Annotated in this window: 110 protein-coding genes and 1 tRNA gene (1 of these 111 running past the window's edge); 55 read left to right on the forward strand and 56 right to left on the reverse strand. The window is 68.0% G+C overall.

Annotation, left to right across the window (positions count from 1 at the left end; all coding sequences use genetic code 11):
• Positions 1-300 precede the first annotated feature (300 nt).
• Both FDA38_RS19590 and FDA38_RS19595 read right to left on the reverse strand, forming a co-directional pair.
• Entirely contained in the window at positions 301-2805 is a 2505-nt protein-coding gene (locus FDA38_RS19590) for a right-handed parallel beta-helix repeat-containing protein (RefSeq protein ID WP_137255552.1), read from the reverse strand.
• Positions 2802-13709 (reverse strand): actin cross-linking domain-containing toxin, encoded by a 10908-nt coding sequence (locus tag FDA38_RS19595; RefSeq protein WP_137255553.1) that lies wholly within the window; start codon positions 13707-13709, stop codon positions 2802-2804. Before FDA38_RS19595 ends, FDA38_RS19590 begins: the two co-directional genes overlap by 4 nt.
• Before the next feature lie 83 nt (positions 13710-13792).
• On the opposite strand from FDA38_RS19595, the gene FDA38_RS19600 reads away from it, so the two are divergent.
• The gene (locus FDA38_RS19600; RefSeq protein ID WP_137255554.1) at positions 13793-14695 is read left to right on the forward strand and encodes a hypothetical protein; all 903 of its coding nucleotides are present in this window, start codon (positions 13793-13795) and stop codon (positions 14693-14695) included.
• 28 nt (positions 14696-14723) lie between these two features.
• Complete coding sequence (locus tag FDA38_RS19605; protein WP_137255555.1) at positions 14724-15032, forward strand: hypothetical protein; 309 nt, start codon at positions 14724-14726, stop codon at positions 15030-15032.
• Here the strand turns inward: FDA38_RS19605 and FDA38_RS19610 are convergent.
• The 4 genes from FDA38_RS19610 to FDA38_RS19625 form a co-directional block, all read right to left on the reverse strand.
• The gene (locus FDA38_RS19610) at positions 15016-16866 is read right to left on the reverse strand and encodes a DUF222 domain-containing protein (RefSeq protein WP_202877763.1); all 1851 of its coding nucleotides are present in this window, start codon (positions 16864-16866) and stop codon (positions 15016-15018) included. The genes FDA38_RS19605 and FDA38_RS19610 overlap by 17 nt on opposite strands.
• Positions 16867-17174: 308 nt before the next feature.
• Positions 17175-21674: an FtsK/SpoIIIE domain-containing protein gene (locus FDA38_RS19615; protein WP_137255556.1), complete on the reverse strand. Its 4500-nt coding sequence runs from the start codon at positions 21672-21674 to the stop codon at positions 17175-17177.
• Positions 21665-22708: a hypothetical protein gene (locus FDA38_RS19620; protein WP_137255557.1), complete on the reverse strand. Its 1044-nt coding sequence runs from the start codon at positions 22706-22708 to the stop codon at positions 21665-21667. The genes FDA38_RS19615 and FDA38_RS19620 overlap by 10 nt, the downstream gene beginning before the upstream one ends.
• Complete coding sequence (locus tag FDA38_RS19625) at positions 22705-23238, reverse strand: sigma-70 family RNA polymerase sigma factor (RefSeq protein ID WP_137255558.1); 534 nt, start codon at positions 23236-23238, stop codon at positions 22705-22707. The genes FDA38_RS19620 and FDA38_RS19625 overlap by 4 nt, the downstream gene beginning before the upstream one ends.
• Positions 23239-23463: 225 nt before the next feature.
• On the opposite strand from FDA38_RS19625, the gene FDA38_RS19630 reads away from it, so the two are divergent.
• The gene (locus FDA38_RS19630; RefSeq protein WP_137255559.1) at positions 23464-24411 is read left to right on the forward strand and encodes an RICIN domain-containing protein; all 948 of its coding nucleotides are present in this window, start codon (positions 23464-23466) and stop codon (positions 24409-24411) included.
• Here the strand turns inward: FDA38_RS19630 and FDA38_RS19635 are convergent.
• Positions 24408-25310, reverse strand: coding sequence for a 1,4-dihydroxy-2-naphthoyl-CoA synthase (locus FDA38_RS19635; RefSeq protein ID WP_137255560.1), 903 nt, complete (start codon positions 25308-25310; stop codon positions 24408-24410). The two genes, FDA38_RS19630 and FDA38_RS19635, sit on opposite strands and share 4 nt — an antisense overlap.
• A 14-nt stretch (positions 25311-25324) precedes the next feature.
• The gene (locus FDA38_RS19640; RefSeq protein ID WP_137255561.1) at positions 25325-26338 is read right to left on the reverse strand and encodes a LacI family DNA-binding transcriptional regulator; all 1014 of its coding nucleotides are present in this window, start codon (positions 26336-26338) and stop codon (positions 25325-25327) included.
• A 144-nt stretch (positions 26339-26482) separates the two neighbouring features.
• Here FDA38_RS19640 and FDA38_RS19645 point away from each other — a divergent pair, with 144 nt between their 5' ends.
• Positions 26483-28411: a Xaa-Pro dipeptidyl-peptidase gene (locus FDA38_RS19645; RefSeq protein ID WP_137255562.1), complete on the forward strand. Its 1929-nt coding sequence runs from the start codon at positions 26483-26485 to the stop codon at positions 28409-28411.
• Here the strand turns inward: FDA38_RS19645 and FDA38_RS19650 are convergent.
• Positions 28408-29334 carry a helix-turn-helix domain-containing protein gene (locus tag FDA38_RS19650; RefSeq protein WP_137255563.1) on the reverse strand — a complete coding sequence of 309 codons (927 nt, stop codon included), beginning with the start codon at positions 29332-29334 and terminating at the stop codon, positions 28408-28410. The two genes, FDA38_RS19645 and FDA38_RS19650, sit on opposite strands and share 4 nt — an antisense overlap.
• 126 nt (positions 29335-29460) lie before the next feature.
• Between FDA38_RS19650 and FDA38_RS19655 the strand changes: the two genes are divergently transcribed.
• Both FDA38_RS19655 and FDA38_RS19660 read left to right on the forward strand, forming a co-directional pair.
• Positions 29461-29790, forward strand: a complete 330-nt coding sequence (locus tag FDA38_RS19655; RefSeq protein ID WP_130445805.1) for a PadR family transcriptional regulator — start codon at positions 29461-29463, stop codon at positions 29788-29790.
• Entirely contained in the window at positions 29787-31001 is a 1215-nt protein-coding gene (locus FDA38_RS19660) for an HAAS signaling domain-containing protein (RefSeq protein WP_137255564.1), read from the forward strand. The genes FDA38_RS19655 and FDA38_RS19660 overlap by 4 nt, the downstream gene beginning before the upstream one ends.
• On the opposite strand, the gene FDA38_RS19665 is transcribed toward FDA38_RS19660, so the two are convergent.
• The 8 genes from FDA38_RS19665 to FDA38_RS19700 all read right to left on the reverse strand — a co-directional run bounded on the left by FDA38_RS19665 (position 30998) and on the right by FDA38_RS19700 (position 38588).
• Positions 30998-31717 (reverse strand): GNAT family N-acetyltransferase, encoded by a 720-nt coding sequence (locus tag FDA38_RS19665; RefSeq protein WP_137255565.1) that lies wholly within the window; start codon positions 31715-31717, stop codon positions 30998-31000. The genes FDA38_RS19660 and FDA38_RS19665 overlap by 4 nt on opposite strands.
• Positions 31718-31762: 45 nt before the next feature.
• A complete protein-coding gene (locus FDA38_RS19670; RefSeq protein WP_233714812.1) occupies positions 31763-32743 on the reverse strand; it encodes an adenylate/guanylate cyclase domain-containing protein in 981 nt (326 codons plus the stop codon).
• Positions 32733-33131, reverse strand: coding sequence for a cyclic nucleotide-binding domain-containing protein (locus FDA38_RS19675; RefSeq protein WP_130445803.1), 399 nt, complete (start codon positions 33129-33131; stop codon positions 32733-32735). Before FDA38_RS19675 ends, FDA38_RS19670 begins: the two co-directional genes overlap by 11 nt.
• A complete protein-coding gene (locus FDA38_RS19680; RefSeq protein WP_137255567.1) occupies positions 33118-33915 on the reverse strand; it encodes a class I SAM-dependent methyltransferase in 798 nt (265 codons plus the stop codon). The genes FDA38_RS19675 and FDA38_RS19680 overlap by 14 nt, the downstream gene beginning before the upstream one ends.
• Positions 33912-35114: a 3,4-dihydroxy-2-butanone-4-phosphate synthase gene (locus FDA38_RS19685; RefSeq protein ID WP_137255568.1), complete on the reverse strand. Its 1203-nt coding sequence runs from the start codon at positions 35112-35114 to the stop codon at positions 33912-33914. The genes FDA38_RS19680 and FDA38_RS19685 overlap by 4 nt, the downstream gene beginning before the upstream one ends.
• A gap of 181 nt (positions 35115-35295) precedes the next feature.
• A complete protein-coding gene (locus FDA38_RS19690; protein ID WP_170989806.1) occupies positions 35296-36225 on the reverse strand; it encodes an ArsR/SmtB family transcription factor in 930 nt (309 codons plus the stop codon).
• A gap of 115 nt (positions 36226-36340) precedes the next feature.
• On the reverse strand, positions 36341-37687 hold the full coding sequence (locus FDA38_RS19695; protein ID WP_137255570.1) for a threonine/serine exporter family protein: 1347 nt from the start codon (positions 37685-37687) through the stop codon (positions 36341-36343).
• A complete protein-coding gene (locus FDA38_RS19700) occupies positions 37677-38588 on the reverse strand; it encodes a nucleoside hydrolase (protein WP_170989807.1) in 912 nt (303 codons plus the stop codon). The genes FDA38_RS19695 and FDA38_RS19700 overlap by 11 nt, the downstream gene beginning before the upstream one ends.
• Positions 38589-38771: 183 nt before the next feature.
• Between FDA38_RS19700 and FDA38_RS19705 the strand changes: the two genes are divergently transcribed.
• The 7 genes from FDA38_RS19705 (at position 38772) to FDA38_RS19735 (ending at position 46164) form a co-directional block, all read left to right on the forward strand.
• The gene (locus tag FDA38_RS19705) at positions 38772-39479 is read left to right on the forward strand and encodes a cupin domain-containing protein (RefSeq protein ID WP_202877764.1); all 708 of its coding nucleotides are present in this window, start codon (positions 38772-38774) and stop codon (positions 39477-39479) included.
• Positions 39480-39490: 11 nt separating this feature from the next.
• Positions 39491-40651, forward strand: a complete 1161-nt coding sequence (locus tag FDA38_RS19710; RefSeq protein ID WP_137255572.1) for a Gfo/Idh/MocA family protein — start codon at positions 39491-39493, stop codon at positions 40649-40651.
• The gene (locus FDA38_RS19715; RefSeq protein WP_137255573.1) at positions 40651-41796 is read left to right on the forward strand and encodes a dihydrodipicolinate synthase family protein; all 1146 of its coding nucleotides are present in this window, start codon (positions 40651-40653) and stop codon (positions 41794-41796) included. The genes FDA38_RS19710 and FDA38_RS19715 overlap by 1 nt, the downstream gene beginning before the upstream one ends.
• Entirely contained in the window at positions 41793-42608 is an 816-nt protein-coding gene (locus FDA38_RS19720; RefSeq protein ID WP_137255574.1) for a sugar phosphate isomerase/epimerase family protein, read from the forward strand. The genes FDA38_RS19715 and FDA38_RS19720 overlap by 4 nt, the downstream gene beginning before the upstream one ends.
• 20 nt (positions 42609-42628) lie before the next feature.
• Positions 42629-43384, forward strand: a complete 756-nt coding sequence (locus FDA38_RS19725) for a sugar phosphate isomerase/epimerase family protein (protein ID WP_137255575.1) — start codon at positions 42629-42631, stop codon at positions 43382-43384.
• Between the two features lie 72 nt (positions 43385-43456).
• The gene (locus FDA38_RS19730) at positions 43457-44896 is read left to right on the forward strand and encodes a diguanylate cyclase domain-containing protein (RefSeq protein WP_137255576.1); all 1440 of its coding nucleotides are present in this window, start codon (positions 43457-43459) and stop codon (positions 44894-44896) included.
• A 179-nt stretch (positions 44897-45075) separates the two neighbouring features.
• On the forward strand, positions 45076-46164 hold the full coding sequence (locus FDA38_RS19735) for a hypothetical protein (RefSeq protein ID WP_137255577.1): 1089 nt from the start codon (positions 45076-45078) through the stop codon (positions 46162-46164).
• A 310-nt stretch (positions 46165-46474) separates the two neighbouring features.
• Here the strand turns inward: FDA38_RS19735 and FDA38_RS19740 are convergent, their stop codons facing one another.
• From FDA38_RS19740 to FDA38_RS19750, 3 genes are all read right to left on the reverse strand, one after another.
• The gene (locus FDA38_RS19740; RefSeq protein ID WP_137255578.1) at positions 46475-46957 is read right to left on the reverse strand and encodes a GNAT family N-acetyltransferase; all 483 of its coding nucleotides are present in this window, start codon (positions 46955-46957) and stop codon (positions 46475-46477) included.
• Positions 46958-47099: 142 nt separating this feature from the next.
• Positions 47100-47891: a Fic/DOC family protein gene (locus FDA38_RS19745; RefSeq protein WP_170989808.1), complete on the reverse strand. Its 792-nt coding sequence runs from the start codon at positions 47889-47891 to the stop codon at positions 47100-47102.
• Positions 47888-48118, reverse strand: a complete 231-nt coding sequence (locus FDA38_RS19750) for an antitoxin VbhA family protein (RefSeq protein ID WP_130445777.1) — start codon at positions 48116-48118, stop codon at positions 47888-47890. The genes FDA38_RS19745 and FDA38_RS19750 overlap by 4 nt, the downstream gene beginning before the upstream one ends.
• 157 nt (positions 48119-48275) lie before the next feature.
• On the opposite strand from FDA38_RS19750, the gene FDA38_RS19755 reads away from it, so the two are divergent.
• Positions 48276-49856 (forward strand): alkaline phosphatase D family protein, encoded by a 1581-nt coding sequence (locus FDA38_RS19755; RefSeq protein WP_137255580.1) that lies wholly within the window; start codon positions 48276-48278, stop codon positions 49854-49856.
• A gap of 234 nt (positions 49857-50090) precedes the next feature.
• Here the strand turns inward: FDA38_RS19755 and FDA38_RS19765 are convergent, their stop codons facing one another.
• A complete protein-coding gene (locus tag FDA38_RS19765) occupies positions 50091-50867 on the reverse strand; it encodes an aldo/keto reductase (RefSeq protein ID WP_137255581.1) in 777 nt (258 codons plus the stop codon).
• A gap of 74 nt (positions 50868-50941) precedes the next feature.
• Here FDA38_RS19765 and FDA38_RS19770 point away from each other — a divergent pair, with 74 nt between their 5' ends.
• The 7 genes from FDA38_RS19770 to FDA38_RS19800 all read left to right on the forward strand — a co-directional run bounded on the left by FDA38_RS19770 (position 50942) and on the right by FDA38_RS19800 (position 55760).
• On the forward strand, positions 50942-51445 hold the full coding sequence (locus FDA38_RS19770; RefSeq protein ID WP_267901762.1) for a TetR/AcrR family transcriptional regulator: 504 nt from the start codon (positions 50942-50944) through the stop codon (positions 51443-51445).
• Positions 51446-51512: 67 nt separating this feature from the next.
• A complete protein-coding gene (locus tag FDA38_RS19775) occupies positions 51513-52388 on the forward strand; it encodes an aldo/keto reductase (protein ID WP_137255583.1) in 876 nt (291 codons plus the stop codon).
• Positions 52389-52472: 84 nt separating this feature from the next.
• Positions 52473-52994, forward strand: a complete 522-nt coding sequence (locus tag FDA38_RS19780; protein ID WP_233714813.1) for a hypothetical protein — start codon at positions 52473-52475, stop codon at positions 52992-52994.
• A 55-nt stretch (positions 52995-53049) separates the two neighbouring features.
• Positions 53050-53538 (forward strand): hypothetical protein, encoded by a 489-nt coding sequence (locus FDA38_RS19785; RefSeq protein WP_137255585.1) that lies wholly within the window; start codon positions 53050-53052, stop codon positions 53536-53538.
• Between the two features lie 74 nt (positions 53539-53612).
• Entirely contained in the window at positions 53613-53939 is a 327-nt protein-coding gene (locus FDA38_RS19790) for a tetratricopeptide repeat protein (protein ID WP_233714814.1), read from the forward strand.
• A gap of 121 nt (positions 53940-54060) precedes the next feature.
• Entirely contained in the window at positions 54061-55161 is a 1101-nt protein-coding gene (locus FDA38_RS19795; RefSeq protein ID WP_137255587.1) for an LLM class flavin-dependent oxidoreductase, read from the forward strand.
• Positions 55158-55760, forward strand: coding sequence for an FMN reductase (locus tag FDA38_RS19800; RefSeq protein WP_137255588.1), 603 nt, complete (start codon positions 55158-55160; stop codon positions 55758-55760). The genes FDA38_RS19795 and FDA38_RS19800 overlap by 4 nt, the downstream gene beginning before the upstream one ends.
• Here FDA38_RS19800 and FDA38_RS19805 read toward each other — a convergent pair.
• The gene (locus FDA38_RS19805; RefSeq protein WP_137255589.1) at positions 55746-56519 is read right to left on the reverse strand and encodes a TetR/AcrR family transcriptional regulator; all 774 of its coding nucleotides are present in this window, start codon (positions 56517-56519) and stop codon (positions 55746-55748) included. The two genes, FDA38_RS19800 and FDA38_RS19805, sit on opposite strands and share 15 nt — an antisense overlap.
• A gap of 94 nt (positions 56520-56613) precedes the next feature.
• On the opposite strand from FDA38_RS19805, the gene FDA38_RS19810 reads away from it, so the two are divergent.
• A complete protein-coding gene (locus FDA38_RS19810) occupies positions 56614-57555 on the forward strand; it encodes an ATP-binding cassette domain-containing protein (protein WP_137255590.1) in 942 nt (313 codons plus the stop codon).
• Entirely contained in the window at positions 57552-58346 is a 795-nt protein-coding gene (locus FDA38_RS19815; RefSeq protein ID WP_137255591.1) for an ABC transporter permease, read from the forward strand. Before FDA38_RS19810 ends, FDA38_RS19815 begins: the two co-directional genes overlap by 4 nt.
• A 57-nt stretch (positions 58347-58403) precedes the next feature.
• Here FDA38_RS19815 and FDA38_RS19820 read toward each other — a convergent pair whose 3' ends face one another.
• Positions 58404-59171 (reverse strand): SDR family NAD(P)-dependent oxidoreductase, encoded by a 768-nt coding sequence (locus FDA38_RS19820; protein ID WP_137255592.1) that lies wholly within the window; start codon positions 59169-59171, stop codon positions 58404-58406.
• 82 nt (positions 59172-59253) lie between these two features.
• Here FDA38_RS19820 and FDA38_RS19825 point away from each other — a divergent pair, with 82 nt between their 5' ends.
• Positions 59254-59793 carry a GNAT family N-acetyltransferase gene (locus FDA38_RS19825; RefSeq protein ID WP_137255593.1) on the forward strand — a complete coding sequence of 180 codons (540 nt, stop codon included), beginning with the start codon at positions 59254-59256 and terminating at the stop codon, positions 59791-59793.
• A 33-nt stretch (positions 59794-59826) separates the two neighbouring features.
• On the forward strand, positions 59827-60240 hold the full coding sequence (locus tag FDA38_RS19830) for a GNAT family N-acetyltransferase (RefSeq protein WP_137255594.1): 414 nt from the start codon (positions 59827-59829) through the stop codon (positions 60238-60240).
• Here FDA38_RS19830 and FDA38_RS19835 read toward each other — a convergent pair.
• Genes FDA38_RS19835 through FDA38_RS19860 form a run of 6 tightly spaced genes read right to left on the reverse strand, consistent with a single transcriptional unit; the run spans position 60230 to position 66952 of the window.
• The gene (locus FDA38_RS19835; protein ID WP_137255595.1) at positions 60230-61045 is read right to left on the reverse strand and encodes a bifunctional allantoicase/(S)-ureidoglycine aminohydrolase; all 816 of its coding nucleotides are present in this window, start codon (positions 61043-61045) and stop codon (positions 60230-60232) included. The two genes, FDA38_RS19830 and FDA38_RS19835, sit on opposite strands and share 11 nt — an antisense overlap.
• Positions 61042-62382 carry an allantoinase AllB gene (allB, locus tag FDA38_RS19840; protein WP_137255596.1) on the reverse strand — a complete coding sequence of 447 codons (1341 nt, stop codon included), beginning with the start codon at positions 62380-62382 and terminating at the stop codon, positions 61042-61044. The genes FDA38_RS19835 and allB overlap by 4 nt, the downstream gene beginning before the upstream one ends.
• Positions 62379-63461 carry a glycerate kinase gene (locus FDA38_RS19845; protein ID WP_137255597.1) on the reverse strand — a complete coding sequence of 361 codons (1083 nt, stop codon included), beginning with the start codon at positions 63459-63461 and terminating at the stop codon, positions 62379-62381. Before FDA38_RS19845 ends, allB begins: the two co-directional genes overlap by 4 nt.
• A complete protein-coding gene (gcl, locus tag FDA38_RS19850) occupies positions 63461-65236 on the reverse strand; it encodes a glyoxylate carboligase (RefSeq protein ID WP_137255598.1) in 1776 nt (591 codons plus the stop codon). The genes FDA38_RS19845 and gcl overlap by 1 nt, the downstream gene beginning before the upstream one ends.
• On the reverse strand, positions 65236-66120 hold the full coding sequence (locus tag FDA38_RS19855; RefSeq protein ID WP_137255599.1) for a 2-hydroxy-3-oxopropionate reductase: 885 nt from the start codon (positions 66118-66120) through the stop codon (positions 65236-65238). The genes gcl and FDA38_RS19855 overlap by 1 nt, the downstream gene beginning before the upstream one ends.
• 19 nt (positions 66121-66139) lie before the next feature.
• A complete protein-coding gene (locus FDA38_RS19860; RefSeq protein WP_137255600.1) occupies positions 66140-66952 on the reverse strand; it encodes a hydroxypyruvate isomerase family protein in 813 nt (270 codons plus the stop codon).
• A 153-nt stretch (positions 66953-67105) separates the two neighbouring features.
• Between FDA38_RS19860 and FDA38_RS19865 the strand changes: the two genes are divergently transcribed.
• From FDA38_RS19865 to FDA38_RS19895, 7 genes are all read left to right on the forward strand, one after another.
• Positions 67106-68638, forward strand: coding sequence for a PucR family transcriptional regulator (locus tag FDA38_RS19865; protein ID WP_137255601.1), 1533 nt, complete (start codon positions 67106-67108; stop codon positions 68636-68638).
• A gap of 125 nt (positions 68639-68763) precedes the next feature.
• A complete protein-coding gene (gene uraD / locus FDA38_RS19870) occupies positions 68764-70692 on the forward strand; it encodes a 2-oxo-4-hydroxy-4-carboxy-5-ureidoimidazoline decarboxylase (protein WP_137255602.1) in 1929 nt (642 codons plus the stop codon).
• On the forward strand, positions 70689-72128 hold the full coding sequence (locus FDA38_RS19875) for a xanthine dehydrogenase small subunit (RefSeq protein WP_137255603.1): 1440 nt from the start codon (positions 70689-70691) through the stop codon (positions 72126-72128). Before uraD (FDA38_RS19870) ends, FDA38_RS19875 begins: the two co-directional genes overlap by 4 nt.
• Complete coding sequence (gene xdhB, locus FDA38_RS19880; protein ID WP_137255604.1) at positions 72125-74464, forward strand: xanthine dehydrogenase molybdopterin binding subunit; 2340 nt, start codon at positions 72125-72127, stop codon at positions 74462-74464. Before FDA38_RS19875 ends, xdhB begins: the two co-directional genes overlap by 4 nt.
• Positions 74452-75318 (forward strand): xanthine dehydrogenase accessory protein XdhC, encoded by an 867-nt coding sequence (xdhC, locus tag FDA38_RS19885; protein WP_137255605.1) that lies wholly within the window; start codon positions 74452-74454, stop codon positions 75316-75318. Before xdhB ends, xdhC begins: the two co-directional genes overlap by 13 nt.
• Positions 75315-76595: a guanine deaminase gene (guaD, locus tag FDA38_RS19890; RefSeq protein WP_137255606.1), complete on the forward strand. Its 1281-nt coding sequence runs from the start codon at positions 75315-75317 to the stop codon at positions 76593-76595. The genes xdhC and guaD overlap by 4 nt, the downstream gene beginning before the upstream one ends.
• Before the next feature lie 92 nt (positions 76596-76687).
• Positions 76688-77503 carry an AfsR/SARP family transcriptional regulator gene (locus FDA38_RS19895; RefSeq protein ID WP_137255607.1) on the forward strand — a complete coding sequence of 272 codons (816 nt, stop codon included), beginning with the start codon at positions 76688-76690 and terminating at the stop codon, positions 77501-77503.
• 53 nt (positions 77504-77556) lie between these two features.
• Here the strand turns inward: FDA38_RS19895 and FDA38_RS19900 are convergent, their stop codons facing one another.
• From FDA38_RS19900 to FDA38_RS19935, 8 genes are all read right to left on the reverse strand, one after another.
• Positions 77557-78285 carry a helix-turn-helix domain-containing protein gene (locus tag FDA38_RS19900; RefSeq protein WP_137255608.1) on the reverse strand — a complete coding sequence of 243 codons (729 nt, stop codon included), beginning with the start codon at positions 78283-78285 and terminating at the stop codon, positions 77557-77559.
• Positions 78286-78362: 77 nt separating this feature from the next.
• Complete coding sequence (locus FDA38_RS19905) at positions 78363-79706, reverse strand: 8-oxoguanine deaminase (protein WP_137255609.1); 1344 nt, start codon at positions 79704-79706, stop codon at positions 78363-78365.
• Positions 79707-79708: 2 nt separating this feature from the next.
• Positions 79709-80614 carry a factor-independent urate hydroxylase gene (gene pucL / locus FDA38_RS19910; protein WP_137255610.1) on the reverse strand — a complete coding sequence of 302 codons (906 nt, stop codon included), beginning with the start codon at positions 80612-80614 and terminating at the stop codon, positions 79709-79711.
• A gap of 4 nt (positions 80615-80618) precedes the next feature.
• Entirely contained in the window at positions 80619-80936 is a 318-nt protein-coding gene (gene uraH / locus FDA38_RS19915) for a hydroxyisourate hydrolase (RefSeq protein ID WP_137255611.1), read from the reverse strand.
• Positions 80933-81427: a 2-oxo-4-hydroxy-4-carboxy-5-ureidoimidazoline decarboxylase gene (uraD, locus tag FDA38_RS19920; protein ID WP_137255612.1), complete on the reverse strand. Its 495-nt coding sequence runs from the start codon at positions 81425-81427 to the stop codon at positions 80933-80935. Before uraD (FDA38_RS19920) ends, uraH begins: the two co-directional genes overlap by 4 nt.
• A gap of 91 nt (positions 81428-81518) precedes the next feature.
• A complete protein-coding gene (locus tag FDA38_RS19925; RefSeq protein ID WP_137255613.1) occupies positions 81519-81911 on the reverse strand; it encodes a helix-turn-helix domain-containing protein in 393 nt (130 codons plus the stop codon).
• Entirely contained in the window at positions 81904-82143 is a 240-nt protein-coding gene (locus tag FDA38_RS19930; RefSeq protein WP_130445744.1) for a thiamine-binding protein, read from the reverse strand. Before FDA38_RS19930 ends, FDA38_RS19925 begins: the two co-directional genes overlap by 8 nt.
• Positions 82144-82152: 9 nt before the next feature.
• Entirely contained in the window at positions 82153-83340 is a 1188-nt protein-coding gene (locus FDA38_RS19935; RefSeq protein WP_137255614.1) for a DUF6986 family protein, read from the reverse strand.
• A gap of 111 nt (positions 83341-83451) precedes the next feature.
• Here FDA38_RS19935 and FDA38_RS19940 point away from each other — a divergent pair, with 111 nt between their 5' ends.
• The gene (locus FDA38_RS19940) at positions 83452-84216 is read left to right on the forward strand and encodes an IclR family transcriptional regulator (protein ID WP_137255615.1); all 765 of its coding nucleotides are present in this window, start codon (positions 83452-83454) and stop codon (positions 84214-84216) included.
• Between the two features lie 486 nt (positions 84217-84702).
• On the opposite strand, the gene FDA38_RS19945 is transcribed toward FDA38_RS19940, so the two are convergent.
• Together FDA38_RS19945 and FDA38_RS19950 are read right to left on the reverse strand one after the other, a co-directional pair.
• Positions 84703-85326: an NADPH-dependent F420 reductase gene (locus FDA38_RS19945; protein ID WP_137255616.1), complete on the reverse strand. Its 624-nt coding sequence runs from the start codon at positions 85324-85326 to the stop codon at positions 84703-84705.
• Positions 85327-85359: 33 nt separating this feature from the next.
• Positions 85360-86094, reverse strand: coding sequence for an SDR family NAD(P)-dependent oxidoreductase (locus tag FDA38_RS19950; RefSeq protein WP_137255617.1), 735 nt, complete (start codon positions 86092-86094; stop codon positions 85360-85362).
• A 119-nt stretch (positions 86095-86213) separates the two neighbouring features.
• On the opposite strand from FDA38_RS19950, the gene FDA38_RS19955 reads away from it, so the two are divergent.
• Positions 86214-86840: a TetR/AcrR family transcriptional regulator gene (locus FDA38_RS19955; RefSeq protein ID WP_137255618.1), complete on the forward strand. Its 627-nt coding sequence runs from the start codon at positions 86214-86216 to the stop codon at positions 86838-86840.
• Between the two features lie 538 nt (positions 86841-87378).
• On the opposite strand, the gene FDA38_RS19960 is transcribed toward FDA38_RS19955, so the two are convergent.
• Both FDA38_RS19960 and fgd read right to left on the reverse strand, forming a co-directional pair.
• Positions 87379-87957, reverse strand: coding sequence for a GNAT family N-acetyltransferase (locus tag FDA38_RS19960; protein WP_137255619.1), 579 nt, complete (start codon positions 87955-87957; stop codon positions 87379-87381).
• A 31-nt stretch (positions 87958-87988) separates the two neighbouring features.
• The gene (fgd, locus tag FDA38_RS19965; RefSeq protein ID WP_137255620.1) at positions 87989-88993 is read right to left on the reverse strand and encodes a glucose-6-phosphate dehydrogenase (coenzyme-F420); all 1005 of its coding nucleotides are present in this window, start codon (positions 88991-88993) and stop codon (positions 87989-87991) included.
• Between the two features lie 101 nt (positions 88994-89094).
• On the opposite strand from fgd, the gene FDA38_RS19970 reads away from it, so the two are divergent.
• From FDA38_RS19970 to FDA38_RS19980, 3 genes are all read left to right on the forward strand, one after another.
• On the forward strand, positions 89095-89412 hold the full coding sequence (locus FDA38_RS19970) for a hypothetical protein (protein WP_202877765.1): 318 nt from the start codon (positions 89095-89097) through the stop codon (positions 89410-89412).
• 321 nt (positions 89413-89733) lie between these two features.
• A complete protein-coding gene (locus tag FDA38_RS19975) occupies positions 89734-90564 on the forward strand; it encodes a carbon-nitrogen hydrolase family protein (protein ID WP_137255621.1) in 831 nt (276 codons plus the stop codon).
• Positions 90565-90601: 37 nt separating this feature from the next.
• Complete coding sequence (locus tag FDA38_RS19980) at positions 90602-91102, forward strand: methylated-DNA--[protein]-cysteine S-methyltransferase (RefSeq protein WP_137255622.1); 501 nt, start codon at positions 90602-90604, stop codon at positions 91100-91102.
• Between the two features lie 11 nt (positions 91103-91113).
• Here the strand turns inward: FDA38_RS19980 and FDA38_RS19985 are convergent, their stop codons facing one another.
• A complete protein-coding gene (locus FDA38_RS19985; RefSeq protein WP_137255623.1) occupies positions 91114-91572 on the reverse strand; it encodes a hypothetical protein in 459 nt (152 codons plus the stop codon).
• Between the two features lie 19 nt (positions 91573-91591).
• Positions 91592-92434 (reverse strand): DUF72 domain-containing protein, encoded by an 843-nt coding sequence (locus FDA38_RS19990; RefSeq protein ID WP_137255624.1) that lies wholly within the window; start codon positions 92432-92434, stop codon positions 91592-91594.
• A gap of 18 nt (positions 92435-92452) precedes the next feature.
• Here FDA38_RS19990 and FDA38_RS19995 point away from each other — a divergent pair, with 18 nt between their 5' ends.
• Positions 92453-93382 carry a phosphotransferase gene (locus FDA38_RS19995; protein WP_202877766.1) on the forward strand — a complete coding sequence of 310 codons (930 nt, stop codon included), beginning with the start codon at positions 92453-92455 and terminating at the stop codon, positions 93380-93382.
• On the opposite strand, the gene FDA38_RS20000 is transcribed toward FDA38_RS19995, so the two are convergent.
• Positions 93379-93753, reverse strand: coding sequence for a hypothetical protein (locus tag FDA38_RS20000; RefSeq protein WP_137255625.1), 375 nt, complete (start codon positions 93751-93753; stop codon positions 93379-93381). The two genes, FDA38_RS19995 and FDA38_RS20000, sit on opposite strands and share 4 nt — an antisense overlap.
• 52 nt (positions 93754-93805) lie before the next feature.
• Here FDA38_RS20000 and FDA38_RS20005 point away from each other — a divergent pair, with 52 nt between their 5' ends.
• On the forward strand, positions 93806-94186 hold the full coding sequence (locus FDA38_RS20005; protein ID WP_137255626.1) for a VOC family protein: 381 nt from the start codon (positions 93806-93808) through the stop codon (positions 94184-94186).
• Here the strand turns inward: FDA38_RS20005 and FDA38_RS20010 are convergent.
• The 3 genes from FDA38_RS20010 to FDA38_RS20020 are packed head-to-tail and all read right to left on the reverse strand — an operon-like array spanning position 94183 to position 95636.
• A complete protein-coding gene (locus FDA38_RS20010) occupies positions 94183-94680 on the reverse strand; it encodes a winged helix-turn-helix domain-containing protein (RefSeq protein WP_137255627.1) in 498 nt (165 codons plus the stop codon). The genes FDA38_RS20005 and FDA38_RS20010 overlap by 4 nt on opposite strands.
• 11 nt (positions 94681-94691) lie before the next feature.
• Positions 94692-95204, reverse strand: a complete 513-nt coding sequence (locus tag FDA38_RS20015; protein ID WP_137255628.1) for an AAA family ATPase — start codon at positions 95202-95204, stop codon at positions 94692-94694.
• On the reverse strand, positions 95205-95636 hold the full coding sequence (locus tag FDA38_RS20020) for a hypothetical protein (RefSeq protein ID WP_137255629.1): 432 nt from the start codon (positions 95634-95636) through the stop codon (positions 95205-95207).
• A gap of 93 nt (positions 95637-95729) precedes the next feature.
• Between FDA38_RS20020 and FDA38_RS20025 the strand changes: the two genes are divergently transcribed.
• From FDA38_RS20025 to FDA38_RS20035, 3 genes are all read left to right on the forward strand, one after another.
• On the forward strand, positions 95730-96074 hold the full coding sequence (locus FDA38_RS20025; RefSeq protein WP_137255630.1) for a ClpX C4-type zinc finger protein: 345 nt from the start codon (positions 95730-95732) through the stop codon (positions 96072-96074).
• A gap of 2 nt (positions 96075-96076) precedes the next feature.
• Positions 96077-96655, forward strand: coding sequence for a histidine phosphatase family protein (locus FDA38_RS20030; RefSeq protein WP_170989810.1), 579 nt, complete (start codon positions 96077-96079; stop codon positions 96653-96655).
• A gap of 200 nt (positions 96656-96855) precedes the next feature.
• Entirely contained in the window at positions 96856-97806 is a 951-nt protein-coding gene (locus FDA38_RS20035) for a threonine ammonia-lyase (protein WP_202877814.1), read from the forward strand.
• Positions 97807-97808: 2 nt separating this feature from the next.
• On the opposite strand, the gene FDA38_RS20040 is transcribed toward FDA38_RS20035, so the two are convergent.
• A complete protein-coding gene (locus tag FDA38_RS20040; RefSeq protein ID WP_137255633.1) occupies positions 97809-98564 on the reverse strand; it encodes a phosphotransferase in 756 nt (251 codons plus the stop codon).
• Positions 98565-98628: 64 nt separating this feature from the next.
• Here FDA38_RS20040 and FDA38_RS20045 point away from each other — a divergent pair, with 64 nt between their 5' ends.
• On the forward strand, positions 98629-98826 hold the full coding sequence (locus tag FDA38_RS20045; RefSeq protein ID WP_202877767.1) for a nucleoside triphosphate pyrophosphohydrolase family protein: 198 nt from the start codon (positions 98629-98631) through the stop codon (positions 98824-98826).
• Here the strand turns inward: FDA38_RS20045 and FDA38_RS20050 are convergent.
• Positions 98806-99471: an SAM-dependent methyltransferase gene (locus FDA38_RS20050; RefSeq protein WP_233714815.1), complete on the reverse strand. Its 666-nt coding sequence runs from the start codon at positions 99469-99471 to the stop codon at positions 98806-98808. The genes FDA38_RS20045 and FDA38_RS20050 overlap by 21 nt on opposite strands.
• A gap of 334 nt (positions 99472-99805) precedes the next feature.
• Between FDA38_RS20050 and FDA38_RS20055 the strand changes: the two genes are divergently transcribed.
• A complete protein-coding gene (locus tag FDA38_RS20055; RefSeq protein ID WP_137255635.1) occupies positions 99806-100228 on the forward strand; it encodes a YciI family protein in 423 nt (140 codons plus the stop codon).
• Entirely contained in the window at positions 100228-101442 is a 1215-nt protein-coding gene (locus tag FDA38_RS20060) for an RNA polymerase sigma factor (RefSeq protein ID WP_137255636.1), read from the forward strand. Before FDA38_RS20055 ends, FDA38_RS20060 begins: the two co-directional genes overlap by 1 nt.
• A gap of 5 nt (positions 101443-101447) precedes the next feature.
• Here FDA38_RS20060 and FDA38_RS20065 read toward each other — a convergent pair whose 3' ends face one another.
• Positions 101448-101954: a DinB family protein gene (locus FDA38_RS20065; protein ID WP_137255637.1), complete on the reverse strand. Its 507-nt coding sequence runs from the start codon at positions 101952-101954 to the stop codon at positions 101448-101450.
• 78 nt (positions 101955-102032) lie between these two features.
• Between FDA38_RS20065 and smpB the strand changes: the two genes are divergently transcribed.
• The 3 genes from smpB to FDA38_RS20080 all read left to right on the forward strand — a co-directional run bounded on the left by smpB (position 102033) and on the right by FDA38_RS20080 (position 103919).
• A complete protein-coding gene (gene smpB / locus FDA38_RS20070; RefSeq protein ID WP_137255638.1) occupies positions 102033-102512 on the forward strand; it encodes an SsrA-binding protein SmpB in 480 nt (159 codons plus the stop codon).
• A 21-nt stretch (positions 102513-102533) separates the two neighbouring features.
• A complete protein-coding gene (locus tag FDA38_RS20075; protein WP_137255639.1) occupies positions 102534-103070 on the forward strand; it encodes a GNAT family N-acetyltransferase in 537 nt (178 codons plus the stop codon).
• Between the two features lie 78 nt (positions 103071-103148).
• Positions 103149-103919, forward strand: a complete 771-nt coding sequence (locus FDA38_RS20080) for a maleylpyruvate isomerase family mycothiol-dependent enzyme (protein WP_137255640.1) — start codon at positions 103149-103151, stop codon at positions 103917-103919.
• Here the strand turns inward: FDA38_RS20080 and FDA38_RS20085 are convergent.
• Positions 103913-104365 carry a DUF4395 domain-containing protein gene (locus tag FDA38_RS20085; protein WP_137255641.1) on the reverse strand — a complete coding sequence of 151 codons (453 nt, stop codon included), beginning with the start codon at positions 104363-104365 and terminating at the stop codon, positions 103913-103915. The two genes, FDA38_RS20080 and FDA38_RS20085, sit on opposite strands and share 7 nt — an antisense overlap.
• A gap of 185 nt (positions 104366-104550) precedes the next feature.
• On the opposite strand from FDA38_RS20085, the gene FDA38_RS20090 reads away from it, so the two are divergent.
• Positions 104551-105180: a glyoxalase superfamily protein gene (locus tag FDA38_RS20090; protein WP_137255642.1), complete on the forward strand. Its 630-nt coding sequence runs from the start codon at positions 104551-104553 to the stop codon at positions 105178-105180.
• Between the two features lie 159 nt (positions 105181-105339).
• On the opposite strand, the gene FDA38_RS20095 is transcribed toward FDA38_RS20090, so the two are convergent.
• On the reverse strand, positions 105340-105765 hold the full coding sequence (locus tag FDA38_RS20095; protein WP_137255643.1) for an SMI1/KNR4 family protein: 426 nt from the start codon (positions 105763-105765) through the stop codon (positions 105340-105342).
• A gap of 316 nt (positions 105766-106081) precedes the next feature.
• Here FDA38_RS20095 and FDA38_RS20100 point away from each other — a divergent pair, with 316 nt between their 5' ends.
• A complete protein-coding gene (locus FDA38_RS20100) occupies positions 106082-106537 on the forward strand; it encodes a kinase (RefSeq protein ID WP_202877768.1) in 456 nt (151 codons plus the stop codon).
• A 185-nt stretch (positions 106538-106722) separates the two neighbouring features.
• Here the strand turns inward: FDA38_RS20100 and FDA38_RS20105 are convergent, their stop codons facing one another.
• On the reverse strand, positions 106723-107049 hold the full coding sequence (locus FDA38_RS20105; protein WP_137255645.1) for a hypothetical protein: 327 nt from the start codon (positions 107047-107049) through the stop codon (positions 106723-106725).
• A 146-nt stretch (positions 107050-107195) separates the two neighbouring features.
• On the opposite strand from FDA38_RS20105, the gene FDA38_RS20110 reads away from it, so the two are divergent.
• Positions 107196-107528 carry a hypothetical protein gene (locus FDA38_RS20110; RefSeq protein ID WP_137255646.1) on the forward strand — a complete coding sequence of 111 codons (333 nt, stop codon included), beginning with the start codon at positions 107196-107198 and terminating at the stop codon, positions 107526-107528.
• A 160-nt stretch (positions 107529-107688) separates the two neighbouring features.
• On the opposite strand, the gene FDA38_RS20115 is transcribed toward FDA38_RS20110, so the two are convergent.
• The gene (locus FDA38_RS20115; protein ID WP_137255647.1) at positions 107689-108348 is read right to left on the reverse strand and encodes a GNAT family N-acetyltransferase; all 660 of its coding nucleotides are present in this window, start codon (positions 108346-108348) and stop codon (positions 107689-107691) included.
• A gap of 74 nt (positions 108349-108422) precedes the next feature.
• A tRNA-Arg gene (locus FDA38_RS20120) sits at positions 108423-108495 on the reverse strand.
• A gap of 109 nt (positions 108496-108604) precedes the next feature.
• Here FDA38_RS20120 and FDA38_RS20125 point away from each other — a divergent pair.
• From FDA38_RS20125 to FDA38_RS20140, 4 genes are all read left to right on the forward strand, one after another.
• Entirely contained in the window at positions 108605-109159 is a 555-nt protein-coding gene (locus tag FDA38_RS20125) for a hypothetical protein (protein ID WP_137255648.1), read from the forward strand.
• Positions 109160-109650: 491 nt separating this feature from the next.
• On the forward strand, positions 109651-110235 hold the full coding sequence (locus FDA38_RS20130; protein ID WP_137255649.1) for a hypothetical protein: 585 nt from the start codon (positions 109651-109653) through the stop codon (positions 110233-110235).
• Entirely contained in the window at positions 110232-111500 is a 1269-nt protein-coding gene (locus tag FDA38_RS20135; RefSeq protein WP_137255650.1) for a hypothetical protein, read from the forward strand. Before FDA38_RS20130 ends, FDA38_RS20135 begins: the two co-directional genes overlap by 4 nt.
• A gap of 325 nt (positions 111501-111825) precedes the next feature.
• On the forward strand, positions 111826-113715 hold the full coding sequence (locus FDA38_RS20140; protein ID WP_137255651.1) for a phosphoenolpyruvate carboxykinase (GTP): 1890 nt from the start codon (positions 111826-111828) through the stop codon (positions 113713-113715).
• Positions 113716-113773: 58 nt separating this feature from the next.
• On the opposite strand, the gene FDA38_RS20145 is transcribed toward FDA38_RS20140, so the two are convergent.
• On the reverse strand, positions 113774-113804 hold the final stretch of the coding sequence (locus FDA38_RS20145) for a phosphoribosyltransferase (protein ID WP_137255652.1). The gene runs 626 nt beyond the window's last position; only the last 31 of its 657 coding nucleotides appear in the window; its start codon lies off the right edge, out of view; its stop codon occupies positions 113774-113776.

The raw sequence follows: 113804 nt of genomic DNA on the forward strand, positions 1-113804 counted from the left end.
CGGTCCGACTGAACCACCAACTGCACAGCCTCTGCCCGAAACTGCGCACTAAACCGCCGACGCTTCTCGGTCATAAACAGATCCTCCTCGCTCCAGAGCACCTGTCCAACAACCTCGATACACCTCAGGGGTGGGTGGGCAGCGTGCGGTGCAGGCGCGCCGAGGAGCGGAGCGACGAGAGGCGGCTGCGTAGCGCGCGGGGGCTGGCGCAGTACGCGGGGGCTGGCGCAGTACGCGGGGGCTGGCGCAGTACGCGGGGGCTGGCGCAGTACGCGGGGGCTGGCGCAGTACGTGGGGAACTCAGTAGGTGGTTGGGAGGTCGGCGGCTTCTAGGCTGACTAGTTGGTCGGGGGTGGGGGCGGTTAGTTCGGAGAGGCGGTGGGCTTGGCGTTCGGTCATGGCTTGGAAGATTTGGCGGGCGGAGCGGCCGTTGCCGAAGCCTTCGCCTCGGGGGAGTTGCTCGAAGAGGTCGGAGAGGGCGACGCGGGCGTCGGGGGTCACCTCGTACTGATGCCCGCCGGCCTGGTGTTCGACGATCGCGACCAGCTCGGCCGCGGTGTAGTCCTCGAACATCAGTGTCCGGGTGAAGCGCGATGAGAGACCGGGGTTCGACCCGATGAACCGCGACATGTCATTCACGTACCCGGCCACGATCACGACGAGGTCGTCGCGGTGGTCCTCCATCAGTTTCACCAACGTCGCAATGGCTTCCGCGCCGAAGTCGTTGCCGATGCCAACGGGTGCCAGCGAGTACGCCTCGTCGATGAAGAGCACCCCGCCGAGCGCCTGGTTCACCGCCGCAGTCGTCTTCGGCCCGGTGTGACCGACGTACTCACCGACGAGCGCCGTACGGTCGACCTCGACCAGATGGCCGCGACGCAGCAACCCGAGCGCCTTCAGCACCCGTCCGTACAGCCGCGCGACCGTCGTCTTACCCGTACCAGGATTCCCCGCGAACACCAGATGCCGCGACAACGGCGGAGCAGGCAGCCCCGCCTCCTGCCGCATCCGGACCGTCTGCATCAGCTTCACCATCGACTGCACATCGCGCTTCACACGATCCAGACCGACCTGCTGCTCGAGCTCCTCCAGCACGTCCTCGAGCGTCTCGTCGTCCGGCGGCATGCTCTCGGCGAGCGTCCCAACCGGCGTCACCACCGGAGCGCCAGCAGCCGCAACACCAGCCGCAACAGCCGACTCCGCAACCATCGGCACGCCATCGATCGTGCAGTCCTCGAACGTCGGGTTCGCGCCGTCCTCCTGCCCGAGCGCCTCAACACAGTCCCGCACCCGCAGATGCTGGAACGTCGGCGCAGCCCCCTTGCTCAGATGCAACGCTGGGTACTTCGTCCCCGTCACATCACAATCGGCGTACGTCCCAGCCGCCTTCTCCGCAAGGAAGATCCCGTTCTTCGCCACCCCCGCCACCCGCAACGCCCGCACCGAAGGCCGAGCCCCCGACCACACCACGAGCCCGGACCCATCGCAGTCCTCGATCGTCGTCGCAGCGATCTCCGCGGCCGCACTACTCCCGACCACGATCCCGGCAGCCTTCCCCCCGCTGACCCGAACCGCCTCCAGACTCGCCAGCCCCTCGCCCGCCAGCTCGATCCCGGTCCCGACCGATCCACTCACCGACGACCCACGGAACCCGGTCGCCACACTCGACTCCAGCCGTACGCCGGTCCCGCTGCCGCCAACCCGGCAATCCTCCGCCTCAGCGCTCGCCGCATCCACCACCGACAACCCGGTCAACCCAACGTCAGCGATCCCACACCGCGTCAGCTCCACCCGCGACGTCGCAGTCGCATGTACGCCGTGCTCCGCGCCCTGCCGGATCAAGCAGTCCGTCAGCCGCACAACCGCAGTACCCGTCAGATGAACAGCGCTGTACGTCGACCGATCGAACCGACTGTCCGTCAGCGCCGCAGTCGCAGAATCCGACACCAGCAACGCGTTCGCCCCCGCGTCCGACACGATGCAGTCAGCCCCGGCGAGATCCGCCTGGTCCTGCACCACCAGCGCACTGGCCCGCGTACTCCGCACCCGGCAGTCGGTCAGCACGACCTTCGCCGTACCCGCGGCATGCACCCCCGGCCCACCGGCCTGATCGATCCGTACGTCGGTCAGCGCAGCCGTCGACGAATCCTCCAGCAGTACGCCGGCCATCCCACTCTGCCGGATCACGCCATCGGTCAGCTCCAGCCGACTCGCACCCCGCAGCCGAAACCCATACCCGGACGTAACGTTCAACCGGAGCCGCGAAGCGTCGAGGAAGGCGTTGCCGGACAGCACGACACCGATCCCGTCCACAGTGTCGATCACCGTGTCCTCGACCTTTGCCCGAACCCGCCCAGACAGATGCAGCCCGGCCAACCGACCCTTCTCGACCCGCGTCCGACGCAGCATCACGGTCGTCACGCCGTACCCGCTCAGGTCCGACCCCTGCCCAGTTTCGTTGCCCCGAGCATGGATCCGCCCGCCGCTCACGACGCAGTCCTCGAGCAACAATCCCGCGCCAGGCGCCACCCCAACAGCAGGCGGCCCGCCGTCATCGGCACCGCGCACAGTGATCCCACGCAACGTGCATTCGAGGCCCTCAGCAACGATCACCGGCTCACCCGGAACGCCGGAGAGAGTCACCACGCCCTCTGCCACAACGGCGACGGACCGGTCCAGTCGCAGTTGTTCGGCGTACTCGCCGGCGCTCACCACGATCACATCCCCGGGCGCGGCGGCTCGCAGCGCCTCCGAGATCCGGCGGAACGTTCCGCGCCCCTTTGCGGCCACGTAGCGGTTCGTCACTGCGCCCCTCCCACGCCCGGCGGAACCCACAGGCCGGACGACGTCAGCACCGGCTGCGGCACCGTAACATTCCCCGGCAGCACCAGTGCCGACGTGGTCCCCTGGCCCGAGCCTTGGTACCACGACGGATTGATCGACGACCGGATCGCGCTGGTCAGGAACACGCTCTGGATCGACTTCTCGAACATCTTGAACGGGATCTGCAAGAAGAAGTCGGCGAAGCCCTGCCGATGGAAGAACCGCGACCCACCGAACCCGAGTGCGATGTTCTTCACCAGCGCCGTGCTGACACCCGACGTAAACGAAGCAACCGCATTGATCGCGCCGTCCCCGACCGCGTCCCAGCCGCTCAGCTTCACCTTGTGGCCGTCGGCATCGGTAATCCCGAAGATCGCCGCATTCATCGTGCCGTTGACGAAACCGGCCAGCACCGACGGCCCGAGGTTGAAGCCGAAGTCGAAGCTTCCGGCTCGCCACCGGGTAGCGACTTCGTTGCCGGCCCACTCGTTCGACCAGTTCTTGTCGTGGTTGAGCGGCCGCCGGTTCCAGTGCTTGCCGCCGTCAACGTTGGACAGACCCATCTTGAGCTCGCGCAACGATCCGCCGAGCTTGGTCTCGGTCAGCGCAGTACCGACGCCGGTCTTGATGGTCGCGCTAACGGCCGCATTCATCAATGACTTCAGCGCATCCTGACCGGTGAACGGCTTGTTCTGCGCCTCGGCGATGATCGCGTTGACGATCAGGTTCGCGGCGAACTCCAGGATGAACTCCTGGGAGAACTCGAGCATCGCCTTCTGCGCGATCACCTTCCACGCCGGTGCGTACCGCGCCTCCCGGAACGCCGCGCCACCCGGAGGTACGACCGTGCTGCCGCGCAGAGTCCAGTCATCATGCGTCATCCACGGCATCCGCTGCGGCTCCCGCACCCGCCGGCCCCAGCCGCGGATCTCCGTCAGCACGCCGCGGAAGTCGTACTCGTTGCCGGTCAGGTGCAACCGGCCGTCCCGCATCTCGAAGACCAGCCCGTTGTCGGACCGCTCGCCGATGACGTTCCCGTCGCGGTCGTACAGCTTCCACTGACCGCGCCACGAATCCGTCTCGAGGAAGTTGTCCCCGGACGGCTTCCGCTCGTGTACGACGGTGCCGTGGTCGAACTCCTTCCACCGGCCGAAGTCCGTCGTACCGTTCGCGACGTGGTACTCGCGGACCCGCACCGGCGCGCCGTCGACGTGCACCGGCGTCTCGCGGACGACGACCGGCGCCGCGCCGTCGACACCCGGGATCTGGTCGCGGCTGTAACCGCGGCCGGACTGCCAGTCGCGGTGCCAGATGCCGTCGCCGCTGCTCCAGACCCGTTCCAGATCGGTCGACCCCGCCACTCGGTTGCCGAGCTTGTCGAACTCGCTGCTGTGCCAGCGCCCCAGTGACCACCAGGACTCGACGTACCGACCGCCGTCGAGCATCCGCCGATCCCGCACGAGGTTGCCAGCGGCATCGAAGTCGCGGAACGAGTCGTCCCAGGACAGCCGCTCGTCCCAGGAACCGCGGAAGTACTCGCGGTTGCCGCCACGGCCGCCGATTTCGGTGCCGTTGACATCGACCTCGCGCCAGGTCCAGCGGGACGAATCGGTCGCACCGATGCCCTCGACGAAGATGCCGTCGCGGTCGAGGGAGCGGGTCGAGATCCCGGTCAGGTTGCCATGCGCGTCGCGGTCGGTCCAGAGCATGCGGATGTTCGAGGCGGAGTACTCACGGACGACACCACCCGGTCGGCTCTCGCGGACGACCACCCACTCGTCGTTGACCAGCTTGAAGTCCTGCCAACTGTCGCCGTTCGTGACCCGCCAGCCGCGGTCCACGCCTGCTTCCCAGGCCACGCCACCCTGCGGATGCGCGGTGGCCGGCGGCCGGGCGTGGTCGCCGACCTTGATCTTGGTCCCGTCGCCGAGGACCCCGGACGACCGGACGAAGGCGCCCTGAGCGTTGACGTCGACGATGCCGCCGTCCATCCCGACGTACCGGGTGCCGTGCTGGTTGCCCTTGGCCCAGCTGAAGATCTGGAACCGGCTGTCCTGGCCGGGGTGCGGGTTGCTCTGGATGCCGTCGCGGAACCACACCGGCGGCCGCTGTTCGCCCTGGCGGGTGACGACCAGCAGCTCGTCGCCGAGGTTGATCGCGCTGCCGGAGTCCTTGCCCTGGCGCGCGTGCTGCAGCCAGGTGCCGTCCCTGGTGATCGCGCCATCCACGCCACGCGTCATCGTGAACTCGCGGTACTGACCGGCCGTCTCGGGTGCGTGCCAAGCGCCCCACTTCTGCTGGGCGACCACGGACTCGGTCCCGCCTGGCCGGGTGAAGGTGTCGGTCCATCCGTCGCCGACGCGCTCCAGTTTGCGGTCGCCCTGGGCGATCAGCGACGCGTGGTCGTCGTACCGGAACCAGTTCCAACTGCCGTCGCCCTGCTTCGTGGCGAGCACGTGCCCGGTCGAGCTGTTGTACTTCTGCAGGCCGTCGCGGTACTCGCGGATCGTACGGAACGACTGATCCGTGTCCCGCCAGCCGGTGCCCGCGGTGTCGAAGTGCCGCGACCCGTGGCCCGTGCGCACGCCACCGTCGTACGTGATCCAGCTCGTACTGCGGTCGAACCGACCGAAGCCCAGCGTGTCGGTCTTGCGGAAGCTGTCGAGCACGGATCCGTCGGGCAGCCAGCGGCGTTCGAACACCTCGACAGGCTTGCCGGTCGAGCTCATCAGCTTGATCCGACCGTTCGTGAGCCCGGCGACGTCGACCTTGCCCTTGTGGAAGGCGCCGGTGCCGACGGTCGCGCCGTTCAGCCGCTCCCACGTGTTGTCGGTGCGGTTGACGACGTACGTGAAACCGGTCGGGCGGCCGTTGCGGACGACGGGGAAGCCCTGCTGGGTCAGGTGGCCGTCGCGCCCGAACACGTGGAACTCTCCGTGGCGCGGGCTGCCCGGGCTGTGGACGTCCAGCCGGATCACGCCGTTCGCGTCGATGTTCGATCGGTACGGCGTGTGCAGCGCCGTACCGTCTGCTGCGGTCCAGGTGATCGCGCCGTTCTGGTCGCGGGTGATGCGGCCGCCGACGACACCGAGCGCGTGTCCGTCGAGGTCGGTGACTTCACGCAGCACTGCGCCGTTGAGGTCGAAGACGTCGAAGCCGCCGGCGCGGGTGACTGTGATCTCGCCGGCGTTGATGGTGACATCGCGGCCCGGAATCGGTTGATAGGCGCCGTCCAGCCGGCGCGCGCCGGTCGCGCCGATCTCCAGGAACCCGTCCTGGCCGGGCAGGTTGACCTGATGCCCGTTCGCCCGGAAGACACCGTCGTTGTCGTGGAGCCGGTAGTTGCCGTTGTCAACGACCCGGTAGCCGCCGCCGGGCACGTGCTGCGCGGTCGCCGTCGTACCGGCGGGGTCGTGCAGGACGATCGTGTTGTTGGCGTTGTGGATGATCGTCTGGTTGCCGCCGAGCGGGATGCGGCGGTCGAGGTAGATCCCGGCGCCGTCGAAGGTCCGCGCGGTCCCGTTGGCCTCGGCGATCCGGAAGCCGCCACCGTCGAGCGTCTCGATCGTCCCCGGCAGGCGCCCGCCCGCGTTGTCGACAAGCACCGGATCCATCCCGTGCGCGCGGTACAGGAACACCTGGCCCGGGTGCGCGGGGTCGGCCACCCGGATGCCGCTACCCCGATGGATGCCGGTCTGGTCGAACCAGCGCACGTCGCCGATCGCGTCGTCCGAGACTCGGAAGATTCCGTCGCCGAGCTGCTCGACCCGGGTGTGCGGCAGTTGCGCGCCGTTCAGATCCGTGGCGTGGAAACCGCCGGCACCGTTGCCCTCGGCAAATCTCGTGTCCTGCACGTTGAACGGGTCCCGCAGGACGACGCCGTCGCTGAGATGGGTGCCATCGGCACCGAACCGCTGCATCTGTCCGCGGGTGCCGATGACGCGGAGGTCGCCCCCGGGCAACGCGTGCACCTGGGCGTTCGGGATCTGCGTGCCGTGTACGTCGACAAGCTGCATGCCGCGACCGTCGACATTCAGCGTGAAGCGGTTCGCATCCAGCCTGATGCCGTCGCCCCGCAGTACGCCGTTGCCGTCGTACAGCTGGGTGCGACCGTCGGGGCCGGTCAGGCGGAAGCCGTCGTCGCCGAAGTCGGTGAGGGTGAGGTGCTGGGCGTTGGGGCCGGTGACGTGCGGCGTACCGCCCTTGGGGCGGACGACTGTGTGGTTGTTGAAGGCGCCGCCCAGTGGGTGTTGCTGGATCTGGGGCAGCTGGACGGGGCGGACGATGACCGGTTCCTGGCCGGCGAGGACCTGGTCCCAGGCCCGCGGGTTGTGCGTCATCATCCACTCGGCTTTCTGCTGGACCGTGGAGATCGTGATGACGCGCTGGTCGTTCTTCGTGGCGTGGTTCGGGAACTTGTCGCGGAACCAGCCGGCGAAGTCGCCGCTGTTGTCGGCGTGGCTGATGTAGCCGTTGATGTTCTTGACCGCAGCGGGGCGACCGGCACCGAGATCGGCGAGCAGGTCGGTGATCGAGGCGACGGGGAGCTTCTGCGTCGGGACGAGGTGCTTCAGCCCGTCGGGCACCGTGCGGAACTCGAACAGCAGCGCCTTCTCGCCGCCGATCACCGCGTCGTTGATGCCATGCCCGGCGACCTCGCCGCCGCCGAGGATGTACGACTTGGACTCGCGCCAGATGGTGCCGTCGCCGATCGACGGCATGTCGCGGAGGAGCTTGAGGGTTGCGGCCTTGTCGACGTCCGAGAGGCCGTCGAGCACGATGTTCGGGCGGGTCCGCGGGAGTACGGCCCAGTCGTTCTTCACCGCCGGGTCGGTCAGGCTGTGGAACGGCGAGGCGCCGGGGTGGCCGCCGATCGGGATCCCGTGCTTGTCGACCTGCTTCGCGGTGAAGCTGATGATCGACTTCAGATACGTGTACGCCGACTCGACCGTCTCGGGGTTGTCGAGCGTGTTGTGGTCGAGGTTGCGTACGGCGTCGTCGTTGCGGAACTCGGCGTTGTACCAGGGGTTGTCGCGGAGCAGTCGCAGCTCGTTCGTCGTACCGCTGCCGAAGTCGGCCGCCTTCACGCCGACCGTCAACTGCTGCCCGCCGAGCGGCATCGTCACCGAGCCGACGTCGTCCAGCTGCATGCCGCTGCCGCCGGCGATCACGTGGCGGGTGTTCGTGATCTCGAGCTTGAACCGACCGTCGGCGGAGACGATCGAGTCCATCGGGTGGTGGTTCGCGGTGTTGAGCCGATTCTTGAACGTGTCGAGCAGGAACTGCGTGGCGTCGTCCCGAAGCGCGATCCCTGCTTGGTCGCCGAGCCGGGACGGGTAGTTGACGAGCTCGACGGTATGCGTGGTCCAGTTGCCGTTGTGCGCGACCGGCAGGTTGCCCGGGTTGCGGTAGATCCCGTTACTCATGTCCTTGGTCACCATCACCAGGGACTCGTCCGTATCCACCTTCTTCACAAACGCAAACACCCGATGCGACCCCTCAGGCATCGCAACCACAAACCCACCCAGTTCACTCTCAGTCCCAAACGACGCCTCATCAAACGCCTTCCCAAACTCCGGAGCCACAACCCGCTGCGGCCGAGCAGGAAGGTGCGCCCCCGGCAACTGCCCGCGCCCCCCAACGGCAGGAGCAGGCGGCGGAGGCGGAGCCAAATGCCCGACCGAAGGAGGCGGAGGCGGAGCACCATGCACACCAGACGCGGGTACGCCGTGACCGCCCGGCGGCGGAGCCGCATGCGCGGCGTGACCGAGGGGCGGGGGCGGAGGGGGCGGCGGAGCGCCATGGGTTGTCGGGGTCGGCACGTCGTGCGGCGCCGGCCCATGCGTCTCGGCGAGGTGCGCAGCCGCAGGCTGCGCCTGCGTGAGGTGCGCCGGAGGCTGCGGCTGCGTGACGTGCGCCGGAGGCTGCGGGGGAGCGCCGTGACCAACGGACGACGGCACTCCGTGTCCACCTGGCGGCGGTGGTGGGGGTGGGACCGGCGAGTGGCCCGCCGCTGGAGGCGGAGGTGGGGTGAGGTGGGTTTCGGGCAGGTCTGGTGTGGAGTCGCCGTGCATGCCGCCGACTAGGCGGGGGCGGTCCTTCAAGGACTGGGTTAGGAGGTCGGATAGTTGTTGTTGGATGTCGGCGACCTTCAGGCCGGGGTGCTTTGTTTCGAAGGCGGTTTTGGCTAGGTCTAGCTTGTTTTGCGCGGTCCAGAGTTTGATGAAGGCTTTTCCGCCGACGGAGGGACCATTGGACGGACCGTCGGCGCGGTGGCCGTACAGCCGGATGTCGTGGAGTGCGGCGTCGACCTGAGCCTGTGCACGCTGGACGTTGACGAAATCGTCCATCTTCGCGCCGACCATCGCGTCGGTGTCCCCCGGCGAACGGAACACCTCGAAGCGCGCCGCGAAGTCGGCATCCCACGCCTGCGCGATCCCCTTGCCCTTGCCCGGTACCTGGTCCCACGACGCCGGCTTCGGCATCCCCAGGAACTGGTCGTTGTTGTGCAGCACGTTCCCGCGCAGATCCGTGGCCAGGTTCGCGAAGTCCTGTCCCTTCCACGCCTTGTCGAACTGGTTCGCCCCGTCCGCGGTCCAGATCACCCGCACCGAGTCCGTCTGCGGATCCCGCAGTACGGTGATCGTCAGCTCGTCCGCCGACCCCGGCTTCATCACATGGACCGTGTGCGACAGCCCGTCCACGCTCGTCGTCGCCCGCGTGGTGACATCGCCCAGCCCCTCGAACCCACGCAGATTGCCCGTCTCGAACGACTTCACGAAGTCCCCGAACGCCGCCTCCGACGACATCCCCGGCCACTTCGCCGTGATCACCTCGTCGAACGCCGACGCCGGAATCGGCTCCGCCTTGACCGGAATGATCCGATGCCCGTTCTCGACGAAGTCCGGCCCGGTCCGGGTGAACTTCGTCGGCCCGAGCGTGATCTCCCACTGGTCCTGGTTCCACGCCCGCGCCTCACCGCCGCCCGGGTGATACCCGTCCGGATACGACATCGCGAGCTTGCTCTGATTCGGCGGTACGTCGACCTTGAACACGACCCGGTTCGAATCGACCCCGTTCTTCGCCCAGTCGTCCTGGAACTTCAGCGTGCTCGACGTCGAGATCGGCAACCGCTCGATGAACTCGTCCGCCTGCGCAGCGATCGGATCCATCGACACCCCGCGATACACCGTGATGTGATCCGCAGCCCCCTTGAACTGCAGGTCCTTCGCGACCGTGTCGAAGTTCTTCACCTTCGCGACCAGCGTCCCGTCGGCCAGCGCGGTCGGGTTCACGTACCCGCCGTACCCGCGCTTCGACGTGAACGACCCGCCGGTCACGTCCTTCATCAGGTTCTCGACCGCCTTGTTGCCGGCCGCCTCGGTCAGGTGCGTCCGCGACAGATCAACCTGCGCATTCCACCGAGCCAGGTCGTCACCGCCCAAATGCGGCGGCGGAACCGGCCGCGCCATCTGCCCAGTCGCGGTGTCCCCGATGCCGTGGAACTCACCCGACCGCGAGTACGTCAGCGGACCGTGCGGCGAGGCCACCACCAACCCGTCATCGCCGACCTTCACCGACCACTTGCCGTCGACGACCCCGCTGTCGAGATTGCCGAGCTTGCCCTCGAGCGACACCGGCTTGCCGTCGAACAGACCGCCCTGAAGCGGGAACGACTCACCCACATGGTTGGCCCGCCCACCGAACCCGAGACTGTACGTCCACGTCCGACCGTTCCCACTGATAGTCAGCGTCTTGCCCACAACCGTCGACGTGAACTCCTCCGACCCCGGCCCATGCACCGACACCTGCCCGCCGTTGACGTCGAATTTCACGCCGGCGTGCCCAGGTACGTCGTACGTCATCGTCCGACCCGCACCGAGCAGCCGCGGTCGCACGTTCAGCGAATCGGTCGTGATGTCGTCCAGCTGCTTCTGGATCGCGTCGACGCTCAGATCGTGCTTGCCCTGGAACGCGTTCTTCGCCAGGTCCAGCTCGTGCTGCGCACCGTGCAGATCGATATGAACCTGATCGCCGACCGACGGCGCGTTCGACGGGCCATCGATCCGTTCGCCGTGGATCGCGACATTCTCGTTCGCGAGGTCGAAGTTGCGCTGCGCCTGCTGTACGCCGGTGAAGTCGTCCATCTTCGCGTCGACCATCGCATCGGTGTCGCCCGGCTTCTTGAACACACCCGCCTTGGCCGCGAGGTCCCCGTTCCACGCCGCGTTGATCGACTGACTCTCGAGCTTCCCATTCGCCCCGTAGTGCCAGGTCATCCCGTCCTTGCCCAGCACCTGCACGCCGCCGGTGTCGAGCGCCCGGATCGTGAGCTGATCAGGTACGGCGGTCCCGTCGAGACTCGTGATCCGGAACCCGCCGTCCGGCTGCCGGATCAGCACCCGGTCGTCGATCCGCGCAAGCCCGTCCGCCTTCGTCAGCCGAACGCCCTGATCAACGACAACCCCATTGCTGTCGAACCGCGTCGTCGCGCCGGTCGACGTGTCCGTGAACCGCAGCCCGCCACCGCTCAGCGGATCGAGCCGCCCGTTCGGGCCGCCACCATGCAGGTTGAACTGCGTCACCCCGCCCTCGAACCGCTCGACCTTCACCACCAGCCCCGGATGATCGGGCAGCCCGTTCAGCGGGATCTCGCTCTTACCGGGGCTGAACGTATGCGTCTGCGCCTGCGGTTGCAGCGGTACGTCGGTCTTCGGCACGCTCACCGGCTGGACATGAGCCGTCGGCGGGGTCGTGACGTTCTGCACGCCGGCGAACGACGGCGTATCGGCCCGAAGGTTGCCCGGGGCACCGACCTTGAGATCGGCCGGCCCGCCGGTGACGAGATCGAGCGCGGCGTTCACCCGGTCGACGCTCGGCGGCGTGTTCACCACGTGACCGGTCCCGTTCGTCGCGGGGGTCGGCGTACGCGTGATCTCGTCGAGCGAGAGCCGGAGATGGTTCGCCTGGAAGCCGTGCGAGACGCCTTCGTTGATCGAGCTCGCGAAGTGCGGCGAGATCGTCGGGGTGTTGTTCCGCAGGCCGGAGCTGACCAGGTCGCCGACGCTGGTCGACGCCGGCGTGGCGACGTGCAGCGAGCCGACGTTCGCGGTGGTCGGCGTGCTTACGTTCATCCCCGCGTGCGTGAACGACGTCGCGCTGCCGGGGATCGCGACGTTCTGGGTCACGTTGTTGACGCCGACACCGGGGATCCCGATGTGGTTGGAGGTCGGCAGGTTCTCGACCAGCCCGTGGATGCCGTTCACACCACTGACGCCGTTGACCGACGGCTGCCCGATGTGCGGCGACGGGAAGTTGGTCGTCAGGCTCGACATACCGGCCGTTGCCGGCACATGTACGCCGCCTGGCGTGACCACCGTCGGGGTGTTCACACTCTGCCCGAGGTTGGTGGTCATCGGCGGCAGGTGCAGGTCGTCGAATGCTTTACCGGCGTTGATCCCGGACTCGGTCGCGAAGCCGAAGCCGTTGATGTGGACGGCCGGCTCGAGCTTCGGCGGCTGCAGCATCCCCTTGAAGAACACGTTGACGTTCTCCATGAACGTCAACTTCGGGGTATTGATCGGGATCGCGCTGACCGTGTGCCCGAGCGCACTCACCATCGGCAGACCGAACACGTGCTGGCCGGCCAGGCCGCGCCCGAACACGCCGACCTTCAGCGCCTGGGTGAAGGCCTGGAAGTCGGTCATGCCGAGCGCCTTGAAGGCCCGGATCTCGTCGGCCGCGACCGGCAGGATCAGCCGGGTCCACTGCAGGCCGCCGAAGTGCGCGGAGATGAACTGCTTGCCGCCGTTCCAGACCGTGCCGATACCTCGGCCGATCGCGCTGAAGCCGCGGACGATCGTGGCCGGCAGTTGCGTGAACGCCGTACCGAACTTGCCGAGGGCCCCGAGTGTGATCGAGCCGAAGTTCGCGCCGAAGTTGCCGACCGAGATCGCGAAGTTCCGGATGTTCGAGACCACGAACAGCCCGGTCTCCTTGATCGACAGCGTCGCGATGAACGGCAGCCCTTTCAGCCCGGTCATCGCCTTGAACAGGAAGTCCTTGCTGAAGATGGTCCGGAACGCGTTCGCGATGCCCTTGACGCCGGCGCCGATGCCCTGCGCGATGCCCTTGATGATGCTGAAGATCGGCAGCGCCTTCGTGGTCGGCGCGATCAGTCCGAGGCCGGCCAGGAACAGGTCGAGGAAGCTGGCGTCACCCTTGGCGACGTCGACGATCGTCTTGATGAACAGCGCCAGGTTGACGCCGAGCGCGAGCAGCGCGATCGGGCCGCCGAAGATCAGCGCCGGGATGATCAGGATGATCGCCAGCCACTTGAACGCCTCCCAGAACGCCTCGCAGTCGGAGATCGGCAGCTGGATGTCGGAGACGCCGTTGATTCGGCCGGAGTACGTCGACGCCTGGTCGGACTGGTCCCGCCCGGCCTGCTCGGCGATCCCCTTCTGGGTGTCGCGCTCCGGGTCGTCCTCCTTCAGACCGCGGCCGGCGGCCAGCGCGGCGTCGGCCTTGCGCTGCTGCTCCTCGACCACTCCACGCCAGTCGCGCAAGGCCTGGGCCGAGGTCTCGAACGCGTTCGCGACGTCCTCGACATGCCCGCGCAACCGGTCGTCGACCTTGCCGCGCAGCGCGTCGGCGGTCTGACCGACGAACACGCTGTCGTTGTTGGTGTTCATCACCGACTGGATCGCGTTGAAGATGTCCCGCGCCTTGCCGCCGAGTTTCTGCAGCACCTCGGCGAGCTGGCCGATCGTCTCGGGCTCGCCCGGCGTCGGGTCCCCACCGAGTCCGATGGCGTCCCAGTCGTCGGCCGTGCCATCGACACCCTCCCTGGTGATCCGGTCTCCACTCAGACCACGCGGCAGCACCCGTCGAGGTTCAGATCGAAATGAACCCGGCCCCGGGCTCGCGCGTGGTCGGAGTGGAACCGGTGGCGTTCGAAGGAGGGGCTGTGCCGGACAAGCTCAAGATGAACTACAACCTGCTGAACGATGCGAAGCGCAATCTTGAAGACCTGGCGAACAACATCGAGCCGACGCTGAACGACAGCCTGTTCGCGACGCTCGCCGGCCAGGACAGCTCCAGCATCCTCGGCAGCAGCGTGATCGACACCGCCATCACCGACCTGCACACGAACGCGCAGGGCACGATGACCAAGGCCGAGAAGGGCCTGAAGCAGCTGGCCGGCTCGTTCGGGTCGGTGGGCGAGGCGTTCCTGCAGTTCGACGCCGAGATCGCCCAGGGCATGAACGTGACCAACAGCAACTTGGCGCTGTCGAACTGGAACCGGCAGAAGGAGCAGTGGGACTACTACCAGGCCCACAAGGACGAGTGCGACAAGGTCCCGGCCGGCCAGAAGAAGCCGGACTTCTGCAGCGCCACCGATCCCGGCCAGCAGCCGCTGGACCAGACGATCACCACCGACCGCGGCAACATCCACACCCACTTGACCCTGGACGACAAGGGCAACGTGGTGAAGGAGGAGACCACGGTCACGTACGACGGGAAGACGTACACGTCGACCACGACGTACACCGAGGACAAGCATCACCTGATCACGGACTCGACGTACCCGGACGGCAGCACGGTGCACGACGACACGCACCTCAAGGACGACGGCAGCAGTACGACGACCACCACGAGTACGGATGCCGACGGCAAGAAGGACACCAGCGACATCGCGCTGAGCGGCGACGGCAGCGGGACCAAGCACTCGACGAACAGCGACGGTACGACGCACGACTACACCCGCGGCCCGGACAACTCCGACGGGACCTCGGCCGACTGGGTCGAGACCCAGGAGAGCATCGACCGCAACACCCCGGACGACACCTACATCCCCGTGACCATGTGAGTCACACCGACCGAAAGGCACCGCAGTCATGGCGTACGACGGCATCAACCTCGAGTACGGCAAGATCACCGAGGTCGCCAACCTCCTGCACAACGCCCACGAGCAGATCGTTCCGCTGATCGTCAACCTGCGGAACAAGGTGAACCACCTGGTCGAGGACGGCCTGGTCTTCAAGCAGTCCAGCGAGGTCATCCGCAACACGTACAACCAGTTCGACACCAGCCTGAACCTCGCCGTCAAGGGCATCGAAGACTTCAAGGAAATGTTCAACAGCATCATGAAAAACGCCGAAGACTTCGACAAGGGCATCAGCGACAGCCTCAACCAGAAGAAGTAGTACGAAGGGCAACTGCCCGGCCGGGTTCGGCGTACAGCGCCGGCCCGGCTGACGCCACGCGGTGGGTTCCGGTGGGGTCGACGTGGAACGTGAACCCGTGGGGTGTCGTCCATTCCAGGGTTTTGAGGTCGACGCGGCGGACGTTCCAGCCGCGGGCGTGGGTTTTGACCCGGTGCGCGTAGCGGCTGAGCGGCGCGAGATTGCGGGTGCTGGTCTGGCCGGCAGCGCCGGCGGGGTGGCGTGGGTCGTAGGGCTGGATGTGGTCGAGGTCGATGGTGCGGTGGGTTTCGCGGCTGCCGTACGGGAACAGTTCGACGGGGTGGGTGAGTCGGACGCGTTCGCGGATCCGGGTGGGGATCTCGTAGGCGTCGACGCTGACGGCGTCGTTGAGGTCGATCACGGGCTTGACGACGTACGGCCCGTGTCCGACGAGTTCGGTGAGCTGGTCGGCGAGCATCGGACCGATTCCCTCGGCGCGCAGCACACCGTTGCCGGTGGCAAGCGTGTGATCGGTGAGGTGCACGAAGACCTCGGTCCGCGCAGGACGCAGCTGTCCCGTCGAGCCTGTGGGATGTGTGTGCGCCGCTCGCCTGATCTCGGCCAGCCGAGCGTCGAGCGCCCGTTGGGCGGCGGCGTCCATTGGGGTTCCTGAATCGGGCTCGGTCCGCGGACCGGGAACGTAGCTCATCGGCCGACTGTCGAACGGATCGGTCGCCGGATCCGGCTCGCATAGCTCGAAGTCGCGTGGTTCGACCAGATCAAGCGGATCGGGCAGGTGGACCGGGTTGGGGAGAGCGGGCACGCCCGACTTCATGGACGTCCTACGGTCGGGTCCGCAGTGCGGGCTAGTCAGGTCGCGGTGGACGGCGGGTTGAGCGGCGTTCGTCGGGTCTGTCTCGCTTGCGGGCGTGCCGTCGTATCGGCGGCTTGCTGGGCGAGTCGCTGTACCGCGCCGGTTCGTGCGCGGGGACGAGGCAGGAGCCGAGTCGGTCGAGTCGGCGGAGTCGGCGGAGTCGGTATCCGTCGGGGTTGTGGGAGTTGGGGGGTTGGGAGTTGGGTGGTTGCGGGCTTGGGTGAGGAGTTCTTGGGTGTAGCGGGGGTCGGCGATGATGCCGATGGCGTCGGCTCGGCGGTGTTGGAGGTGGCGGGTGTCGCCGAAGGTTTTCAGGGCGTCGGCGATCGCGGCGATCGTTGCGTCGTGGCGGATTACTGCGGCGGCGGGAGCCTTGGCGAACAAGGTCTTGTTGCCGTGATCGTCGCTGCGGCCGACGAACACGCCGCGCTCATCAGCTGCCTCGGCGGCCTCGTCGCGGGCCAGTTCGGGATCGGCGTGGAGTTTGGCGGCGCGGATGATCTTGTCGAGGCGGTACGGCGTGATCGAGTCGATCAGCGGGGCGACGCGGCGGTCGACGTACGCGGCGGCTGTTTCGGACAGTTTCAGGCAGGCCGACGCGAGCTGACGCGCCTTCCACGGGGTGGCGTCACCGGCTTGTACGCGCGCCCAGGTGAACGGGAACCGGTGCCGCAGCGCCAACGCCTCGCCGATGAACCGCGCGGCCACCATCGGCGAGATCCCCAGCACGACACCGAACTCGGCGACCGCGAACTCCGCGATCTCCGGGCAGCCTTCACCACCCAGCACCACGGCCCGCTCGCGCCCACCACTGGGACGGCGACCAGGCCGGACGCCACACGCGGACGGGTGGAACCTGTCGGCGTAGATCTGGGCGTGCTCCAGCAGCCGCGCGTCGGCCCGATTGGCCATCACGCGATGCTCGACGGCCGACTCCAGCAGCTCGGCCGTCGAGAGCTCATCCAGATCATTCTCGAACATGTGTTCGATTCTATCTGTTCGCGTCCCATCCTCCAAATCGACCCAGACCGACAAAGGCCCTTATTTACAAGACGAACACGCACGCCGAGAGCAGGCAATCGGGCCTCGCGCGCTGGCGCTTCGCAGGAGTTGGTTGCGTCAACCGAACCAGCTCCAGCAGACGATCCGCGCCGACGCGGTAGTCGGCCTGGGTGCACCCTCGGCCCTCGGGCACCGCTCTCCCAGCTCACCCGCATCTAAGCCGATCAGCGGATGCCTGCTGCCCACGACGACTGCCGCTGGACCGCCGGGCCCAGCCAGGCACTCATTTACTGCTGGAGCTTCAGGACCGTGAGGGGGACCTGGACGGCTACGGGTTGGGAGGCGGGGCCGGTGGTCCAGGCTCGGCCTTGGCGGGGGGTGGAGCGGGTTATGTTGGCGCCTAGGCGGACGCCGATCAACTCGCCGTCGCTGAAGGAGCGGGCCTCGAGCAACAATCCGCTGCGGGCCCGTCGCGCCGCGGAGGCCCAGCCGCTCATGCCGGACTGGAAGCCGTCGGTGGTGGCGGCGAAGACCAGGGCCAGGCCCTGGTCGCGCCCCGAGACCACGATGTCCTTCAGCAGCTTGTCCGCGGCAGACGTCATCACCAGGTCCGCGTCGTCGATCATCACGACCTTCGGGCCCGCGGGCAGCTGATCCAGCGCACCCCGCAGTACGTCCTCGGACGGGTCCGCCTGATCCATCAGCGTGACGTGCGGGTGCCGCGCCAGCATCCGCAGCGGCGACTCGCGCGGAGTCATCACAACCAACGACGACCCACCGGCAAGCAACGAGACCGCCAAGCAGGACAGCGCATTGCTCCGCCCAGACCCAGGCGAACCGAGCACGACGTACGACGAACCCACGCCGGCCAGATCCACCCCAACAGCCCCTACCTCATCCCCACCGATCCCGATCAGACCCCACTGCGGCCGCCGATCCGCCGCCGCGACCCGCTCATAAGCCTCGGCGAACTCAATCGCCGACGGCAACTCAGCGATCCGGAACGGCCGACGCGCAGCCGCCACCTTCGCATCCCGCTTCGCAGCCTCGGCAGCAATCGACGTGATCGCCTCGACCTGCTCCGCACCGCCACCAACAGCAAGCACCGCGACCTGCGTCTCAGTCCCAGTCAGCACATGCCAACCACGCCCAGGCGCCACATTCGACGGAATCTTCGTCCGCAACCCAACGCCCTGGTAATCGGTCCGATCCGCCTGCCGAAGCAGCAGCTTGTGATCGTTGTGCGACGCAAGCCTCCCGCCCAGCAACGACCGCTCCGACGTAGCGATCACATGAATCCCGAGACCAGCGCCCTCACGCAGCAACCGCATCACGTCCTGCTGCAGGTGGTTGTGATCGCTGTCATCCAACGAAGCCGACAACGCATCCCAACCGTCGATCAGCACCAGCACATGAGCCGGCCGCTCACCCTTCGGCAACGCCTTGCGCAGCTCGTTCAGCCCAGCCGCATGGTGCTTGCCGGCCAGCTCCTGCCGCTCACTCAACTCCTGGTTCAGCTTCCGCAGCAGCCGCGTCATCCGCTCCATGTCATGCCGCGAGACGATCGCCCCGCAATGCGGCAGCTTCTCCAACGGCGTCAGCCCACCACCAGCAGCGTCAATCCCATAGATGTGCAGGTCAGCCACACTCAAGTACTTCGCCGCAGACCCAGCCATCGTCCGCAACGTCTGCGTCCGCCCCGACCGCGGCGCCCCGATCACATACAGATGCCCGAAGGTCTCAAAGTCGAGCCCTGCAACCCGCTGCTGCTGCAACGCCGGAATATCCTCCAGCGCGTACGGCGCAAACATCGGCGTCGCGCTCGTATCCGGCAGCTCGTCGAGCAAGATCTGCGCCCCAAGCGCCGGCTTCCACGGCTGCGGCTGTACGGCGAAGTCCGGCAACTCAGCTGCCGCCGCACGCAGCGCCTGGACCAACGCCTGCAGGTCCGTCGGCGCCGGCGCAGCCGGCTGATCCGCCTCCGGCTCAGGCTCCGCGTCCCGATCGACAGCCTTCCCAAGCTCCGTCCACGGCAGATCCGTTACCGTCATCCCAGCCGGATCGGCCGGACCAGCCGGCTCCTCCTGACCATCCGTCCGCTCGGCCCCGACCCACGCGGTCTGGAACAGATCCGCCAGCCGCGGCCCACGCCGGATCAGCGCCCGCCCCGGAATCCCCGGACTGATCGACGCAGCCTCATTCACGTCAACCACGTCCTGGCTCTCGGCCTGGTCCGTGACCCGGAGCGCGATGCGCAGGTTCGTGTTGGCCCGGATATCCCCAGTAACCACACCAGCCGGTCGCTGAGTTGCCAGGATCAGATGAATCCCGAGCGACCGCCCACGCTGCGCAATCCCGATCAGCCCCGGCACGAAGTCCGGAATCTCCCGCACCATCGCAGCGAACTCATCGATCACCAGCAACAACCGCGGCAACCGAGCCAGCTCTGGGTTCGCCGCCCGCTTGGCCTGATAGTCCGGCAGATCCTTCGCGTCCGCAGCGGCCAGGATCCGCTCCCGCCGCCGCAACTCAGCCTCCAGCGACTCCAACACCCGCTCAACCAGATGCGCGTCGAGGTCGGTCACCATCCCCAACGTGTGCGGCAGCCCCGCGCACTCTTTGAACGCACTGCCGCCCTTGTAGTCAACAAGCACAAAGGTCAACTCGTCCGGCCGGTTAGCGACCGCGAGCGACGCAACCATCGTCTGCAAGAGCTCCGACTTACCCGATCCCGTCGTACCCGCGATCAGTCCATGCGGGCCATCAGCAACCAAGTCAACGGTGAACTTCCCGTCGAAGTCACTACCCAGCACGAACGACGTACTCGCAGGCCGTCGTCGCCAACGAGTCACGATGTCGTCGGGAACCGGCGGTTCGAGATCGAGCTCGTCCAGAAGCTTCACCATCTTCGGCAGACCGGCATCATGATCCGGACTCACATCGCGAACCGGCGCCAGCGACCGGGCGATCTGCTCGCACCACTCCGCCGAGACCAGGTCGGCACGCACGTTCTTCTGATCCGGGATCCCAGGACGCCGTACGACCAACGTCTCGTCCTCGGCCAGCACCACCCCGCTGCACTCCTGCGGCAGCAGCCGCTCATCCCGATCCAGGCAAACGGCGTACACCCCGACGGCAGGACCCTCGTTGAGCACCTGCACGAACCCCGGTACGTCGCGGAGCCGGCGGGACCCGTCCGCGATCACCATGATCTCGTTCTCGAGCATCGGCTGCCGCTCGCTCGACGCCTCCATCCGCCGATGACGTCCTTGCACCTGCGACACCAGCTCACCGATCCGCGCCGCTGTGGTCGCCTCGTCGTTCGCGATCAGCACCGCCGCGGGCGCCTTGTCCGGCCGCAGCTGCGGCAGCCACCGCACCCAGTCCCAGTCCTCGGCCGTATCCACATCAGCCAGTACGACGATCCGCAGCGACTGCGGCGAATGCAGTACGGCGGCCTGCACCGTCAGCCAACGCGCCAGCCCGCGCACAGTCGACGCAGGCCCCGCGATACCGAGCACGCCATGCCCACGCAGCGGTACGGCGATCGGCGCGTCCGGGATCGTCCACCGGATCGTCCGGTGGTTCTCCTCCCGCCCCTGGTCGTCGAGCTCCTTCAGCGACGCCTGATCAGCGGTCCCGACCCGCAGCAGCAGGTAGTCCGGGTCGTGACGGCGACGTTCCCACAACCGGCTGCCCGGCCGGGTCGCGAGCTGCGCGATCCGCACCGGGTCCGGCGCCGTCAGGTTGCGGATCACGCGTTCACGGGCGACCGCGACGGCGATCTCCTCGTCGAGCGCGGCCTTGCGGGCGAAGTACAACTGCCGGGCAATGATGTGGTCGACCCGGTTGGTCTTCCGGCTGGAGAAGAAGTTCATCCCCATCATCATTGGGCTGACCAACGTAAAGACGAGGAAGTAGTACGAGTTGAACAGCGCGACCATGACGAGGCCGAGCACCAGCGGCATCAGCACGACCGGCCACGGGAACGGCCGGTTCGACGGTGGCGCCGGCGGCGGTGGCAGCCGGAGCTTCTCCTCGTCGAGGTGCGGCGCGAGCCGCGGCGGGCGGTTGTAGTCGAGCGTGAACCCGTCGTCGGCCACCCGGATCGCGGCCATCGGCTCGAGCTCCCCGCTGCAGCGCAGCAGCACCGGCCCGACCACGAGGTCCTCGTCCGGCGGCCACTCGCTCAGCTGACCAACTGGCACCGTCCCAGGATCGACGGCCCGCTGCGGCTCGGGCTCGGCCTCGAGCTCCTCGTCGCGCGAACGGGTCGCCGCCGTCGCCGCGTCGTCCGCAGGCGGCCCGATCCGCCGACTCAACACCTCGCCACCGACATCCGCGGTCCGATGCCAGTAAGCCTCGCCGCTCGCGCCGACCGTGACCCACAGACCACGAGCAGGTACGCCGTCACCCTCCAGCCTGATCGCACACTGCGGATCAGAGCCGATCTCATGGCTACCCGGCCCGACCCGCCACACCCGCCCAGCCTGCGGGCCGGAGACGGCGTGCAGCTCGACAACGACCGGCGCGTGCCCCTCCGGCGCACCCTGCAGCAGATCAGGTACGTCGACCGGCCCGCCGACGCCGATCACACGACCTTCGCGTACTCCGGACCGGGACAGCGGCACACTCGGGTCGAGGCGCTTGCGACCGAGGAACAACGTCGTACCAGGCTTGCCCAGGCCGTCCGCGAAGCCAGCGACCGACAGCCCGCGCGGAACCCGCACGATCTTGTCTGCTCGGGCGCCGGAGCGGGACTCGACCGTGGTCAGGTTCAGCTCCACGATGCCGTCTTCCCCTCGTCTGAGGTCAGTGCTGAGACGCCGACGGTGCCGGCCGACACGTCCAGATCACTCAGGTCGTCAGTGCTCACGGCCGCCGGGCTGAACGGCACACCGCTCTCGAACTCGTGCGGTGGCAGCCGCCGGATCGACCGCGCCACAGCCTTTGCCAACGGCAACGGATCGATCCGCAACCACGGTGGAGCGCCGAGCAGCCGCAGACTCTGATCAGGCATTGCCTCCAGCAACCGACTGCTACCGCGCGCGACGCCCAAGCTCAGCATCCGCCGACCCGCCGGCAGTGGTCCGGCCAACGGTCCGACGCCGACCACGAACCATGCGCCGAGCCGCCGCGCGGCCTCCTCGAGCGGCATCCCGTCATGCCGCGGATGGATGCCCTCAGCAACCTCAATCGCGCCGACCGGCAGCCGTACGTCGAGCTGCGCAGCCATCGCCTGCACCACCGCGCGCGCCGTCCGGTCCACGCCGTACACCGAAAGGGTGCGCGGGCCGGACAGCAGGTCGAGCATGATCACGTACCCGCCACCGGCGTCCGTGCCGACACAGACGAGCAGCGGCATCTCCCGCACCGAAACGCTCTCGGGCAGGTCCGCGCGGTCGATCCACCACAGCCGCGGATCCTGCGAGTCCGCGCTCCATGGCTTCGGCGGTTCCAGCTCGGAGGCTCCTGCGACCAGCACTCCGATCCGCTGCTTCGCAAGCGCCACGGCGTACGGCGCCATGCCAGGACTGATGCCCGCAGCCGCGACGATCGCGCGCTCGGCCTCTGCCCAACCCTCGCTGTCGCGCAGGACCTGGCTCAGCAGCCGCAACCGGCGACGGTATCGACGACGGGCGGCTATCGGCTCGACGAACGCCCGTACGGTCTGCCTGATCTGACGGCTGATCCAGCCGAGCAACTTCTTCCAGCCGCCGAGCCGACGGACCACGAGGTTGACCAGGATGATGACGGCCAGCGCGATGCCGATGTACCCCAGCACCCCGCGCACGCCGCCGCCCCCGAACGCCGAATTCATGCCGCGACTCCAGTCCAATCGGCGCGGGCGAGCTCGGCCCGGATCAGCCGGACCGCGTTGTGCGCGCGCGACTTCACCGTCCCGACCGGTACGCCGAGAACCGCCGCGACCTCCTCGCCGGCGTGACCCAGCAGGTGTACGCGGGCGAGCACCTCGCGATGGGCCGGCGACAGCCGCTGCATCATCTCGATCAGCACCCGGCGGTCGATGACCTGCTCGGCCGGGTCAGGCTGGCTGTGCGGCTCCTCGAGCTCGCTCGCACCGAGCCCGACGGGTACGGCGCGGCCGTCGCGGCGATGGTGATCGATGACCAGGTTGCGGGCGACGCGGAACAACCACATCCGCACCGGCCGGTCCTGCCAGTCGATCCGGTCGGCCAGCTGCCAGGCGCGCAACATCGTCTCCTGGACCACGTCCTCGGCGGCATGGCTGTCCCGGCCGAGGATGCTGCCGACGTACCGGCGAAGGCTTTCCCGCTCTGCCAGACAGAGCTCCATGACAGTGGTCCGGCGGGCTCGCTCGTCGTACATGGATCTCCCTCGTGGGCGACGCTAAGCGGAGAACCTGGCGTGGCTCAAAATAGGTTGAGAACGCTCTCATGACAACGCCAATAGATGAACACTCAGCAACAATCTGATCTCATGCAGTGATCGGGGTCACCTTTTCGCCCGACGTTTGACGCCGACGGGTTGGCCGGGTGATCCTCAGCCTCAGACACGCTCACCGCCCTTCCGTCCCAGAGCACAGGAGCTGACGTGCGGTCACGCCGATCACCCGGTTCAACCCGGTTCGCGGACACCTTCGCCAGTCGACCCGGCCTACCCCGGATCAGCCGCCTGCCCGACCGGCGCGCCTGGTCGACCACCGCCGTCGTCGCCGCCATGGTCGGCGGGATCGTGATCGGCGCCACCGCGATCACCGGTGGCGGGTCCGGCCCGACGACCACGACCGACGTCGCGTACGTGCCACAGAGCCGGCCGACGGTGACACCGACCGTCACGATCACGCCGACACCGGAGACGATCGCCGGGCCGACGAAGACGACGACCGTCAAGGGCGATCCGCAACAGGTCGTGAAGACCGTCGTGATGCCAGGCGTCACGATCACGCTGCCTCCGACCACGGTCACCGCCAAGCCGCCACTGGCCGGCAAACCGCCGACCGCAACGGTCACCGCGACGACGACCGCCACGGCCACCGCCACGACAACGGCGACCACAACCACGAAGGTCACCACGACCGTCAGCGCGAAGCCGCCGGCAAAGACCACCGCACCCCGCGGCGTGACGACCCAAGGGCCTCCGGCCGTGGCCAGCGCGCCGGTCACCTTGCTGAACAACGGATCCAACCGCTGCATCGACGTACAGAACGCGTCAGACGGTGTCGGCAAGGACGGAACGCCCTTGCAGGTCTGGGATTGCAACCACGGCGCGAACCAGGAGTGGGTCTTCCAGCCCGACGGCACCGTCCGTTCGATGGGCCTGTGCATGGACCTGGCCTGGGCCTCGACCGCGGACGGTACTCAGGTCCAGCTGGTCAACTGCAACGGCGGCTGGGCCCAGAAGTTTGCCCTCAGCAACCAGAACGAGCTGGTCAACCCGAGCGCCGGCAAGTGCGTCACAGCCGATGCCGCCGGCAACGGAGGCCGCCTGACCCTGCGCGGCTGCACCGGCGGCACCAACCAGAAGTGGCACAAACCCTAGAAAGCGTAGGGGTACGGCGACCAGTCGGGGTCGCGCTTCTCCAGGAAGGAGTCGCGGCCCTCGGCGGCCTCGTCGGTGCCGTAGGCGAGCCGGGTTGCCTCGCCCGCGAACAACTGCTGGCCGACCAGACCATCATCGATCAGGTTGAACGCGTACTTCAGCATCCGTTGCGCGGTCGGCGATTTCGCGCAGATCTTCTTGCCCCACTCGAGCGCGACCGCCTCGAGCTCCGCGTGCGGGACGACCTTGTTCACCATCCCCATCCGGTACGCGTCCTCGGCGGAGTACTCGTCGCCGAGGAAGAAGATCTCCCGCGCGAACTTCTGCCCGACCTGCCGCGCCAGGTACGCCGATCCGAACCCGCCGTCGAACGACGCCACGTCCGCATCGGTCTGCTTGAACCGCGCATGCTCCGCCGACGCCAACGTCAGATCCGCGACCACATGCAGACTGTGCCCGCCACCAGCGGCCCACCCCGGCACGACGCAGATCACGACCTTCGACATGAAGCGGATCAGCCGTTGTACTTCGAGAATGTGCAACCGACCCGCACGCGCCGGATCGATCGAGTCCGCCGTCGTACCCTCGGCGTACTTGTAACCGTCCTTGCCGCGGATCCGCTGATCGCCACCGGAGCAGAACGCCCACCCGCCGTCCTTCGGCGACGGACCGTTGCCGGTGAGCAGCACGCACCCGACGTCGGTCGACATCCGGGCGTGGTCGAGCACGCGGTACAGCTCGTCGACCGTCTGCGGCCGGAACGCGTTGCGTACTTCGGGCCGGTTGAACGCGATCCGCACCACGCCGGCATCGACTGCCCGGTGATAGGTGATGTCGGTCAGCTCGAAGCCGTCCACCTGCTTCCAGGCCGACGGGTCGAAGATCTCGGAGACAGTCACCCCGTGAGCATATTTCAGGGCTTCGCGGTGCTCTCCCGCAGTACTACTTCAGCCTTGAACGTCTCGGTCGTCACGTCGCCGCCCTCGATCGCCAGCTCGAGTGCACGCCGGCCCATCTGCTCCAACGGCAGCCGCACGGTCGTCAGACCGGGCCACACGTCGCGCAGCGTCGCGATGTCGTCGAATCCCGCGACCCCGAGCTTGCCCGGTACGTCGACCCCACGCGTCCGCAACGCGGACATCGCGCCGACCGCCATCACATCGTTCACCGCGAACAGGCAGTCCACATCCGCCTGCCGATCAAGCAGTTGCTCGGCAGCGGCGTACCCGCCGTCGCGGGTGAAGTCGCCGGACTGGATCGCTACCGGCTGCAACCCCGCCTCGGCCAGTCCCTCGACGAATCCGGCCCGCCGATCCCGTGCCGTCGCAAGCGTCTCCGGACCACCCAGTACGGCGAACTTCCGCCACCCGAGCGCGACCAGCGCGCGGGCCAGATCGGCCGACCCGGTGCGGTTGTCCGGCTCGACCGTGTGCGCCGGCATCCCGGACTGACTGACCAGTGCGAGACCCGCACCGGAGTTCAGGAAGTTCTCCACCTCGGACGCCGTCCGGGACAGACTCTCGGCATCGGTCCGCCGGCTACCGATCATCACCGCAGCACGTGCCCGTTGGGCCCGCAACGACGACAGGTAAGCGATCTCGCGATCGGAGTCCCGGAACGTGCTGGCCATCATCACCAGCAGGTTGCGTTCGTCGGCGGCGCGCATCACACCGTTCGCGATCGCGGCGAAGTACGGGTCCTCGATGTCGTGCACCAGGATGCCGACGACGTTGGTCGACGACTTGGCCAGCGCCTGTGCCTGCGCGTTCGGCGTGTAGCCGAGCTCGTCGGCGGCTGCCTTGACCCGTTCCTGCAGTTCCGGACGGGGAACACGGTCCCCGCCGTTCAGCACGCGGGAGGCGGTCGCGACCGACACACCCGCACGTTGTGCAACGTCCAGCAATGTCACCGGTGCTCGCAGATTCACTGGCCTACCCTTTCGTGCGTCCCCCCGGGGGCGGTGGCGGTCACCCTATCGAATCGCCCGTTCTCACGCTGTGTATCGGGCAGGTCGCTGCCAATCTCGGCAGAACCTGGCGTTGCGGCGCGCGAGTGACTAGCCTTCCCAGCCATGACGACCGTCCGCGCCAGGGTGACGATCCTGGTCTCGTCCGCCGTGCTCAGCCTCGCGACCGTAACCGGTCCCGCCGTGGCTGCTCCTGTCCCGGATGGACCCGCTGTTGCCCCGGCAGCACCCAGTGTGCCGCAGCATGTCGACGCGCGCACCAAGAGCACGCAGCCGGTCTACGACTACGCGAACGCGATCCGTCAGTCCGTGTACGTCGACACCACGATGGACACCGATTCCGACGGCACCGACGACGTGATCGCGGTCGACATCGTCCGCCCCAGCGAGCCCGCACTCACCGGTGTGAAGATCCCGGTGATCATGGACGCCTCGCCGTACTACTCCTGCTGCGGACGCGGCAACGAGAACGAGAAGAAGACGTACGACGGCGACGGCGTGATCCAGAAGATGCCGTTGTTCTACGACAACTACTTCGTCCCGCGCGGGTACGCGATGGTCGGCGTCGACATCCTCGGCACCGGACGGTCCACCGGCTGCGGTGACGTCGGCGGCCGCGACGAGATCCAGTCCGTGGTCGACGTGATCAACTGGCTGAACGGACGCAACACCGCACACACTGCCGACGGGCAGGCGGTGAAGGCGACCTGGACCACCGGCGCGGTCGGGATGATCGGCAAGTCGTACGACGGAACGCTCGCGAACGGCGTCGCCGCGACCGGGGTGAAGGGCCTGAAGACGATCGTGCCGATCTCGGCGATCTCGTCGTGGTACGACTACACCCGCTCCGGCGGCGTTCCGTACTCGGACGACTACATGCCCTGGCTCGGTGGGTACGTCGGCCACGACAGCCCCGCGTGTGACGACGTCCGCGGCGACCTCGGTGACAACGACGACGATGACACCGGCAACTACACGACGTTCTGGTCCGAGCGCGACTACACGAAGAACGCGTCGAAGGTGAAGGCCTCGGTCTTCATGACGCACGGGCTCAGCGACTACAACGTGCAGACCAACCACTTCTCCCAGTGGTGGTCGGCGCTGTCCCGCAACAACGTGCCGCGCAAGCTGTGGCTCGGGCTCGAGGACCACGTGGATCCGTTCGAGTTCCGCCGGGACCAGTGGGTGGACGAGCTGCACAAGTGGTTCGACTACTGGCTGCAGGGTCTGCAGAACGGCGTGATGAAGGAGCCGTCGGTCTCGATCGAGACGTCACCAGATGTCTGGCGCAACTACAAGACCTGGCCGGCCGTGAACCGCCCGACCTCGGTGCCGCTGTCCGCGGGCAAACTAGGTGCCGCAGGCAAGGGTTCGCTGATGATCACCGACGACCCCGACCTGACCGAGGACGATATCGTCGCGGATCCGACCGAGGTGATCGCGGGCCGGCAGATGTTCCTGTCCGCGCCGCTGACCGCCCCGATGCGGATCAGCGGTACTCCATCGGTCACGCTCCGGGTGAAGTCCGACTCCGCGACGACCCCGATCACCGCCCGCCTGATCGAGTACGGCGACGCAGCGCGGTACTCCGGGATCCGTACCACCGACCAGAGCACCTGCGAGGGTTCGAGCACCGACTACGACGACAGTTGCTACTTCACCGTCGACAAGCTCACCACCCAGAGCGATCACGGCATCGTCAGCCGCGGCTGGATCGACGCCGCCCACAGCAAGTCACTGACGAACCCAACGCCGCTGACCCCCGGCAAGTGGACGACCGTCAATGTCCCGCTCCGCGCTCAGGACCAGGTCATCCCCAAAGGCCGCGTCCTGGGCCTGGCCGTCACGCTCTCCGACACGGAGTGGACGACCCCGAACGACACCGGCGCGACCGTCGACATCGACCTGGCCGGCAGCAAACTCAACGTTCCGGTGACGTCGGGCAAGATCACCGCCCCCACCCAGCTGCACCCGATCGACGTGGACATCACCACCCCGACCCAGCGACCCAACCTGCACGACCCGAAGAACTAGTTGCCTTCAGCTACGAAAAGCATGGGGTCGCCGAACCCCAGGTCCTGGATGCCCGCGGTGTAGAACGCGCCGATCAACAGGGATCGGCGATGGGCGGCGAAGGTCAGCACGTGCGCGACCATGCCGCCGTACGTGAAGACTCGTGGCGGTTCGCAGGTGGTGTCGACGAAGCTCTCGTCGAAGCGGCCGTCGTCGTTCAGCTGGTTGACGAGGGCAACGAAGCGTGAACCGGCGTCGGCGTGGCGGGTGCGGAGTTCGGAGATCGGCGTCCTGACCTCGCGTCCGCATTCGGGGACCTGGAACGGGCGGTCCTCGACCGAGGCGAGCCACATCTCCTCCTGCCAGACCAGGCGGTCCAGCAGGTACCTGATCGAGATGTCGTCGTCGATTCCCTCGACGGACAGTTCGATCGGGCGGTCCAGCGTGGCGGCGTCCAGGCGGGCGCCGCGTTCGATCATCTCGCCGGTCAACCAGACGTGATGTTCGACCATTCTGACCAGTACGTCCATCCCTCTCACCTTTCTACGTGCCGGCAGCCGAAGTCCGGCCGGCGGCTGGAAATGCACTCCACTCGGCGCCGTCAGGAAGAACACCCGCGACGCTTCCCGTCGCCAGTCCCGCGGCGACATCCCATAAGCCCTGGCGAACGCCCGGGTGAACGCCTCGTGCGATCCGTACCCGGCCTCGACCGCGACGTCCAGTACGGCGACCGGCTCGGACAGCAACCGGTACGCCGCCCGCTCCAGCAGCACCCGCCGCCGGAACGCGAACGGCGACTCGCCCGCCACCGCCCCGATCACGCGGTCGAAGTGGAACCGGGACAGATGCACGCGCTCCGCGAGCCCGGCCCCGTGCACCGACTCGCAGGGCCCGGCCAGCCCGGCCGCCACCACTGCCACGAACTCCTCGAACACATCCGCCATGCCCACCACTGTCCCCCATCCGGCCGCCGCCGACTTGATCGAAATTGCGGATCCGCAGACTGGTTACCACAGTACTCCGCAGTGTGTAGTACTGTTCTCCGCGGAACACCTGCTGGAGGAGACCTGATGGATACGAGCCAGCTACTCAAGGGCGTCCTGGATCTCGCGGTGCTCGCCGTGCTGCGGGACGCCGACGGCTACGGGTACGACGTACTGCGCCGGCTGCGCGCGGCCGGACTGGAGGACGTGGCGGACGCGTCCGTCTACGGGACGCTGCGGCGGCTGTTCGCGGCCGGGGCGTTGACGTCGTACGTGCAGCCGAGCGAGGAAGGGCCGCACCGGAAGTACTACGGGCTGAACAAGACCGGTCGCGACCTGCTCGCCCAGTCCACCAAGACCTGGAACCACTTCGCCGACACGATGTCGGTGCTGCTGCTGGAGAAGGAGGCCGCGTGAACAGCACCCTGACCGGAGCGGTCGCGCTCTACCTGGCCCAGGTGCGGGCCCAGCTCAACGATCTGCCGCCCGGCGAGCTCGAGGACGTACTGCAGGACGTCAGCGGTCACCTGACCGAGGTGGCGGCCGAGTTCGGCGCGGAGCCGACGCTCGCGGACCTGCAGCAGCGCCTGGGTACGCCGGCGCAGTACGCCGATGAGCTGCGGACCGCGGCCGGCTATCCCCCGCGGACTGCGCCGGTGAGCCAGGACGATCTGGACGCGGGCTGGAAGGCCTTGCGCTGGGGCCTGATCTCGGCGATCGCCGGCCCGTTCTTCATTGCCATCGGCATCTTCGCGTGGTCGCAGGACGAGACCGCGTTCTTCGGGCTGCTCGGGCTCGGGATCCTGTTCGTCGCGGCGTTCCTCGGCGTCCAGGCGTTGCGCGGTCACGATCCGCGGATCGTGCTCGACACCCCACGCGGCGCCCACGGCGCGGCAGCGATCCGCGGCTGGATCGACCAGATCCCGCCGAACATCCGGCACGAGCTCGTCACGATCGGCCAGCCAGTGTGGTGGGTGGTCCGCGGCGTGATCGGCGCGGGAGGGTTCTTCGCGCTGTTCGGCGCCCCGTCGGTGACGGTGGTCGCGGCGGTCGCGGGTGCGGCGGTGTCGATCTGGATCGGGCGGAAGACGCAGCAGGACAGGCGCTGGCTGTGGTACGTCGTACCGCTGAACGTGGTCGCGGCGATCGTGGTGCCGTCGTTCCTGGCGGCGGCGTACGTCGGGGCGTCGTTCGGATTCCTCAACAACTACAACGATTATCGCGGCAGCTCCTCGCACTACAACCCGCCGGCGAGCGGGCTGGTGCTGAACGGGAACACGGTCACGAACATCTACCCGTTCGATGCCCAGGGCAAGCAGGTTACGGTCCGGCTGTACGACCAGGACGGGAACCCGATCAGCCTCGAGCAGCAGGACTGCGCGACGAACTACGGCACGCAGTCGCGCGACACGACCAGCAACCTGTTCCCGCAGGCAGTCGTCGTACCCGATGAGAACGGTGACGCCGGGCCGGACAACTGCAAGGACACCACCAAGGCACCCTTCGTCCCACCGCCGGCCCCGGCCACTCGCACCACTCCGTCGCCGACGGCAACCCCGACAGTCAAGCCCTCGACTCCGGCGGCCTCCAAGCCCGGCGCAACCCTGACGGTCCAGCCGACGCGCTAGCGCATCCCGGCTGCGGCGACTCGGCGATAGGTGTAGCCGAGTCGCCGGTAGACCGCGATCGCCGCCTGGTTGTCGCCGTCCACCATCAACGCGACCCGTCCGTGCCGCTTGACCAGCTCGGCCGTCACGAACCCGCACACCTGCCGCGACAACCCCTTGCCCCGAGCAGCAGGATGCGTCGCGACCCCGGCCAGGAACCCGACCTCCGGCGCACTCCACGCATCCGCCGCGATACTCAGCAGCTCACCGCGATCCCCGGTCAGAGCAGCCCACCGCCGTACGCCGGGATGCCCGGGCCACGCGTACGACTTGGGCGACGCCTCGGTCAGCAGCTCTTCGACCCCATCGTCCCCGTCGAGCCAGGCGGCCGTCGTGGTCAGGTCCGGTACCTCAGAGGCATCCATCCACCCGAACGACGCCGAGAACCTCAGCCCTGGCACACGTTCCGCCAGCCCGCGCACCAGTTCCTCGTCCCCGAACGGGCGGTACGACGGACCTACCTCACGCAGTACGTCACGCACCAACGGCGCCGCATCGTCCACGGACCCGATCACCGCGAGCCGATCGTGCTTGGACACATCCGGCGACGCAACCGCCACCGCGTCCCCGCCGGTCCACGCCCGCACTCCGGCTCCGAACCCTTGCGCAGCCCACTCGACAACCGAGTCGCGCCCACTCACCAGCACCAGGTCGGCCGGCGTCTTGATCTCCCGCACATACCAAACCGTATGTCACGCCGCTGACGCGTAAGCGACCAGCTGTCAGCTGTTCGCCCGCTGGACGGCGTACGGGACGAGGTGGCGGTAGCCGCGGACCGAGACGCGGCGGAGGCGGTGGAGGTTGAAGGCGGCGTGGCCGTCGAGTGCGGCGGCCAGTTCGCGGTCGGCGAGGACGCGGCCGGGTTTGCACTCGGTGGTGAGGCGGGCGGCGAGGTTGACGACCTCGCCGTACACGTCCCCGAGCCGGATCAGGATCGTGCCGTAGGCGAGCCCGATCCGCAGCTCGGGCAGCTCCTCGTCCGCGTTCACCGCATCCTGCAGCGCCAGCGCGACCGCGGCGCCCTGCGCAGCGGTGTCGGCGACGAACAGCACCTCGTCACCCATCGACTTGATCACCCGCCCGCCGTTGAGCGCGACAACGTCGGCGGCCGTGCCCTCGAACCGCTCGATCAACTCCCCGAGCTCGGCCTCGGTCAGACGACGTGTCAACCGGGTGTAGCTGACGATGTCCGCGAACCCGACCGCCCGCACCCCACGCGCCAGCTCGTCGGACCCCGCCACCGCGCGGCCGGCAGCAGCAGCCAGGTGCCGACGCCAGACGTACGTCTGCAGCCGTTCCATTGCCGGCAGCAACAGTGCCGCGACCTCGATCGCCTCGTCCGCGGACAGTTTCGCGCTGCCGAGGAAGTCCAGGAACATCGCGGACTGCCAGGACGCCAGCCGGGACTGCGTCTGCCCGAGCTTGCGGGCCAGCGAGGACTCCATCTCGGGCTCGATGAACTTGTCGTCCTCGAGCGCCGCGACCAGCCGCAGCGCCTCGACGTCGTCGTCGGTGAACGCCACCTCATCGTCCGGGACGGTCGCGAACCCGAGCGCGTGCCACATCCGCTCGGCGCGCTGGATCGAGATCCCGGCCCGCTCGGACACCTGCACGCGGGTGAACTTCCGCTCTCCGCCCAGCAGCGTCCGCTCGAACTCCTGAGCCAACGCGGCCAGATCCGGCGTCCCAGGGTCAGCGTCCACCGCGTCGCTCGGCGATGGTGGCGTCGATGGCGTCACGGAACGCCGGCAGCCGACGGGTCAGGTCGTCGAACTTCTCCCGGGTGAAGTGCAGCAGCTGCAGCCGCGACTTCGCCGTGACGGTTGCCGTCCGCAACGTGTTCTTCCGGACCGCGACCTCGCCGGCGATGTCACCCGGGCCGAGCTCGGCGATCTCCTGGCCCTTCTCCCGGACCGCCGCCGTGCCGCTGAGGATCAGGTACGCCGCGTCGGGCGGCGTCTGTTCCAGGATCAGCGACCAGCCGGCCGGCACCGAAACCTCTTCGCCGGCCCGGAAGATGTCCCTGATGTCCCGTCCGGACAGCTCCGCGAACAGCGGCAGATCCCGCGGGGACGTCCTACCCAGTGCCACGTCGATCCTCCTCGTCGGCTCCGCCGATGTTTCCAGTCAGTAACTCTAACGGTTCGTGTACCACACGGTCACCCGCAGGTACGGAACACGCCGACACCAGCAGGATCGGCGGACGCCGGCGATGGATCGCCAGGTGCGGGTGGGCGGCCACCTGCTCACGCGTCGGAAGCGGCTCGTCGACAATCTCCAGCCGGAACCCGTGCCGCCGCAGCGTGGCCACGATCGAGCCGATCGTCCGGTGGTACTTCACCACCCCGTCCACGAACCAGGACCGCTCCCGCCGCCCCTCGTCGGCATAGTCGTCCACCACACAGTCCTCAGCCACGAACGGAGCCGTCATCACCGGATGCTCGATCGTGAACACAAACGCGCCACCGCCCGTCAGCCACCCCGCCACCCGTCCAACCAGCCCGTCGAAGTCCTCGACGTAGTGCAACGCCATGCTGCTCACCACCAGATCCACCGACCCCGGCGGCAGGTCGAAGTCAGCCAGATCAGCCCGCACGTAGCTCACCCGCGGATGGTGCTCCGCCGCTGCAAGCATCTGCTCCGAGGCGTCAACAGCAACCACCTCAACAGCACCAGCCGCCGCGAGCCGAACAGCAAGCCCGCCTTCACCACATCCCAGATCCACCACCCGAGCCCCTTCGACCAACAGACCTTCCGGCCCCGCGCGGAGCGCGGCGTTCATGGCGGGGATTTCCAGGGCGTCGTTGATGCCCCGGCCGGTGCGGCGCAGTTCCCGGTAGCCTCGCAGGAAGGCAGGGTTGTCGTAGAGGCTCACAGCCAGCGTTCCAGGTCGTGGATGTCGATCATCGGCAGCTCCCACCGCAGCGCGAACTGCTCGAGATCGGCCGCGCCCGCCATCACGCCGTCCGCCCGCATCACCTCACAACACACACCCACCGGCGCCAGCCCCGCCGCAACACACAACGCGACCGTCGCCTCGGTGTGCCCCTGACGCTCCCCGAGCAACCCAGGACGTGCTGCAAGCGGGAACACATGCCCGGGCCGCAGGAAGTCATCCGGTACGGCGTCCGCCGACGCGAGCCGGCGGATCGTCGCCGCCCGATCGGCCGCGGACACGCCAGTCCCGTCGGACGAGGCGAGATCGATCGGCACATGCATCGCCGTACCCTGCCGATCGCCGTTCCCCGGAATCGGCCCGATCTCCAACCGCTCCAGTACGTCGGCCGCACACGGGACCGTCGTATGCCCACACGCCTGGGTGAGCAGGAATCTCATCGCCTCCGGCCGGAACCGCTCACCCGCGAAGACCACATCCCCTTCCCCCTCAGCCGTCGGATCCCAGACGACAACCCCACCTCCAGCGGCGATCTGCGCAACCACCTTCTGTACGCCGGCCTCGCCGCTCAGCTGACCAGCCCAAGGCAGCTGCGCCACCGCCCGCTGCAACTCCGGCCCGTGCCCTTCGCGCGCCATCCGCACCAGCAGATCGCCCTCGAGGTTGACCCGATCGCCGGCGACCAACGCACCGAGCTTCGTCTTCGTCAGCGTGTTCGGCACGAGTACGACGGAGAACCGGTCCTTGAGCACCTCGGCGACCGTGATGCTCACGCCGTCGATCGCGACCGAGGTCTTCGCCACCAACCGTGCCAGCAATCGCTCCGGCGGCTTGATCCAGACCCGATGACCGGCCGGCTCCACGTCGACGCGCACGACCTTGCCGACACCCTCGACGTGTCCCTGGATCAGATGCCCGTCGATCCGATCGCCCACGGCAACGGGCAGTTCGACGTGCAGCGTCGTACCGCCGCAGACCCGGTCGAACGTCGTACGCCGGCGGGTCTCGTCCGTGACCACGACCCGGATCTCCCCCGGCGGCCCCGGCTCAGCAGTGAACCTGATGCCGTCGAGGCAGACCGCGCCACCCGGCGCGACCGCGACGTCCGACGTGACCCGCAACAGCTCGCCGGCGATCTCGGCGACCGTGCCTACGTTCTCGATTCGTCCTGTGAACATGCTTCGCTCTCCGCCACTCGTTCATGGCCAGGGACACTCAGGTCCGAGCTGAAGCGGGGTATCACCGCGTGGCCCCGGTCGCACCGGGTCACTCCGCCTTCCGGCAGAGCCGACGGGCCTGGAATCACGTCCAACCGTCACACCGTGGAATCGCACCAATCGGCAGTAAACCACAGACCGATCAGAGCACGTCGAGGAGTTTTTCGCCTCGAGTGGTGCGGCTGATGAGGACCTGGCGGCCGCGGCGTTCGCGCGCGATCAGGCCGGCGCGAAGGAGTACGTCGCAGTGGCGGGTGGCCGCGGCCGGGGTGACGGCCAGGTCGGCGGCGATCATGCCGACGTTCAGCGGTTCGCGCAGCAGGCGGAGGATCCGGGCGCGCGGTACGCCGAGCACCACCTCCAGCGGGTCCTCGACCGGCCGGGCCGGGCTGACGTCGGGGAGATCGCGAAGCGGGTACGCGATCGAGATGACGGACGGGCCTTGGTAGTGGACGAAGAGCGTGTCCGGTGCGCCGATGCCCGGGACGAGGGCCAGGCGGCGTCCGTCGTACGGGACTGGTTCGTGGCCGTCGACGCTGAAGCCGGATTCGGTGAAGGTCAGGCGGGGGCTGATGGTGTTCAGCGCACTCGGCAGGCAGCCGCGGACGGTCGCCACACCCAGCCGTTCGGTCTCGGCGTCGATGGCCGGGCGAAGCAGGTTCCACCGTTGTTCGAGAGCCTGCCAGCCCAGGTCGATCAGCTCTGCGTACGTCCGGAGCCAGCGGTCGGGATCGGCGACTGCCCGGCGCCAGATCGGCGCGTCCGCGCCGAGGGTCGCGATGTCGTCCATCAGCTTCTGGCCGCCATACCCGTGCAGCGCCTCGACCTGCTCCGGCAACGGCACGTCCCGCACGGGCGCCAACGGGACCAACGCGGTGGGCACCAACTGGCCGCCGCCATGCCGTCGGACCGGATGCAGTGCGCGCGCGTAGTCGGGTCGCGAGACGAGCGAGTGCAAAGGCCGCAGTACGTGCCGGGACGAGAACGGGCCGCGGCAGCTGGCCGCCTCCCGCAGGGCCAGATACACCGACTGGTGCGGAGACTGCGTCACGGTGACCTGCAGCTCACTCATGGATCCATTGTTGACGAATACGTCAAACGATTGTCGGCCGATCGACCGATCTCCCATGATCTGGACCGCAAACGCCCTTCCCGGTAAGGAGAAAACCGATGCTCAGCAAGGACATCTAGGTTCCGGTACGGCGCCGGCGGCGCGGTCGGGTCGTCCGCCGGCGCACCGGTCGGCGCGGGCCCACCAGGCGGGGGCCCGCGAGCCGGTCTTCCAGCCGACGGGCCTCGCGGCGGATCGGCTGGGCGAGGTATTCGCCGAGGATCAGGCCGGAGGCGAGCGCGACGCCGATGGCGACCGCAGTACCGAGGCTGACGATGCCGATCAGGTTGCCCAGGCCCATCAGCTCGTAGAGACCCTTGTAGATCGTGAGTCCCGGCAGCAGCGGGACCGAGCCGGCGACAACCACGACGAGGGGCGGTACGCCGACGCGCCGGCCGATCGAGTAGCTGCCCAGCCCGATGACACACGCCGCCGCGGCCGTGGACCACGCCGGGCCGAACGACGCCCGGGTCATCAGCGTGAACACCAGCGATCCAAGGCCACCCATCACGGCGACCGGGAGCAGCGCGCGGAGGGGCGCATAGGACGCGAATGCGAAAGCAACCGCCATCAACGCCCCGGAGAAGACCATGATCGGAAGGTTCCCGAGCTGGATCGTCTCCGCCTCGATACCGACATGCATGCCGAATTTCAGCCCCAGCGCGAGACCGAGCGAGACCCCGGCGATGATTCCGCCGGTGAGCAGCATCGCTTCGAGACTCCGGGCCGCAGCCGTCACGTAGTACCCGGTGATCGCGTCCTGGACGGCACCGGTGAGAGCGATCCCGGCCAGCAGCATGATGATGCCTGCGGCAACTACCAGGGACGGCTTCACCGGCGCGTGGACGGCGTACAGGATCAAGGCGACCGCGGTCGCGACGAAAGCGCCCGCGACCTGTTGGTAGAACGCGGGCAGCCGCTGCCGGTTGAACCAGCGATTGCTGACGTCGATGACGATCGCGGTGAGCACCGCCACCAACGTGATCAGCCAGCCACCACCGAGCAGCAGCGTCGCGCCGCCGGCCATCACACCCCAGGCGAGTACGGCGCTCCACCGCGGGTACGGCGGACCCGCCGACGTCAACCGGGCCAGCTCGCGCGACGCCTCCTCGCGGGTCACCTCAGCGGTGGCGAACCGTCGTACCAGCTGGTCGACGTCGGTCAGCCGGGAGAAGTCCTGCGAGCGGTAGCGGACCAGCCGGATGTGCGTCTCGGGGGCGACGTCCGGCGCGGCCTGGTACGAGACCGCCATCGAGGTGAACGTGATGTCGACCTCGCAGCCGCGCAGTCCGCCGGCCGCGGTGACACCGAGGATCGTCGCGGTTGCGTCCGCCGTACCGGCGCCGCTGGACAGCAGCACCTCACCGACCCGCAAGGCCAGGTCGATGGTGGCGTAGACCTCCCGCTGCTCGTCAGGCTCCATTGGGTAAACGATCGCCCATCTTCTGCCGGGCAAACCGGCGGATCTTGGCGAACATGTCCTCGAGCAGGAAGCGGACGTCGACCTCCTCGCAGACCTGGATCGGGTTGTCGGTGCCGGGCAGGTACCAGCCGTCGACACCGAACCGCGGCGCCGGACGGGTCCGGAAGTTGCCGCTCTGCGGGTAGAGCATCAGCGAGATCGCGGGCGAGTCGCCGAGCGAGCGGGACTCGATCGGCTCGCCGTGGTACGTCGCGTTCCACTCGACCAGCTGCTCGATCAGGTACTTGCCGAGCGGGCCGGCGGCGCCGATCTTCTCCTCCAGTTCGGCATAGCTGACCGAGACCTTCGTGTAGACGTCGCTCGTGACCTGCCAGACGGTGATCCCGGAGCCGAACACGACGTTCGCAGCGTGGATGTCGTTCGACAGGTTGAACTCCATCCGATGGTCGGCCGCGTAGCCGCTGTAGCCGCGGCCGCCGATCCAGACGACGATCACATCCCGGTCGACGATCTCGGGATCGAGCAGGATCGCCGACGCCATGTCGGTCAGCGGCCCGAGGAACGACACGAACAGCGGGTCGCCCTTCGAGGCCAGCTTCGACTCCTCGATGATCAGCCGGGCGCCGGGCGAGTCGAGCGGGGTCTGCTCGTCCGGTATGCCGGTGGTCGCGCCGTTCGCGACCGGGACCTTGCCGGTCAGGTCGAGCAGGTCCAGCAGCAGATCGATCTCCTCGCGGGATTCCTCCATGCTCCGGTCCGTCCGGTGGGTGCCGAAATGCGCGGGAATCAGACCGCGGATGTCGAAGGTCGGCGACAACAACCCGTGCACGATCGCGAACTGGTCATCGGCCTCGTTCTTGGCATCGGTATCGATGATGACCCGTCGTCTACTCGGCTTCACGCGCGCACTCCTCGAGCTGTGGTGAACGGATATTCGTCACTGCATAGCCTCACATCCCGCGGGCTGTCACCGGGTGTGGCGGAGATCGCTTTCCGTGACAGGTTGACTCGGTCCGGACGCCCACCTATGGTTACGGGCACAGGCTGTGGAAAGCCCTTTCCCAGGCTCAGGAGGGAGGCGCGCATGTGTGAGTTCGAGTCCGGACCGGGCATGGCGCTGCCGGGCGGGGTCGGTATCTCGAAGCTGACGGTGTACGACGTCGGCGGTACGCCGCATGTGCACCTGGCCTGCTCCGAGGGGTACTACGTGCTCGCCGGCGACGGCGCCGTACAGACGTTGTCGACGAAGGGGTACGCCGAGACGCCGCTGCAGGTCGGCGCCGTGGTCTCGTTCGGCCCCGGGACGATCCACCGGCTGCTCAACCGCGGCGGTCTCCAGATCCTCGCCCTGATGTCGAACTCCGGTCTCCCCGAGGCCGGCGATGCCGTGATGACGCTGCCGCCGGAGTACCTCGCCGACCGCGAGACGTATCTGAAGGCGACCGCGCTCACCGACGACGCACGGACGCAGTCCGCGATGGCGCGGCGCGACCTCGCAGTACAGGGTTTCGCCGTACTGCGGGAGCGCTATGAGTCGGAAGGGCCGTCCGCGCTGGACGAGTTCTACGCGGCCGCCGTACGGCTCGTGCAACCGCAGTTGGCGGACTGGCGGAAACGCTGGGAGCAGGGCGCGCGCCGCCTCGCCGACGAGACCGGGGCCGCGCTGGACGCGCTGGAGGCCGGCACTGCGCCGCACCTGGAATCAGCTGAGCTGCACCAACTTCCCGCACCCACTGAGTCCGGCCTGCACGGCATGTGCGGCCGCCTCGACGTTTATGACACTCGAGCGTGAGAGGTACGACTGTGAACGAGCGACGCATCGGCATCGTGATGAACGGCGTCACCGGCCGGATGGGCCTGCGCCAGCACCTCGAGCGTTCCATCCTGGCGATCCGCGAGCAGGGCGGACTGCCCGCCGCGGACGGCACGATGATCATCCCCGAACCGATCCTGGTCGGCCGCAACGAGCTCAAGCTGCGCCGGATCGCCGAGCAGTACGGGCTGGAGCGGTGGACCACCGACCTGGCCGAGGCGCTGGCCGAGCCGGACGTGGAGATCTACTTCGACTCCCAGCTCACCCAGCTGCGCGAGAAGGGCGTCCGCGCCGCGGTCGAGGCCGGCAAGGCCATCTACTGCGAGAAGCCGATCGCCGAGAGCCTGGAGGCGGCGGTCGACCTGGCCCGTACGGTGATCGATTCCGGGCTGAAGAACGGCGTCGTGATGGACAAGTTGTCGCTGCCCGGCCTGCGGAAGCTGAAGCGGCTGGTCGACGGCGGGTTCTTCGGCCGGATCCTGTCGGTGCGCGGTGAGTTCGGCTACTGGGTGTTCGAGGGCGACTGGCAGGAGGCGCAGCGGCCGTCGTGGAACTACAAGTCCGAAGAGGGCGGCGGCATCATCCTCGACATGTTCTGCCACTGGCGGTACGTGCTGGACCAGACGTTCGGGCCGGTCAAATCCGTGTACTGCCAGGGCGCGACGCACATCCCGACCCGGGTCGACGAGCAGGGCGACAAGTACACCGCGACCGCGGACGATGCGGCGTACGGCGTCTTCGAGCTCGAGGGCGGGATCGTCGCGCAGATGAACTCGTCGTGGGCTACCCGGGTGTTCCGGGATGAGCTGGTCGAGTTTCACGTGGACGGGACTGAGGGGTCGGCGGTCGCCGGGCTGCGGCGGTGTCGGGCACAGCATCGGTCGGCGACGCCCAAGCCGGTGTGGAACCCGGATCTGCCGGCGACGGAGAAGTTCCGCGAGCAGTGGGCCGAGGTGCCGGACAACGAACCGTTCGACAACGGCTTCAAGGTCCAGTGGGAGATGTTCCTGCGCCACGTGGTCGACGACATCCCCTTCACCTGGGACTTCATCGAAGCCGCCAAGGGTGTTCAACTGGCGGAACTCGGCCTGCAGTCGTGGCACGAAGGCCGGAAGCTCGAGGTGCCGAAGCTCGACCTCGAGGTTCAGTGATGGAACTGAAACTTCCTGTTCCGACTGGGCTCGAGACCTATCGATTGGTTGGCCAGCCTGTTGCTCAGGGCATCTATCGGCCTGCCTCGTCGCGGTTGGCGTTTGCGGCGGCTCATGTGGTGGCGGATCCGTTGGGGGACAACTCGCCGGGGGCTCCTGCGGTGGTGGATTGGGAGCATACGCTGGCGTTTCGGCGGTATTTGTGGTCGTTGGGGTTGTCTGTGGCTGAGGCTATGGATACGGCACAGCGCGGGATGGGGCTGGACTGGAAAGCTACGCAGGAGCTGATTCGGCGGTCGGCGGGTGAGGCGCCGGACGGGCGGATCGCGGTTGGTGTCGGCACGGATCAGCTGACCGGTCCGGCGGCTCTGGACGCGGTGATCGGCGCGTACGAGGAGCAGCTTGCTGTTGCCGAGGACGTGAGCGCCCAGCCGATCCTGATGGCCAGCCGAGCCCTGTGCGCGGCCGCAGAATCCTCCGACGACTACCGCAAGGTCTACGACCACCTGCTCAACCAGTCCACGCGACCAGTCATCCTCCACTGGCTCGGACCGATGTTCGACCCCGCGCTGGAAGGGTATTGGGGCAGCGACTCGTTCGAGTCCGCCATGGCGTTCGTCGTCGACCTCATCAACGACAACGTGGCGAAGGTCGACGGAATCAAGATCTCGTTGCTCGATGCCTCCTATGAAGTTGCCCTACGCAACCGCCTCCCCGAAGGCGTGCGGCTCTACACAGGTGACGACTTCAACTATCCCGAGCTGATCCGAGGCGACGACAATCGGCACAGCGACGCCCTGCTCGGGATCTTCGCTGCAATCGCCCCAGCCGCAGCGGCCGCGCTGAAGGCCCTGGACTCCGGCGACCTGGCGGAATACGCCCGGGTGTTCGAGCCGACCGTCCCGCTGGCCCGGCAGATCTTCTCCGCGCCGACGTACTACTACAAGACCGGGATCGCCTTCCTGGCTTGGCTCAACGGCCATCAGCCCGGCTTCACGATGGTCGGCGGGCTGCAGACCGGACGCTCGCTGCCGCATCTGGCCGACACGTTCCGCCTGGCCGACCAAGCCGGCGTACTCACCGATCCTGAGCTCGCCGTCGACCGGTTCCGCCAGCTGTTGCGCGTGAGCGGTGTCGACGCATGAATCGGTACAGCCTCAACCAGGCGACAACGAAGTACTGGCCGCTCGAGAACGTCGTCGCGGCCAGCGCCGACGCCGGCCTCGAATGGATCGGCCTGTGGCGCGAGCCCATCCAGGAGTACGGCGTCGACCAGGCGGCCAAACTCGTCGCCGACGCCGGCCTCAAGGTCTCGTCCCTCTGCCGTAGCGGCTTCTTCACCTCGACCGATCCGGCCGAACGCAAGGCGAAGATCGAGGACAACCGCCGCGCGATCGACGAGGCCGCAACCATCGGTACGTCGGTCCTCGTCCTCGTCAGCGGCGGCCTGCCCGCGGGTTCACGAGACCTCGACGGCGCGCGCGGGATGGTGCGTGACGGTCTGGCCGAGCTCGCGCCGTACGCCGAAGAACGTGGCGTGAAACTTGCCGTCGAGGCCCTGCATCCCATGTTCTGCTCGGACCGTTGTGTGGTGTCGTCGCTCGGCGGCGCGCTCGACCTGGCCGAGCAGTTCCCGGCGTCGCAGGTCGGCGTGATCGTGGACGCGTACCACCTGTGGTGGGACGCGGACGTGTACCGGCAGATCGAGCGGGCCGGTGAACGGATCCTGTCGTACCAGGTCAGCGACTGGGTGGTTCCGCTGCCCGAGGACACGCTGCTCGGGCGCGGCATGATCGGCGACGGTTCGATCGAGCTGCGCCGGATGCGTGAGGCTTGCGACGCGGCGGGGTACGACGGGCCGATCGAGGTCGAGATCTTCAACCAGCAACTGTGGGACGCGCCCGGCCAGGAGGTCTTCGACCTGACGCTGGCGCGGTACAAGGAACACGTCATCTAGTTGATCGAGGAGCTGTCTGTATGACTATTCCCGCCGGTGGTATCGGGATGCACCTCTACACGATGCGGGACGTCCTGGCCGAGGACTACCCGGGGACGCTCAAGCGCCTCGCCGGGATCGGCTACCAGACGGTCGGGGTGAGCGGCCGGTTCGACCACAGCGCCGAGGAGATCCGGTCGTACGCCGACGACGCCGGGCTGAAGGTCGTGCTCGAGCACGTCGGGTACAAGCGGCTGGCCGACGACTGGGCCGGCGCGCTCGCCGATGTGAAGACGCTCGGCGCGCAGTGGGCCGTCGTACCGTCGATCCCGTCCGAGCAGCACTCGATCGAGGGCTTCAAGGCCGCGGCGGCCGCGTTCACCGAGGCCGGGAAGGTCGCGCGTGACGCGGGGCTGAAGCTGCTGTTCCACAACCACGGGCGTGACTTCGACGAGGTCGACGGGCAGGTGCTGTACGACATCCTGCTGGGCGTGGACCCGGAGCTGCTCGGGTTCGAGCTGGACCTGTACTGGGCGGTCGACGGCGGGCACGACCCGGCGAAGCTGTTCCAGGAGCACCCCGGCCGGTTCCCCGCGCTGCACGTCAAGGACATGGCCGAGGACGGCTCGTGGGAGGACGTCGGTGCCGGGAAGCTGGACTTCGGCGCGATGTTCGAACACGCCCAGGCGGGCGGCGTGGAGCAGTGGCTGGTCGAGCACGACAAGCCCACCGACGCCTGGAAGTCAGCCGAACGCAGCTACCGCGGCCTGACCGAAATCCGGTACTCGGAACTGTGAGAACCAACGCTTAACCGGATCAATTCTGATTACGTCTGCTCACAGGTGGTGAGATCGGCCTATTCTCGACGGGTGCAGAACGATCCAACGGTACGGCTGACCGCCGTCCGTCGCCTGTACGAAGTGAGCGCCCGGATGGGCGCTGGGCGAAGCCTTGCCGAAACCCTGCAGGCCGTCGTCGACGGGGTCGTGACCGGGCTCGGCTTCGGGATCGCCGTACTGAACCTGCGGCACGCGGACGGGAAGTTCGAGGTGATCGCGGTCGCAGGTTCACCTGAGGCGCGCGAGGCGCTGCTCGGGCGGGTCAGCGCGCCGGACATCTTCGACACCGAGTTCGCGATCGCGGACGCGTGGGGCAAGCTCCGGTTCGTACCGCACGAGCGACTGCCCGAGGGCGAGGTGGTCGGGTGGGTGCCCGACGTACCGGTGTCAGACGACCCGGGCGCGTGGCATCCGCTCGACGCGCTGTTCGCGCCGCTGTACTCGTCCGACGGCGAGCTGGTCGGGATGCTCTCGGTCGACCTCCCCGAGGACCAGCGGCGGCCCGGCCCGATCCACCGGGAGCTGCTGGAGATCTTCGCGACCCAGGCCGGCGTGGCGATCGACAAGGCCCGGCTGGCCGACCAACTGCTCGCCGAGAAGACCCGGCTGGAGGCGAGCGAGGCGACGTTCCGGCTCGTCTTCGAGGGCGCCGGCAACGGGATGGCCACGATCGGCTTCGACGGCCCGGACCGCGGCCGGATCCTGCGCGTCAACGACGCCTTCTGCCGGATCACGGGGTACGCCGCGAACGACCTGCTCGGAGCGCGCCTGGCCCAGTTCCTCCGCGACGAGGAGCCGCAGTCGACCCGGACGGATCTCGAAGACGTTGCCACCAGCAACGGAACGTACCGGTTCGAGCGAGTCTTCACGCAGCCGAGTGGCAACGCCATCTGGCTCGGCGGTACGGCGGCGATCGTCGAACAGGGCGCTGATAGGCCGCGGATCCTGCTGATCCAGATCGACGATGTGACGGCTCGGAAGGATGCCGAGCGCGAGCTGCGTCACCACGCCGCGCACGATCCGCTGACAGGTCTGCCGAACCGTCGGTTGTTGCAGCACCGGTTCACGAAGGCGCTGGAGCGGACGCGTATGACGGGACGTCCCGGGGCGCTCCTCTTCTGCGATTTGAACCACTTCAAACTCGTCAACGACGGGTATGGGCATGAGGCCGGCGACCGCGCGCTGCGCGAGATCGCGAACCGCTTGACCACAGCCGTCCGCCACGGCGACACAGTTGCCCGGCTGGGCGGCGACGAATTCGCCGTACTCGCCGAAGACATCTCCGGGGATGACCTGACCACGCTGATCGCCCGCCTCGAGTCCGCCGTCAGCCGCCCCCTCCCCAACATCGCAGTAGAAGTCACCACCAGCGTCGGCACAGTCCCCATCACCCCCACCACCACCAACCTCGACACCCTCCTCCACGAAGCCGACCAAGCCATGTACGACGCAAAGAACCGCCGCATCTAGCAGCGAGCTGCCGGCTACCCCACGCGGTGCTACGCGCGGCTCCCACCCACGCTGACTGTCCGGCGTGCTAGGCGGATCATCCTGCCGCCGAGTTGCATCAACCTGCAGTTCAGGTGCCTTGTATCGCGAGTGGGCCCGTGGTTGAAATGAAGCTCATTGATTTCTGGGGGGATCGACGGATGCCGCGCACTTTGATGAACGAGCCCGCTTGGGTGGCCTATGCGCAGATCTATGTGGAGAGTGCGGAGAACTCCGCCGAACTAGGAGAATGCTTCGCCGGGCAACGGAACGGGTTGTGTGGGGCGGCGGTGCCGGGGAAGTTGTACTTGATTACCGGGCTCCACACGGGAGAGGTCGGCTTTGCGGTCGAGCTGCACGAGACGATGCCTCCGGTCGAGTACAGCGCGGAGGAGGTTGTCGAAGCGTCGTACCGGCCGATCGGTGACGCGATGCTGGTCACGTGGGCAGGCGACGGTGGATGGTGGCCGCTGGAGCTCGAGCCGCAAACCGACTACCGCGTCAGGTACTCAGCGTGGGGTATGGACGCCGGCCACCAGGCGTCGCCGCCGATGGACGGCGAGCCGCTCGTGGACCGGTACCTGCTGCAGTTCTGGCCGGCTCGGCCGGCGCCGGATCGGGTGGTGAAGGAGACCAGTAAGCAGGCGGCGTACTGGCACAAGTTCGCCCGCGAACAGCCGACGCCTGCGGAGCTCGCCAAGAGGAAGCAGGAGAAGGCGCGGCAGGACGAAGCGCGACGCCTTGCCGAGCGCATGGCGGCCTGGGGCGGTGCGCTGCCGAGCGAGCAGCTGGCGCGCACCACGAACGGCCAGCAGTTGGCGCTCTTCGACCGGGCGTTGGTGGATACGCTCGAGCGGACCGAACCGCAGACGTTGCGATTGATCGCCAGGTGGGCGGCCCGGCGCGCGTGCGAGGAAGCTGGGTACGGCGGGAACGAGCGTGTCGCCGCCATCTTGGACCGAATGGACCGCGGCGCCGACTGGCTCGAAACCCTGAACGGACCGCCGCGCCCGGTCGAACCGGGGGCAAAGGCGAGCGCCACGGTCCACCAGTTCGTCACCCAGGCCTACGGGTGGTTCGCCGACCGCGACCCGTTCGACAACACCGTGACAGTGGTCACCGCGACTTTCAACGTAGAAGCGTTCTCCGCGGCAATCGAAACAATCTGGCTGGCAACCGAACCATTCGAAGACAAGACGCGATTAGTGGCGGAACTGCGCCAGCGCTTCCTCACGAACCCAGCCACGTAAGGGGTTTACCGGTGTGCTGGTCGGTTGCCCTCGACGCGCACCAACCGGCCACACCACGCAGCGGTCGCACCCGCAGCAGCATGCACAGGCGCGGGGGCCAGCTCGCAGCCAGCTCGACGAGTACGAACCAGCCGCACCACGGGCGCGGTCGCACGCGCGATAGCGCGCACGGGTGCGGGCGGCAGCCCGCAGTCCCGGCGATAGCCGGAAGGGATGCTCCGGGCGATAAGCCCGGGGGTGGGCGGGTGCGGCACGCAGCACGGCGACAAAGGAGCCGCGCGTAGCCCCGCGATGGGCTGACCCCCAGTTCCTATGAGCCGAGTTTGGTGAGGGCTTTGTCGGTTAGGCGGTAGACGGTCCAGTCGTCTTGGGGGGTGGCGCCCAGGGACTTGTAGAAGTCGATGGCGGGGGTGTTCCAGTTGAGGACGGACCATTCGAGGCGTTCGTAGTTGTTGTTAACGCATTCCTGGGCGAGGGCTGTGAGGAGGGCTTTGCCGAGGCCGGTGCCTCGGGTTTCGGGGCGGACGAAGAGGTCTTCCAGGTAGATGCCGTGGACGCCGCGCCAGGTGGAGAAGTTGAGGAACCAGATCGCGCAGCCGGCTACCTCGCCTTCGTGTTCGGCGACGTGGCAGAAGACCGCGGGGTTGGGGCCGAAGAGGGCGGTCTCCAGCTGGTCGGCGGTCAGGTGGCACTCGTCGGGGGCGCGTTCGTACTCCGCCAGCGCGTACACGAGCTCCACAAGCGCCGGGATGTCCTCCGGCCGGGCACGGCGAATCCGTTCGTCGGTCTGCATACCGCCTATCCTGCACCGGCGACCGGGATCAGCCCGGCCCGGCCGGGATCAGCCGTCGCAGCCGGGGGCGGCCGTCGCAGCCGGGGGCGGCCGTCGCAGCCGGGGGCGGCCGTCGCACCGGGTTCAGCCGCCGCGGCCGAACTCAGTCGTCGCGTTCGGTGTCTTGGTCGGTCTCCGGGGTGGCGGCGTATGCCTCGGGGCGTTCGCCCATTCCGGTGTTCGCGTCTGGGGCGTCGGCGTCGACCCCGGCGTACGTCGAGGTCTGTAGCTGCAGCGCCATCGCCAGTTCCGGATCGGCCCGCAGCACCGAGCCGCGCTCGACGGTGATCTTGTCGAAGACGGCGTACATCTTGCTCGGATTCGGGTCGGAGCTCTTCTCCAGGTCCTCCGGGTACGCCGCGCTCGACGCCGCGTTCCACTCGTCCCGTTCAACCCGGTCGAAGTCGAGGCGGTACGGCGACATCTCAGCCACGTGGTTCATGAACACCTTGCCCGCGGCACCGTTTCCCTCGCGGAACGGGTGGGTGAGGTTCTGGTAGCTGTACACCTCGGCGATGCTCTGGACGAACTCGTCCCGCGACATCGTCGACCAGTCCTTGTCGGTGATCCTCGCGCTGACCTTGTCGGTCCACTTGTCCAGCAGCTCGACCGGCACGAACATCCTGCCCTGCTTGGTGATCCCGACGTTCCGGAACTCCCCGGCCCAGTCGTACACGTCCTGGAGCAGGTGCTTGTGGATCGCCTGCACATGCGCCTTGACGTACGTGCGCGGGATATCCACCTCACCCCGATCGATCTCACCCTGCCGCACCGACCGCAGCCGGTACTCGGCGAAGTGCAGCTCGATCGGGTTCTTGATGCCGAGCTTGTTCCGCAGACACCCGCCGGGTTCCCAGAGATAGGCCTCCCAGCGGGCAGTCTCCGGTGAGGTCACACCGGGTCTCCGCCGGTCACCTTCGACATCGTGCGACGGATGTACTCCGCGGTGTCGATCCGGCCCGCCTCGCGGTCGGCCAGGTCGGCAACGTCGTCGCGTTGCGGCTCCCAGCCTTCCAGCCGGTTGTTCGCGAGCGCGTCGCTGACCCGCTGCTTCTGGTCATCGTCGAGCGATTCGAACAACTCCGGCCAGCGCTGGGCATAGCGGCACGGTTCGTAGGCCATCAGTCAGCTCCCCGAGTAGCTAGCAATCGGGATAGCGTAGCGAAGTCCGAATTCCTACCATCACAACGCGTTAACTTACCGAACGGATCCGTTAACCCTGTCGCCACCTATCGCCTGAACACTGACAGCTCCTTCCCGCCCTTCACCTGGAGGAACCATGTCCGTGTCACGCCGTCGCTTCCTGGGGTACGGGGGTGCGGGTTCCGCCGCCGTACTGCTCGGCACCGGGGTCTGGGACGCCTCGACCACGTACGCCAGCCCGTCCGGCACCGGCAACCCGTTCACGCTCGGCGTCGGCTCGGGCGATCCGCAGTACGACGGTGTCGTGCTCTGGACCCGCCTCGCCACCGACCCGTACGCCGTCGACGGGAAGGGCGGCATGCCCGCGCGCCCGGTCCGGGTCGAATACGAGGTCGCGTACGACGAGAACTTCCGTCACGTCGTACGGCGATCCAGCGTCGTCGCCACGCCCGAACTCGGCCACTCCGTCCACCCCGAGGTCCGCGGCCTGCTCCCCGACCACGTGTACTACTACCGCTTCCGCACCGGCCGCGAGGTCTCGCCGACCGGCCGCACCCGGACCGCCCCGCACCCGCTGACGAACCCGCGCGACCTGCGCTTCGCGTTCGCGTCCTGCAACGCCTGGCAGGACGGGTACTTCACCGCCTACGACCACATGGCGAACGAGGATCTCGACCTGGTCGTGCACCTCGGCGACTACATCTACGAGTCCGGCGTGAAGACCAACAAGCGCGGCATCACCACAGATCCGCGGTTCCACACCGAGACCTTCGACCTCGCCCGGTACCGCCTGCAGTACAGCCTCTACAAGACCGAGGCGCCGCTACAGGCCGCGCACGCCGCGCACCCGTGGATCCACACGTTCGACGACCACGAGGTGGAGAACAACTGGGCCGGCGATCTCTCGCAGGCCGACACCGAGCCGGACCAGGACCCGGCGGTGTTCCGGGCCCGCCGCGCCGACGCCTTCCAGGCCATGTACGAGAACCTGCCGCTCCGGCACGCGCAGATGCCGTCGGGCCCGGACATCCGCTACCACCGCCGCCTCCCGTACGGCCGGCTCGCGGACTTCACCATCCTCGACACCCGCCAGCACCGCACCGATCAACCGTGCGGCGACGGCGACTCGTCGACCTGTGACGACCGGTTCAACCCGGACAACACGATGCTCGGCGGCAAGCAGCGCGCCTGGCTGCTGGACGGGTTCCGGCAGTCGAAGGCCCGCTGGCAGGTGATCGGCAACCAGACCCCGATGGGCCAGACCGACTGGACACCGGGTCCGGAGACCCACGTCTGGCTGGACCCGTGGGACGGTTATGTTGCCGAGCGCAACAAGGTGCTCGGCGCCGCGCAGGACAGCGGAGTACGCAACCTGGTCGTCATCACCGGCGACCGGCACCAGAACTACGCCCTCGAACTCAAGCGCGACTACGCCAACCCGGCCTCGGCCACGGTCGGCACCGAGTTCGTCGGTACGTCGATCACCAGCGGCGGCAACGGCACCGACATGACCGACCAGGGCCGGCAGTTCCTCGAGGCGAACCCGCACCTGAAGTTCTTCAACTCCCAGCGCGGATACGTCCGGGTCACGGTCGACCAGAAGCAGTGGAAGTCCGACTTCCGCGTCGTCCCGTACGTCGAAACGCCGGACGCCCCGATCACCACGCGAGCGACGTACGTCGTGGAAGACCGCCGCCCGCACGTCCACTCCGCCTGATCCCACGCCCAGGCCGCCGTCCAGGCGCAGCACGGCACCGGTCACGTACGACGCCCGGTCGCTGAGCAGCCAGGCGACGGCCTGGGCGACGACGTCGTACGCCTGCTGTCCGTGGTGGGTATGCAGCGGTTCAGCCCAGCGGCGGAGTGACTCCGCTGAGCCAATTGTCGTCGATCTCCAGCTCGCGATCGCCGACGACCTTCATCGTGTCGAGCCGCTGGATGTCGTCGGCGGTCAGCACCAGGTCGGCGGCGGCCGCGTTCTCCTCCAGGCGAGGGCGACCTGGCCGGGTGCGGCGTCGTGCGCGGCGGCGATCTCGCGAACGACCTGTACGGCGGCGAGGTTCGTCTCGAACACCTCGCGGGAGAAGCGCGGCATCTGCCGGCGGTAGTCGTTCGCCGGCAGATCGTCGTACGACGTGATGTTGCCGGTGAGCATGCCGCGGCCGAGCGGGCTGTACGGGACGACGCTGATGCCGAGCTCCTGCGTCAGCGGGAAGATCTCGTCCTCAATCTCCCGCGACCACAGCGACCACTCGGTCTCCAGCGCGGTGATCGGGTGGACGGCGTGCGCGCGACGGATGGTGTCGGGTGCGGCCTCGCTCAGGCCGAGGTACCGAACTTTGCCCTCAGCAACTAGTTCGGCCATCGCGCCGACGGTCTCCTCGATCGGGGTCCGCGGATCGACCCGGTGCTGGTAGTAGAGGTCGATGTGGTCGACGCCGAGGCGGGTGAGCGAGCGCTCGGCCTGCTGACGGACGTACTCCGGACGCCCGTCGACGAACGCTCCTTGCTCCTGACCCGGGCCGCGGACGATGCCGAACTTGGTCGCGAGTACGACTTGGTCGCGGCGGCCGGCGATCGCGCGGCCGATGATCTCCTCGCTGTCGCCGTACCGGTCGGAGGTGTCGATCAGCGTGACGCCGAGGTCGAGGGCGCGGCCGATCAGGGCGTCCGCGGCGTCGTCACCGGACTGCTCGGCGGTCTGCCCGTACGGCCGGGCGAAACCCATCGCGCCGTAGCCGATGGCCCCGACGGCGAGGCCGGCCGGACCGAGTTTGCGCTACTGCCACCCGGGCGGCGATCCTGCGGGCGGCGCAGGCCGCGTTCACCGAGCGCGGGTACGACGGCGCCGGCGTACGCGAGATCGCCCGCGCCGCCGAGGTGGACCCGCGGCTGATCGGCAAGTACTTCGGGTCGAAGGAAGGACTGTTCGCCGAGGTCGTCGAGGTCGCGTACGAGAAGTCGATGATGATGACGCCCGAGCTCAACCATGAGGCGGCGAAGGCGCTACTGACGGGCGACGACCAGCACGCGACCGACGGCATGCTGCTGACGCTGCGCTCGGTGGCGAACCCGCGGGCCGCGGCGATCATGCGCGACAGCCTCGAGCGGAACTACCAGGCCCGGCTCGCCGAGGGTCTGCCCGGACCGGACAAGACCGGGCGGTCGGCGCTGCTGATCGCGATCTGTGCCGGGATGATGCTGAACCGGACCGTCCTCGGGTCGACCGTACTGAATGACGGCGACGTCGCGAAGCTCGTCCCGTACCTGCACGCGGCGCTGGACGCGGTGGCCGACATTCAGTAGTCGAGCTGCTGAGTGTGTGCGGATATTCCTGTTGGAATTCGCAGTCGTCGCGCGGGACGTTGGATGTATGGCAACTGACACGAACAAGACCCGCCGGATCGGTGACGTCGAGGTATCCGCGATCGGACTCGGCGGGATGCCGATGTCGATCGAGGGCCGGCCCGACGAGGCCCGGTCGATCGCGACCATCCACGCGGCGCTGGACGCCGGGATCACGCTGATCGACACCGCCGACGCGTACCACCTGACCGCGACCGACGATGGCCACAACGAGAGCCTGATCGCCAAGGCGCTGGCGTCGTACGGCGGGGACACCTCCGACGTACTGGTCGCGACCAAGGGCGGCCACCTGCGGCCCGGCGACGGCAGCTGGACCCTCGACGGCTCCCCCAAGCACATCGCCGAAGCGGCCGAGGCGTCACTGAAGCGGCTCGGCGTGGAGGCGATCGGGCTGTACCAGTTCCACCGCCCCGACCCGAAGACGCCGTACGAGGACTCCATCGGCGCGATCCGCGACCTCCTCGACGCCGGCAAGATCCGCATGGCGGGCATCTCGAACGCGAACCCAGCCCAGATCAAGCAGGCCAACGAGATCCTCGGCGGCCGACTCGTCTCGGTCCAGAACCAGTTCTCCCCGAAGTTCCGCTCCAGCGAACCCGAACTGGACCTCTGCGACGAACTGGGCATCGCCTTCCTCCCGTGGTCCCCCCTCGGCGGCATCACCAACGCGGCGGAACTCGGCGCGAAATACCCCGCCTTCCAGACCCTCGCGGCCGAGCTAGGCGTCAGCCCGCAGAAGCTAACCCTCGCGTGGATGCTCGCCAAGTCCCCCATCGTCATCCCCATCCCGGGCTCCAGCCGCCCAGAAACCATCCGCGACTCCTACTCGGCGGTGGACCTGCAGCTGACCCCGGACCAGGTAGCAGTACTCGACGCCGCCTGAGATATCCACAGATCACCAAATAGCCCCACACGTCACCTCCCGAGACCGCTATGTTCGTGAGCAGTGCCACTCCGTAACCACGGAGTGGCACTGCGAACTCGGGAGGCAACGGACAGCATGAACAACGGCGACTACGAGTACATCGCCGAGATCTTCGCCGAAGGCGGTGGCTCGATCGATCGCCCGAGCGGTCTGTGGCGCCGTCGCGGTGACGACTACGAGTACCTGTCGCTGATCGACTGGACCTGGCATGCGTGCGGTGACGTCGACCTCCCGCACCCTGATCTCCTGACACCGGTCTCCGGCGAGCAGGTCGAGACGCTGCTCGCCGACCACCAGAGGTTCGTGAAGTACTGGGTTCTGCGCCGGAGCCCGGAGAAGGGTGATCTTCGCGAGGACACGATCGTGTACCGGCAGATTCCGAGCCCCGAGAACCTTGTAGAGCAGGGTTTCGGCCGCGCCAACGAGTGGGTCCCGACCGGAGACATCAGAGACCTCCAGGTCGGCGGGCCGCACGACGTACCCGACCTGGAGCCCATCGACGCCGCGACCGCGGAGCGGCTGATCCGGGAGACTCGCGGAATCTCAGGAGCTACCGAGCTGTGAGTCCAAGGACCCGCGAGCATGATTCCCGAATTCGCACGGATGAAGGGTTCATCAGATGAGTAGCGGCGACTACGAGTACTTCGCACGGGTTTCCACGGCACGTGAGGATTCCGTGGATCGTCCGAGCGGTTTGTGGCGGCGATGCGGCGACGGGCTCGAGTACCTGTCGATGGTTGATTGGTCCTGGCGGCGGCGCACCACCGAGAGCGTGCCGCATCCCGAGCTCCTGGTGCCGGTTTCTCCCGAGCAGGTGGAAGTCCTGCTCGCGGACCGCCGGCGATTCGCTCGGTACTGGGTCGAGCGCCTCAGCCCAGAAAAGGGCGATCTCAACGAGGACACACTCGTCTACAGACAGCTTCCGAGTCCCGAAGGCGTCATCGATGAGGGCTTCGGCCGCACCAACACCTGGGTTCCAACGCCAACCATCAGAGATTTCCAGGCCAACGGCCCACACGACCACCCCGACCTGGAGCCCATCGACGGCGAGACCGCGGAGCGGCTGATCCGGGAGACTCGGGGAATCTCGGGAGCCACCGAGATGTGAAGCTGGGGTGCTCGGTGCGTGGAATAACGCGGGTCGCGGCTGGCGTTCTGCGGGCCGTGGAGGATATGCGTGCGTTGAGTTATGGGCTGGGGCAGCAGTACTTCGAGGAGCGGGATTATCGGGGTGCGATTCGGGCGTTGAAGCCGGTTGTCGATGAGACGCCGGATGATGTTGGGACGCGGCTGTTGCTGGCCCGGGCGTATTACCATGCGGCGTTGTTGAAGCCGGCTGAGGAGCATTTGCTCGAGGTGATCGAGCGGGAGCCTACGGAGTACTACGCCCATCTGATGCTGGCGCGGACGCTCGAGCGGCTGTCGCGGCGGGATGAGGCCGGGAAGTATCGGCGTATTGCGGCCGCGCTGACCGGTGACGACGAGTTGCTGGACGGTCACACCATCTGACGAACACACTGAGGGCCCGCGATCCACACCCGGATCGCGGGCCTTCGGCGTACGTGGAATGAACTCGCCGGCGAGCGGCGTTGTGTAGTTTAATAGTTAACTACCTAGGCCAGGAGGACAGATGCAGTTCGGGGTGTTCAGCGTCGGGGACGTGACCGAGAACCCGACGACCGGGACCACGGTCAGCGAGGGCGAGCGGATCAAGGCGATGGTGACGATTGCCAAGAAGGCCGAGGAGGTCGGGCTGGACGTGTTCGCGCAGGGCGAGCACCACAACCCGCCGTTCGTGCCGTCGTCGCCGACGACCCAGCTCGGATTCATCGCCGCGCAGACGTCGAAGATCATCCTGTCCACCTCGACGACGCTGATCACGACCAACGACCCGGTGAAGATCGCCGAGGACTACGCGATGCTGCAGCACCTGGCCGACGGCCGGGTCGACCTGATGATGGGTCGCGGCAACACCGGTCCGGTGTACCCGTGGTTCGGTCAGGACATCCGCAACGGCATCGCGCTCGCCGTCGAGAACTACGCGTTGCTCCGCCGGCTCTGGCGCGAGGACGTCGTCGACTGGGAAGGCAAGTTCCGTACGCCGCTGCAGGGGTTCACGGCGACGCCGCGGCCGCTGGACGGCGTACCGCCGTTCGTGTGGCACGGCTCGATCCGGTCGCCCGAGATCGCCGAGCAGGCGGCGTACTACGGTGACGGGTTCTTCCACAACAACATCTTCTGGCCGATCTCGCACACCAAGCAGATGATCGACCTGTACCGCCGTCGCTTCGAGCACTACGGACACGGCGCCGCGGACCAGGCGATCGTCGGGCTCGGCGGTCAGGTCTTCATGCGGAAGAACTCGCAGGACGCGGTCCGCGAGTTCCGGCCGTACTTCGACAACGCTCCGGTCTACGGACATGGGCCGTCGCTCGAGGACTTCAGCCGGGAGACGCCGCTGACGGTCGGCAGCCCGCAGGAGGTTATCGAGCGGACGCTGTCGTTCCGCGAGCACTTCGGTGACTACCAGCGGCAGCTGTTCCTGATCGACCACGCCGGGCTGCCGTTGAAGACCGTGCTGGAGCAGCTGGACATCCTCGGCGAAGAGGTCGTTCCGGTACTGCGGAAGGAGTTCGCGGCGCTGAAGCCCGCGCACGTACCGGACGCACCGACGCACGCTTCTTTGAAGGCCGCATCCGAGCGGGCGCGTGAGCTGGAGACGATCGAATGAACGAGAAGGTCATTGCCGTGGTGACGGCCGGGTTGACGACACCGTCGTCGTCCCGGCTGCTCGCCGACCAACTGTCGGCCGCGGTCGCGGACGAGTTGTCCGGTCGCGGGATCACCTCGCGCATCGAGACGATCGAGGTCCGCGACCACGCACACGACCTCACCAACAACCTCCTGACCGGCTTCCCGTCCGCCGAGCTCCGCGAGGTCCTCGAGACGGTCGCGTCGGCCGACGCTCTGATCGTCGTCAGCCCCACGTTCAGCGCGTCGTACTCCGGTCTGTTCAAGACGTTCTTCGACGTACTCGACGACCAGGCCCTGGCCGGCAAGCCCGTCCTCCTCGCCGCGACCGGCGGCACCGAGCGCCATTCGCTGGTCCTGGAGTTCGCCCTCAGGCCGCTCTTCGCCTATCTGAAGGCCCTCCCGGTCCCGACCGGCGTGTACGCCGCCTCCACCGACTGGGGCCCGAACGCCGCCGGTCTCCGCCCGCGCATCGCTCAAGCAGCAGGCGAACTGGTCGCCGCCCTCCAACACGAGACGCCGACGGCCGCAGACCCCTTCGACAACCCAACCCCCTTCGAGGACCTACTCAACAGCTGATCGCGACTCGATCAGTTGGGTCAGGCCGTCGAGGATGGTGGTCAGGCCGAAGGTGAGGGCGTGGGCGGGGTCCATGGCTGACTGGAAGTGTTCGCCGACTGCGGTGCCTACCCGGCCGGCGACGGGGAAGTGGGTGCCCGACATGACTGTGGTGAGCGTCGGGGAGATCTGACGCCACCACTCCTCGTCGGTGAGTCCGGAGTCGCGTTGGGTGCGGAGTTGTTCGGCACCGGCGCGGGCGGTGCCCTGGACGTGCGTGAGGACGAGCGCCAGCGCCGAATCCATCTCGACATCGGTCAGACCCAGGCCGTCGAGCGGGCGTAGCTCGGCCTCGTACTTGCGGGTGATGTTCGGGCCCAGCGCCGTACGCATCGTCGGCACCTCGTGGATCCACGGGTGGGCCGTCAGCACGGACCAGTTGCGGTGGGCAATGAATTCGAGCGCGCCGCGCCAGCCGCCGGGCTGCTTCGACGGCTCGTCGTCGTCCGCGTACAAGTCGGCGTACACCCGGTCGAACATCAGGTCGGTCAGCTCGCCCTTGCCCGGGACGTGCGTGTAGAGCGACATCGTGCCGACCTTCAGCCGGTCGGCGACCATCCGCATCGACAGCGCCTCGAGGCCCTCGAAGTCGGCGAGCTCGATCGCCGCGTCCACGATCGCGCGCACGGTCAGGCCGGAGCGGCCGGGTTTGGCGTGGCTCCCCCAGAGCAGCGCCAGACTGCGCGCCGGATCGGGCGCAGCCGCCTTCCTTCCCGCCACCGGAACCTTCTTCCACCGCTCGTCGTTGAACGCATCGTACCTGAGCCGTACAATGTACGGTACACTCTACGGCTCAACGACCCGAGAGGTGGGAATGACTACGGAGCGAGTGATCGAGGCCGTCGGCGTACGGAAGAACTACAAGGGCGGCACGGACGGGGCGGGGCTGAACGGCTTCGACCTGGAGGTCACGGCCGGCACGGTGACGGGTCTGCTCGGCCCGAACGGCGCCGGCAAGACGACGGCGTTGCGGATCCTGTCCACGCTGCTGGAGCTGGATTCCGGTACGGCGACGATCGCGGGGTACGACGTACGCCGGCAGGGAGCGGAGGTACGCCGGCGGATCGGGCTCGTCGGGCAGTACGCCGCGGTGGACGAGATCCTCACCGGGCGGCAGAACCTGGTGATGTTCGGGCGGCTGAATCATCTGAAGAACGCCCGGAGCAGGGCGGACGAGTTGCTGGAGCGGTTCAGCCTGACGGAGGCGGCGGAGCAGGCGGTGAGCAAGTACTCCGGCGGGATGCGCCGGCGGCTGGATCTCGCGGCGAGCCTGATCGTGGCGCCGCGGGTGTTGTTCGTGGACGAGCCGACGACCGGGCTGGATCCGGCCGGGCGGCTCGAGGTGTGGTCCGCCGTACGGCAGCTGGTCGACGGCGGTACGACGGTGTTGCTGACGACGCAGTACCTGGAGGAGGCGGATCAGCTGGCGAACCGGATCTCGATGCTCAAGGCGGGGAAGGTCGTTGCCGAGGGCACGCCGGATGAGCTGAAGACGCAGCTCGGGTCGGACTGGCTGGAGATCGTGCTCGCGGATCCGGCCGACGTACGACGGGTCGTGGTACTGGCCGGGCTGGTGGCGGACGGGGGGATCCGGGTGGTCGACGTACGGGTGAGTGTGCCGGTGAAGGATCGGACGAAGGCGTTGGTGGTGATGGCGAACTCGTTGCATGAGGCAAAGATCGAACCGGAGGACATCACGTTGCGGCGCCCGACGCTGGACGAGGTCTTCCTGCACCTGACCGGGGCCGCCGCATGAACGGGCTCGGGTGGGCGCTCGCGGACAGTTGGACGATCGCGCGGCGGACGTTGACGCACTGGCGGATGCAGCCGGGGCTGGTGCTGTTCCAGTGGTTCTTCCCGGTGTTGATGCTGCTGATGTTCGGCGGGTTGCTGGGCGGGGCGATGGAGTCGCCGGAGGGTTCGTCGTACTACGAGTTGCTCGTGCCCGGGATCTTTGCGCTGGCGATGTTGTTCGGGCTCGAGGGCACGATGACGGCGGTCACGACCGATGTGTCGAAGGGGGTGACGGACCGGTTCCGCTCACTGCCGATGAGCTCGACCGCGGTGGTGCTGGGTCGGTGCATCGCGGACATGCTCGACTCGGTGGTCACCCTGCTCGTTCTGGTCGCGACCGGCCTGGCGCTGGGTTGGCGCTGGCATGAGGGTCTGCCGTCCGCGCTGGCCGCGTTCGGGTTGCTGTTGCTGCTGAGGTTCGCTCTGTTGTGGGTCGGGATCTTCATCGGTCTGAGCGTGAAGAACGCGCAGAGCGTGACGATGGTCCAGGTCCTGGTCTGGCCGATCGGCTTCCTCTCCAGCACCTTCGTCGCCACGTCGACGATGCCGGCCTGGCTGGGCACGATCGCCCAGTGGAACCCGCTCTCATCCACCGCGACGGCCGCCCGCAACCTCTTCGGCAACCCCGACCCTTCCGCCACCGCCACCTGGATAGGCACCCACGCAGAACTAGCCGCCGTCATAGCTCCCGTGCTGCTAACAGCAATCTTCTTGCCACTCTCAGCCCACCGCTTCCGCACGCTGTCGCGGTAGGCATCACCAGTTGCCTGCGCGAGGTTGCGGCCTCGCGCAGGCAACTGGGCCGACTGCTCAGGGCGTCAGTTGGCCGCCGTTGATTTCGATGATTTGGCCGGTGACGTAGGACGACATGCGGTCGGAAGCGAGGAACAGGATCGTGCCTACGCACTCGTGCGGCGTGCCGGTGCGGCCCATCGGGATGGTGGCGAGCATGGCCTGCATCTGCGCGTCCGCGGTGTGGCGCTCGTGGAACGGGGTCTTGATGACGCCCGGTGCGATCGCGTTCACCCGGATGCCCTCCGGGGCGAGCTCCTTGGCCAGGCCGCGGGTGAAGGTGCTGACCGCGCCCTTGCTGGTCGCGTAGACGACCGACCCGCCGGCGCCACCCGTCCGCCCGGCGATCGACGTGACGTTGATGATCGATCCGCCGCCCTGCGCCCGGAACACCGGTACGATCCGCCGGCTCAGCGCGAACACCGAGGTCAGGTTCACGTCGAGGATCCGGTGGAACTCCTCGTCCGGTACGTCGGAAATCGGCGACCGGTGGACCAGGTCGCCGGCGTTGTTCACGAGTACGTCGATCCGCCCGTGCTGCGCGAGTACCTCGTCGATGAACGCGTCCGCCGACTTCGGGTCAGCCAGGTCCGCCTGATGCAACGACGCCGTACCGCCGGCCGTCTGCACCGCCCCGACCGTGTGCTTCGCGCCGTCGGAGTTCTGGTGGTAATGGAGCGCGACCGAAGCCCCCGTCTCCGCGAACCCGACCGCCGCCGCAGCCCCGATCCCGCTGCTGGCCCCGGTCACCACGACAACCTGATCCCTGAAATCCAGATATCCCATGGCCCCTATCCTCTCCTGCTCCGGCGAACGTAACTCGCCGTACGCGCGTCCATTGGTCTAGACCCGGCGGTAGATTCGATGGATGGGATACGCGCTCGGGGAGCTGGGGCTGCGGCGGTGGCGGACCGGTGATGCGTTGCGGCTGGCCGCGGCGCATGCGGATCCTGAGATGGTGAGCCAGGGCGGGATCGTGGACCGGGCGTCCGCGGTCGACTGGATCGGGCGGGTCGCGGACCTGGACAACGGGCACGTGTACGCCGTCGCGGACGCCGACGATCACCCGATCGGCTGCGTCGCGGTGACGAATATCGACCGGCACCGGGTCGGCTGGACCTGGTACTGGACGCTCGCCGACGTCCGCGGCCACGGCGTCGCCCGGGACGCCCTCCGCGCGCTCGCGGGCTGGGCGCACGAGCAGGCCGGGCTGTACCGGCTCGAGCTCGGTCACCAGTTGAACAATCCGGCATCCTGCGCGGTCGCCGCCGGCGCCGGCTTCCTCTCCGAAGGCATCGAACGCCAACGCCTCGCCTTCGACGGCACCCGGTACGACGTCGAACGCCACGCCCGCCTCATCACCGACCCCCTCACCCCACCCCAACGCCCCGTCCGCATCACGGACTGAAACTGTCGGCGCGCACGACTAGCGTCCAACGGTGTGGACCTCGTACTGACCGACCAACCGACCGCCGAGGACGAGGCGGTCGTCTCGAACGGCCTGGACGACTTCAACCTCACCGCCGGCGGTGTCCAGGACCGCAAGCCGCTGGCCGTGCTGCTCAAGGAGAACGGCGAGACCATCGGCGGGCTCACCGGCCGTACGTCGCTCGGCCTGTGGTTCGTCGACCTGCTCTACCTGCCGGAACGGCTCCGCGGCTCCGGGCTGGGGAGCAAGATCCTCGCCGAGGCTGAAGTCGAGGCGCGTCGGCGTGGTTGTCTGAGTGGTGTCGTGTACACGATCCAGTTCCAGGCGCCTGAGTTCTACGCGCGCCACGGGTGGATCGAGTTCGGCCGGGTTCCGGTCGGTGCCGACCGGAGCCGGGTCTTCTTCCGCAAGGAGCTCAGAGGGTGAGTTTGGGGTGGCGGTTGACGTCCTTGTAGAGGAGGTAGCGGAAGCGGCCGGGGCCGCCGGCGTAGCAAGCTTGGGGGCAGAAGGCGCGGAGCCACATGAAGTCGCCTTCCTGCACCTCGACCCAGTCCTTGTTCAGCAGGTAGATCGCCTTGCCCTCCAGCACGTACAGCCCGTGCTCCATCACATGCGTCTCCGGGAACGGGATCACCCCGCCCGGCTCGAAGCTGACGATGTTGACGTGCATGTCGTGCCGTACGTCGTCCGGGTCCACGAACCGCTGCGTCTTCCAGCGCCCCTCGGTGTCCGGCATCTCCCGGCCCTCGACGTCGGCCTCGTTGGTGACCAGCGCCGGCGGTACGTCGATCCCGTCGACCCGCTCGTACGCCTTCCGCACCAGATGGAACGTCGCGGCCGCGTCGCTCGTGTTCCGCACCGTCCAGTCGCCGCCCGGCGGCAGGTACGCATACCCGCCCTCGGTCAACGTGTGCTTCTCCCCCGCGACCGTCAGCACAACGTTGCCTGAGACAACAAACACCACGGCCTCGGCGGCCGGGTCGGTCTCCGGCTTGTCGCTACCCCCACCAGGCCCGACCTCGACGATGTACTGCGAGAACGTCTCCGCGAACCCGGACAGCGGCCGGGCGATCACCCACAACCGCGTGTCGTCCCAGAACGGCAGCCGGCTGGTGACGATGTCCCGCATCGTGCCGCGCGGCAGGACGGCGTACGCCTCGGTGAGGACCGCGCGGTCGGTGGTGAGGTCGGTCTGCGCGGGCAGCCCGCCCTTCGGGGCGTAGTAGCTCATCGTTCTCCTCGGGTCAGCAGGCGGCCGCGCGGGTCGACGTCGATGTCGACGGGGTGGCCGCGAAGCCAGGTACTGCGGACGACGCCGGTGAGCGTGCGTCCGTCGTACGGCGTGATGGCGTTCTTGTGCTGGAGTTGCGTCGCGTCGACGGTGAACGTCTCGTCGGGGGCGAGGACGCAGAGGTCGGCGTCGTACCCGATCTCGAGGGCGCCCTTGGTGGTCAGGCCGGTCTGCTTCGCGGGGGCGGCGGACATCCAGCGGCCGACGTCGGCGAGAGTGAAGCCGCGGCGGCGGGCCTCGGTCCACACCGCGGGCAGGCCGATCTGGAGCGAAGCGATCCCGCCCCAGGCGGTGCCGAAGTCGCCGGTGTCGAGGTGCTTGAGGTCGATCGTCGACGGCGAGTGGTCGGAGACGACCAGGTCGATCGTGCCGTCGCGGAGGCCTTCCCAGAGCAGCTCGCGGTTGGCGGCCTCGCGGATCGGCGGGCAGCACTTGTACTGCGTGGCGCCGTCGGGGATGTCCTCGGCGTTGAAGGTCAGGTAATGCGGGCAGGTCTCCGCGGTGATCCGTACGCCGTCGTTGCGGGCCTTCGCGATGAGCGGGAGGACCTCGGCGCTGGAGACGTGCAGGATGTGGACGCGGCAGCCGGTCTCGCGGGCCAGGTCGATGACTTCGGCAACGGCATCGTTCTCGGCGGTGCGGGGGCGGGAGTTGAGGAAGGCTTGGTAGTTCGCGCCGTTCGGCGGGGTGGCCTCGTCGATGCGATGGGCGTCCTCGGCGTGGACGATGAGCAGTCCGTCGAAGCTGCTGATCTCGCGCATCGCGGCCTCGAGTTGGGGGTGGTCGAGGGGCGGGAATTCGTCGACGCCGGAATGCAGCAGGAAGCACTTGTAGCCGAATACGCCGGCGTCGTGGAGTGGGCGCAGGTCGGGGAGGTTGCCCGGGATCGCGCCGCCCCAGAAGCCGACATCGACGTACGCCTGGGTCTCGGCGGTCTTGCGTTTGAGCGTGAGCGCGGGCACGTCGCAGGTCGGCGGGATGCTGTTGAGCGGCATGTCGATGATCGCGGTGACGCCGCCGCTTGCCGCTGCCTTGGTCGCGGAGGTGAAGCCTTCCCAGTCGGTCCGGCCGGGATCGTTGACGTGGACGTGGGAGTCGACGAGGCCGGGGAGGAGGACTTCGTCGTCTTGGAGGCGTACGTCGGTGGTGGCCTGGAGGTCGGCGTCGTACGGCGCGATCGCGACGATGCGGCCGTCGCGTACGCCGAGCGCGGCCGGGTGCTCGCCGCCAGGGCGCATGACTCGCCGGGCCCGGATCACCAGATCAAGAGCGTTCATGCGATCCCTCTCTCCCTTCTCGTCATCGTAAGGTGCTCGACGGCGATCCGTTCGCCAAGCTGTTCGAGCAGCGGTTTGGGCTCGGCGATGCATCGCTGGACGTCCGGCTCTAGGTCGGTGAGGGCGTAGGCGGCTTGCACGCCGGCCTGTTGCAGCTCGTGGTGCTCCAGCCGGTTCACCCCACAAACCGCGACCACTGGGATGCCGGTCGCCTTCGCGGCTACTCCAGCGACTGCCTTGCCGTGGAGCGTTTGCTCGTCGAGCGCCCCTTCTCCGGTGATCACGAGGTCGGCGCCGGCCAGCTGTTCCTCGAACCCGACCATCTCCAACACCAGCTCAATCCCCGGCCGAAGCTCCGCGCCAAGAAGCGCAACCGCCGCAAACCCCACCCCACCCGCAGCACCCGCACCGGGCGTGTCCCGCAGATCCCGCCCGGTCACTTGAGCCACCAGATCAGCCCATTCCCCGAGCCTGCCATCCAACTCCACCACCTGCTCCGGCGTCGCACCCTTCTGCGGCCCGTAAACAGCCGCCGCACCTCGTGGCCCGGTAAGCGGGTTGTCGACATCACAAGCAACAACAACCTGAACCCCTCGAAGCCGCCGCCGAAGCGAGCCAAGGTCGAGCCCGGTTCCTGTCAGAGCCTCGACGAGGCCTCTGCCGCCGTCGGTGGAGGCGCTGCCGCCTATGCCTAGGATTACGCGGGTGCAGCCGGCTTCTACTGCTGCTGCCATTAGCTCGCCGGTGCCGTATGAGGTGGCGGTCATCGGGGCGAGGCTGGCCTCGGGGAGGCGGACGAGGCCGGAGACGTCTGCTAGTTCTACGACTGCGGTGTCGCCCAGGCGGGCGTAGGCGGTTGCGACCGGTTCGCCGGTGGGTCCGGATGCGGTGAGCGGGACCAGCTCATAGCCGGCAGCCACGGCGGCGGCGAGGGTGCCGTCGCCGCCGTCAGCCACCGGGACGGGGACCACGGTGGCGTCGGGGTGAACTCGTCGTACCCCGGCGCCGACCGCGGCTGCCACCTCCGCGCTGGTCAGGCTTCCTTTGAACTTGTCGGAGGCAACTACTACCCGAACCATCAGTCCAGCAGAGCCAATGCAGTCGGGGCGTCCTCGGGGTTGATGGCCAGGTCTTCGAATTCGATGACGTTGTCGATTTCTACGCCCATGGAGACGTTGGTGACGCGCTCCAGGATGACCTCGACGACGATCGGGACCTGGTGTTCGACCATCAGTTTCTTGGCCTGCTCGAGGGCCGGCAGGATGCCGTCCGGCTCGAACACCCGAAGCGCCTTGCAGCCAAGGCCTTCCGCGACCTTCACGTGGTCGACGCCGTAGCCGTTGACCTCGGGGCTGTTGATGTTCTCGAAGGACAGCTGCACGCAGTAGTCCATGTCGAAGTTCCGCTGTGCCTGCCGGATCAGCCCGAGGTACGAGTTGTTCACCACCACGTGGATGTACGGAATGTTGAACTGCGCCCCGACCGCCAGCTCCTCGATCAGGAACTGGAAGTCGTAGTCGCCGGACAACGCCACCACCGTGCTCTCCGGATCCGCAACCGCGACCCCCAGCGTCGCCGGCACGGTCCACCCGAGCGGCCCGGCCTGGCCCGCGTTGATCCAGTGCCGCGGGCGATAAACGTGCAGCATCTGCGCCGCCTGGATCTGCGACAACCCGATCGTGCTGACGTACCGGACATCCGGCCCGAACGCCCGGTTCATCTCCTCGTACACCCGCTGCGGCTTGATCGGCGTGTTCTCGAAATGCGTCTTCCGCTGCAACGCCGTACGCCGATCGCGGCACTCCGCGGCCCACGCGCTGCGATCCGCCAGCCTGCCGTCCGCGGCCCACTCGCGCGCCACCTCGACGAACACCTGCAGCGCAGCCCGCGCGTCCGACACGACCGAGTAGTCCGGCGCGAACACCCGCCCGATCTGCGTCGGCTCGATGTCCACGTGGATGAACTTCCGCTCCCCGCGATAAACGTCCAGCCCGCCGGTGTGCCGGTTAGCCCACCGGTTGCCGATCCCGAGCACCAGATCGGACGCAAGCATCGTCGCGTTCCCATAGCGGTGCGACGTCTGCAGCCCGACCATCCCCGCGCTCAACGGGTGGTCATCTGCGATCGAACCCCACCCCATCAACGTCGGTACGACAGGAATGCCCGTCAGCTCCGCAAACTCCACGAGCAGCTCGCTGGCATCCGCGTTGATCACGCCACCACCCGCAACGATCAACGGCTGGGCAGCGGACCCCAGCATCTGCAGCACCCGCTCCGCCTGCGCCCGCGTCGCCGCGGGACGCGACACCGGAAGCGGCTCGTACGTGTCGATGTCGAAATCGATCTGCGCGAGCTGTACGTCGAGCGGCAGGTCGACCAGCACCGGACCCGGCCGGCCTTCGCGCATCACCTGGAACGCCTTCTGGAAGGTCCCCGGCACCTGCGCGGCCTCCATCACCGTGACCGCCCACTTCGCGACCGGCTTGGCGATCGACGAGATGTCGACAGCCTGGAAGTCCTCCTTGTGCAGCTTCGCGACCGGCGCCTGGCCGGTGATGCACAGGATCGGGATCGAGTCGGCGGCAGCGGAGTACAGGCCGGTGATCATGTCGGTGCCGGCGGGACCCGACGTACCGATGCAGACGCCGATGTTGCCGGCCCGCGCCCGGGTGTAGCCCTCGGCCATGTGCGAGGCAGCCTCGACGTGGCGGGCGAGGACGTGCTTGATCCCGCCGTGGTCGCGCATCGCTGCGTAGAACGGGTTGATCGCGGCGCCGGGCAACCCGAACGCCTGCGTCGAACCCTCCTTCTCCAGGATCAGTACTGCGGCGTCAACCGCACGCATCCGTGCCATCAGCCGATCTCCTTCCCGGACAGCCGCTCGACGCCGCGCAGCAGAGCCGAGTGGTCGAGGCCGCCGTCACCGTTCGCCCGCGCCGACGCGACGAGCTGCGCGACGAGAGCACCCAGCGGTACGACGACACCCGCCTCGCGGGCGGCCGCGGTCACGATGCCCATGTCCTTGTGGTGCAGGTCGATCCGGAACCCGGGCTGGAAGGAGCGCGACAGCATGTTCTCCTTCTTCTGGTTCAGTACGGTCGAGCCGGCCAGACCGCCGCCGAGGACCTCGAGCGCCGCCTTGGTGTCGACGCCGTACGCCTCCAGGAAGACGACCGCTTCGGCGACGGCCTGGATGTTCGCGGCGACGATCAGCTGGTTGGCCGCCTTGACGGTCTGCCCCGAACCGCTCGGGCCGACGTGGACGACGGTCTTGCCGACGACGTCGAACAGGGGCTTGGCCTTCGCGAAGTCGTCCGCGTCGCCGCCGACCATGATCGACAGGGCGGCGTTCTTCGCACCCGCCTCGCCGCCGGAGACCGGGGCGTCGAGCAGGTGGAACCCGAGCGCGCGCGCCCGCTCGGCGAGCTGCTGGGTGACGTCCGGCCGGATGCTCGAGAAGTCGATGATCAGCGTGCCGGTCTCGGCCAGCTGGAAGACGCCGTCCTCACCCTCGAGCACGTCCTGGACGTCGGGCGAGTCGGGCACCATCACGCAGACCACGTCGGCGCCCTTGACCGCCTCGGCGAGCGAGGCCGCGGCGCGACCGCCGGCCGCGATCAGGTCCTGGGCGCGCTCCGGGGAGCGGTCGAGCCCGACCACGCTGTGCCCGGCGTTGGCGAGGTGGACGGCCATCGGGTTGCCCATGATGCCGAGGCCGATGAAGGCGATATTCGTCATTGCAAGTCTCCTAGGTGAGTCAGCGGCGCTCGAACGGCAGCCAGCCGAAGCTTTCGTCTGAGGTGGTGGACGGCTTGTACTCGAGTCCGACCCAGCCGGAGTAGCCGTTGGCCTCCAGGGCGGTGAGCTGCTGGTCGAGCGGGAGCGTGCCGGTGCCGGGCTCGTTGCGGCCCGGCGCGTCGGCGATCTGCACGTGGGCGACCCAGTCGGTGCTGTCGGCGATCACCTTGTTCACGTCGTCGCCGTTGACCGCGAGGTGGTACAGGTCGGCGAGCAGTCCGACGTTCGGTACGTCGTACGCCGTCTGGACGCGATCGATCACGGTCAGGGCGTCGGCCGCCGTCTTCAGCGGGTACCGGTCGGCGCCGCTGACCGGCTCGACCAGGACCGTTGCGCCGATCCGCGCGGCGGCCCGGGCGGCGAGGGCCAGGTTCTCGACCGCGAGGTCGTCCTGCTCCTGCTCGCTGCTGCCGTCGACGCGGTTGCCGTAGAGGGCGTTGAAGCCCTGGGTGCCGAGTCGCTCGCCGATGCCGACGGTGACGTCGACGTTGTCGCGGAACTCGCTGGACCGCTTCGGCCAGGACACCAGGCCGCGGTCGCCGCCGGGCATGTCGCCGGCGAAGAAGTTGAGACCGGTCAGCTGCACGCCGGAGTCGGTGATCGCGTTGACGAACGCGTCGACCTGTCGGTCCGGCGGGACCGCCTCGACGAACGGCCACCAGAACTCGACCGCGCTGAACCCGGCCCGCCGGGCAGCCGCCGGCCGCTCCAGCAGGGGCAGCTCGGTGAACAGCAGCGAACAGTTCACCGTGTACCGCAGTTGGTGGCTCATCCTGACTCCATTTTCCGTATTGCGGAAGTTCATTTCTGTTCTGCGAAAACCATAGGTTGGCCGGGTCGAGACCGTCAAGGGCTGGGTTCGCGACGGCGAGGGGGTGTCTCACGTGGGCGCGCGCGTTGTACGTTCCTCTAAAGGAGGTACGCCGTGCTGCTCGCCGAACTGCTGGATGCGCCCGAGCTCGGGCTGCGCCTGCTGCATTCGGCCGGCGGGATGCTGGATCGCCCGATCGGGCGCCTCGTCACCACCGACCTGCTCGAGCCGGGGCGCTACCTGAACGGCGGCGAGGTGGTGCTGACCGGGCTGGTCTGGCGGCGCCGGCCGATGGACAGCGAGGTGTTCGTCGCCTCGATGGCGGGCCGGGGAGCGACCACGATCCTGGCGGGCAAGGCGCAGCTCGGGGATGTGCCGGCGGACCTGCTCGATGCGTGCCGGCGGCACGAGGTGACGCTGATCGAGGTACCTATCGAGATCGCGTTCGCGGACGTCACGGAGTACGTCGCGGCGGCCGGATCAGCCGAGACCGGGGCCCGGTTGTCGGCGAGTCTCGTCCGGCAGCGGCAACTGTTGTCGTCGATCGCGGCCGGGCGCAGCCTCGACGAGTTGGCGGCACGGATCTCCGCCGAGATCGGGCACGACTGCCGCGTACTCACCCCGACCGGGCGCCACGTCGTACCGGGGCCGGGTGAGCTCGACGCCGCCGCGATCGATGCGGTGACCCGCAAGTTCTTGACCGCGGATCGGACGCCGGCCGTCGCGATGACGATCGACGCGTCGTACAGCCTGTTCCCGGTCGGATCCGGGCTGGGGAACCGTCTGACGGCGTGGGTCCTGGTGATCGAGGGCGACCACAACGAATGGTCCCGCGACCACGTCGAGGCGGTGCACGAACTGTGCGCGATCGCCGCGCTGGACCGCGCCCGCCGGGACGAAGGCCGCCGCGCGCTGCGCCCGTTGGTCGCGGATGCGCTCGCGCTGGTCGAGTCCGGCGCACCGCAGGCCGAGGTCGCGGCACGCCTCAAGCAGGCGGGTTCACACTCGGAGCGGCCGATGGTCGTGGCGGTCGCCGAGCTCCGCGACGACGGGCCGAGCGAGGTCGCGCTGAGCCTGTTGGAGGACGTCGCGCTGACGGTCGGCCCGGCGGTGGTCGCGCCGGGACGCGACGGTTTGCTGGTCGGCTTTCTGCCCTATACGCCCGAGCTGCCCGAGCACGTACGACGGAGCTTCAGCCGACTCGCGCCGGGGCTGAGCCGGGGTCGGCTCGCAGTCGGAATCAGCGGCGAGACCTCGGTCGACGCCCTCGCCGGCGCACTGGAAGAAGCCCGCTTCGCGCAGCGTGCAGCCAGCGCCGGTCGAGCCCCGGTGTCGGTCGTCACCTCGGACGAGGTCGCCTCCCATGTCCTCCTGCTCGCGACCTTGCCCGACGACGTACGGCGTACGTACACCAACCGGGTCCTCGGAGCGGTACTCGAGCACGACCGCCGGACCCATGCCGACCTGCTCACCACGCTCCAGGCATTCCTCGCCTGCTCGTGTTCCTGGACCCGTACGGCGGAGTCCCTGCACCTGCACGTCAACACCGTTCGCTACCGGATCGAACGCGTTGAGCAACTGACCGGTCGCGATCTGTCGAGCCTCGAGGACCGGGTGGACGTGTTTCTCGCGCTCAAATCGCTCTGATTGTGTGATCGCACAAAGAGTCGTGTTCATCAGCGGTTCATCTTCGGAGGTTCACCGGGTGCAATCCGGGGCCCGGTGAGCCGATGCTCGGGTGCAGGTCAAAACCCCCCGAGGAGCGTGTCCCGATGAAGGCAGTCCTGCGACCCAGTAGCCGGCAGACCAGCCGCCACCCCGTCGACCAGCTGCTGCCTCCGGGCAAGCTGGCGGTGTACGGCGCCCAGCACGTGCTGGCGTTCTACGCCGGAGCGGTGATCGTACCGATCCTGCTCGCCAGCGCGATCGGTCTCAGCACCGAGCAGCTCATCCACCTGATCAACGCCGACCTGTTCACCTGTGGCATCGCCTCGATCATCCAGTCCGTCGGGTTCTGGAAGGTCGGCGTCCGGCTGCCGCTGCTGCAGGGCGTGACGTTCACGGCGGTGTCGCCGATGATCGCGATCGGCCTCGCCGCGGGCGGCGGGACGGACGGGCTGCTGGTGATCTACGGCGCCGTACTGGTCGCCGGTCTGGCCACGTTCTTCATCGCACCGTTCTTCAGCAAGCTGATCCGGTTCTTCCCGCCGGTTGTGACCGGCTCGGTGATCACGATCATCGGCCTCGCGCTGCTGCCGGTCGCGGCCGGGGACGCGGTCGGCGGTGCGGGTCCTGATGCCGCGCCGACCAGCGGGAAGAACATGGCCTACGCGCTGGGGACGCTGGCCTTGATCGTGCTGATCCAGCGGGTCTTCAAGGGCTTCATGGCGACGATCGCCGTACTGATCGGCCTGGTGGCCGGGACCCTGGTGGCCTGGGCGTTCGGTGACGCACACTTCGGCGCTGTCGGGGACGCCGCGTGGGCCGGGGTCACGACGCCGTTCTACTTCGGCTGGCCGAAGTTCTCGGTGGCGGCGATCATCTCGATGGTCGTGGTCATGCTGATCACCGCGGTGGAGACCACCGGTGACGTGTTCGCGACCGGTGAGATCGTCGAGAAGCGGATCGGCCGCGAGGACATCGCCCGGGCGCTGCGGGCCGACGGCCTGGCGACCACGATCGGCGGCGTCTTCAACTCGTTCCCGTACACCTGCTTCGCCGAGAACGTCGGCCTGGTCCGGCTGACCCGGGTCCGCAGCCGCTGGGTGGTCGCGACGGCCGGCGCGATCATGATCGTGATCGGGCTGCTGCCGAAGGCCGGCGCGATCGTGGCCGGCGTACCGCACCCGGTGCTGGGCGGCGCTGCGCTGGCGATGTTCGCGACTGTGGCCGTGGTCGGATTCCAGACCCTGACCAAGGTCGACTTCCACGACCATCGGAACGTCGTCATCGTCGCGACCAGCGTCGGCCTGGCCATGTACGTCACCGCACAGCCGCAGGTCGCACAGGCCGTGCCGGACTGGGCCGAGATCATCTTCGGCAGCGGCATCACGCTCGGCAGCCTGACCGCGATCTTCCTGAACATCCTGTTCCACCACGTCGGCAAGAACTTCGGCCCGGCGGTCGCGGGTCAGCCGGGTGACACGGTCCGGCTGGACCAGGTGAACAAGATGACCCGCGAGGAGTTCGTCGAGACGTTCGGTGGGCTGTTCCAGGGTCCGCGCTGGGCCGTCGAGCGTGCCTGGGACATGCGGCCGTACGCCGACACCCACGCGCTGCGACGTTCTTTCCAGGAGGCATTGTTCTCCGGCTCGCGCGACGAGCAGCGCGATCTGATCCAGGCATACCCGCAGCTCGGATCGCAATTCGTTGCCGACGGCCTCAGTGGTGAGGCGTCGCTGCGGGACCAGTCGGACAAGGGGCTGACGTTCCTCGGCGATCCGGAGCGCGACCAGCTGGCCGCGATCACGTCGGAGTACGAGCAGCGGTTCGGGTTCCCGTTGGTGATCTCGGTGCGCGATGCAGAGTCGTACGACCGGATCGTCGAGCAGGGCCGTGAGCGGCTGGGCAACTGCGAGAACCAGGAGCACGCCGCCGCGCTGCTCGAGATCGCGAAGATCGCCGGCTACCGGTTCGACGACTTCGTGTCCGATGCCAACCCGATCCACAGCGCACGAACCCGTTGGAGCAGCAACCGATGACTACCCAAGCCCTGCGCGCCCCGGCTGTGACGGTGAACGGCGAGCTCACCGCTCTCGGCGACATCCCCGTACACACGACGGTGCTGGACTGGCTGCGCGACCGCGGCCTGACCGGTGCCAAGGAAGGGTGCGCCGAGGGCGAGTGCGGCGCGTGCTCGGTCCTCGTAGCCCGGGCCGGCACCGACACCCCGACCGAGTGGACCGCGGTCAACGCGTGCCTGCTGCCGATCGCGTCGCTGGACGGTCAGGAGCTGATCACGTCCGAGGGCCTCGGCTCGCCCGAGGCGCTGCACCCGGTGCAGAAGGAGATGGCGGTTCGCGGCGGTTCGCAGTGCGGTTACTGCACCCCGGGCTTCGTCTGCAGCATGGCCGCGGAGTACTACCGCCCGGGTCGCACCTGTGGCGGGGACGGCGACCATGAGCACGGTCCGAACGGCTTCGATCTGCATTCGTTGAGCGGGAACCTCTGTCGATGCACCGGGTATCGCCCGATCCGCGACGCGGCCTACGCGCTCGAAGACCCGCCGGAGAACGACGCCTTCGCAGTACGCCGCACCTCGCCGCCGCCGGCGCCGGCACCCACCGGCATGACGTCACCCGAGGGCGAGTTCATCAGGCCGGCATCGCTCAACGAGGTACTGACGGTTCTGGGTGATCGGAACGATGCGGTGATAGTTGCCGGCTCGACCGATCTGGGCGTGCAGGTGAATATCTTCGGGTCCCGTCCGTCGCTGACCATCGCGATCGACCGCCTGGAGGAGCTGCGTGAGTTCAGCTTCGGGGAGGACGAGGTGCGGCTGGGTGCGGCGCTGACGTTGACCGAGATCGAGCGGCGGCTGGCGGGCCGGGTGCCGTTGCTGGGTGAGATGTTCCCGCAGTTCGCGTCGCGGCTGATCCGGAACGGGGCGACGATCGGCGGGAACCTGGGGACGGGATCGCCGATCGGCGACACACCGCCGGCGCTTCTGGCGCTGGATGTTTCGTTGGTGCTGGCATCGAGTCGCGGCGAGCGGACGGTTGCGCTCAGCGACTACTTCACCGGGTATCGGCAGACCGTGAAGGCTGCCGATGAGCTGATCAGGACGATCGTGATTCCGTTGCCGTTGGCACCGATGACCGCGTTCCACAAGATCGCCAAGCGGCGCTTCGACGACATCTCCAGCGTCGCGATCGGGTACGCCGTCGACGTACAGGACGGCGTGGTGCGGGACGCGAAGATCGGGCTCGGTGGTGTCGCGGCGACCCCGTTGCGCGCCCGGGAGACCGAGGCCGCGCTGGTCGGGCGGCCGTGGAGCGAGGAGACCGTGCGGATCGCGGCGGCCGTGATGGCAGCCGAGGGTACGCCGATGGACGATCACCGCGCGAGTTCGTCGTACCGCTCGGCGATGCTCGGGCAGTCGTTGCTGCGGTTCTACTTCCAGGGGGTGGCGTCATGAGCTCGTTGTCGGAGCGGCCGCTCCAGCCGGTCGTCGGGGTGCCGATGCCGCATGAGAGCGCTGCGCTGCATGTGACCGGAACTGCTTTATATACAGACGATCTGGTGATGCGGACGAAGGACGTGCTGCATGCGTGGCCGGTGCAGTCGCCGCACGCGCACGCGCGGGTGACTGCGTTGCGCGTGAAGCCGGCGTACGACGTGCCTGGTGTTGTGCGGGTGCTGACGGCGGACGACGTACCTGGGGTGAACGACGCCGGGGTGAAGCATGACGAGCCGTTGTTCCCGGGTGAGGTGATGTTCAACGGGCATGCGGTGTGCTGGGTGCTCGCGGACACGCTCGAGGCTGCGCGGCTCGGGGCGTTGGCGGTGGAGGTCGAGTACGAGCCTCTCGCGTCGTTGGTGACCGTTCGCGAGGCGATCGATGCGGGGAGCTTCCAGGGCATCGGGCGGCATCTGGAGCGGGGCGACGTCGAAGGTGCTCTGGCCGGGGCGGCGCATGTGTTCAGCGGGGAGTTCGAGTTCGCCGGCCAGGAGCACTTCTACCTGGAGACGCACGCGGCGTTGGCGCTGGTGGACGAGTACGGGCAGATCTTCGTGCAGTCGAGTACGCAGCATCCGTCGGAGACGCAGGAGATCGTCGCGCATGTGCTCGGGCTGTCCAGTCATTCGGTGACCGTGCAGTGCCTGCGGATGGGCGGCGGGTTCGGCGGCAAGGAGATGCAGCCGCACGGGTTCGCCGCGATTGCGGCACTGGGCGCGACGTTGACCGGGCGGCCGGTGCGGTTGCGGCTGAACCGGACGCAGGACATGACGATGTCGGGTAAGCGGCACGGGTTCCACTCGTCTTGGACCGTCGGCTTCGCTGATGACGGTCGGCTGGTTGCGCTGGACGCGACGCTGACCGCGGACGGCGGGTGGAGTCTCGATCTGTCGGAGCCGGTGCTGGCGCGGGCGATGTGCCACATCGACAACGCGTACGAGATCCCGCATGTGCGAGTGGACGGGCAGATCGCGCAGACGAACAAGACGTCGCAGACCGCGTTCCGCGGGTTCGGCGGGCCGCAGGGGATGCTGGTCATCGAAGACATCCTCGGCCGGTGCGCGCCGCTGCTCGGGTACGACGCGTTGGAGCTGCGCCGGCGCAACTTCTACCAGCCGGGCGACTCCACGCCGTACGGGCAACCGGTGCGGCACGCGGATCGGCTCGAGTCGTGCTGGAGCCAGGTCATCTCCGGTGGCGAGATCGATGCGCGGGTTGCTGAGATCGAGGCCTTCAACTCGGCGCATGAGCACGTAAAGCGCGGGTTGGCGATGACTCCGGTGAAGTTCGGGATCTCGTTCAACCTGACTGCGTTCAACCAGGCTGGTGCACTCGTCCACGTTTACAAGGACGGGTCGGTGCTGATCAACCACGGCGGCACCGAGATGGGGCAGGGCCTGCACACGAAGATGCTGCAGGTCGCGGCCACCACTTTGGGGGTGCCGTTGGCGCGGGTGCGGCTTGCGCCGACGCGGACGGACAAGGTGCCGAACACGTCCGCGACTGCTGCTTCATCCGGTGCGGATCTGAATGGTGCTGCGATCAAGAACGCGTGTGAGCAGATCCGGGAGCGGCTGGCGCAGGTCGCCGGTGGACGGCTCGGGATCAGTCCGTCCGACGTGCGGTTCGTCGACGGCGACGTACGGGGGTTGTCGGGCGACCGGGTGCCGTGGAATGAGCTGGTCGGCATGGCCTACATGCAACGCGTGCCGCTGTGGGCGGCCGGGTTCTACCGGACCGAAGGCTTGCACTGGGACGCGAACGCGATGCGCGGCGAGCCGTTCAAGTACTTCGCGTACGGCGTGGCGGCGTCCGAGGTCGAGGTGGACGGGTTCACCGGGGCGTACACGTTGCGCCGGGTCGACATCGTCCATGACGTCGGCGACAGCCTGAGCCCGCTGATCGACATCGGCCAGATCGAGGGCGGATTCGTGCAGGGCGCGGGGTGGTTGACGCTCGAGGATCTGCGCTGGGACGAGTCGACCGGCGACCGCCGCGGGCGGTTGGCGACCCAGGCGGCCAGCACGTACAAGCTGCCGAGCTTCTCGGAGATGCCAGAAGTCTTCAACGTCCGTCTGTTGGAGAAGGCCCACGAGGAAGGCGCGGTCTACGGCTCGAAGGCCGTCGGCGAGCCGCCGCTCATGCTCGCGTTCTCGGTACGGGAGGCCTTGCGCCATGCCGCAGCCGCCTTCGGCCCCGCCGGCACCAGCGTCGACCTGCCATCTCCGGCTACGCCGGAGGCGGTCTACTGGGCTCTTGAGCGCGCACGGGGTGGGGTCTCATGGAATGGCTGAAGGCGCTCCAACTGTTGCGGTCCGGGCGTCGGGCCGGCGTGCTGGTGACTGTGATGTCTGTCCGTGGGCATGCGCCGCGCGAAGCCGGGGCCAAGATGGTTGTTGCTGCTGACAACGTCTGGGCGACTGTTGGCGGCGGCAACCTTGAAGCGCTGGCGATCGAGCGCTCGCGGGAGATGATCGCGGACGGGATCACGGTTCCTGAGGTGTTGACGGCTGCGTTGTCGGACAAAGCGCCGTACCAGCACGGGGTGCAGTGTTGTGGTGGAGAGGTGAAGCTGTTGCTGGAACCGTTGCCTGTGGTGCCTTCGGTGGCGATCTTCGGAGTCGGACACGTCGGGCTCGAGCTGGCGCGCATCCTCGCGCGACACGACATCGAGCTGCATCTTGTCGACTCGCGGTCGGACCAACTGACCGCGGCCCGGCTTGCTGTCCTGGATGACGCCGTCGCACAGGTGCACGTACACAACGTGCCCGTGCTCCCGGAGCTCGTCGTCGGCGAACTGCCGCCCGGCAGCCACGTCGTCATCATGACCCACGACCACGCCGAGGACGCCGCGCTTTGCGACGTTGCCATCCGCAACGACGCGCTCGCAACGATCGGCCTGATCGGGTCCAGCGCCAAATGGACCCGCTTCCAGCGGAAACTCGCCGAGGACGGCAACACCCCGGAAGCGATCGCCCGGATCACCACACCTATTGGCATTCCGAGCGTGACCGGCAAGGAGCCGGCCGTCATCGCGGTCAGTGTTGCCGCCTGGCTGCTCGAACGTTGTACCGCCGACCGGCATCCCGCGTCGGCCCACCCTGCCGAGCGTCGCCCCGCCTCGGCTCATCGTGAGGCGAAGGCATGACTATCTTCCGTGGCACGTTCATCGACACGCCGGAGAACCCGTTCAACGGCGGGAACCTGCGCGTGGACAGCGACACGGGACTCCTGGTCCAGGACGGCGTGATCGTTGCTCGCGGCCCCTTCTTGGAGATCCGGAGCGCACACCCCGCCGAGCAGATCGTCGATCTGACCGACGGCGTCGTACTCCCGGGCTTCGTCGACACCCACGTGCACTTCCCGCAGATCCGCGCCGTCGGCGGCCTCGGCCTGCCGCTGCTCGAGTGGCTCGACCGGTACGCGCTTCCTGAGGAGGCGCGGATGGCGGACGTCTCGTATGCCACCGGGGTCGCGAACGAGTTCGTCCGCGGCCTCGCCGCGGCCGGGACCACCTCGGCGCTCGTCTTCGGCGCGCACTACTCCGACGCGGTCGACGCGCTGTTCAACGCCGCGTCCGGCGTCGGTCTGCGCATCACCTCCGGCCTGGTGCTCAGCGACCGCCTCCTGCGGCCGGAGCTTCTCACCACCCCGGTCCGTGCGTACGCCGAATCGCTCGCCCTCGCCAACCGCTGGCACAACGTTGGCCGCAACCGCTACGCCGTGACTCCCCGCTTCTCGCTCTCCTGCACCGACGACCTCCTCGCCACCTGCCGCGAACTGATGGACGCGATCCCCGGCGCCCTGTTCACTTCACACGTGAACGAGAACGAGGCCGAGATCGCGTCGGTCGCCGACCTGTTCGGTGGCGCCGACTACGTCACGACGTACGACAGGCACGGCCTGGTGGATCGCCGTACGGTGCTCGCCCACAACGTCCACCCGACGGACGTGGAGCTCAAGGTGCTGGCCACGAGCGGCGCGACCGTCGCCCACTGCCCGACGAGCAACGCTGCGCTGGGTAGCGGCCTGTTCCCGCTGAGCCGGCACCTGCAGTACGGCGTACGCGTCGCTCTGGGATCCGATGTGGGCGCCGGCACGGGATTCTCGCTGTTGAAGGAGGGCCTGCAGGCGTACTTCTGCCAGCAACTCCTCGCCGACCAGGGCCGCCCGCTGACCGCAGCCCACCTGCTCTACCTGTCCACCGCCGCCGGCGCCGAGGCCCTGGACCTCCCGCATGTCGGCCACCTGAGCGTCGGCCAACACTTCGACGCGCAACTCCTCCGGCCCGCCGACGGCTCACCGTTGGCCGTCGGCCTCACCCATGCCGAAGACACCGAGGAAGCGCTGGCCCGCATCTTCACCCTAGGAACCCCGGCGGACGTCCAGGCGGTCTGGATCAACGGCACCCTCCTCCACTCGTGACCGCCGTGATGGCGAGTCGACGCCAAGCGGACCAGCCGGGGCGAGCTCCGGCCTAGGTTGAGGCGCGTCGCCAACTGGGGGAGGTAGAACGCGTGCGATTCCAGGTGCTCGGTTCGCTGAACGTGCTCGACGACCATGGCGTACCAGTGCTCGTGACCGCTCCGCGGTTGCGGTTGCTGCTGGCAACGCTCCTGGTCTGTGCTCATCGGGAGGTGCCGGTCGCGGAGTTGGCCGAGGTGCTCTGGCCGGTCGACCAGCCCGCGTGCCCGCGGGACGCCGTACAGACCTACGTACGTCGGCTGCGCGCTCTCGTCGGCCGCAGCCGGATCGAGACCGGGCTGGTCGGGTACCGCATCCGGCTCCGGCCGGCTGAGCTCGACGCGGCAGGGTTTCGCGCCGCGGTCGAGCAGGCTCGCTCGACGGACGACCTGGCGTGCAGGACCGCAGTTCTGGAGGGAGGACTGCGGCTCTGGCGCGGAGCGCCGCTCGAAGAGTTCGCCGAGGTGCCGCTGGTGCGAGATGCCGTCGCGGGATTGACCGACGAGTGGCTTGCCGCCGTCGAGCTGTCGATCGCGGCCCGCCTCGAGCTCGGTCGCCACCATGATCTGGTTCCGGAGCTCCGGGCGTTGACGCGCGCCCACCCGGCGCACGAAGGGCTGTGGGGCCACCTGATGGTCGCGTTGCATCGCACCGGCCGGCAGTCCGAGGCGCTCGCGGCGTACGACGACCTGGCCGGGAATCTCGCTACCGAGCTGGGCATCGATCCGGGGCCTGGACTCCGCGACGTCCGCCAGTCGCTGCTGACCGGCCGGCTAGCTGATCAGGTCAGATGTCCTTGCTGCTCATCGGGAATCTCCTTGTCGCCCGGAGTCCGTCCGGTCGCGGCGGGCGCGGTGCGCGTCCACTGAGATCATGAGTCAGGCCGCCGTCAGCTCGCCGTCATCGTCTGACGGTCAGCTGCTCAGAGCCAACCGCGGCGAACCGCCTCGGCGCCGGCCTGGAAACGGTTGCGGACGCCGAGCAGCGTCAACAGCTCCCCGACACGGCGGCTGTAGGTGCGCGCGGACAGCCCGAGACGCGATGCCGCGACCTCGTCGGTCGCACCCGATGCCAGCGCCGGCAGGATCGCGGCCAGGTGTGGTGGCGGCAGATCGCGTTCCATTCCCTCGGGCTCCGCCCCCTCGTTCCACAGTGTCTGGTGCACCGCGACCAGGGCGGACACCACACTCGGATCCCGGATGATCTGGAAGCCCTCTGCGAGGACCGCCGAGTTCAGCGGCAGCAGAGCCGTCTGCCGATCGATGATCGAGAGCTTCAGCGGTACGACGTCGACGACCCGCGCCTCACCACCGGCTCGGTACACGATCGCACCGAGCTGCTGGTCGGCCAGGATCCCCGCCCGCGACGTCACCTGGCGTACCCGTGCACCGCGACCGAGGGCGGCGCGAAGCGTGGCTGGACCCCGCTGCTGGATCGGATCCGGTACGTCGTGAGCGAGCAGATAGCTGGTGTCGTCGAAGCTCAGGATCTCTTGTCGCGCCTGCGAACGCAGCTTCGTGATGCAGTCCCAGAGCGACGACTGCGACCCGCGCAGAGTCTGCGCGGGCGCGGCAACGCCGAGCCGGACCCGACGTTTGCCCTGGTCCAGGGCATGCGAGACCCGAGCGTACGGATCGCGCCGGGAGGCCATGTCCCCATTCTGACCATGGCGACCGGGTCATTCGACTGATGGCGAGTTCTCGCCATCAGCAGCTCGTCCTGCCGGGTTCAGGCCGTCAGGTTGTGCTGAACTCGGGCTGTTTCGTCGGCCAGAGAATGCTCGTCGACCGTGCGGACGGCGCCGCGCTCGACTACAGGGCGGCCGTTGACGAGGAGGAGGTCGAGGGGCGGAGGGGTGCTGAGGACGAGTGTGGCGATCGGGTCGGGGATGCCGGCGTGCGGGAGGGTGTTGAGGTTCCACACGGCCAGGTCGGCAAGCTTGCCCGGCTCGAGGGAGCCGATGTCGTCCGAGCGACCGAGGATGCGGGCACCATTAAGCGTCGCCATCTCCAGGGCGGCGCGGACGGTGAGGGATTGCGGTCCGCCGCGGGCTCTGGCGAAGAGCAGCGCGTGCCGGACTTCTTCGACCAGGCTGCCGGATTCGTTGCTCGCGGCACCATCCACGCCGAGTCCCACAGGAGCGCCGGCCGCGCGGAGGTCGGCGGTGCGGGCGATGCCGGCGCCCAGGCGAGCGTTGGAGCTCGGGCAGTGGGCCACGCCGGTGCCGGTGCTGCCGAGGTGCTTGATCTCGGCGTCGTCGAAGTGGATGCCGTGGGCGAACCACACATCGTTGCCGGTCCACCCTAGTTGGTCGGCGTACTCGAGAGGCGTGCAGTTGAACGTCTCCCGGCACCAGTCCGTCTCGTCGGTGGTCTCGGCGAGGTGGGTGTGCATGCGTACGCCGCGACGCCGGGCCAGCTCGGCCGATTCGCGCATCAGTTCGCCGCTCACGCTGAACGGCGAGCACGGCGCGACCACGATCTGCAGCATCGAGTCCGGCGACGGATCGTGCCAGCGGTCGATCGCGGCCTCGGTCGCGGCAAGGATCTCGTCGCGGTCCTCGACCACGGAGTCCGGCGGCAACCCACCGTCCTTCTGACCGCGATCCATCGACCCACGAGCGGGATGGAACCGTAGGCCGACCTCGGCGGCCGCAGCGATCTCGGCCGCGAGCAGGTCGCCACCTTCGCGCGGGAAGACGTAGTGGTGGTCGGCTGCGGTGGTGCATCCGGTCCGTGCGAGTTGAGCGAGCGCGGCCCGCGCAGCGACGTACACGGTCTCCTCGGAGATCCGCGCCCAGACCGGGTACAGCGTCGTCAGCCATTCGAACAACGTCGCGTCGGCGGCGAGACCGCGCGTCACCCATTGGTACAGGTGCTGGTGCGTGTTCACGAAGCCTGGTGTGACAAGGCATCCCGAGCCGTCGATGACCCGGGCATCGTCGTAGTGCGGCGCCGGACCGGGGCCGACCGCAACGATCTGCTTGCCTTCAACAACGACATGCCCGGCGAACTCGCGCCGGGACGGATCGAGGGTCGCCACGTAGGCGCCCTCGATCACGATCCTCGACATGGTCAGCAGAACCCTGGTACGGCGTGCCAGGCGCTGCCCGCGTCGCTCGCGTCGTCGCGGGTCACGGTCGCCTCGATCAGACCGTACGGGCGGTCCGCGGCGATGAAGACCTCGCCCGGGTTCTCGACCCCGAACGGCGACAGGTCGACCAGGAAGTGGTGCTTGTTCGGCGCGGAGAACTTGATCTCGGCAACCTCCGGGTGCTGCTCGAGCACGGCCTCGCCCATGCCGTACAGCGTCTGCTGCAACGCAAGGCTGTGGATCGTGGCGAACCGCGACAGCAGTAGCCCCTTGATCCCGTCGTACGACTTGTCCCAGTCAACGTCGGTGTGGTCGTAGCGCCAGCGCGCGACCAGCGATGTCGCGAGGATCCGGTCGTTCGTCTCCGGCAGCGTCGTGTACTTGTCCTTGAGGAACCCGTGGAACTCCGACCCGGTCGACTTCAGTACGACGAGATCGCTGATGCCCGACACGACGTAGGACTTCCGCTCGTCGCCGCGGCGCTCGACGTTCACGACCGTCGTACGCACGCCGCCGCCGGTCCGGACGAACGAGTGATCATGGTCCTGGCCGTCGACCTGGATCCGGTCCCAGGCGTACTCCTCGACCTCGATCCGCGCGCCCTCGGCGGCCGGCGAGGCCTCGAGGAAGTGTGCGCCGAGCGTCAGCGCGTAGTCCTCGATCGCGCCGACGCCCTTCTCCTTCGCGAACGCGAACGCGGTGTTCTTCTGCGTGTCGGTCGGCAGTACGTCGCTCTGGTCGCCGGTCGTGTGCGCGGCCTCGAAGTTGCCGCGCAGCGCGGTCGAGACGTTCAGGTCGCGGATCTGGTGGCGGGGCGTGTCGCGGTAGATCCGGACAACGCGGCTCTCGGCTTTGCCGTACTGGTTGGCGCCCAGGTGGATGGCCATGGGGTCAGCTCCCTCGGTAGGTGGAAAACGCGAACGGGCTGAGCAGCAGGGGGATGTGGTAGTGCCGCTCGTCGGCGACCGTGAAGGTCACGGAGACCTCGGGAAAGAAGCTGTCCTGACCGGTCGCGGCGGCGTACGACGCGACGTCGAACCAGAGCCGGTAGATGCCTGGGGCAAGCACCGGGACGAGCTCAGCGATCCGACCGTCCTCGTTGGTCGCACCGGTCGCGAGTACGACGTCGTCCTGGTAGAGCCGCACCGGAACACCCTGCGCCGGTCGACCCAGCGCAGTGTCGAGCACATGCGTGCTGAGCGAACTCATGCGTCCACCACCTTGGCCAGCCGGAGCAGCGCGATCTTGCGCAGCTCCTCGTGAACGATCCTGGCCTCGGTCGCCTCGTCGTGCATGAGACGCTCGCGGAGGCTGGTGAGCATGTCCTGCGCGGACAGCCCGGTCGCACAGATCAGGAACACCCGGCCGAACCGCTCCTCGTACTGACGGTTGCCTTCGGCAAGCTCTCGCCGGGCGCCCGGGTCGTCGCCGACACCGGACTGCTCGTTCCGCGACCAGGACGCCTCGGTGCTCACACCCTGCGGCCGGTCACCGATCCGCGGGTGCGCCTGGAGTGCACGATCGACCTCGTTGTCGTCGAGCTCCCGCAGCGACTGGTCCGCGACCGCGGTCAGCGCGGCGACGTCGCCGTACGGCCGCTTGGCCAGGATTCCCTCGACCCACTCGGGTACGTCGCAGCAGGCCGCCAGGGCCGGCCGGAGCCGGTCAGCCGGAGTGGAGTTGAACTCCTCCAGGTCCACGGATCACACACCTTCTCGAATCCCGAAATCGACTTTCCGTATGACGAGAGCGTGACACCCGGCTCGTCCGTCGTCAACAGTTTGTTGAAAATCAGCGAGCGCGGTTCAGGTAGTTGTAGACGGTGAAGCGCGTGACGCCGAGCGCCTCGGCCACGATCTCGGCCGACTTCCGGAACTCGAAGGCGCCACGGGCTTCGAGCATGAGGACCGCCCGCTGCTTGTCGTGGCGGGAGAGCTGGTCGAGGGGGCCACCCAACTCGTCCGCGACCTCCGCCAACAGGCCCTGGACGCCGGTCGAGCCGGTGGCGGCGGGGGCGCCGGCTGGGCTGCTGACGGGGGCGGGTAAGCGTACGGCGACGACCGGCTCCCCCTCCCACACCAGCGGGATGTCGTCGGCGCGGGCGTCGCCCGGCGGGACGAGCTGCGCATTCAGCCGCTCGACCAGTGGCGTGATCGCGTCGACGAGCGGGTGCTGCTCAGGCATCGCGCCGTACCTGCAAGGTCACCTGGCTCGCGCCGCCCGCGAACGCCGCCTCGAGAACCTTCGGGAGCGCTGGCAGCAACAGATGCTGCTCACCACTCACCTGCGTACCGAGCGGCCCGAACTCGCAGTCGAGACCGGCCTCCTCGGCCGCCCGCAACGCCTCGGTCGCATGCGCGGGCGGCGAACCCTCGACATCGAAGGGCTCCGTGGTGAACTCCGCAACGAGTCTCATGTCGCGAGGCTAGCTCTCCGGCACCGCCCTGCGCGCCAGCTTCGCGAGACCAGTGGTGTCGAACTCCGTCTCGTCGATCGCGCCGCACTCGATGCCACGCAGTACGAAACCGGCGAGCGCGACCGCCGTGGCTGGCTCGTCGAGGTAGCCGGACTCGCCGTGGCCGAGGTACGCACGCAGCCGGCGAGCGGCCTGGTCGAAGCCCTCCCGGTAGGACAAGTACGTCGCCGCGAAACGGGTCGGGAGCTGGGCGGGATGCATGTCCCAGCCCTGGTAGATGCCGCGGGCGAGCGAACGCCGTACCAGCCGGAAATGCAGCCGCCAGGCATCGTGCACGGCGTCGCCGACCGGGAGAACGTTGGTCGATCCATCGGATACGAAGACGCCCGTGCCGGCCGCGGCCAGCTGCATCACGTCCTTGGCGTGGTCCGCGACCGGGTGCTCCATGCTCTGGTACGCCGCCGCGATGCCGAGCGAGGCCGAGTAGTCGTACGTGCCGTAGTGCAGCCCGGTGACGCGATCGCCGCCGGCCTTGACCATCCGGGCGATCAGCGCGGTGCCGTCGGCGCCGAGGATCGCCTGCGGAGTCTCGACCTGGATCTCGAACTTCAGCCGCGGTACGCCGTACTGCTGCTCGAGCGTCTCGAGTACGAGCACCATCGCCTCGACCTGCTCGACCGAGGTCACCTTCGGGAGCGTGATCACGAAGCCGTCGGCGATCGTGGCTTCTTTCAGGAACAGGTCGAGGGTGCGAACTGCGCGGCGGCGGGTCGGCGCCTCCAGCGACTTGATCCTCAGACCGTAGAAAGGGGTCCCGGGGTTGGCACGAGCGGCTGCGATCGCGGCGGCATCCTCTTCGTCGTCCGGGCGGTTGCCGTAGCCGTCCTCGAAGTCGATCCGCAGGTCCTCGATCGGTTCGCGCTCCAACTTCGCGCGGACCCGGTCGTAGACGTCGTCCGCGAACTCGGCCGGGAGGTCCAGCACCTTCGCGAGGTCCGCGGCCGATCCGCCGTACTCGTCGAGTGCCGCGCGCGCCTGCGCACCCCAGTCGCCGACGGTGCGTACGTCGTACCGATCGGCGGGCACGTACACGGTGTGGATCGGCTGGCGAACGCCGCGATCGCCTCGATAATCGGCAGCAAGCGCCGCGTCCGCGGCGGCAAGGCGCCGGTCGAGCTCAGCCAGCAGGTCGTCCATAGGGCCTCCTTTTCCGTATTGTGGAGGCTATTATCTACTGTGCGGAAGAGACAAGAGCTGGCGTTTCCGCGATCTGGCGCTAAACTTCCGTCATCCGGAAAGGCGGTCTTCATGGCGGAGACGAACGGCAGCAAGGGCCGTACTGGCAGTGTGCAGTCCATCGAGCGCGCCTTCGGGCTGCTCGAGACCATGGCCGACGCGGGCGGCATGATGGGCCTGTCCCAGCTGGCCACGGCCTCCGGCCTGCCGCTGCCGACCATCCACCGACTGGTCCGAACCCTCGTGGACCTCGGCTACCTCCGTCAAGAGCCGTCCCGGCAGTACATCCTCGGCCCGAAGCTGATCCGCCTCGGCGAGAGCTCATCACACATGCTGAGCGTGTTCGCCCGCCCGCACCTCGCCCACCTCGTCGACGAACTCGGCGAATCCGCCAACATGGCAATGCTCGACGGCGACCAGATCGTGTACCTCGCGCAGGTCCCGTCGCGACACTCGATGCGGATGTTCACCGAGGTGGGGCGGCGCGTCCTCCCGCACTGCACCGCCGTGGGGAAGGCGATCCTGGCGCAGTTCCCGGAGTCGGAGGTGCGCGAGTTGCTGCACCGCACCGGCATGCCGAAACACACCGACAACACGATCACAACCGCCGACGCCTTCACCACCCAACTCCACCAGGCCTCCGACCACGGCTACGCAATGGACGAAGGCGAACAGGAGGTCGGCGTCCGCTGCGTCGCGGTCGCAGTCCCCGACGCCCCAAGCCCGCTGGCCATCTCCATCTCCGGCCCCGCCGGCCGCATGACCGAAGACCTCGTCGAACGAGCCGTCCCCCTCCTGACCCAAGCCGCCAAGTCGTTGTCCGAAGACCTGCATTAGGTACTGCGGTTTGCCCGCACGGATGTAGCCAGCCCTCGCGGTGCTACGCGCGACTCCTTCGTCGCCGTGCTACGCGCCGCCCCACCCACCCCCGGGCTTATCGCCCGGAGCATCCCTTCCGGCTATCGCCGGACCTGCAGGCTATCGCCCGCACCCGTGCGCGCTGGCGCGCGAGTGACCGCCTGGTGGTGCGGCCGGTTCGTACCTGTCGAGGTGGCTGCGACGGGCCCCGCCGTGGTGTGGGTTCGTACGCGGCGAGGTAGCCGCGGCAGTCCGCAGGTCCGGCTGCCCGCATCCACCTCCGGGCTCATCGCCGGGACCTTCCGGGTGCCGCCGGACCTGCGGGCTACCGCCCGCACCCGCGCGCGCTGCCGCGCGTGCGAACGCCTCGTGGTGGCGCGGGTTCGTACTTGTCGAGGTGGCTGCGGCTCGGCGCGCGTGGACTCTCTCGACTATGGGGGCCGCGGCCTACCCCCGCGCGAGGGATCACCCGTTGAATTCGTTGACGCCGAGGGCGAAGTTCCAGTGGCCGATGCCGTTGCGGGCTAGGCCCATTGTGATCAGGCCCATTCCTTCGAGCCAGTGGGACATTTTGAGGGCGCCGACGTCCAGTGGGCGTAGTCCGAGGGTCTCGATGAATGCCCCTACCCGCGCCTTGGCGTCCGCGTCGTCGCCGGCGAGGAAGACGTTCGGGCGGCCGTCTTCCAGGACGTTGCGGAAGATGGTGTTGAAGGCCTTCACCACGCTGGCGCCGGCCGGGGCAACCTTGGCGGCTTCCTGCGCGATCGAGGTCTCCTCGCCGTGCGCCAGTCCGTCGAACATCGCGTTGAACGGGTTGCTGATGTCGACGATGACCTTGCCCGCGAGCGCGTCGCCGTACTCGGCGACGACTGGCACGACACCGTCGTACAGCAGGGCCGTGATGACGATGTCCCCGGCCGGTACGGCGCCCCACCTGCCCGCTGTCGCGTCGCCGCCCAGAGCCTTCGCCAGGTCATCGGCCTTGGACTGGTTGCGTCCCATGACCTCGACGGTGTTGCCGCCCGCCAGCGCGAGCGTGCCGATGGTACGGGCCATGTTCCCCGTACCGATGAGCGTGATGCTGTTCATGAGGTGTGCTCTCTTCCCGTTGTGGGTCGTGGCTCAGATAGCGGTGGTGCCGCCGTCGGCGACGAGTTCCAGGCCGTTGACGTAGCTGGAGTCGTCGGACGCGAGGAACAGCGCGACGCTGGCGATTTCTTCGGGGCGGCCCATCTGTCCGCGTGGGATGAGGGACTCGAATGCGGCTTTGGTTGCCTCGTCGAACAGTTCTTCCTGTTTGGCCGTCGCGACCTGGCCGGGGGTCAGGACGTTGACCCGGATGTTGCGGTCGCGCAGTTCGTTGAGCCAGACGCGGGCCCAGGCCTGCTGGACGGCTTTGCTTCCCGCATAGAGACTCCAGCCAGGGAAGGCGCCGAGGGAGGCGTTCGATCCGGTCATGAAGATCGAGCCGTTGTCGTTCATCAGCGGCAGTGCCTTCTGCACCGTGAACAGGGTGCCGCGCGCGTTGAGCGAGAACGCGCGGTGGAACTGTTCCTCGGTGATCTCGCCGAGGACGGCGGGTTCACCCATGCCGGCGCTGGCCCACAGCACGTCGATCGAGCCCTTCTCGCGCTTGACGGCGTCGTACAAGCGATCCAGGTCGTCGAGGTCGGCCGCGTCGCCCTGGACCGCGGTGACGTTGCGGCCGATCAGCTTGACGGCATCGTCCAGTGCTTCCTGCCGCCGGGCCTGGATGAAGACGTGCGCTCCTTCCTCGACGAACAGTTTGGCGCCGGCCAGAGCCATGCCGGTGGATCCGCCGGTGATCACCGCGACCTTGTCATCGAGCTTTCCCACGATCACTCCGTTGCCTTGATGTTCTTATGTACACCAGATTGTGTACGTAACGTATCTGGCGGTTGATCGGAGCGCAAGCTAAGTACACCGATCGGTACCGAACGAGCTATGCTGCAGGCATGACGGAGTTGGAGAAGGGCCCCCAGGGCCGGCGCCGGGGCAGGGGCGCACGCGAGCGGATCCTCAGCGCGTCGCAGCAACTGTTCCGCGATCAGGGCATCAACCGCACCGGCATGGACCAGCTCTGCGCCGCGGCCCAGGTGTCCAAGCGCACGGCGTACCAGCACTTCACCAACAAGGACGAACTCGTCGCCGAGTACCTGCGCCGGTTCGACCCCGATGTCATGCCCGGGGTGTTCGACCGCGATGACCTCACACCCCGCGAGCGACTCTTCGCCGCGTTCGAGATCCCCGAGTCCACGCCGCTGTGCCCGTACATCGCCGCGGCCGTCGAACTCCACGACCCCGAACACCCGGCATCCCAGTACGCCCGCGACTACAAGACCGCCATCGCCGCCCGCCTCACCGAAACCGCCCGCGAAGCCGGCGCCACCAACCCCGAACAACTCGGCGAACAACTGGCCCTACTCATCGACGGCGCCTCAGCCCGCACCCGAGTCCTCAACACCAACACCTTCCCCACCGCCGCCACCATCGCGAAGGTCCTGATCGACAACGCGATCCCACAGCCCAGCGCTGACCGGGGAACTATCGAGTCTGCTCCCGTCCCGGTAGGAGGCGAATGACCGCCCGATCAGCCCTCGCCAGCCGGAAGACGAAGTCGTAGCGCGCGGGGAGTCGCCACACTCCCGCACAACGCCGTCTCGCCCCGGCCAACCCGTCGCACAAGCAGAACGCGGCAGACAGCCGGAAGAAGCGGCGGCAGGAGCCACGCGGGGGCTCACCTGTCCCCGCCACCCACAGCCGCCTGAAGGCAGGCGACCCGTTGGCAGTCACTCGACCGCGAGCGAGCAACCGCGGGTGGCGGCCCGCAACACCCCCCGATGAGCCGGGGGCGGGCGGGGGACGGACCAGCTTCCCCGCGCAACAGCCGCACGACGAGCAGACGCCGGCCAAACGCAGTCACACGCGAGCGACAGCGAGCAAACAGCGGCGGCAGCCGCAGACACCGGCGACAGCCGGAAGGATGCTCCGGGCGATAAGCCCGGGGGTGGGTGGGCAGCGTGCGTAGTGGTCGCGCCGAGGCGCGTAGCGACGAGAGGCGGCTGCGAAGCACGCGGGGGCGGACCGCAGTACGCCGGGGGCTCACCGCAGTACGTGCTCCTACTCAGGTGCGTACGTTCGCCACTGCTCCGTCAGCTGATACCCCAGCGACTGGTTCGCCTGCAGGCTCGCCTGGTTGGCGGCGGCACCGCCGGTGGAGAAGCGGCTGATGCCGATGTCGAGGAACGCGAGGATCGACGCGGCCTTGACGGCCTGGGCGACCCCTCGCCGCCGGTGGGTGCCCAGCACCGAGGTGAACGCGGTGTCGCCGTACCCGTCCTTCTGGCGGATCACCGTCGCGCCGACAAGCCGATTGCCGTCGAAGGCACCGAAGACGCGATAGGCCGGCCACAGCGCGCGGGTATCGCCGAGCTCGCCCACCACCCGATGGGTCGCCGGCGTGTACGGGTAGTCCGGCTCGTTCGCCTTCTCGAGGTTGTGCAGGACCTCGGCCGACTCGGGGCCGAGTTCGCGGATCGTCAGCCCGCCGGCGGTTGCCCGGCGTACGGCGGACTCCAGCAACTCACGGTCCGGATCGAACAACCGCACCGCCCACGACTCGGCGACCACGCGGTAGCCGGCTGCTTCCAGCTCGGCGCACCGCGGGTCGTCGTCGCGAACGATTTGATAGTCGGGCACTCGCTGATTGTGAGCTGCCTGACTCCTCAGCTCAAGACAGTTTGCGCAGCAACGGCAGAACGTCTTCGGTGAACTGGGTCAGGAACCGCTCCTGGTCGTTCCCCGGACCGTGTACGACGAAGTGGTTGAAGCCGGCATCGAGGTACGGCTGGAACTGCTTCACGACCTCCTCGGGGTCGGACGCCACGATCCACCGCTTCGCGACCTGCTCGATCGGCAGCTCGTCGGCGAGCCGCTCCATCTCGGTCGCGCTGGTGACGCTGTGCTTCTGCTCCGGCGTCAGCGACAGCGGCGCCCAGAACCGCGTGTTCTCCAGCGCCTGCTCGGGATCCCGGTCGTACGAGATCTTGACCTCGAGCATCCGGTCGATGTCCTCGAACGTCTTCCCGGCCTTCTCCGCACCTTCCTTAACGGCAGGGATCAGCTTGTCCGTGTACAGCTCCATCCCCTTGCCCGACGTCGCGATGAACCCGTCCCCCGCGCGCCCGGCGTACTTCGCAACCAGCGGCCCGCCGGCGGCGACGTACACCTTGATCGGCGTCTCGGGACGGTCGTAGATGAACGCGTCGACGGTCTTGTAGTACGGCCCCTCGGAGCTGACGCCGTCCTTCGTCCACAGGTCGCGGATCAGCTGCACCGACTCACGCAGCCGCGCGAACCGCTCCTTGAACTCGGGCCACTCCATGCCGGACACGGCGATCTCGTTCAGCGCCTCGCCGCTGCCGACGCCGAGCATGACACGCCCGGGGTACAGCACGCCGAGGGTCGCGAACGCCTGCGCGATCACGGCCGGGTTGTACCGGAACGTCGGCGTGAGCACCGACGTACCGAGCAGCACCCGCTCGGTCCGCTCACCGACGGCCGCCATCCAGGCGAGCGCGAACGGCGCATGGCCGCCCTCGTGCCGCCACGGCAGGAAATGGTCCGAAACGGTCACACTGTCGAGCCCGAGCTCCTCGGCCCGGACGGAGTACTCCACCAGCTCCCGCGGACCGAACTGCTCCGCCGAAGCCTTGTACCCGACTCGAATGCTCACCCTCTGCTCCCAACCATCGTCACCATCGTCTTGGTCGTACTCCGAGGACAACCGCGTCCAGGTCCGACTTTATGCCGCCCCAGGTCGCTACCATCCATGGCGTGTACACGGACGACGCGCGAGTGCTGGGTCTGATCGGTACGACGTTCCGGACCGCCGCGCTCCCGCGGATCCGGGTGGTCGTGCCGCGGGCGCTCGCCGAACATGCGGTGGTGGCGTGGCAGCGCGAGGACGGCGGCGAGCTGCCGCGACCCGAGAACCCGGCCGATCGAAAGCGACGACAGCGGGCCGGCGCACTGGCGCTGATCGGTTTCGCCATCAGTGAGCATGGCCAGGTGGACGTCGACGGGAACACGATCGTCGAGCTGAGCCCGGAGCTGGTCGGCGTCGCCATGGACGCCGCCGACGACTTCGCCTGACCTTGGTCGACTGCCGCGTGTTCGGTTGACGCTGGTCGCGGCGCTCGGCGAGGATGTGGGTCCGGCGCGGCCCGCGCCTCACCTTCGTCGACCGGCCCCAGCGCGGTCACAGTGAGAAGGCAAAGGGACTTCCTGTCTCGGGCCGCTCGTCCTGGTCAGCCGCCTCGACGGGATCGCTGGGGGATCGCGTGCGAGTGCGTGGAAGGCCAGATGACAGCGCACAGGAACTTCAAGCAACGGGTCCGAGCCCGCGCCGCGAAAACCGGCGAGTCCTACACGTCTGCCCTCCGGCACTTCCGTCCGACTCCAACAGGAGAAGACATGCCGGAACCGTTCCGTATCGCCGTCGCGCAGTCGACGGTGCACGAAGACCCGACCAACCCGACGCTGCTCCGGGAGAGCGGCGCCGAGGTCCGCTCGCTCATGCGGGAGGCGGCTGCGGCCGGCGCCCGCCTGGTCCACTTCACCGAGGGCGCGATCTGCTTCCCGAGCAAGGTCGTGCTGTCCTCGCTCGGGCCCGACGAGATCGGCCCGTCGGACTGGACCAAGGCTGACTGGGCGATGCTCGAGGACGAGCTCGGCCAGATCACCCGGCTCGCCGGGGAGCTCGGGATCTGGACCGTGATCCCGTCGGTGCACCAACTGCCGGACGCGCGTCCGCACAACAGCGCGTACGTCGTCTCCGCCAAGGGCCAGGTGGTGGCCCGGTACGACGACCGGGCGCTCTCGACCACGAAGGTGACCTGGATGTACACGCCGGGCACGGCGCCGGTGACCTTCGAGGTGGACGGGTACCGCTTCGGGCTCGCGCTCGGGCTGGACGTGCTGTTCCCGGAGCTGTTCACCGAGTACGACCGGCTCGGCGTCGACGCCGTGCTCGTCTCGTACGCCAGCACGCACGGGCCGAACGGGCACATCGGGGTCCAGGTGTGCGGGACCGCCGCGAACAACACATGCTGGATCAGCCTGGCGGTCACCGCGAACCCGGAGACGGGTCTGGTGGCCGGGGTGGCGGATCCGCGCGGCGCGTGGGTGGCGCAGGCGTCGGCCGACGGGCGGCCGGCGATCGTGGTCGCCGAGATCCAGCCGGACGAGCGGACCACTGTGGGCCGCGCCTTCCGGCAGCGGACGCGGGAGCGGATCGGGTCGTAGAGACTCACAGGTTCGGGTGCTGGTGCGTTCTACCTGTATGAACAGGCACGCGATTGTCAGCACCCGGATCGGTGACCTCACGGTGGTCGCCGACAACGAGGTACTGGTCGGCGTCTACTTCCCGCATCACTGGGTCAAGCCGACCGCGGAGACGCTCGGTGAACGGGTCGAAGCCACCGACCCGTTCATCGCCGCGGTCGTCGGGCAGTTGGAGGAGTACTTCGCCGGCGCGCGGGTGACCTTCGACGTTGCGACCCGGCTGCACGGGGACGAGTTCCAGCGCCGCGTGTGGACGGTGCTCGAGGAGATCCCGTACGGCGAGACCACGACGTACGGCGAGATCGCGGCGCGGCTGGGTGAACCGGCGTACGCCGCGCAGGCCGTCGGTAAGGCGGTCGGGCAGAACCCGTTGTCGATCGTGATCCCGTGTCATCGGGTGATCGGGAAGAACGGCTCGCTCACCGGGTACGCCGGCGGGCTCAAGCGGAAGCAGTTCCTGCTCGACCTCGAGCAGCCGGTCGGGGCTCGGCTGTTCTAGTTCGCTTGTAACTAGTTCGGTTGTGACAGGTTGCCGACCTGTTCGGCGTACCAGTCGAGTTCGGTCAGGTGTTCGGCGATCTGGCGGAGGGTCCAGTTCGGGCTACGGTCCTTGTCCCACTCGGCCGGGTCGACGGCGGCGTACCGCAGTACGAAGGTGCGCCCGAGCCGACTCAGCCGCTGCTCGGCCTCGCGTACGTCCTCTTCGGAGAACGGCGCGAGGTCGGCGGCGGACATGAGCGCGCTGGCGTGCCATTCGTCGGGCTGCGTCGGTACGCCGGCCAGCAGCGCCTCGATCTCGGCGAGGTGATCGATCATGTGGTCGGCGATCCGGCGGACCGCCTTGTGCGGCGTGAACGTCCGCCCGTCGTCGGACATCAGCGGCTCACCGTCCCAGGCCGGCCAGGTGACGATCAGCTTCAGCGACCGCTCCACAGCTTGTCCGACAAGTTCACCAGGGTTCTCAGTCATGCCGCTGACGGTAAGCCCGTCATACTTCGGCAGTGGCCGAACTGATCCCGAGCCGGTCCGCCAGCCGTTCGGCGTCGTACGGCGCGTGCACCTTCACGTCGTTGTCGAAGTACACATAGGTGTCGCATTTCCACGAGCGGATCTTCCGAGCCCACCGGCCGAGCGACTTGTCGTCGTACCCGCTGACGTAGAGCTCGTCGGCGCCGTGCAACCGGACGTACGCGAAGTCCGCCGTCACGTCCTCGAACATCGGCCACTTGCCGGCCGTGTCCGCACACACCACCGCAATGTTGTGCTCCCGCGCCAGCTCGACGAATTCCTTTGTTTTGAAGCTGTTGTGGCGTACTTCGATCGCGTACCGGACCGGGATGTCGACGGCGCATTCGAGCAACGCGCGACCTTCCATCCGCTCGTCGTGGCCCTTGGCAACCTCCGCGGCGGCAGACGTTGTCCGCGGCAACTGCGCGAAGAACGTCGCACAGCGCTCGGCGTCGTACTGGAAGTTCGGCGGTAGTTGCCACAGCACCGGACCGAGTTTGTTGCCAAGCGCAAGCACTCCGGAGGCGAAGAAGTTGGCCATCGGCGCGTCCACGTCGGCCAGCCGCTTCATGTGCGTGACGAAGCGCGGGCCTTTGACCGAGAAGACGAACCCGTCGGGCGTCTCGTCGTACCAGCGTTGGTAGGAAGAGGGCCGTTGGAGGGCGTAGAACGAGCCGTTGAGCTCGATCGAGTTCAGCCGGTTCGACGCGTACTCGAGCTCGGCGCGCTGCGGGAGGCCTTCGGGGTAGTAGACCTTGCGCCACGGCGGGTACCGCCATCCGGAGATGCCGACCCGAAATTGGGTGTCCGGCCAGCGCGTCATCCCCCGATTATTGACCCTGTGCAGATCGACCGCGGGTCGTACCCGGACGCGAAGACGCCCTGGGAGGATCCGTCGTGGCGCTCGGCCGCCCTTGCCTGGCTCGATCGGGAACTTGCGAAGCTCGGTGTCAGCGATACGCAGCCGCGGCGGGTGAGGCTGCGGCCGTGGTCGGTGATCATCCGGGTCAGCGCTGAGCGTCCGGTCTGGTTCAAGGCGACGTCGCCTGACAGTGCGTTCGAGCCGGCGCTGGCCGAGGCGCTGTCGCGTTGGGCGCCCGGGCACGTGCTCACGCCGTACGCCGTCGATTGCACTCGCGGCTGGGCGCTCCTCCCGGACGGCGGCCCGCTCCTGCGCAGTCAGGCCTTGGACGTGCGGCACTGGGAAGAGGTGTTGGTTCAGTACGCCGATCTGCAGCGGGCGCTCGTGCCGCGGGTCGAGGATCTGGTGCGTCTCGGCGTACCTGACGCTCGGGTGCTACCTGCGCTCTTCGACTCGATCGTGCGCACGGTTGGGGTGGATGATCGCGAGCGGTTGGCGGCGTTCCGGCCTCGGTTGGTGGAGTTGTGCGCGGAGCTGGACGCGTTCGGGATCGCGGCGACGCTTGACCACGCCGATCTCCATGACGGGCAGATCCTGGTGGCTGGGCCCGGGCGGTACACGTTCTTCGACTGGGGTGACGCGAACGTCGGCCACCCGTTCTGCAGTCTGCTCGTCGCGATCGACCGTGCGGCTGAGCAGCTCGGCCCGGACGTGGTCCAGCGGTTGGAGGACGCGTACGTCGAGCCGTGGACCGCCGAACACCCGCGGTCCGATCTACGTCGGGTGGCTGCCCTCGCGCGCAGGCTCAGCCCGCTCACCCGCGCCAGCTCGTGGGGCCGGCTCTTCCCGGGGACCGCGCACATCGGCACTCCGGAGCGTGCGGCCGCGCTGCTTCGGCTCCTGGACTAGGTGGGGATCCAGGTCGGCCACCACGGCGGGACGTTGCCCGGGCAGGTGCCGGGTGAGCCGGCCGGGGTGCCTTGCCATGAGAACAGCGCGAGGTCGGCGATCGCGATCGCGATGGCGGCGGCGATCAGTGAGAACAGGAACGCCTTCCCGGCGTACCGGAAGACGAGGGTGAACAGCACCAGGTTGACGATCAATGCGAGCGGCAGGCCGAGGAACAGCAACGTCAGCCCGTTCGGCACGCTGCCGGTCACGTCGACATGGCACGCCTTCCACGCCCGCGACGTGATCACGATCAGCCCGAACGCCGCCCCGCCACCGACCACCACCGCAAGGAACGACTCTCCCTTGCTCCCCTTCGCAGCAAACGCCATGTGCATCACCGTAAGTGATCCGCGTGGCCACTTCAGCCGTCAGACTGCGTGTATGGACATCAAGCACCGGATGATCGTCTTCGACGCGGCCGACATCGAGGCCGAGAGCGCGTTCTGGGCGGCCTTCCTCGACGGCACCGTCGAGAAGTGGAGCGAGCGCTGGCACGCGATCTGGGTCGACGGCGGGTGGGCGCTCGGTGTCCAGCTCGCGCCCGACCACGTCCCGCCGGACTGGCCTGACGGTGCGCCGCAGCAGATCCACATCGACCTGTACTTCGAGGGCGTCGACGCGCACACCGCCGCCCACGAGCGCGCCCTCGCTCTCGGCGCCTGGCTCCTCAAACCCGCCGACGATGCGACTGCGGCACGTGGTGTCCAGGTGTACGCCGATCCCGCGGGGCATCCGTTCTGCTTGTGCTGGGTGCCTGCCTAGTCGTCGAGCGGGTGCAGGTCGACCGGCGTCAGCACCCAGCGGAAGCCGTACTTCGGGCTGGCAGCGCGATCGACCTTGTCGGGGGCGAAGTACTCGCCGATCAGACCCAGCAACCGCTCATGGAACTCCGCGACCCGCTCACCTGGCACCCGCCCGGCGTGCTCTCCCGTGTCCTGCACGAACCCTGTCCCGAACATCCCCGCGGCTGCGTCGGCGTACGCCTGCACATAGTCCTGCGCGCTCGCGCCCGGCAACTCCGTCCGCCCGCCTGTCGCTGGCGCCGGGCTCTCCGCAAGCTCCGCGCCGGCTGCGGTACGTCGCCAAGCGCTGGCGTCCTCTACGACCCGGCCGGCGTCACGGAGCTTGCCGAGGTACCAGAGGACCCGGGCGTCCGTCACCTCCAGCCGCTCGGCCAGCTCGCCCAACGTCCGCGGCTCATCCAGCAAGGCCACAATCCCGCGCGGCAACTCCGACGCTTCCCACTCGGTCGTCATAGGACGTACTACTAGCAGCTCACGGCAATGCGCTCAACCGCGTCGGCGACCTCCGCGACCGGACCAGTCGCGTCGACCAGCACCGCGCCGTACCCCGCGTTGTCCACATCCACCCGCGCATGCCACGCCAGCACCCGCTCCAACTCGTCCCCACTCGACCCGAACGCCCCGGCCCGCCCGACCAACCGCCGCCGCAGCGTTCCGGCGTCGACGCTCAGACTGACCACCGCGTCGAACAGCTCCCAGATCTCCCCGTCGTTCCCGACCGTCCCGCACACGAACCCGACCCCGTCGCCAACCTCCTGGGCGATCCGCCGCACCGTCTCTACCGGCAGCCGATAGGTGTAATCCGCGAACCAGGCGTCATCCCGCTCCGCCGGCATGCTGACCTCGACCCCTGACACGTTGTGAAACCACCGCGCCAACCCGTCGACGTCGTACACCAGGTAACCCCGCCGCCGAAGCTCGCCACCGACCGTCGTCTTCCCGACCCCGGACGACCCGGTCAGATACACCAGACCCATCTAGGCCTCCCTGCGAGGCGGCAGCCACATGAACGTCGTCACGGCGTCGAGGTCCTCGGGCTCGTGCGGTACGACGACCACCTGGTGCGGGTCCTCGTAGACAACGCGACCCGGCGACGTCGAGGTGAACCGCTCGCACGGAAGGTTGTGCGCGGCAAGGATCTTCAGATACCCGGGAATCGGCTCCAGCAAATGCTCGGCCGTCGGGACGAACCACGCGGCGGCGTGCGGATTGTCCTCGTAAATCGTCGGATCAACGGTCGACGGATTCACGTACGTCGCGTCGTACCAATCGTTCGTCGTACGCCGGAAGCGTTCCTCCTCCGCGCTCAACCACCCGCGATTCGCCAACATGTTCACCAACCCGAAGATCCCGATCCGCCGCCCGCGTCGATCGGGCACCGGACTCTGGTACCGCACGTACGTCGCCATGCACGGATTCTCCCCGACTCTTGACCGACCGAGGTTGTCAGGCTTAGCCTGACAAGCGTTGTCAGGGCGACCCTGACACAATGAGGAGGCGTGATGTCAGACAACCTGATGCGTTGCTCGTTCTGCGGCAAGCTCCGCGACGAGGTCGAACACCTCATCGCCGGCCCCGGGGTCTTCATCTGCAACGAATGCGTAGGCCTGTGCGACAACCTGATCGGCGGGAAGCCGATGCCGACGTTCCCACCCCTAGACGGCAAGACCGACGACGAACTGCTCGCCGACATGGCCCGCATCAACTCGTCCCACAGCCAGGTCGAAGCCGCCGTCCAGGACCGCGTCCTCCGCCTCCGCTCCCGCTCCGTCACCTGGGCCCGAATCGGCGAAGCCCTAGGAATAAGCCGCCAATCAGCCTGGGAACGCTTCTCCGGCGAGGAATAACCGTGCCAAGAATTCTCCTGGTCCGCCACGGTGAAGTCGATGGCGCTCAATTAGATGCAGAAGGTTGGTGGGGCCCGGCGCGTGACTTTTCTCCGCTGTCTGCCGTAGGCATCCAACAAGCAAAAGAAGTCGGCCAAAAGCTCCGCGCTAGCGGCGCCACCCGCATCATCTCCTCACCTATGACCCGGGCCCTCCAAACTGCCGCCTTGATCGCGGCCGAGACCCACCTCCCGCTCACCGCAGTCGAGTTCGACCTCCGCGAATGGTTGCCAGACGCAACACTCTCCTGGCGCACAGCGGAGGCCGTCGCCGCCGCCGCCGACTTCCACCTCCACAACGGCGAGTGGCCACCCGGCGAAGCCCGCACCTGGGAACCACAATCCTCCGTACGCCGCCGAGCAACGCGAGCCCTCCAACGCCAGTCCGCACTCAGCAACACGCCGTTCATCGCCGTCTCCCACAGCATGCTCATCGAGTCCCTCACCGGAGACCTCGGCATCGAACACTGCGGCGTACGCGAACTCGATCAACTCCCCGTCGCAGACACAGGCACGATCCTGTTACCGAAGCCGGCCGCATGAGCGCCGGTGATGACCAGCTCTGGACGACCGACGGAAGTGCGCCGGTCCTGGCTGCTATTCGTGAGCGGTGGTTGAGAGCCGCGATTGATGCTCTCCAAGATGATCCGCTGGTGGTTGGCGCGGCGCTGGTTGGGTCGTTGGGTGCGGGCGGGGCGGCAAGCCCGTTAGGCTCTTGGGTTGTGGGAGAGAGTCGGCTGGATATGGGGCGGGTTTGGGCGGCTCGGGGGGTTATTGATCGGGTGTTTCTGGATTCGCCTCAGTATCGGTGTGAGGCGTTGGAGGGGGCGCTGGGGTGTGGGGTGAGTGTCAAGCTTGAGACGGCTAATCCGGTTCGCAGCTTCAAAGGGCGTGGGACTGAGTTGGTTGCGAGTCGGTTGGCTGCGGGTGGGGCGCGGGCTGTGGTTTGTGCGAGTGCGGGGAATCTGGGGCAGGCGCTGGCTTGGTCGGGGCGGCGGCGGGGGCTTGAGGTGACGGTGGTGGCTTCGCGGTTTGCGACGAAGGCGAAGCTGGATCGGATCCGTGCGCTGGGCGCGACGTTGGAACTCGTTGACGGGGATCACGAGTTGGCGCGTGAGCGGGCGGCGGCGATTGCGGAGTACGAAGGAATTCGGCTGCTCGAAGACAGTCTGGATCTCGAGACGTGTGAAGGCGCGGCGACGATCGGGCTCGAGTTGATGGAGGGTACGCCGACATTCGACACCGTGCTGATTGCCCTTGGTGGCGGGGCTATGGCGACCGGCGTGGGTTATGTGGTGAAGGAGCTCGCGCCCGACGTTGACGTGATCTGCGTGCAGCCGCATGGTGCGCCGGCGTTGACGCGTTCGTGGCACGAGCGGCGCGTTGTCACGACCGACTCCACCGACACGATCGCCGACGGAGTGGCCGGCCGGTTCCCGATCCCGGAAGTTCTCGACGACCTTCTGCTGATCGCCGATGACGCCGTACTCGTCCAAGAGGAATCGATCATCAGCGGCATGCGCCTGCTGTACAACCACGCGGGGCTCATCGTCGAGCCGTCCGCCGCGCTTGGCGTCGCCGCGGTCCTCGAGGACCCCACGCGCTTCGCCGGCCGCCACGTACTCACGATCATCTGCGGCAGCAACGTCGACCTACCCACGTACCACCGCTGGATCGGCACGCCAGGAGGGTGAAGTCAGACCAGCGCCGCGACCCACGCGTCGTGGTGCTCGGCGACGTACGCGGCGGCCGGACCCCAGTAGTCGGCATGGCCCTCGTCGTACATGCGCGCCCACGGTTGCTCGCCGGTCTCGTGGCCGCGGATCAGTACGTCGTACTGCCCGCGCGTTCGGGCCGCGATCTGTGCGGGAAGGGCGCGCCGCTGCTCCAGGTCGAGGCCGTAGCCGTCCACCAGCGCACGCAGCCGCGGCCCGTCGGCGTCCACGTCGCCTCCCGCGACGAACGGGAGGAAGGCGGTTGCGGCGTACCCGAGATCCCAGAGTCGCGACGAGTGGCCGGCGTTGTCCCAGTCGATGAATACCCAGCGCTGATCGTTGCGGACCAGGTTCCAGGGCGCGAGGTCGTTGTGGCAGATCAGGTCGCCGCCGGTGGGATCGGGGACGATCACGTTCCAGCTGACGTCTGATGGTGGCTCGAAGGACTCCATCGTGTCGTGGAGCTCGCGAATCAGCCGGCCGATCCGCCGCAGCTCGTCCAGAGTCGACGGCGGCTGCGCGTGGGCGAGCTCGCCGGGCACGTACTCAAGAACGTGCCGGCCCTGATCGTCACGCCCGTACGTACGCGGCGCGCCGTCGAACTGCCTCTCGGCGAGGTGCTCGAGTACAGCCTCAACCCCGGGCGTCTGGGGCAGCGCAGGCTTCCGCACGGTCGCCCCGATCCGCACGACGCGATCGGCGACGTTCCCGCCCGTCAGCACCTCTTCACGCTCCACCCCGCCATCCTGCCGAACGTAGGCTCTGTCGGCATGGAATTACCAGCCCTCCAGGCCCGAGCCGTTGAGATCAGCGCTCGTCATGGCGGTCGGCGGGCGCCGCGAGATCGACGATGCCCGGATCCGCCTCGGCCACGAGCTGGCCGACTGCCTCTGGTCCGTCCTGGTCCTTGCCGACTGCTACGACATCGACCTGGCCGCGGAGTTCACCCGCATGACCGACGAGCTGGACGCCAAGCTTTCAGTTGCGGTGGGCAACTAGTCGGGTGAGGCCGAGAGTCTGGCCGGCGTCGGTGCGGAGCATCTGGGCTTCCTCGCGGCCCGGCGTACCGCTGTCTTGGTCGCAAGCTTCGTTCCACTGCAGCCAGTCTCGCCAGCCGTCGGGGAGCTGGTCGGCGACCTCGACGGTCACCAGGCCGGTCTTCTCCCAGTGCCGACGCCACCACGCGGGACTGTGCCAGGCGCAGAAGTCCCATTTCCAGTACGGCGCGAGGTGCGGCGGGGGAAGCGCCTCGTACTCCGCGACGAGGCCAGGTTGCACGATGCCGAGCCGGCCGCCGCGTTTCACGAAACGTGAGTAGTAGCCGAGGTAAAGGTCGTCGGTGCCGAAGTAGTGGTACGCGCCGATGCTGACGAGCGCGTCGAAGAAGCCCTCGGCGAAGGGCAGGGCATGGGCTTCCGCGTGGATCGGGTGAACCCGGTCCTCCAGGTCAGCGTCGGCCACCCGGCGCAGGTTCTCGTCAGGCGTGACCCACAGGTCGGCCGCCCACACCTCAACGCCGTACTCCTTAGCCAGAAAGATCGAACTGAGCGCGGCCCCACACCCCAGGTCGAGCACCCGCATCCCCGCCTCAAGCGCCATGACCTCAGCCAGCGCCTCCGCCTGCCACACAGGATTCGGCCCCATCCCACCATCAACCATCCACCGCCCCGGGTACGCCGCCGACCGCGGGTAACGCTCATTCCTCAACAGCACGTCAAGCTCGCCATCATCCATACGACGCGAGTCTCCGATCCCACCCAATCCCAGGCAAACGGTTATCCCCAGATGACGGTTGTCGTCGAAGCGCTCCGCCATTTCACCGAACCACCCGCGGCGCAGGCGCTTCATCACTGACAGCTGCGACGATATGCAGCGCGGCGAGAAGTTTCTTGGGGGCGTTGTCGATCTTGGGGTTGGTCGTTCGACCTGGGGGTGTGAAGCGGGCCGAGAGGCGGTTCGTGGGGACGAGGAGAGTGCGATGGCGAAGTACATGTTGATCATGCGGGGTACCGATGAGTCGAATGCGGCGGTGATGGCCGGGTTCGAGGAGTTGGCGGCTTCGACGTACCAGTTCATCGAGGAGTTGATGACGGCCGGGGTGTTCATCGCGGCCGAGGGGCTGGATGATGCGGCCGAGAGTGTGGTGGTCGACTTCAGCAGTGAGGCGCCGGTGGTGACGGACGGGCCGTACGGGGAGACGAAGGAGCTGTTCGGGGGCTACTTCATGCTCGATGTCGCGTCGAAGCAGGAGGCGGTCGAGTGGGCCAAGCGGCTGCCGTCGGTTGCCGGGTCGAAGATCGAGGTACGGCGGGTTGCCGGCGAGGACGAGCGGCCGCCGGGCCATGAGGAGTCTGCCGAGGCCGGGGAGCGGGCTGGGAGTGAGAGCGCCGGCCGGGTCTGATGAATACGGCGGATGTCGAGGCCGTCTGGCGGATCGAGTCGGCGCGGATCGTGGCCGCGCTGACCCGGTTCACCGGGGATTTCGCGCTGGCCGAGGACGCCGCGCAGGAGGCGGTGGCCGAGGCGCTGGTGTCGTGGCCACGCAACCCTCCGGCCAGTCCGGCCGGCTGGCTGATGGCGACGGCCCGGCGGCGTGCGATCGACGCGATCCGCCGCCGTACGGCGCTGAAGGATCGGTACGCGCTGCTCGCGGCGGATCCGGTCGTCGACGAGGACATCGACCCCGACCGGATCGACGACGACGTCCTGGCGTTGATGTTCATCAGCTGCCACCCGGTGCTCTCGCCCGAGGCCCGGGTGGCGCTGACCCTGCGGGTGGTCGCCGGGCTGTCGTCCGAGCAGATCGCCCGCGCGTTCCTGGTCCCCGTACCGACTGTGCAGGCGCGGATCACCCGCGCGAAGAAGACGATCGCGGCGGCCGGCGTACCGTTCGAGCTGCCGCCGGCTGATGAGCGCCGGGAGCGGTTGGGCGGCGTACTCAGCGTCGTCTATGTGATCTTCACGGAGGGCTCGACGGCGACGTCGGGCGACCTGCTGGTACGCCGGGATGTCGCGTACGAGGCGATCCGGCTGGCCCGCACGCTGACGGCGCTGCTGCCGGACGAGCCCGAGGTACACGGTCTGCTCGCGCTCTGCGAGCTGACGGCGGCGCGCTTCCCGGCCCGCACGAGCCCGGATGGTTCGCCGATCCTGCTCGAGGATCAGGACCGGCAGCGGTGGGACCTCTCGGCGATCCACCGGGGGCTGGCGTCGCTGGCGAAGGCGTCGGTGCGCGGGCTCGGCCCGTACGGCCTGCAGGCTGCGATCGCCGCCGTACACGCGTCGGCGCCGTCCGTGGAGGCAACCGACTGGGACCGGATCGTCGTGCTCTACGAGGCCCTCGGTCGGGTCGCGCCGTCGCCCGTGGTCGAACTCAACCGAGCCGTCGCCGTCGCCCTGGCCTCCGGTCCGGCCGAGGCCCTGGCCATGGTGGACGAGCTGGTCGCCTCGGACAGACTCCCCGGTTCGCACCTGGTCCCGACCGTACGAGGCGAACTCCTCACCCGCCTCGGCCGCCTATCCGAGGCCCGCGCCGAACTGGAACTGGCCGCTCGCCTGTGCACCAACGAACGCGAGCGCTCAGTGCTGCTGAACAAGGCGGCCGCGCTGGACTGACCGGGCTACTCGCCCGTGGCGCCGTCGATGCGCTCGCGGAGGAAGTCTGCGTGGCCGTTGTGGCGGGCGTACTCCTCGATCATGTGCAGGTAGATCCAGCGCAGCGTGTAGTCCTCGCCGGGGCTGACTGCGTCGAGGCTGAGCCCCGCCACCGCCGTACGCGATCGGGCGACACTCGCCTGATAGCTGGCCAGGTCGTCCGCGGCCCGCGTGATGTCGACGACGTCGCTGCGGTTCGTCGAGCCTGGCTGGTAGTCCCAGAAGTACAGGTGGTCCGGCTGGTCGTCGTACTCGTGGAACCAGGCCTCGACCCCTGACAGGTGCCGGACAAGCCCGAGCAGCGACAGCGTCGAGGGCGGCACCGACCGCGTCGCCAGCTGCTCCGGCGTGAGGCCGCCGCACTTCTGGAGCAGCGTGGTGCGCTGGAAGTCGAGGCGGTCGTCGAGGGCGGACCGCTCGTCAACCGGGTTGATCGGTGGCTCGGGCCGCTCGGGCGTGGTCCATGTCGACATGCCGGCGAGGTTACGTGTGGGTCGACCCTGCGGCTACCGAGTTAGGCCTTCTGAGCCCTGCGGCGGGAGAATCAGTGTGTGAAGAAGCCAGACGCCGAGCCCGTGGTTGCGCGCAACCGGAAGGCTGCGCATGACTACCAGCTGGGCGAGTCCTGGGAGGCGGGGATGGTGCTGGAGGGGCCGGAGGTGAAGGCGCTTCGGGCCGGGCGGGCGTCGCTGGTCGGCGGATTCGCGCAGGTCGAGAACGGGGAGATCTGGCTGCACGGCGTGCACATCCCGCAGTACTCGCAGTCCCGTTGGTTCAACGGCGGCTCCCGCCGCAAGCGGAAGCTGCTGCTGCACCGCGCCCAGATCGACAAGATCGAGCGCAAGGTCAACGAGAGCGGCCTGACGATCGTCCCGACGTCCCTGTACTTCAAGGACGGCCGCGCGAAGGTCGAGATCGCCCTTGCCCGCGGCAAGAAGACCTGGGACAAGCGGAACGCACTCGCCGAGCGCGAGGCGACCCGCGAGGTCGAGCGCGCGGTCAACCGCCGCCTGAAGGGCCGCTCGGACTGATCCATTTGTTAGCGTGCGCCGGTGGACGATCTGGGATCCGTACCGTGGCCGCCGACACCGATCAAGACCGAGCGTCTCGTACTGCGAGAGCCCGAGGCCCGCGACCGTACGATGTTCATCGACCTCCTCGCCTCACCCGAGGTGAACACGTACCTCGGCGGCCCGCGCCCCCGCGACGAGCTCGAACGCGAAACGCCTGACGTCCCCGAGCGCTGGCCCGGCAGCTTCGTCGTCGAACTCGACGGCACGATGATCGGCTGGATCCTGCTCCGCCGGGCAACCGACCACCGCCGCCCCGCCGCCACGGGCAAGGCCGACCTCGGCTACCTCTTCCTCCCCCACACCTGGGGCAACGGCTACGCCCGCGAGGCCTGCACCGCAGCCCTCACCTGGTTCGACACCACCCACCCAGGCGAACCGATAATCCTCACCACCCAATCCGCCAACCTCAGCTCCATGCACCTCGCCGCAGCCCTGGGCTTCACCGAACTCGAACGCTTCGAAGCCTGGAATGCCGAACAATGGCTCGGCCAACGCCCTCCGGCGAGCACCGTCTGACCTCGCGCTGGAGCTGTTGCGACGGACGAGACTCTCGTCCGTCGGAAGAAAGCCGGGCCCTGCGAGGTTGCGGGTGGCATGACCACACTTGTCGACCGCACCGTTGCGGCTCTGCGTGCCAATCACGACACCCTCGCCGCACTGGTACCGACCTTGACGCAGGAACAGCTGAACGGCCGTAGCGGAGCGGAGGAGTGGACAGTCGCTCAGGTTCTCTCGCACCTCGGCAGCGGCGCCGAGATCTTCCGCAAGCCGATCGCGATCGCGGCCGGCGAGCAGGTCCAGCCTGAGGAGAACCAGTCGATCTGGGCCCGGTGGAACGCCTTGTCCCCAGCCGACCAGGCGGCCGGATTCGTCAAGTACGACCAGGCGTACGTCGATGCCGTCGAGGCGCTCAGCGCCGAGAAGCCCGACAGCGCGATCGACCTGGGCATCCTGCCCGAGCCGGTACCGCTGGAGGTCGCGCTCGGGATGCGCCTCAGCGAGGTCGCGAACCACGCGTGGGACGTACGCGTGGGAGTGGACCCGTCCGCGACCGTGGACGCGGCCTCGGCCGACCTACTCATCGAACTCCTCGCCGGCCCGCTGGCCTTCCTCCTGGGCTTCTCCGCCAAGACCGACGAGCTCGAGCGCGAGGTCCGCCTGGCGATCCCCGGCGGCGGCATCACGATCACCGACACGGTCACCGTGACCACGTCTCTCGACGACCCCACAGCCACGTTCGACGGCCCATCCGAGGCCGTCACGCGGCTACTGACCGGACGGCTCCGCGCCGAGTACTCCGCCGGCGTAAGCGTGACCGGCAACGTCACCCTGGACGAACTCCGGAACGTCTTCCCCGGCTACTGACGGATCCGGTGGTAGGCCTTGCAGCCCAAGCACAGCCCGGTGGCTGCGTTGAGGGCTGCGAGGCCGAAGGCGACAGCGGTGAGGCCGTAGCCGGCGACATCGACGCCGAGTACGAAGGTGGCCAGCGCCAGAGCGGTGAACACGAAGCCGACGAACTGGCCGAATCTCTGCGGCCGAGCATCCTCCAACTTCGCCGGCGCTCCGATCCGCGGCCAGATCACCCGGGCAAAGATCTGCGCCCACACCGACCACTGAAAACTGACGAACGCGGTGAACGCAAACACCGCGACCTGGGACGCGAGCAGGCCGAGACTCAACGGCCGGGCAATCTCGACGATGAGCAGTACGACGGCGAGCACGCCCGCCGTAGCCCCGGCGCTGAATCGCAAGAGGCGCGGATCGACATGGGCGCGGAGCGGACACGCACCAATACCGGAGCCGCCCATGTGGTTCTCCAGAGAATGAGATGCCAGCCAGCCGACCCGAATGAGTCTACTCGGCCCTGCACCTGGCAAGTTTCGCCATGGTAATCTGAACCCCGCAGGCGCGGGTTCACCCCGGTCGTAGGGCGCAGCGGCTCACGGAGCCGAAAGGGCAAGGCCCACCTACTTCACACCGAAGAGGGAGCGCCATGCCCAAGCTCGAAACGTACAAGAAGCAGGCGAAACTGCTCGTTCGCTGGCACCGCGAAGGAAACTTCTCGATCGGCGGCCGCATCCGACAGCTCGAGCGCTATCGCACGTTGTCCGACCGCGAAGCACTCGCGCTGAAGTTTCCGCTCACCGAAGCCCAAGAGATCATCGCCCTCGAAGCAGGCTGCGCCAACTGGGCCGAACTCAAGGCGACCACGGAAGCGGCCCCGCCCACCAACGAGCAACCGCAGCCCCAGGACACGGCAGTCGCCAGCGCGAAACCGGTGCTGTACGTCGCCGACGTCGCTGCGGCCGCCACGTTCTATCGGGACCAGCTCGGCTTCCGAATCGACTTCTTGCACGGCAACCCGCCGTTCTACGGCTCGGTATCACGCGACGGCGCGACCTTGCACCTGAAGCTCGTATACGAGCCAGTGTTCGCCGCCGGCGCCGCGGAACGGCAAGGGCTCATCATGGCATTCATCGACACGCCGAACGTCCGCGACCTCTACACGGAATATCAGACCGCCAACGCCGAAATCATCCAGAAACTAACCAAACAAGCCTGGGGCGGCACCGACTTCATAATCCGAGACCCCGACGGCAACGCAATAGCCTTCGTCGGCTGAGGCGCCTGACAACTCAACCTCCATAGTTGCCCCGTCCCCCTACGGAGTGGGCAACAGGTCCCGGGCTGTTATGACGTCTTCCCGCCCCTTGGCCCGGTCAGGCCTCTATCAGGCCGCCGGGACCAAGCTTCGGGATCGGTCCGCAGACAGCCAGGCACGTCAGGTCTTGATCTGCCCCGACAACCATCCCGACCAGAACTCACGAAGGTTCGGTGCGAGTGGTCGTGCTTCTTGCTCGACAGGCGACCAAGTGCAGACGGTGGTTTCACCGTCTAGTCCGACACAGAAGGGATCTCCGGCACCGTCGTCGCCGAAGCCAAGCAACCTCCGCCGAGTCTCGGACTCCCATCCGTTCCAGGCTTCAAGATTCCAGTGCGCAACGTCTCCGAGCCGCCACATCACAAACCACTCGCCCGGCCTGTCCAAGATGCCGTCCGTCGCCGCATACAGTCCGCGCAGCTCGGCTGGGAACGTGATGCCGAGCCGAAGCTCGACGGCCGCGATCTCGCCAGGATCGGCGGGAGGCTGCAGCTCCAGGCGGTCGTCAGCAGCCTGCAGTGTTCGTCGCCAGGTGCCTGCGTCCACAGCGGGAGCCTCTCACGCCAACCTGCGCCGAACACAGAACCCAAACACTCGCGACTTGCCGCTTAACCCACATCGGAGGTCGGACAGCCGGCCAAACCCAGGTCACCGCGGCGCAGGTCAAGAGTCGGCTTGATGCGGGTGGTGACCGTACGATCGAGCGGCCAGGGGACGCTGATCCAGACCGCGTTGGGCTTGCGGCGTTGAGCCGCGCATATCGGGACATGACGGGAGTGGTGGGGTGGGTCTTGACGCTGTTGGTTCGAGTTCGACACGGCTGATCACGTTGCGAGGCAACAGCGGATCGGGGAAGTCGGCGGTGGCCGCCGCCATCCGTGCCGCGCGGCCATCCGGCACGGTTGCCGTCCTCGGGCAAGACGTCATCAGGCGCGACATCCTGGGAACTGGGGACGACGCAGGAGGCCACCCGATCGGGCTCATCGACCTTGCTGGGAGATACCTGCTGGAGCGAGGCTTCGATGTGATCATCGAAGGGATCCTGAACGCGAAGTGGTACTCGCAAATCCTGCCAAGCCTGGTTGCCGATCACCGCGGCGTGTCTCGCAGCTACATCTACGATCTGTCCTTCGAGGAGACCGTCCGCAGGCACTCGACAAAGCCGGTCGCGACGGCCTTCGGCGAAGCCGAGATGCGACAGTGGTACCGCGGCCTCCAACCAATCCCCGACCTCGACGAAAGCGTCATCACGCCAGACGACACCCTGGACGCCACGGTCAGCCGCATCCTCAAAGACTGCTGGCCGTCAGACTCCTAGAACGAGCGCCTCAGCTCCTAGGCCCATCCCGCATCAGGCGCGAGCGATCGGTGTCCGGCGAACCGAGAGCTGTCGTCCCGGCTTCAGGTCGGCATGTCCTCCGGCAGCTCGGTAGTCCTCGGCTCGAGTTGAGCCTGGTGCCGATCGGTGGCCATCCGCTGCTGATGCGTCGGGTCAGAGACCGACTAACTGTCCCCGATCGCCGGCTCGTGAAAGTACGTGACGGGCTTGCCCAAGGCATTGGCGTACGCAATCTCACGGCGGGTGGCCTCCCCGATGTACCCGCCGGGGTTCACGATCCGCACCTCATCCGCGAGGTCGATCCTGCGCAGATGCAGCTCCCCCAAGGCCCGCACGAGCAAAGGATCCAGCACAGACGCCTCGGTGCCCTCCGGAGCCAGAACGATCGCCAGATCGAGCGTCAAGCGCGTGCGCTCACTCGCAAACTCCCTGCCGAAACGCAGCGAACCACACAGACAAACGACCTTCGGACGAACCGGCACGTTGAACATGAACACCCTTCAAGAGCCGAAAACCCCTCCAGCATCCCATCCCGCCGTTGACACCCAGCCAGTGGACGACGTCAGTCGATAGCCCATGCCAGATTCCCGGCGTGAGTTACGAACTCGTCTTCTGGCAGTAGAACGCTTCCCAGACCATGGACCCGGAATCGATCTATCAGGAGCTGCTGAACGAGCGAGGATTGGTCCCGGGTCTCAACGACATACCGCTGGATACCTTTCTCGACGCATTGGTGGCTTCCTTTCCCGGGGCTTCGCGGGAGGCTAACGGCGCCGGTGAGTGGCTCACGTGGGTCAGCCCGAGCCAACGAGCGGGATTCGAAGTCACGTGGTCAGGGCAACACCTTCGAGCCGACTGTCGCGGCATGTCTGGTGGCGACATGAACCGCATCGTGAATGTAGCGATCGGGCTCGGCTGTCCGCTCTATGACCCGCAGGCAGGTGAGCGCGTCGCGTTCGACGGACACTGACCCGCGACCTCGGCACTCGCTCATCGGCAGATGCGTACGTTGGCCGGCTCCCAAAGTTGGTCGCCAGACGTCCAACCTGTCGCGCATCAGCTGATGGGCATGCGTCGCGGACCTGTTGGCGGAGTAGAGGGTCAGGCGAGCGCGGTCGTCAGCTCCGCCATCAGCCGAGGCCGCCGGCACTCTGATCGCGACCCTCTCGACTGCGCACCGGAGGTCGTCGCATCGTCCATTCGTGCGGGAGCGCCGCGAACCACATCACGTCGATGCGCTTGCCCTGCCACACGCTGTGTGCGCGCATCGTTCCCTCGTGTACGAACCCCGCTCGGCGGGCCACCGCAGCTGACGCTTCGTTGTCCGCCTCGACCGTCAGGAAGGCGCGAGCTGCGCCGAGCTCGAACAACCACCGTGTGAGCAGAACCACCGCCCGAGTCGCATACCCACGACCTCGCGCGCCCGGCCCGATCCAGTAGCCGAACTGCGCTACGTCTCCCTTCGACCAGTCATCGACGCCGCAGCAGCCGACCAGGCCACCAGAGGCTGCGTCCGTGATCGCGAAGGCAACACCAGATGGTGGCTCCGCCGCGCCGAACGCCCGCCAGCACGACGCGAACTCGTCGATGATCGCTTCAGCGTCCTCGATCGAGAGCGGCGGAGCCGGTCGTCCGAGTCGGTCATGGGCCCCGTTGTAGCGTCGGATCGCTGGATCGGCGAATGCTTCCGCCATGAACCTGGCGTCATCTCTCGACCAAGGTCGGAGAGTGACCACGCCATCCGAGAGCGACACGACCGGAACGTCGGCATCCGGTTCACGCACGTCCATCGGCTCCGTTCGCACATTTCCCCGGGAGTACGAAAAAGCCCAGGCCAGAGGTACCTGCCTGGGCTTTCACTATGCGCGCTCGGAGGGATTCGAACCCCCAACCTTCTGATCCGTAGTCAGATGCTCTATCCGTTGAGCTACGAGCGCTGGACAACGTCGAGTAACGATACATGGAGGGGGTGGGTGTAGGCCAATCGGCTCTGGAGGGCGGCGCGGTGGCGGGTGTTGGGTGGGTTCTGAGCCCTACGATCCGCGCATGGGTATCGAGGATTTGCTGGGCGGGCGGGATCTGGGGGACGTCAAGAAGGCGGTCGGGTTCGTGCTCGAGAACTCGGACGACTTCAAGAAGGTGCTGGAGCTCGTACGCGGGCTGCCGGACGGGGCGGTCGGGTTCATCGGGCAGTTGCCGGACCTGTTGAAGACGATCGGGACCGGGCTGGCGGAGGCCGGCGAGCAGGCGGCGAAGGCTGCTGGGGCGCTGGTCGGGGACGATGGCGAAGGCGGCGCGCGGAAGGCGCTGACCGGGAGCGCGGGCACGATGAACGCGGCCAAGGACCGGCTGAAGGACGCGGCCGGGATGCTGGCCGGGCTGGCCGGCGAGCTGGACAAGATCCCCGGGATCGGGGATGCGGCGGCCAAGAAGCTGAACGACGGGAGCGGGCAGATCGGCGGGGTCGCGACCGAGGTCGAAAGCCTGGCCGGGAATCTGAAGGACCTGTCCGACATCCTCGGGACGGTCGGCGATGCGCTGAAGGGCCTGGGCACGAAGCTCACTGAGTCGGGCGGTTCGGTCAAGACGCTGCTCGGTTAGCCGGGCGTACGCCGCGGTGCGCGAGACTCTCGTACGACGGGATCGCGCGCACCGGGCGGATCCAACCTCTTGGGCAATCGGGTGCCATTGGCAACCATGCGCAGGTCGGCGGCGCAGGCCTGGCGCTGCAACCACGCGCAAAGTCGGCGGCGAACGCGTGGCGCTGCAACCTTGTGTAGGTTGGCGGCGGACGTTTGGCACTGGACGCGCCCATGCTTCACGCGACAGATCAGCGTGCAAGCCCATCACCACCTCCTGCTCCCCCGACCGCGGACACGCCCCACCACGGCGTAGTCGACGCGGCGGCAGCCGCACGCCGCGCGCGGGAGCGCGCAAGACGCCGGTGGGTGCGTGGGGACGTCGGCAGCAGGTTCGTCGGAACCGCGTGAGGGGGGTTTGCGTCTAAGGCGGGTCCCGGGACCGCCGGGGACATCCGTACGGATGTTGCCTGAGTGGTTAGGGAGGACCTCCGCGTGGTTAAGGTCGCGGGCATGGGTAGGCGACTGGTTCGGGGTACGGCGATCGGGTGTGGGGTGGCTGCTATTGCGGGTGGGGGGATCGGGTGGGCGGTCGGTGAGCCGGTGACGCCTGCGGACATCGTGGCGGCGCGGACGATGCCGGCGGATTTGTGTGCGCGGATCGGGGACGTCTCGAGCCTGTTGCCTAAGGCATCCAATGTGGTGATGACGCAGGTCGGGAGTACGACGATCACCTGCGAGGCGGGCAGCTCCCGGGCGAAGGTGCGCGCGTACACCGCGGCGAGCGTGAAGGTCACGATCACGCCGTACGGCGGGCAGGACGCCGGCGCGGGCAACAAGCCGTTCACGCCGGCGCAGACCGCGAAGAAGGTCTTCACCCGGTCGCCGATGAAGACGCTCGACGAGAACCGGCCGTACCCGACGAAGGTCAGCCGCACCGCGAGCGGCATGGCCGGCGAGTCCTGGGCCGTACACGCACTGGTCCAGCGCGCCGACATCGTCGTACAGGTGGACTACACAGCCAACCCGGTCGACGCCGACGTCGCGCAGAAGGCCGCGCTGGCGCTGGCGGATCGCGCCATCTGGGAGAGCAAGTGAGTACGCCGGAGATCCCGGGCTACCAGCTGGATCAGCGACTGCTCCAGCACCCGCTCGCGGAGTTGTGGCACGGCCGCACGTTCACCGGGATGGAGATCGTCGCGCTCGTGCTCAGCGAGGACGGTGCGCGCGACGCGACCGTCGTGGAGAGGCTCACCCTCGCCAGCCGCGACGCCGCGCTCGTGCCGGGCCAGCAGGATGCCCCGCTCTGGGCGGCCAACTTCAACTTGAGCCGCCCGTACGCGATCACCCAGCTGATCCCCGGCCAGACCGGCGCGGAGCGGCTGATCGACCCGCTCGACGGCATCATCGGCAACGACGACGTCTCCCTGCAGGCGGTCCGCGAACAGCTCACCAGGTACGGCGCCACGCCGCCACCCCTCCCCCTGCCCGACAACGACCCCACCACGGCACCCGCACCCGCACCCGGCACCACACCCAGCACCGCACCCGGCACCGGCAGCGCACTCGGCACGATCCCGTCGTACGCCGACCGCCCGTACCAACCCCAGCAGCCGACCCCCACGGACCAGTCCAAGATCGACGTCGCCCGTCAATACAGCCGCAAGATCGGCTCCTGGATCTACGCCGTCGTCGCCGTCGTCGTCCTGATCGTCTTCAGCATCACCTACTCGATCGGCTCCGCCATCGGCAGCGCCGTCAAGAAGGACGACCCGGTCGAGGCCACTGCCCCGGCCGTCAGCCCAGAGGCGTACCCAGCCAAGGTGCTGATCCCACCGATCACCATCGTCACGACAGCGCCCTACAAACGCCCCGACGGATCCGCCGGCGTCTTCGGAGCCACGTACGCCGCCGGCGCCGACCTCCAGGTCGTCGCGAACGCCGAGCTGCCGTTCGCGCTCGGCTGGCCGCGGCCGCCGCAGGTGGTGCGGCTGGGTGAGTCCTCGCAGGTGATCCTGCGGAAGATCGTGACCGCGACCGAGTACGACCCGAACGGCCTGAAGAACTCGTTCCAGGCGCAGCTCGCGCTGCACCCGTGCGTGAGCCTGGCGCAGTGCCTGGCCGACCGGCCCTCGTTCGATCAGCTGTGGACGAAGATCTACAAGACGACCGCGCCGGCGACCGCGAAGGACGCGCGGACCTGGCTGACGGTGTCGACGAAGGCGCCGTACACGATCACGATGACGCACGCGTTCCTCAGCGGCGGTCAGTGGTGGCTGGTCGGCGCGATGGTCTACGGACAGGTGGCCGAGGCGCCGGACGTCCAGCGGATCGTCAACGACATCTGGCGGCAGACCAGTTGATCGACCGCAAGATCTGCTGAAACGGCCCGCGCGAACAGCGCGGGCCGTTCTCATTTTCACAAGCGACGCCGGAAAGCGATTGTCGCGAAAACTTTGTGACCGGGTTCACTTTCTGGCGGTTCACAGCCCTCGGGTCGTTCGCGTACCGTAGTACCACTTGCACACTGGTATACGCCCACTGGACGCACTGGTATGCGAGCGAGTACACCGCCAGCCAGCTGCATCGAACCGCCGGAGACCCCGGCGGCCGGACGCCGTACCCGCCTTTCAGCGTCGAGGGGCCGAACGTCGCCGGGCCCGACAGCCGAGAGGGAATGAGCCGCGAATGACGACAACCGCCAGCCCGACCCATACCGAGACCGCCACCTCAGCAGACGCCAAGGACCCCCTCCCCGGCGAAAAGCCCACGCCGTACGACCTGACCACGGCCCCGACGCAGCACGCCGGCCTGCTGAACTGGGTGGCCGAGGTCGCCGAGCTCACGCAGCCCGACCGGATCCACTGGGTCGACGGGTCGGACGCGGAGTACGCCACGCTCACGAACGAGCTGATCGCGGCCGGCACCATGGTCCGGCTGAACGAGGAGAAGAAGCCGAACTCGTTCTGGGTCCGCACCGACCCCAGCGACGTCGCCCGCGTCGAGCAGCGCACGTTCATCTGCTCCGCGGACGAGAAGGACGCCGGTCCGACCAACAACTGGATGGACCCGGCGCAGATGAAGGCGCTGATGACGGAGCTGTACCGCGGTTCGATGCGCGGCCGGACGATGTACGTCGTCCCGTTCTGCATGGGTCCGCTGACGGCGGAGAAGCCGATGTTCGGTGTCGAGATCACCGACTCGGCGTACGTCGTTGCCTCGATGCGGATCATGTGCCGTACCGGCGCCGACGTGCTGGCCAAGCTCGGCGAGGACGCGCCGTACGTGCCCTGCCTGCACTCGGTCGGCGCACCACTGCAACAGGGCGAGCAGGACGTCCCGTGGCCGTGCAACGACGAGAAATACATCGTGCAGTTCCCCGAGGAGCGGGCGATCTGGTCCTACGGCTCCGGGTACGGCGGTAACTCGCTGCTCGGCAAGAAGTGCTACTCGCTGCGGATCGCGTCCGCGATGGCCCGCGACGAAGGCTGGCTGGCCGAGCACATGCTGATCCTGAAGCTGATCTCGCCGGAGAAGAAGGTGCACTACGTCGCGGCCGCGTTCCCGAGCGCCTGCGGCAAGACCAACCTGGCGATGCTCGACCCGACGCTGGAGGGCTGGGAGGTCGAGACGCTCGGCGACGACATCGCCTGGATGCGGTTCGGCAAGGACGGCCGGCTGTACGCCGTGAACCCGGAGTTCGGGCTGTTCGGTGTTGCCCCCGGCACCGGTTGGAAGACGAACCCGAACGCGATGCGCACGATCGAGAAGGGCAACTCGGTCTTCACCAACGTCGCCCTGACCGATGACGGCGACGTCTGGTGGGAGGGCTACTCGCCGACCCCGCCGGACCACCTGACCGACTGGAAGGGTCGCGAGTGGACGCCGGGCAACGGCGAGCTGTCGAGCCACCCGAACAGCCGGTTCTGCACCCCGATCGAGCAGTGCCCGATCCTCGCCGACGAGTACGACGACCCGAACGGCGTGCCGATCTCGGCGATCATCTTCGGCGGCCGCCGCGCCACGACGGTCCCGCTGGTGACCGAGTCGCGCGACTGGGCGCACGGCGTGTTCATGGGTGCGACGCTGTCGTCCGAGACCACCGCGGCCGCGGTCGGCCAGGTCGGCGTCGTACGGCGGGACCCGATGGCGATGCTGCCGTTCCTCGGGTACGACGCCGGGCAGTACTTCGACCACTGGCTGACCGTCGGCAAGCAGCACGACGCGGCGCAGCTGCCGAAGATCTTCTACGTGAACTGGTTCCGCAAGGACGACGCGGGCAAGTTCGTCTGGCCGGGCTTCGGTGAGAACAGCCGCGTGCTCAAGTGGGTCATCGACCGGATCGAGGGCCAGGCCGACGCGGTCGAGACCCCGATCGGCCGGGTGCCGGCCGCGGACGCGCTCGACGTCGCCGGGCTGGACCTGACCGAGCAGGACCTCGAGATCGCGCTCGACGTCGACGTCGAGGAGTGGAAGGCCGAGATCCCGCTGATCGAGGAGTGGTTCGCCAAGCTCGGCGACACCGTCCCGACCGAGCTCAAGGTCGAGCTCGACAACCTCAAGGCCCGACTGGGCTGATGAACGCCGGCCGCCGAATCGGAAGCCGGCGGCCGGACCGACAGCGCGGTGCCTCGGCTCACCTGCCGGGGCGCCGCGCTGTGCTTTCT

The organism is Kribbella jiaozuonensis (assembly GCF_005233875.1).
Taxonomy (GTDB): domain Bacteria; phylum Actinomycetota; class Actinomycetes; order Propionibacteriales; family Kribbellaceae; genus Kribbella; species Kribbella jiaozuonensis.

Coding starts and splice junctions, on each gene's coding strand:
- FDA38_RS20090 (WP_137255642.1), top strand. CDS start 104,551: ATGCCCAAGCTCGAAACGTACAAGAAGCAGGCGAAACTGCTCGTTCGC.
- FDA38_RS20010 (WP_137255627.1), bottom strand. CDS start 94,680: ATGACGACCGAGTGGGAAGCGTCGGAGTTGCCGCGCGGGATTGTGGCC.
- guaD (WP_137255606.1), top strand. CDS start 75,315: ATGACTATCTTCCGTGGCACGTTCATCGACACGCCGGAGAACCCGTTC.
- FDA38_RS19775 (WP_137255583.1), top strand. CDS start 51,513: ATGGCAACTGACACGAACAAGACCCGCCGGATCGGTGACGTCGAGGTA.
- FDA38_RS19820 (WP_137255592.1), bottom strand. CDS start 59,171: ATGGGATATCTGGATTTCAGGGATCAGGTTGTCGTGGTGACCGGGGCC.
- pucL (WP_137255610.1), bottom strand. CDS start 80,614: ATGGCCATCCACCTGGGCGCCAACCAGTACGGCAAAGCCGAGAGCCGC.
- FDA38_RS19695 (WP_137255570.1), bottom strand. CDS start 37,687: ATGGAGCCTGACGAGCAGCGGGAGGTCTACGCCACCATCGACCTGGCC.
- FDA38_RS19990 (WP_137255624.1), bottom strand. CDS start 92,434: ATGACGCGCTGGCCGGACACCCAATTTCGGGTCGGCATCTCCGGATGG.
- FDA38_RS20125 (WP_137255648.1), top strand. CDS start 108,605: ATGGGTATCGAGGATTTGCTGGGCGGGCGGGATCTGGGGGACGTCAAG.
- FDA38_RS20110 (WP_137255646.1), top strand. CDS start 107,196: ATGGACCCGGAATCGATCTATCAGGAGCTGCTGAACGAGCGAGGATTG.
- FDA38_RS19845 (WP_137255597.1), bottom strand. CDS start 63,461: ATGGTTCGGGTAGTAGTTGCCTCCGACAAGTTCAAAGGAAGCCTGACC.
- FDA38_RS19975 (WP_137255621.1), top strand. CDS start 89,734: ATGCCGGAACCGTTCCGTATCGCCGTCGCGCAGTCGACGGTGCACGAA.
- FDA38_RS20065 (WP_137255637.1), bottom strand. CDS start 101,954: ATGTCGACATGGACCACGCCCGAGCGGCCCGAGCCACCGATCAACCCG.
- FDA38_RS19925 (WP_137255613.1), bottom strand. CDS start 81,911: ATGCCTGAGCAGCACCCGCTCGTCGACGCGATCACGCCACTGGTCGAG.
- FDA38_RS19985 (WP_137255623.1), bottom strand. CDS start 91,572: ATGACTGAGAACCCTGGTGAACTTGTCGGACAAGCTGTGGAGCGGTCG.
- FDA38_RS19655 (WP_130445805.1), top strand. CDS start 29,461: ATGGATACGAGCCAGCTACTCAAGGGCGTCCTGGATCTCGCGGTGCTC.
- FDA38_RS19765 (WP_137255581.1), bottom strand. CDS start 50,867: ATGGGTTTCGCCCGGCCGTACGGGCAGACCGCCGAGCAGTCCGGTGAC.
- FDA38_RS20025 (WP_137255630.1), top strand. CDS start 95,730: ATGTCAGACAACCTGATGCGTTGCTCGTTCTGCGGCAAGCTCCGCGAC.
- FDA38_RS19705 (WP_202877764.1), top strand. CDS start 38,772: ATGTGTGAGTTCGAGTCCGGACCGGGCATGGCGCTGCCGGGCGGGGTC.
- FDA38_RS19795 (WP_137255587.1), top strand. CDS start 54,061: ATGCAGTTCGGGGTGTTCAGCGTCGGGGACGTGACCGAGAACCCGACG.
- FDA38_RS19815 (WP_137255591.1), top strand. CDS start 57,552: ATGAACGGGCTCGGGTGGGCGCTCGCGGACAGTTGGACGATCGCGCGG.
- FDA38_RS19900 (WP_137255608.1), bottom strand. CDS start 78,285: ATGGCCTCCCGGCGCGATCCGTACGCTCGGGTCTCGCATGCCCTGGAC.
- FDA38_RS19645 (WP_137255562.1), top strand. CDS start 26,483: ATGACGACCGTCCGCGCCAGGGTGACGATCCTGGTCTCGTCCGCCGTG.
- FDA38_RS20115 (WP_137255647.1), bottom strand. CDS start 108,348: ATGGACGTGCGTGAACCGGATGCCGACGTTCCGGTCGTGTCGCTCTCG.
- FDA38_RS19935 (WP_137255614.1), bottom strand. CDS start 83,340: ATGGACGACCTGCTGGCTGAGCTCGACCGGCGCCTTGCCGCCGCGGAC.
- FDA38_RS19610 (WP_202877763.1), bottom strand. CDS start 16,866: ATGTTCGAGAATGATCTGGATGAGCTCTCGACGGCCGAGCTGCTGGAG.
- FDA38_RS20085 (WP_137255641.1), bottom strand. CDS start 104,365: ATGGGCGGCTCCGGTATTGGTGCGTGTCCGCTCCGCGCCCATGTCGAT.
- FDA38_RS19625 (WP_137255558.1), bottom strand. CDS start 23,238: ATGTACGACGAGCGAGCCCGCCGGACCACTGTCATGGAGCTCTGTCTG.
- FDA38_RS19755 (WP_137255580.1), top strand. CDS start 48,276: ATGTCCGTGTCACGCCGTCGCTTCCTGGGGTACGGGGGTGCGGGTTCC.
- FDA38_RS19810 (WP_137255590.1), top strand. CDS start 56,614: ATGACTACGGAGCGAGTGATCGAGGCCGTCGGCGTACGGAAGAACTAC.
- FDA38_RS20080 (WP_137255640.1), top strand. CDS start 103,149: ATGACCACACTTGTCGACCGCACCGTTGCGGCTCTGCGTGCCAATCAC.
- FDA38_RS20055 (WP_137255635.1), top strand. CDS start 99,806: ATGGCGAAGTACATGTTGATCATGCGGGGTACCGATGAGTCGAATGCG.
- FDA38_RS20005 (WP_137255626.1), top strand. CDS start 93,806: ATGGACATCAAGCACCGGATGATCGTCTTCGACGCGGCCGACATCGAG.
- FDA38_RS20140 (WP_137255651.1), top strand. CDS start 111,826: ATGACGACAACCGCCAGCCCGACCCATACCGAGACCGCCACCTCAGCA.
- FDA38_RS19685 (WP_137255568.1), bottom strand. CDS start 35,114: ATGTTCACAGGACGAATCGAGAACGTAGGCACGGTCGCCGAGATCGCC.
- FDA38_RS20020 (WP_137255629.1), bottom strand. CDS start 95,636: ATGGCGACGTACGTGCGGTACCAGAGTCCGGTGCCCGATCGACGCGGG.
- FDA38_RS19955 (WP_137255618.1), top strand. CDS start 86,214: ATGACGGAGTTGGAGAAGGGCCCCCAGGGCCGGCGCCGGGGCAGGGGC.
- FDA38_RS19785 (WP_137255585.1), top strand. CDS start 53,050: ATGAGTAGCGGCGACTACGAGTACTTCGCACGGGTTTCCACGGCACGT.
- FDA38_RS19825 (WP_137255593.1), top strand. CDS start 59,254: ATGGGATACGCGCTCGGGGAGCTGGGGCTGCGGCGGTGGCGGACCGGT.
- FDA38_RS19650 (WP_137255563.1), bottom strand. CDS start 29,334: ATGGCGGATGTGTTCGAGGAGTTCGTGGCAGTGGTGGCGGCCGGGCTG.
- FDA38_RS19605 (WP_137255555.1), top strand. CDS start 14,724: ATGGCGTACGACGGCATCAACCTCGAGTACGGCAAGATCACCGAGGTC.
- FDA38_RS19940 (WP_137255615.1), top strand. CDS start 83,452: ATGGCGGAGACGAACGGCAGCAAGGGCCGTACTGGCAGTGTGCAGTCC.
- FDA38_RS19720 (WP_137255574.1), top strand. CDS start 41,793: ATGAATCGGTACAGCCTCAACCAGGCGACAACGAAGTACTGGCCGCTC.
- FDA38_RS19690 (WP_170989806.1), bottom strand. CDS start 36,225: ATGAGTGAGCTGCAGGTCACCGTGACGCAGTCTCCGCACCAGTCGGTG.
- xdhC (WP_137255605.1), top strand. CDS start 74,452: ATGGAATGGCTGAAGGCGCTCCAACTGTTGCGGTCCGGGCGTCGGGCC.
- FDA38_RS20015 (WP_137255628.1), bottom strand. CDS start 95,204: ATGGGTCTGGTGTATCTGACCGGGTCGTCCGGGGTCGGGAAGACGACG.
- FDA38_RS19855 (WP_137255599.1), bottom strand. CDS start 66,120: ATGACGAATATCGCCTTCATCGGCCTCGGCATCATGGGCAACCCGATG.
- uraH (WP_137255611.1), bottom strand. CDS start 80,936: ATGAGTTCGCTCAGCACGCATGTGCTCGACACTGCGCTGGGTCGACCG.
- FDA38_RS19930 (WP_130445744.1), bottom strand. CDS start 82,143: ATGAGACTCGTTGCGGAGTTCACCACGGAGCCCTTCGATGTCGAGGGT.
- FDA38_RS19725 (WP_137255575.1), top strand. CDS start 42,629: ATGACTATTCCCGCCGGTGGTATCGGGATGCACCTCTACACGATGCGG.
- allB (WP_137255596.1), bottom strand. CDS start 62,382: ATGAACGCTCTTGATCTGGTGATCCGGGCCCGGCGAGTCATGCGCCCT.
- FDA38_RS19800 (WP_137255588.1), top strand. CDS start 55,158: ATGAACGAGAAGGTCATTGCCGTGGTGACGGCCGGGTTGACGACACCG.
- FDA38_RS20105 (WP_137255645.1), bottom strand. CDS start 107,049: ATGTTCAACGTGCCGGTTCGTCCGAAGGTCGTTTGTCTGTGTGGTTCG.
- gcl (WP_137255598.1), bottom strand. CDS start 65,236: ATGGCACGGATGCGTGCGGTTGACGCCGCAGTACTGATCCTGGAGAAG.
- FDA38_RS20000 (WP_137255625.1), bottom strand. CDS start 93,753: ATGGCGTTTGCTGCGAAGGGGAGCAAGGGAGAGTCGTTCCTTGCGGTG.
- xdhB (WP_137255604.1), top strand. CDS start 72,125: ATGAGCTCGTTGTCGGAGCGGCCGCTCCAGCCGGTCGTCGGGGTGCCG.
- FDA38_RS19835 (WP_137255595.1), bottom strand. CDS start 61,045: ATGAGCTACTACGCCCCGAAGGGCGGGCTGCCCGCGCAGACCGACCTC.
- FDA38_RS19860 (WP_137255600.1), bottom strand. CDS start 66,952: ATGAGCCACCAACTGCGGTACACGGTGAACTGTTCGCTGCTGTTCACC.
- FDA38_RS20050 (WP_233714815.1), bottom strand. CDS start 99,471: ATGGGGCCGAATCCTGTGTGGCAGGCGGAGGCGCTGGCTGAGGTCATG.
- FDA38_RS19620 (WP_137255557.1), bottom strand. CDS start 22,708: ATGAATTCGGCGTTCGGGGGCGGCGGCGTGCGCGGGGTGCTGGGGTAC.
- FDA38_RS20060 (WP_137255636.1), top strand. CDS start 100,228: ATGAATACGGCGGATGTCGAGGCCGTCTGGCGGATCGAGTCGGCGCGG.
- FDA38_RS19905 (WP_137255609.1), bottom strand. CDS start 79,706: ATGTCGAGGATCGTGATCGAGGGCGCCTACGTGGCGACCCTCGATCCG.
- uraD (WP_137255602.1), top strand. CDS start 68,764: ATGAAGGCAGTCCTGCGACCCAGTAGCCGGCAGACCAGCCGCCACCCC.
- FDA38_RS19980 (WP_137255622.1), top strand. CDS start 90,602: ATGAACAGGCACGCGATTGTCAGCACCCGGATCGGTGACCTCACGGTG.
- FDA38_RS20035 (WP_202877814.1), top strand. CDS start 96,856: ATGGGGCGGGTTTGGGCGGCTCGGGGGGTTATTGATCGGGTGTTTCTG.
- FDA38_RS19750 (WP_130445777.1), bottom strand. CDS start 48,118: ATGGCCTACGAACCGTGCCGCTATGCCCAGCGCTGGCCGGAGTTGTTC.
- FDA38_RS19715 (WP_137255573.1), top strand. CDS start 40,651: ATGGAACTGAAACTTCCTGTTCCGACTGGGCTCGAGACCTATCGATTG.
- FDA38_RS19735 (WP_137255577.1), top strand. CDS start 45,076: ATGCCGCGCACTTTGATGAACGAGCCCGCTTGGGTGGCCTATGCGCAG.
- FDA38_RS20130 (WP_137255649.1), top strand. CDS start 109,651: ATGGGTAGGCGACTGGTTCGGGGTACGGCGATCGGGTGTGGGGTGGCT.
- FDA38_RS19875 (WP_137255603.1), top strand. CDS start 70,689: ATGACTACCCAAGCCCTGCGCGCCCCGGCTGTGACGGTGAACGGCGAG.
- FDA38_RS19740 (WP_137255578.1), bottom strand. CDS start 46,957: ATGCAGACCGACGAACGGATTCGCCGTGCCCGGCCGGAGGACATCCCG.
- FDA38_RS19945 (WP_137255616.1), bottom strand. CDS start 85,326: ATGAACAGCATCACGCTCATCGGTACGGGGAACATGGCCCGTACCATC.